The sequence below is a fragment of the Massilia sp. BKSP1R2A-1 genome, assembly GCF_050586525.1.
In the GTDB taxonomy this organism is placed as follows: Bacteria; Pseudomonadota; Gammaproteobacteria; order Burkholderiales; family Burkholderiaceae_D; genus Telluria.
In genome coordinates, this window is record NZ_JBOBRE010000017.1 from 1 (window position 1) to 110,281 (window position 110,281).

108 protein-coding genes and 1 pseudogene (1 of these 109 cut by a window edge) are annotated in these 110,281 nt (G+C 65.3%); 60 read left to right on the forward strand and 49 right to left on the reverse strand.

The window, feature by feature from the left end:
• Window positions 1–805: 805 nt before the first annotated feature.
• The 11 genes from ACQ7JA_RS21675 to ACQ7JA_RS21725 are packed head-to-tail and all read left to right on the forward strand — an operon-like array spanning window position 806 to window position 9,931.
• Window positions 806–1,219: a hypothetical protein gene (locus ACQ7JA_RS21675; protein ID WP_430901611.1), complete on the forward strand. Its 414-nt coding sequence runs from the start codon at window positions 806–808 to the stop codon at window positions 1,217–1,219.
• Complete coding sequence (locus tag ACQ7JA_RS21680) at window positions 1,212–1,727, forward strand: hypothetical protein (protein WP_430901613.1); 516 nt, start codon at window positions 1,212–1,214, stop codon at window positions 1,725–1,727. Before ACQ7JA_RS21675 ends, ACQ7JA_RS21680 begins: the two co-directional genes overlap by 8 nt.
• 38 nt (window positions 1,728–1,765) lie before the next feature.
• Window positions 1,766–4,036 (forward strand): secretin N-terminal domain-containing protein, encoded by a 2,271-nt coding sequence (locus tag ACQ7JA_RS21685; RefSeq protein WP_430901615.1) that lies wholly within the window; start codon window positions 1,766–1,768, stop codon window positions 4,034–4,036.
• Window positions 4,033–4,521 carry a type II secretion system protein gene (locus ACQ7JA_RS21690; RefSeq protein ID WP_430901617.1) on the forward strand — a complete coding sequence of 163 codons (489 nt, stop codon included), beginning with the start codon at window positions 4,033–4,035 and terminating at the stop codon, window positions 4,519–4,521. The genes ACQ7JA_RS21685 and ACQ7JA_RS21690 overlap by 4 nt, the downstream gene beginning before the upstream one ends.
• Window positions 4,522–4,523: 2 nt before the next feature.
• On the forward strand, window positions 4,524–4,895 hold the full coding sequence (locus ACQ7JA_RS21695) for a type II secretion system protein (RefSeq protein WP_430901832.1): 372 nt from the start codon (window positions 4,524–4,526) through the stop codon (window positions 4,893–4,895).
• A gap of 2 nt (window positions 4,896–4,897) precedes the next feature.
• Complete coding sequence (locus tag ACQ7JA_RS21700; protein WP_430901619.1) at window positions 4,898–5,356, forward strand: type II secretion system protein; 459 nt, start codon at window positions 4,898–4,900, stop codon at window positions 5,354–5,356.
• Window positions 5,357–5,363: 7 nt separating this feature from the next.
• The gene (gene gspG, locus ACQ7JA_RS21705; protein WP_430901621.1) at window positions 5,364–5,804 is read left to right on the forward strand and encodes a type II secretion system major pseudopilin GspG; all 441 of its coding nucleotides are present in this window, start codon (window positions 5,364–5,366) and stop codon (window positions 5,802–5,804) included.
• Between the two features lie 3 nt (window positions 5,805–5,807).
• The gene (locus ACQ7JA_RS21710; protein ID WP_430901623.1) at window positions 5,808–6,989 is read left to right on the forward strand and encodes a type II secretion system F family protein; all 1,182 of its coding nucleotides are present in this window, start codon (window positions 5,808–5,810) and stop codon (window positions 6,987–6,989) included.
• Window positions 6,990–7,000: 11 nt separating this feature from the next.
• Window positions 7,001–8,647, forward strand: a complete 1,647-nt coding sequence (locus tag ACQ7JA_RS21715) for a GspE/PulE family protein (RefSeq protein WP_430901625.1) — start codon at window positions 7,001–7,003, stop codon at window positions 8,645–8,647.
• Complete coding sequence (locus ACQ7JA_RS21720; protein WP_430901626.1) at window positions 8,628–9,386, forward strand: hypothetical protein; 759 nt, start codon at window positions 8,628–8,630, stop codon at window positions 9,384–9,386. The genes ACQ7JA_RS21715 and ACQ7JA_RS21720 overlap by 20 nt, the downstream gene beginning before the upstream one ends.
• Entirely contained in the window at window positions 9,377–9,931 is a 555-nt protein-coding gene (locus ACQ7JA_RS21725) for a PilN domain-containing protein (RefSeq protein ID WP_430901628.1), read from the forward strand. Before ACQ7JA_RS21720 ends, ACQ7JA_RS21725 begins: the two co-directional genes overlap by 10 nt.
• Before the next feature lie 27 nt (window positions 9,932–9,958).
• Here the strand turns inward: ACQ7JA_RS21725 and ACQ7JA_RS21730 are convergent, their stop codons facing one another.
• Complete coding sequence (locus ACQ7JA_RS21730) at window positions 9,959–10,234, reverse strand: YkgJ family cysteine cluster protein (protein ID WP_430901630.1); 276 nt, start codon at window positions 10,232–10,234, stop codon at window positions 9,959–9,961.
• Window positions 10,235–10,334: 100 nt separating this feature from the next.
• On the opposite strand from ACQ7JA_RS21730, the gene ACQ7JA_RS21735 reads away from it, so the two are divergent.
• The 6 genes from ACQ7JA_RS21735 to glf all read left to right on the forward strand — a co-directional run bounded on the left by ACQ7JA_RS21735 (window position 10,335) and on the right by glf (window position 15,938).
• Window positions 10,335–11,225 (forward strand): SDR family oxidoreductase, encoded by an 891-nt coding sequence (locus tag ACQ7JA_RS21735; RefSeq protein ID WP_430901632.1) that lies wholly within the window; start codon window positions 10,335–10,337, stop codon window positions 11,223–11,225.
• A gap of 102 nt (window positions 11,226–11,327) precedes the next feature.
• Window positions 11,328–11,975 carry a TetR/AcrR family transcriptional regulator gene (locus ACQ7JA_RS21740; protein WP_430901634.1) on the forward strand — a complete coding sequence of 216 codons (648 nt, stop codon included), beginning with the start codon at window positions 11,328–11,330 and terminating at the stop codon, window positions 11,973–11,975.
• A gap of 163 nt (window positions 11,976–12,138) precedes the next feature.
• Window positions 12,139–12,792 carry a protein-L-isoaspartate O-methyltransferase family protein gene (locus ACQ7JA_RS21745; RefSeq protein WP_430901636.1) on the forward strand — a complete coding sequence of 218 codons (654 nt, stop codon included), beginning with the start codon at window positions 12,139–12,141 and terminating at the stop codon, window positions 12,790–12,792.
• Between the two features lie 7 nt (window positions 12,793–12,799).
• Complete coding sequence (locus ACQ7JA_RS21750) at window positions 12,800–13,123, forward strand: rhodanese-like domain-containing protein (RefSeq protein WP_258827053.1); 324 nt, start codon at window positions 12,800–12,802, stop codon at window positions 13,121–13,123.
• Between the two features lie 39 nt (window positions 13,124–13,162).
• Window positions 13,163–14,527 carry a TolC family outer membrane protein gene (locus ACQ7JA_RS21755; RefSeq protein ID WP_430901639.1) on the forward strand — a complete coding sequence of 455 codons (1,365 nt, stop codon included), beginning with the start codon at window positions 13,163–13,165 and terminating at the stop codon, window positions 14,525–14,527.
• A 256-nt stretch (window positions 14,528–14,783) separates the two neighbouring features.
• Complete coding sequence (glf, locus tag ACQ7JA_RS21760; protein ID WP_430901641.1) at window positions 14,784–15,938, forward strand: UDP-galactopyranose mutase; 1,155 nt, start codon at window positions 14,784–14,786, stop codon at window positions 15,936–15,938.
• 114 nt (window positions 15,939–16,052) lie between these two features.
• Here the strand turns inward: glf and ACQ7JA_RS21765 are convergent.
• The 4 genes and pseudogenes from ACQ7JA_RS21765 to ACQ7JA_RS21780 all read right to left on the reverse strand — a co-directional run.
• Window positions 16,053–16,288, reverse strand: a pseudogene (locus tag ACQ7JA_RS21765) (3,4-dihydroxy-2-butanone-4-phosphate synthase); the annotation flags it as partial.
• A 29-nt stretch (window positions 16,289–16,317) separates the two neighbouring features.
• The gene (gene gloA, locus ACQ7JA_RS21770) at window positions 16,318–16,731 is read right to left on the reverse strand and encodes a lactoylglutathione lyase (protein ID WP_430901643.1); all 414 of its coding nucleotides are present in this window, start codon (window positions 16,729–16,731) and stop codon (window positions 16,318–16,320) included.
• Window positions 16,732–16,876: 145 nt separating this feature from the next.
• Entirely contained in the window at window positions 16,877–17,308 is a 432-nt protein-coding gene (locus ACQ7JA_RS21775) for an OsmC family protein (protein WP_430901645.1), read from the reverse strand.
• 11 nt (window positions 17,309–17,319) lie between these two features.
• The gene (locus ACQ7JA_RS21780) at window positions 17,320–17,640 is read right to left on the reverse strand and encodes a hypothetical protein (RefSeq protein WP_430901647.1); all 321 of its coding nucleotides are present in this window, start codon (window positions 17,638–17,640) and stop codon (window positions 17,320–17,322) included.
• A 147-nt stretch (window positions 17,641–17,787) separates the two neighbouring features.
• Here ACQ7JA_RS21780 and ACQ7JA_RS21785 point away from each other — a divergent pair, with 147 nt between their 5' ends.
• The 10 genes from ACQ7JA_RS21785 to ACQ7JA_RS21830 all read left to right on the forward strand — a co-directional run bounded on the left by ACQ7JA_RS21785 (window position 17,788) and on the right by ACQ7JA_RS21830 (window position 28,875).
• On the forward strand, window positions 17,788–18,681 hold the full coding sequence (locus ACQ7JA_RS21785; RefSeq protein WP_430901648.1) for a DUF3667 domain-containing protein: 894 nt from the start codon (window positions 17,788–17,790) through the stop codon (window positions 18,679–18,681).
• 140 nt (window positions 18,682–18,821) lie between these two features.
• A complete protein-coding gene (locus ACQ7JA_RS21790; protein WP_430901649.1) occupies window positions 18,822–19,727 on the forward strand; it encodes an NAD kinase in 906 nt (301 codons plus the stop codon).
• Window positions 19,728–19,757: 30 nt separating this feature from the next.
• The gene (recN, locus tag ACQ7JA_RS21795; RefSeq protein WP_430901651.1) at window positions 19,758–21,422 is read left to right on the forward strand and encodes a DNA repair protein RecN; all 1,665 of its coding nucleotides are present in this window, start codon (window positions 19,758–19,760) and stop codon (window positions 21,420–21,422) included.
• A gap of 210 nt (window positions 21,423–21,632) precedes the next feature.
• Window positions 21,633–22,061 (forward strand): organic hydroperoxide resistance protein, encoded by a 429-nt coding sequence (locus ACQ7JA_RS21800; protein WP_258827043.1) that lies wholly within the window; start codon window positions 21,633–21,635, stop codon window positions 22,059–22,061.
• An 82-nt stretch (window positions 22,062–22,143) separates the two neighbouring features.
• Window positions 22,144–23,274 carry a ferrochelatase gene (gene hemH / locus ACQ7JA_RS21805; RefSeq protein WP_430901653.1) on the forward strand — a complete coding sequence of 377 codons (1,131 nt, stop codon included), beginning with the start codon at window positions 22,144–22,146 and terminating at the stop codon, window positions 23,272–23,274.
• A 460-nt stretch (window positions 23,275–23,734) separates the two neighbouring features.
• A complete protein-coding gene (grpE, locus tag ACQ7JA_RS21810; protein WP_430901655.1) occupies window positions 23,735–24,325 on the forward strand; it encodes a nucleotide exchange factor GrpE in 591 nt (196 codons plus the stop codon).
• A 131-nt stretch (window positions 24,326–24,456) separates the two neighbouring features.
• A complete protein-coding gene (gene dnaK, locus ACQ7JA_RS21815; RefSeq protein WP_430901657.1) occupies window positions 24,457–26,397 on the forward strand; it encodes a molecular chaperone DnaK in 1,941 nt (646 codons plus the stop codon).
• 133 nt (window positions 26,398–26,530) lie between these two features.
• Window positions 26,531–27,658 carry a molecular chaperone DnaJ gene (dnaJ, locus tag ACQ7JA_RS21820; RefSeq protein ID WP_430901659.1) on the forward strand — a complete coding sequence of 376 codons (1,128 nt, stop codon included), beginning with the start codon at window positions 26,531–26,533 and terminating at the stop codon, window positions 27,656–27,658.
• A gap of 103 nt (window positions 27,659–27,761) precedes the next feature.
• Window positions 27,762–28,457 (forward strand): carbonate dehydratase, encoded by a 696-nt coding sequence (can, locus tag ACQ7JA_RS21825; RefSeq protein WP_430901661.1) that lies wholly within the window; start codon window positions 27,762–27,764, stop codon window positions 28,455–28,457.
• Entirely contained in the window at window positions 28,435–28,875 is a 441-nt protein-coding gene (locus ACQ7JA_RS21830; protein WP_430901663.1) for a nucleotide pyrophosphohydrolase, read from the forward strand. Before can ends, ACQ7JA_RS21830 begins: the two co-directional genes overlap by 23 nt.
• A gap of 3 nt (window positions 28,876–28,878) precedes the next feature.
• Here the strand turns inward: ACQ7JA_RS21830 and ACQ7JA_RS21835 are convergent, their stop codons facing one another.
• Both ACQ7JA_RS21835 and ACQ7JA_RS21840 read right to left on the reverse strand, forming a co-directional pair.
• On the reverse strand, window positions 28,879–29,544 hold the full coding sequence (locus ACQ7JA_RS21835; RefSeq protein ID WP_430901665.1) for a hypothetical protein: 666 nt from the start codon (window positions 29,542–29,544) through the stop codon (window positions 28,879–28,881).
• Between the two features lie 133 nt (window positions 29,545–29,677).
• Window positions 29,678–31,132: an NAD-dependent succinate-semialdehyde dehydrogenase gene (locus ACQ7JA_RS21840; protein ID WP_430901667.1), complete on the reverse strand. Its 1,455-nt coding sequence runs from the start codon at window positions 31,130–31,132 to the stop codon at window positions 29,678–29,680.
• A gap of 108 nt (window positions 31,133–31,240) precedes the next feature.
• Between ACQ7JA_RS21840 and ACQ7JA_RS21845 the strand changes: the two genes are divergently transcribed.
• Window positions 31,241–31,450, forward strand: coding sequence for a hypothetical protein (locus ACQ7JA_RS21845; RefSeq protein WP_430901669.1), 210 nt, complete (start codon window positions 31,241–31,243; stop codon window positions 31,448–31,450).
• Window positions 31,451–31,468: 18 nt separating this feature from the next.
• On the opposite strand, the gene ACQ7JA_RS21850 is transcribed toward ACQ7JA_RS21845, so the two are convergent.
• Together ACQ7JA_RS21850 and ACQ7JA_RS21855 are read right to left on the reverse strand one after the other, a co-directional pair.
• Window positions 31,469–32,110, reverse strand: a complete 642-nt coding sequence (locus ACQ7JA_RS21850) for a beta/gamma crystallin-related protein (protein ID WP_430901671.1) — start codon at window positions 32,108–32,110, stop codon at window positions 31,469–31,471.
• A 115-nt stretch (window positions 32,111–32,225) separates the two neighbouring features.
• Window positions 32,226–32,780, reverse strand: coding sequence for a PEP-CTERM sorting domain-containing protein (locus ACQ7JA_RS21855; protein WP_430901673.1), 555 nt, complete (start codon window positions 32,778–32,780; stop codon window positions 32,226–32,228).
• A gap of 438 nt (window positions 32,781–33,218) precedes the next feature.
• Here ACQ7JA_RS21855 and ACQ7JA_RS21860 point away from each other — a divergent pair, with 438 nt between their 5' ends.
• From ACQ7JA_RS21860 to ACQ7JA_RS21870, 3 genes are all read left to right on the forward strand, one after another.
• The gene (locus ACQ7JA_RS21860) at window positions 33,219–34,013 is read left to right on the forward strand and encodes a gamma-glutamyl-gamma-aminobutyrate hydrolase family protein (RefSeq protein WP_430901675.1); all 795 of its coding nucleotides are present in this window, start codon (window positions 33,219–33,221) and stop codon (window positions 34,011–34,013) included.
• Window positions 34,014–34,152: 139 nt separating this feature from the next.
• Window positions 34,153–35,523, forward strand: a complete 1,371-nt coding sequence (locus tag ACQ7JA_RS21865; RefSeq protein ID WP_430901677.1) for a glutamine synthetase family protein — start codon at window positions 34,153–34,155, stop codon at window positions 35,521–35,523.
• Between the two features lie 30 nt (window positions 35,524–35,553).
• Entirely contained in the window at window positions 35,554–36,993 is a 1,440-nt protein-coding gene (locus ACQ7JA_RS21870) for an aspartate aminotransferase family protein (RefSeq protein WP_430901679.1), read from the forward strand.
• A 34-nt stretch (window positions 36,994–37,027) separates the two neighbouring features.
• On the opposite strand, the gene ACQ7JA_RS21875 is transcribed toward ACQ7JA_RS21870, so the two are convergent.
• The 10 genes from ACQ7JA_RS21875 to soxR all read right to left on the reverse strand — a co-directional run bounded on the left by ACQ7JA_RS21875 (window position 37,028) and on the right by soxR (window position 46,158).
• Window positions 37,028–38,488 (reverse strand): sodium:solute symporter family protein, encoded by a 1,461-nt coding sequence (locus ACQ7JA_RS21875; RefSeq protein WP_430901681.1) that lies wholly within the window; start codon window positions 38,486–38,488, stop codon window positions 37,028–37,030.
• Between the two features lie 160 nt (window positions 38,489–38,648).
• Entirely contained in the window at window positions 38,649–40,034 is a 1,386-nt protein-coding gene (locus tag ACQ7JA_RS21880; RefSeq protein WP_430901683.1) for a sensor histidine kinase, read from the reverse strand.
• Window positions 40,031–40,696 (reverse strand): response regulator, encoded by a 666-nt coding sequence (locus ACQ7JA_RS21885; protein ID WP_430901685.1) that lies wholly within the window; start codon window positions 40,694–40,696, stop codon window positions 40,031–40,033. The genes ACQ7JA_RS21880 and ACQ7JA_RS21885 overlap by 4 nt, the downstream gene beginning before the upstream one ends.
• Window positions 40,697–40,717: 21 nt before the next feature.
• On the reverse strand, window positions 40,718–41,362 hold the full coding sequence (locus ACQ7JA_RS21890; protein ID WP_430901687.1) for a hypothetical protein: 645 nt from the start codon (window positions 41,360–41,362) through the stop codon (window positions 40,718–40,720).
• A gap of 23 nt (window positions 41,363–41,385) precedes the next feature.
• Window positions 41,386–42,177, reverse strand: a complete 792-nt coding sequence (locus ACQ7JA_RS21895; protein ID WP_430901689.1) for an SDR family oxidoreductase — start codon at window positions 42,175–42,177, stop codon at window positions 41,386–41,388.
• Window positions 42,177–42,851, reverse strand: coding sequence for a TenA family transcriptional regulator (locus ACQ7JA_RS21900; protein ID WP_430901691.1), 675 nt, complete (start codon window positions 42,849–42,851; stop codon window positions 42,177–42,179). The genes ACQ7JA_RS21895 and ACQ7JA_RS21900 overlap by 1 nt, the downstream gene beginning before the upstream one ends.
• Complete coding sequence (locus ACQ7JA_RS21905; RefSeq protein ID WP_430901693.1) at window positions 42,848–44,335, reverse strand: AMP-binding protein; 1,488 nt, start codon at window positions 44,333–44,335, stop codon at window positions 42,848–42,850. Before ACQ7JA_RS21905 ends, ACQ7JA_RS21900 begins: the two co-directional genes overlap by 4 nt.
• On the reverse strand, window positions 44,319–44,936 hold the full coding sequence (locus ACQ7JA_RS21910; RefSeq protein WP_430901695.1) for a thermostable hemolysin: 618 nt from the start codon (window positions 44,934–44,936) through the stop codon (window positions 44,319–44,321). The genes ACQ7JA_RS21905 and ACQ7JA_RS21910 overlap by 17 nt, the downstream gene beginning before the upstream one ends.
• A 79-nt stretch (window positions 44,937–45,015) precedes the next feature.
• Window positions 45,016–45,675 carry a glutathione S-transferase family protein gene (locus ACQ7JA_RS21915; protein ID WP_430901697.1) on the reverse strand — a complete coding sequence of 220 codons (660 nt, stop codon included), beginning with the start codon at window positions 45,673–45,675 and terminating at the stop codon, window positions 45,016–45,018.
• Between the two features lie 30 nt (window positions 45,676–45,705).
• The gene (soxR, locus tag ACQ7JA_RS21920; protein ID WP_430901699.1) at window positions 45,706–46,158 is read right to left on the reverse strand and encodes a redox-sensitive transcriptional activator SoxR; all 453 of its coding nucleotides are present in this window, start codon (window positions 46,156–46,158) and stop codon (window positions 45,706–45,708) included.
• A 76-nt stretch (window positions 46,159–46,234) separates the two neighbouring features.
• Here soxR and ACQ7JA_RS21925 point away from each other — a divergent pair, with 76 nt between their 5' ends.
• A complete protein-coding gene (locus ACQ7JA_RS21925) occupies window positions 46,235–46,687 on the forward strand; it encodes an ester cyclase (protein ID WP_430901701.1) in 453 nt (150 codons plus the stop codon).
• Here ACQ7JA_RS21925 and ACQ7JA_RS21930 read toward each other — a convergent pair.
• The 3 genes from ACQ7JA_RS21930 to ACQ7JA_RS21940 all read right to left on the reverse strand — a co-directional run bounded on the left by ACQ7JA_RS21930 (window position 46,684) and on the right by ACQ7JA_RS21940 (window position 50,198).
• A complete protein-coding gene (locus tag ACQ7JA_RS21930) occupies window positions 46,684–47,424 on the reverse strand; it encodes a LytR/AlgR family response regulator transcription factor (RefSeq protein ID WP_430901703.1) in 741 nt (246 codons plus the stop codon). The genes ACQ7JA_RS21925 and ACQ7JA_RS21930 overlap by 4 nt on opposite strands.
• On the reverse strand, window positions 47,421–48,497 hold the full coding sequence (locus tag ACQ7JA_RS21935; protein ID WP_430901705.1) for a sensor histidine kinase: 1,077 nt from the start codon (window positions 48,495–48,497) through the stop codon (window positions 47,421–47,423). The genes ACQ7JA_RS21930 and ACQ7JA_RS21935 overlap by 4 nt, the downstream gene beginning before the upstream one ends.
• Before the next feature lie 93 nt (window positions 48,498–48,590).
• The gene (locus tag ACQ7JA_RS21940) at window positions 48,591–50,198 is read right to left on the reverse strand and encodes a response regulator (RefSeq protein ID WP_430901707.1); all 1,608 of its coding nucleotides are present in this window, start codon (window positions 50,196–50,198) and stop codon (window positions 48,591–48,593) included.
• Window positions 50,199–50,376: 178 nt separating this feature from the next.
• On the opposite strand from ACQ7JA_RS21940, the gene ACQ7JA_RS21945 reads away from it, so the two are divergent.
• The 3 genes from ACQ7JA_RS21945 to ACQ7JA_RS21955 all read left to right on the forward strand — a co-directional run bounded on the left by ACQ7JA_RS21945 (window position 50,377) and on the right by ACQ7JA_RS21955 (window position 52,757).
• Window positions 50,377–51,153, forward strand: coding sequence for a DeoR/GlpR family DNA-binding transcription regulator (locus tag ACQ7JA_RS21945; RefSeq protein WP_430901709.1), 777 nt, complete (start codon window positions 50,377–50,379; stop codon window positions 51,151–51,153).
• On the forward strand, window positions 51,150–52,295 hold the full coding sequence (locus ACQ7JA_RS21950) for an MFS transporter (protein ID WP_430901711.1): 1,146 nt from the start codon (window positions 51,150–51,152) through the stop codon (window positions 52,293–52,295). Before ACQ7JA_RS21945 ends, ACQ7JA_RS21950 begins: the two co-directional genes overlap by 4 nt.
• A 63-nt stretch (window positions 52,296–52,358) precedes the next feature.
• Entirely contained in the window at window positions 52,359–52,757 is a 399-nt protein-coding gene (locus tag ACQ7JA_RS21955; RefSeq protein ID WP_430901713.1) for a VOC family protein, read from the forward strand.
• A 55-nt stretch (window positions 52,758–52,812) separates the two neighbouring features.
• Here the strand turns inward: ACQ7JA_RS21955 and ACQ7JA_RS21960 are convergent, their stop codons facing one another.
• The 10 genes from ACQ7JA_RS21960 to hda form a co-directional block, all read right to left on the reverse strand.
• A complete protein-coding gene (locus tag ACQ7JA_RS21960) occupies window positions 52,813–55,278 on the reverse strand; it encodes a hypothetical protein (protein ID WP_430901715.1) in 2,466 nt (821 codons plus the stop codon).
• Window positions 55,279–55,332: 54 nt separating this feature from the next.
• On the reverse strand, window positions 55,333–55,566 hold the full coding sequence (locus ACQ7JA_RS21965) for a DUF4214 domain-containing protein (RefSeq protein WP_430901717.1): 234 nt from the start codon (window positions 55,564–55,566) through the stop codon (window positions 55,333–55,335).
• Window positions 55,567–55,664: 98 nt separating this feature from the next.
• Complete coding sequence (gene senA, locus ACQ7JA_RS21970) at window positions 55,665–56,858, reverse strand: selenoneine synthase SenA (protein WP_430901719.1); 1,194 nt, start codon at window positions 56,856–56,858, stop codon at window positions 55,665–55,667.
• A gap of 7 nt (window positions 56,859–56,865) precedes the next feature.
• Window positions 56,866–57,375 (reverse strand): RNA 2',3'-cyclic phosphodiesterase, encoded by a 510-nt coding sequence (gene thpR / locus ACQ7JA_RS21975; protein WP_430901721.1) that lies wholly within the window; start codon window positions 57,373–57,375, stop codon window positions 56,866–56,868.
• 10 nt (window positions 57,376–57,385) lie between these two features.
• Window positions 57,386–58,234 (reverse strand): 3-methyl-2-oxobutanoate hydroxymethyltransferase, encoded by an 849-nt coding sequence (panB, locus tag ACQ7JA_RS21980; RefSeq protein WP_430901723.1) that lies wholly within the window; start codon window positions 58,232–58,234, stop codon window positions 57,386–57,388.
• A gap of 72 nt (window positions 58,235–58,306) precedes the next feature.
• Window positions 58,307–58,654 carry a DMT family protein gene (locus ACQ7JA_RS21985; protein WP_430901725.1) on the reverse strand — a complete coding sequence of 116 codons (348 nt, stop codon included), beginning with the start codon at window positions 58,652–58,654 and terminating at the stop codon, window positions 58,307–58,309.
• A 1-nt stretch (window position 58,655) separates the two neighbouring features.
• On the reverse strand, window positions 58,656–59,129 hold the full coding sequence (gene folK, locus ACQ7JA_RS21990) for a 2-amino-4-hydroxy-6-hydroxymethyldihydropteridine diphosphokinase (RefSeq protein WP_430901727.1): 474 nt from the start codon (window positions 59,127–59,129) through the stop codon (window positions 58,656–58,658).
• Window positions 59,126–60,532: a polynucleotide adenylyltransferase PcnB gene (gene pcnB / locus ACQ7JA_RS21995; RefSeq protein WP_430901729.1), complete on the reverse strand. Its 1,407-nt coding sequence runs from the start codon at window positions 60,530–60,532 to the stop codon at window positions 59,126–59,128. Before pcnB ends, folK begins: the two co-directional genes overlap by 4 nt.
• On the reverse strand, window positions 60,525–61,199 hold the full coding sequence (locus tag ACQ7JA_RS22000; protein ID WP_430901731.1) for an HAD family hydrolase: 675 nt from the start codon (window positions 61,197–61,199) through the stop codon (window positions 60,525–60,527). Before ACQ7JA_RS22000 ends, pcnB begins: the two co-directional genes overlap by 8 nt.
• On the reverse strand, window positions 61,196–61,879 hold the full coding sequence (gene hda, locus ACQ7JA_RS22005) for a DnaA regulatory inactivator Hda (RefSeq protein ID WP_430901733.1): 684 nt from the start codon (window positions 61,877–61,879) through the stop codon (window positions 61,196–61,198). The genes ACQ7JA_RS22000 and hda overlap by 4 nt, the downstream gene beginning before the upstream one ends.
• Window positions 61,880–62,105: 226 nt before the next feature.
• Between hda and purM the strand changes: the two genes are divergently transcribed.
• Window positions 62,106–63,149: a phosphoribosylformylglycinamidine cyclo-ligase gene (purM, locus tag ACQ7JA_RS22010; RefSeq protein ID WP_430901735.1), complete on the forward strand. Its 1,044-nt coding sequence runs from the start codon at window positions 62,106–62,108 to the stop codon at window positions 63,147–63,149.
• 173 nt (window positions 63,150–63,322) lie between these two features.
• Here purM and ACQ7JA_RS22015 read toward each other — a convergent pair whose 3' ends face one another.
• The 5 genes from ACQ7JA_RS22015 to ACQ7JA_RS22035 form a co-directional block, all read right to left on the reverse strand.
• Window positions 63,323–65,335, reverse strand: coding sequence for a prolyl oligopeptidase family serine peptidase (locus ACQ7JA_RS22015; protein WP_430901737.1), 2,013 nt, complete (start codon window positions 65,333–65,335; stop codon window positions 63,323–63,325).
• A gap of 109 nt (window positions 65,336–65,444) precedes the next feature.
• The gene (locus ACQ7JA_RS22020; protein ID WP_430901739.1) at window positions 65,445–67,505 is read right to left on the reverse strand and encodes a sodium:solute symporter family protein; all 2,061 of its coding nucleotides are present in this window, start codon (window positions 67,503–67,505) and stop codon (window positions 65,445–65,447) included.
• On the reverse strand, window positions 67,502–67,798 hold the full coding sequence (locus ACQ7JA_RS22025) for a DUF4212 domain-containing protein (RefSeq protein ID WP_430901741.1): 297 nt from the start codon (window positions 67,796–67,798) through the stop codon (window positions 67,502–67,504). The genes ACQ7JA_RS22020 and ACQ7JA_RS22025 overlap by 4 nt, the downstream gene beginning before the upstream one ends.
• The gene (locus tag ACQ7JA_RS22030) at window positions 67,788–69,347 is read right to left on the reverse strand and encodes a sensor histidine kinase (protein ID WP_430901743.1); all 1,560 of its coding nucleotides are present in this window, start codon (window positions 69,345–69,347) and stop codon (window positions 67,788–67,790) included. Before ACQ7JA_RS22030 ends, ACQ7JA_RS22025 begins: the two co-directional genes overlap by 11 nt.
• Window positions 69,344–70,045, reverse strand: a complete 702-nt coding sequence (locus tag ACQ7JA_RS22035) for a response regulator (RefSeq protein ID WP_430901745.1) — start codon at window positions 70,043–70,045, stop codon at window positions 69,344–69,346. The genes ACQ7JA_RS22030 and ACQ7JA_RS22035 overlap by 4 nt, the downstream gene beginning before the upstream one ends.
• Before the next feature lie 182 nt (window positions 70,046–70,227).
• Here ACQ7JA_RS22035 and recA point away from each other — a divergent pair, with 182 nt between their 5' ends.
• From recA to ACQ7JA_RS22070, 7 genes are all read left to right on the forward strand, one after another.
• The gene (gene recA, locus ACQ7JA_RS22040; protein WP_430901747.1) at window positions 70,228–71,316 is read left to right on the forward strand and encodes a recombinase RecA; all 1,089 of its coding nucleotides are present in this window, start codon (window positions 70,228–70,230) and stop codon (window positions 71,314–71,316) included.
• A 46-nt stretch (window positions 71,317–71,362) separates the two neighbouring features.
• Complete coding sequence (recX, locus tag ACQ7JA_RS22045; RefSeq protein ID WP_430901749.1) at window positions 71,363–71,821, forward strand: recombination regulator RecX; 459 nt, start codon at window positions 71,363–71,365, stop codon at window positions 71,819–71,821.
• 763 nt (window positions 71,822–72,584) lie between these two features.
• Window positions 72,585–73,148, forward strand: a complete 564-nt coding sequence (locus ACQ7JA_RS22050) for a DUF2889 domain-containing protein (protein WP_430901751.1) — start codon at window positions 72,585–72,587, stop codon at window positions 73,146–73,148.
• 70 nt (window positions 73,149–73,218) lie between these two features.
• Window positions 73,219–74,388 carry an ADP-forming succinate--CoA ligase subunit beta gene (gene sucC, locus ACQ7JA_RS22055; protein WP_430901753.1) on the forward strand — a complete coding sequence of 390 codons (1,170 nt, stop codon included), beginning with the start codon at window positions 73,219–73,221 and terminating at the stop codon, window positions 74,386–74,388.
• Between the two features lie 18 nt (window positions 74,389–74,406).
• Window positions 74,407–75,288 (forward strand): succinate--CoA ligase subunit alpha, encoded by an 882-nt coding sequence (sucD, locus tag ACQ7JA_RS22060; RefSeq protein WP_159700715.1) that lies wholly within the window; start codon window positions 74,407–74,409, stop codon window positions 75,286–75,288.
• A 331-nt stretch (window positions 75,289–75,619) separates the two neighbouring features.
• Window positions 75,620–76,099, forward strand: coding sequence for a pilin (locus ACQ7JA_RS22065; protein WP_430901834.1), 480 nt, complete (start codon window positions 75,620–75,622; stop codon window positions 76,097–76,099).
• 144 nt (window positions 76,100–76,243) lie between these two features.
• The gene (locus ACQ7JA_RS22070; protein WP_430901755.1) at window positions 76,244–76,795 is read left to right on the forward strand and encodes a calcium-binding protein; all 552 of its coding nucleotides are present in this window, start codon (window positions 76,244–76,246) and stop codon (window positions 76,793–76,795) included.
• A gap of 121 nt (window positions 76,796–76,916) precedes the next feature.
• Here ACQ7JA_RS22070 and ACQ7JA_RS22075 read toward each other — a convergent pair whose 3' ends face one another.
• On the reverse strand, window positions 76,917–78,971 hold the full coding sequence (locus tag ACQ7JA_RS22075; RefSeq protein WP_430901757.1) for a prolyl oligopeptidase family serine peptidase: 2,055 nt from the start codon (window positions 78,969–78,971) through the stop codon (window positions 76,917–76,919).
• A gap of 98 nt (window positions 78,972–79,069) precedes the next feature.
• Complete coding sequence (locus ACQ7JA_RS22080) at window positions 79,070–79,525, reverse strand: fasciclin domain-containing protein (protein ID WP_430901759.1); 456 nt, start codon at window positions 79,523–79,525, stop codon at window positions 79,070–79,072.
• A 127-nt stretch (window positions 79,526–79,652) separates the two neighbouring features.
• Here ACQ7JA_RS22080 and ACQ7JA_RS22085 point away from each other — a divergent pair, with 127 nt between their 5' ends.
• On the forward strand, window positions 79,653–80,618 hold the full coding sequence (locus ACQ7JA_RS22085; RefSeq protein ID WP_430901761.1) for a MerR family transcriptional regulator: 966 nt from the start codon (window positions 79,653–79,655) through the stop codon (window positions 80,616–80,618).
• Here the strand turns inward: ACQ7JA_RS22085 and ACQ7JA_RS22090 are convergent.
• Together ACQ7JA_RS22090 and moaC are read right to left on the reverse strand one after the other, a co-directional pair.
• Complete coding sequence (locus ACQ7JA_RS22090) at window positions 80,605–81,330, reverse strand: flagellar brake protein (RefSeq protein ID WP_430901763.1); 726 nt, start codon at window positions 81,328–81,330, stop codon at window positions 80,605–80,607. The genes ACQ7JA_RS22085 and ACQ7JA_RS22090 overlap by 14 nt on opposite strands.
• 88 nt (window positions 81,331–81,418) lie before the next feature.
• Window positions 81,419–81,952, reverse strand: coding sequence for a cyclic pyranopterin monophosphate synthase MoaC (moaC, locus tag ACQ7JA_RS22095; RefSeq protein ID WP_430901765.1), 534 nt, complete (start codon window positions 81,950–81,952; stop codon window positions 81,419–81,421).
• Window positions 81,953–82,042: 90 nt separating this feature from the next.
• On the opposite strand from moaC, the gene ACQ7JA_RS22100 reads away from it, so the two are divergent.
• Complete coding sequence (locus tag ACQ7JA_RS22100) at window positions 82,043–83,635, forward strand: M48 family metalloprotease (RefSeq protein ID WP_430901767.1); 1,593 nt, start codon at window positions 82,043–82,045, stop codon at window positions 83,633–83,635.
• 126 nt (window positions 83,636–83,761) lie between these two features.
• Here the strand turns inward: ACQ7JA_RS22100 and ACQ7JA_RS22105 are convergent, their stop codons facing one another.
• The 3 genes from ACQ7JA_RS22105 to ACQ7JA_RS22115 are packed head-to-tail and all read right to left on the reverse strand — an operon-like array spanning window position 83,762 to window position 85,587.
• Entirely contained in the window at window positions 83,762–84,349 is a 588-nt protein-coding gene (locus ACQ7JA_RS22105) for a DUF2946 family protein (RefSeq protein ID WP_430901769.1), read from the reverse strand.
• Between the two features lie 4 nt (window positions 84,350–84,353).
• Window positions 84,354–85,340 (reverse strand): YheT family hydrolase, encoded by a 987-nt coding sequence (locus tag ACQ7JA_RS22110; RefSeq protein WP_430901771.1) that lies wholly within the window; start codon window positions 85,338–85,340, stop codon window positions 84,354–84,356.
• A gap of 52 nt (window positions 85,341–85,392) precedes the next feature.
• Window positions 85,393–85,587 (reverse strand): zinc-finger domain-containing protein, encoded by a 195-nt coding sequence (locus tag ACQ7JA_RS22115; protein ID WP_159700734.1) that lies wholly within the window; start codon window positions 85,585–85,587, stop codon window positions 85,393–85,395.
• A 231-nt stretch (window positions 85,588–85,818) separates the two neighbouring features.
• On the opposite strand from ACQ7JA_RS22115, the gene ACQ7JA_RS22120 reads away from it, so the two are divergent.
• The 12 genes from ACQ7JA_RS22120 (at window position 85,819) to ACQ7JA_RS22175 (ending at window position 98,445) form a co-directional block, all read left to right on the forward strand.
• Entirely contained in the window at window positions 85,819–86,571 is a 753-nt protein-coding gene (locus tag ACQ7JA_RS22120; protein ID WP_430901773.1) for an AzlC family ABC transporter permease, read from the forward strand.
• Window positions 86,564–86,899: an AzlD domain-containing protein gene (locus ACQ7JA_RS22125; protein ID WP_430901775.1), complete on the forward strand. Its 336-nt coding sequence runs from the start codon at window positions 86,564–86,566 to the stop codon at window positions 86,897–86,899. Before ACQ7JA_RS22120 ends, ACQ7JA_RS22125 begins: the two co-directional genes overlap by 8 nt.
• Before the next feature lie 51 nt (window positions 86,900–86,950).
• Entirely contained in the window at window positions 86,951–88,156 is a 1,206-nt protein-coding gene (locus ACQ7JA_RS22130; protein WP_430901777.1) for a phosphoglycerate kinase, read from the forward strand.
• Window positions 88,157–88,238: 82 nt separating this feature from the next.
• A complete protein-coding gene (gene pyk, locus ACQ7JA_RS22135) occupies window positions 88,239–89,699 on the forward strand; it encodes a pyruvate kinase (RefSeq protein ID WP_430901836.1) in 1,461 nt (486 codons plus the stop codon).
• A 19-nt stretch (window positions 89,700–89,718) separates the two neighbouring features.
• On the forward strand, window positions 89,719–90,783 hold the full coding sequence (gene fba / locus ACQ7JA_RS22140; protein ID WP_430901779.1) for a class II fructose-bisphosphate aldolase: 1,065 nt from the start codon (window positions 89,719–89,721) through the stop codon (window positions 90,781–90,783).
• A 145-nt stretch (window positions 90,784–90,928) separates the two neighbouring features.
• Window positions 90,929–91,825, forward strand: a complete 897-nt coding sequence (locus ACQ7JA_RS22145) for a phosphoribosylaminoimidazolesuccinocarboxamide synthase (protein WP_430901781.1) — start codon at window positions 90,929–90,931, stop codon at window positions 91,823–91,825.
• 5 nt (window positions 91,826–91,830) lie between these two features.
• Window positions 91,831–92,328: a 5-(carboxyamino)imidazole ribonucleotide mutase gene (purE, locus tag ACQ7JA_RS22150; RefSeq protein ID WP_430901783.1), complete on the forward strand. Its 498-nt coding sequence runs from the start codon at window positions 91,831–91,833 to the stop codon at window positions 92,326–92,328.
• Between the two features lie 3 nt (window positions 92,329–92,331).
• Window positions 92,332–93,528, forward strand: a complete 1,197-nt coding sequence (locus ACQ7JA_RS22155) for a 5-(carboxyamino)imidazole ribonucleotide synthase (RefSeq protein WP_430901785.1) — start codon at window positions 92,332–92,334, stop codon at window positions 93,526–93,528.
• Window positions 93,528–94,559 (forward strand): L-threonylcarbamoyladenylate synthase, encoded by a 1,032-nt coding sequence (locus tag ACQ7JA_RS22160; protein ID WP_430901838.1) that lies wholly within the window; start codon window positions 93,528–93,530, stop codon window positions 94,557–94,559. Before ACQ7JA_RS22155 ends, ACQ7JA_RS22160 begins: the two co-directional genes overlap by 1 nt.
• A gap of 427 nt (window positions 94,560–94,986) precedes the next feature.
• The gene (locus ACQ7JA_RS22165; protein WP_430901787.1) at window positions 94,987–96,357 is read left to right on the forward strand and encodes an SGNH/GDSL hydrolase family protein; all 1,371 of its coding nucleotides are present in this window, start codon (window positions 94,987–94,989) and stop codon (window positions 96,355–96,357) included.
• A gap of 52 nt (window positions 96,358–96,409) precedes the next feature.
• The gene (locus ACQ7JA_RS22170) at window positions 96,410–97,093 is read left to right on the forward strand and encodes an OmpW/AlkL family protein (protein WP_430901789.1); all 684 of its coding nucleotides are present in this window, start codon (window positions 96,410–96,412) and stop codon (window positions 97,091–97,093) included.
• Window positions 97,094–97,236: 143 nt separating this feature from the next.
• Complete coding sequence (locus tag ACQ7JA_RS22175; RefSeq protein WP_430901791.1) at window positions 97,237–98,445, forward strand: MFS transporter; 1,209 nt, start codon at window positions 97,237–97,239, stop codon at window positions 98,443–98,445.
• Window positions 98,446–98,454: 9 nt separating this feature from the next.
• On the opposite strand, the gene ACQ7JA_RS22180 is transcribed toward ACQ7JA_RS22175, so the two are convergent.
• Window positions 98,455–99,378: a LysR substrate-binding domain-containing protein gene (locus tag ACQ7JA_RS22180; RefSeq protein WP_430901792.1), complete on the reverse strand. Its 924-nt coding sequence runs from the start codon at window positions 99,376–99,378 to the stop codon at window positions 98,455–98,457.
• A 90-nt stretch (window positions 99,379–99,468) separates the two neighbouring features.
• On the opposite strand from ACQ7JA_RS22180, the gene ACQ7JA_RS22185 reads away from it, so the two are divergent.
• Entirely contained in the window at window positions 99,469–100,311 is an 843-nt protein-coding gene (locus ACQ7JA_RS22185; RefSeq protein WP_430901793.1) for an alpha/beta hydrolase, read from the forward strand.
• Between the two features lie 103 nt (window positions 100,312–100,414).
• Here the strand turns inward: ACQ7JA_RS22185 and ACQ7JA_RS22190 are convergent, their stop codons facing one another.
• From ACQ7JA_RS22190 to ACQ7JA_RS22205, 4 genes are all read right to left on the reverse strand, one after another.
• Complete coding sequence (locus ACQ7JA_RS22190) at window positions 100,415–103,336, reverse strand: TonB-dependent receptor (RefSeq protein WP_430901794.1); 2,922 nt, start codon at window positions 103,334–103,336, stop codon at window positions 100,415–100,417.
• 170 nt (window positions 103,337–103,506) lie between these two features.
• Complete coding sequence (locus ACQ7JA_RS22195) at window positions 103,507–105,309, reverse strand: glycoside hydrolase family 28 protein (RefSeq protein WP_430901795.1); 1,803 nt, start codon at window positions 105,307–105,309, stop codon at window positions 103,507–103,509.
• Between the two features lie 10 nt (window positions 105,310–105,319).
• Window positions 105,320–106,522, reverse strand: coding sequence for a DUF4861 family protein (locus ACQ7JA_RS22200; protein ID WP_430901796.1), 1,203 nt, complete (start codon window positions 106,520–106,522; stop codon window positions 105,320–105,322).
• A 15-nt stretch (window positions 106,523–106,537) separates the two neighbouring features.
• A complete protein-coding gene (locus ACQ7JA_RS22205; protein ID WP_430901798.1) occupies window positions 106,538–107,950 on the reverse strand; it encodes a glycoside hydrolase family 88/105 protein in 1,413 nt (470 codons plus the stop codon).
• A gap of 155 nt (window positions 107,951–108,105) precedes the next feature.
• Between ACQ7JA_RS22205 and garD the strand changes: the two genes are divergently transcribed.
• Together garD and ACQ7JA_RS22215 are read left to right on the forward strand one after the other, a co-directional pair.
• Window positions 108,106–109,647, forward strand: coding sequence for a galactarate dehydratase (gene garD / locus ACQ7JA_RS22210; protein WP_430901800.1), 1,542 nt, complete (start codon window positions 108,106–108,108; stop codon window positions 109,645–109,647).
• Between the two features lie 69 nt (window positions 109,648–109,716).
• Window positions 109,717–110,281: the 5' portion of an NAD-dependent epimerase/dehydratase family protein gene (locus ACQ7JA_RS22215; RefSeq protein ID WP_430901802.1), read on the forward strand. The gene runs 254 nt beyond the window's last position; 565 of the gene's 819 nt are visible here — the first part of the coding sequence; its start codon is at window positions 109,717–109,719; its stop codon lies beyond the right edge, outside the window.

Below are 110,281 nucleotides of genomic sequence, written 5' to 3' on the forward strand. Positions count from 1 at the left end.
AAATAGAAAAGCCCCTCAACCCCAGCGGCGTGACCGGTGAGGTGAGGGAGCTTGCTGGTTTTGTCATTAGCGCCGTTCATCTTTGGTTACCTGCCGGCGTGCTGGTCGCTACGACCGGATGAGGCGTTTCGCCTGGTGCTTCAGAAAAATACCTTCCACGATCTTCTTGATGACATGCTTCTCGTCGGCGTCTAAGCCGCTGACGCCTTAGAGCAGGAGTAGCAAGATGTCGTCCGGCTGCGCTCGCCCGCCTCGAAAATCAGTTCGTTGGTGGTGACGCTGATCGTGACGACCAGCTTCTTGATGACGTCGAAGGTCGATCGCGAGGTACCGCTTTCGTAGCGGTACACCTGAGTCTAAGTAAATGCTGATCAACTCTGCCAGCGCTTCCCGGGTAAGCCCACGTTGCTTGCGCATGACGGCAAAGCGTTCGGACAAGGGCATGTCGTAAAACTTGGCAGAACCCGAAGTAAATTAATTCGGTTGCTTGAGTAGCCAAGCCGTCGGGAGGTGAGCGATCCAAACTGGCCTCGCACAAAGCCGGACGAAGTATCAGGACGTGTGCCAAATGCGCGACAGATCGTTTAAGCACCCAGCCATATTTACGTTCATGTGACATTTCGAGAGATTTTATTCTCAGCACATACCTATAATTTTCTAGTCAGAATAATCTCCTAAGCCGTCTGTGGACGTCCTCCCCCGCCTCCGTTTTTCCTTCGCCCGTTGGTTTGACAACGCTCCGGCTTCCCTCGTCGTGGCGAGCGTCGGCGCGGTCGCGATTGTGACAGCACTCGGATGGGCCGCCATGAAACACGAGGAGGTTGCCCAGGCCTCAGACCAGCTTCTTCAAGCCGAACAGCTGCCCCTGCCTAAGCGAAACGTATCTCAGCCTTCAAGCAGCGCAGACACATTGCCGCTTTTTTCCGGCGCTGCGCTCGTGCAGGGAATGAATAGCGTTGCCAAGGACGTGGCCATCCCTTTCGACGAAGCAGTCTATATGCTCGATAGCTCGGCTGCCATGCCCTACAAAACTTACCGCGTCACGATAAAGACAGTCGCAGGCTACGCCGAGATACGACGCTTTCTTCCCGCATTGGCCGCAGAGCTCCCCAATGTGCACCTGGACACGATCCACTGTGTACGGCCGGACCTGGCCGCTACAACGTTGAGCTGCGAACTTGCATTCTCCGCTTTCTTCAGCAAGGCAGCCCGTGAATAGTCCCGCACGCCGCCGTTGGGCGGTGATATTGACGGCCTTGGCCGCGACAGTGGCTGCCATTTTCTATCCAGTCGACGAAGCGTTTCCTGAGCAAGCAAGGGCAAACGCACCGGCACCGAAAACGGTCGCGCCGAGTGCACTGGTGAACGTGAACGAAACGCCTGCTAACACGCCCTGGATTGCTTCGGACGAAAACCCGTTCGCGCCGCGCGCGTGGGAACCACCATCGCCGCCTCCGTCTGCGCAAACACGCGAAGTTCAAACGGTGGAAATTGCGCAAGCGCCGGCCGAGCAACCCCCACCGCCACTTCCCTACACGTTCCTGGGCCAAATGCAAAACGATGGCGAGCAGATTCTTTACCTCGGACGGAGCGACCAGGTGCTCTTGGCCCGCAAGGGGGATGTGCTGGAGAGCAGCTACAAGGTCGTCGAGGTCAGTAGCACCCAGGTCGAATTCGAATCAGTCCAGTCAGGGATCAGGCAAGCCTTGCCGATTCCTGCGCAGTGAAAGTCGTCATGCGAAGAACAATGTATCGATGGGGCAGCATGGCACTGGCAACCGCCTTCCTCACCGGTTGCGCCGCACAGGTGCACCACGAAAATGGCACGGATGCCCTGGAAGCAGGCGATTACCCCCGCGCGGTGCAGGAGCTGGCGCAGGCATCGAAGCTGGCGCCAGGCGACCTTGCTTATCGTCGCGATGCATTGCGTGTGCGCGAAACGGCGAACGAAGCCTTGTCGAACACTGCCGCTGATGCACTTGCGGCCGGCGAAAGGCAGAAGGCCGAGCAGGCGTATGCCACCATACTCAAATACGATCCCGCCAATGCCCGTGCGTTAGCCGGTTTGGAAGCACTGCGCGAGCTGGCCCTGGCCGATGAAGACGTCAAGCAGGCAAGGGTAGAGTTGGGGCGGGGTGACCAGGTTCATGCGAATGAGTTGATTGTCCGTGCACTCAAGCGCGCACCGGGCCATGTCGGCGCGAAAGGCGTGCGCCGCGAACTCGATGCGCTGCAGGCCCAGCAATCGATGATTGCGCCCAGCCTCGACCAGGTGTATCGCAAGCCGATCAACCTGGAGTTTCGCGATACGAGTATCAAACTGGTATTCGACGCTTTGTCACGCACGACTGGCATCAATTTCATTTTCGACCGCGACGTGCGGCCTGACCAGCGCACTACCGTGTTCCTGAAGCAGACTTCCCTGGATGACGCGATCGATGTCATCCTATCAACCGGCCAGCTCGAAAAAAAGGTGCTCAATCCAAGCAGCGTCCTGATCTATCCGAGTACCCCAGCCAAACTGCGCGAGTATCAGGACCTGATGGTGCGCGCGTTTTACCTTGCCAACGTGGAGGCCAAGCAGGCTGCCACCATGCTCAAGACCGTCCTCAAGCTTAAGGACGTGTACGTCGACGATAAATACAATCTGCTGGTGCTGCGCGAAAGCCCAGAAACAATCGGCCTGGCGGAAAAGCTGATCCGTCTGCAAGACCTGGAAGAGCCCGAGGTCATGCTCGAGGTCGAGGTGTTGGAAATTAACCGTTCACGTCTGCTGAACGCCGGTATTCAATGGAGCAGCCAGTTGACCGTGGCGCCCCTGTCCGGTTCAGGCGCCGTCCCGGGCAGCGGGACCTCGACGGCGACGATGAAGTTGAGCGACCTGAAGTCGTTGACGTCGAATGGACTCGGCATTACCGTCCCCAGCGCCACCATCAACTTGCAAAAGACGGACGGCGACGCCAATCTGCTTGCCAATCCGCGTATTCGGGTTCGCGATCGCGAGAAGGCGAAAATTCTCATCGGCGACAAGGTCCCTGTGGTAACGACAACCAGCACCAACAACTTCGTGACCGAGAATATCCAGTATCTGGACGTCGGTCTCAAGCTGGAAGTCGAGCCGGACATCCACTTGCGCGACGAGGTAGGCCTCAAGCTCTCGCTGGAAGTGAGTTCGCTGGTGTCCTCGGTGAAGACCAACAACGGTTCCCAGGCATACCAGATCGGCACTCGCAATTTTTCCAGCGCCCTGCGCCTGCGCGACGGTGAAACGCAGATCCTGGCGGGTCTGATCAGCGACGAGGATCGCAGCTCGGCCAATCGTATTCCGCTCATCGGCCAGTTGCCGGTACTCGGCCGCTTGTTCGGCAGCCAAAGCGACACCCGCCAGAAAACGGAAATCGTTCTGTCCATCACCCCACGCCTCATTCGCAACATCCACCGCCAGACGCCGGCGGCGGAATCGTTCTGGTCGGGTACGGAAGCGGTCTTGCGCGACCGTCCGCTGCAGTTGCGCGCCGTGACTCCCGATGGCGCTGCAGGTACTACGCCGGCGGCGGCAGCTGGCGCGCCTGTTCCAGCTCCCGTTGCCCCCGCAGCTGCGCTCGTGACGCCTGCCAGCGGCCCGGATGCCCCCAGGATGACGTGGGAAGGGCCTGCCGCAGCCAAGGTGGGTGAGCCGATCCAGCTGTTCTTGTCGATGGATAGTCCCGAGATGCTGCGTGCGGCTTCGCTACAGGTGGCGTTCAACCCTGCTGAGTTCGAACTGGTGTCGCTGACGGAAGCGGGTTATTTCGGTAAGGAGAAGGCCACGTTCAGTAAATCGGTGGACGTGAGCGGCCGCGCTTCGGTCGGCATCAAGGCGCCCGACGATCAACCGGTCAAAGGAACGGGACGGGTGCTCGCGCTGACCCTCAAGCCGCTTGCCGCCAACCCTGGCGCGTCCGTCTCCCTGATCGCCATGACACCGATTGGCGCGAACAAGTCGGTCGGCCGTCCGGCTTTGCCCGCGGCCCACAAGATCGCGGTGGCGCAATGATTCGGCGTGCTACATGGCGAAACGGTGGATTCAGCCTGATCGAGCTGCTCGCGGCCGCCGCGATCATCGGCATTCTGGCATCGGTTGCCGTGCCGGTCATCGAAACGACCGTCAGGCGTAACAAGGAACGTGAGCTGCGCCAGGCCTTGCGCGATATTCGCGGCGCGATCGATGCCTACAAACAGGCCGCTGCGAGTGGCCGGATCGAGGTCGACACGGATGCGTCGGGTTATCCGCCGTCCCTGATCGATTTGAGCGCCGGCGTCGAAGACAAGACCAACAAGGGGGGACCGAAACTGTATTTCCTTCGCCGTATTCCGCGCGATCCTTTTTTCAGCGACTTGTCCGTCCCGGCGGCGGAGACCTGGGGCAAACGCAGTTTCGATTCTCCGCCAGACGCGCCCAGCGAAGGAGACGACGTCTTCGACGTCTATTCACGCTCGCCGCTGACTGGATTGAACGGTCTGGAATACAAGCAATGGTAAGGATGCGCTCACGCGGGTTCACGATGATCGAGCTGCTGGTCACGCTGGCGATCCTTGGCTTTCTGGTCGCGGTGGCGGCCCCGCGCTACTTTGGCAACATGGACCGAGCCAAGGAGGACGTGCTGCGTGAAGATTTGTATGTGATGCGTGATGCGATCGACAAGTTCTATGCCGATCGCGGCCACTATCCGGACGCGCTGGACGACCTGGTGAAGGAACATTATCTCCGCAAGATCCCGATCGATCCGTTTACCCAAAGTGCGCGCAGTTGGGTGCCGGTGCCGCCTGCCGATCCATCCCTGGGCGCCGTGGCGGATGTGCGCAGCGGGGCGCCGAATACGGGGCGCGATGGTACGTGGTTGAAGGATTGGTAAGGATGCGGCCACAGCGCGGATTCAGCTACGTGATCGTCATGTTTCTGGTAGCGATGCTGTCGATCGCCAGCATAAGAGCGCTGCAGAATACATTGACTGCCGAGCGCCGTGACAAGGAGGCCGAGGTGCTGTGGCGCGGCATCGCGTATCGCGAGGCAATCCGGCTCTACTACGATAACTCTCAGGGTACGCACAAGCGGTACCCGGAGCAATTGGAAGATTTGTTGCATGACACGCGATTGACACGGCCGACGCGACCGCTGCGTAAGTTATATGCGGACCCGTTCACGGGGGGCAAGTGGGGCGTCGTGCGCAACGACGCCGGAGCCGTGATCGGCGTATATCCCCAGTCGGCGCGCCAGCCAATCAAGCAGACGGGCTTTCCTCCCGAGCTGGCGGCGTTCGCGAATGCAAAGCAGTACAGCGATTGGAAATTTGTTTATCAACCCACTAGCAAATAGGACGAGCATGCGTACCCGTTTCACCCATCCTTTATTGCCGCGCACGCGCGGGTTCACTTTGCTGGAGCTCCTGGTGGTGATCGTCATCATCGGCCTGCTCGCCGCTTTCGTCGCTCCCAAGTACTTTGGCCAGATCGGACGATCCAAGGCCCAGGTCGCCCGTGCGCAGATTGAATCGTTCGATAAAGCACTGGATCAGTTCCGCCTCGACACGGGGCACTATCCGACCACGGAGGCAGGCCTCGTCGCCTTGTTCGTCCAGCCGGCCAATGAACCGAACTGGCACGGCGCCTATCTCAAAAAAGGCTTGCCAGCCGACCCGTGGGGCAAGGCTTACATCTACAAGGCGCCAGGCAGCGAAGGGCGTGAATATGAGATCGTATCCCATGGCGGCGACGGCCAACAAGGCGGTACGGGTGAAAACGCCGATATCGTGAGCTGGAACTGACTAATGCAATACCGCGTCAAGCAACTTACGCCGGAGATGGCCATCGTCGACAAGGTCGTCGACGCGGCAAGCGAAGCCGAAGCGCGCGAACTGATCGCAAGCACTGGTGGCAATGTCGTTGCTATCCGGGCGGTTCGTCGCGGCAGCTTTGGGGGCGGTAACAAGGCGCTCGACCTGAGTGTGTTCAACCAGCAGATGCATTCCTTGCTTGAAGCAGGGCAAACGGTAGTCGACGCCATCGAAATCCTGAGCCGGAACGACCGCAAGGGTGGAAGCAAGGCGGTGTATGACGTCCTGCTGCGCAGCCTGCATGGCGGTAAACAGCTATCGGTGGCAATGGAAGGATTGCCCTCGGTGTTCCCCCCACTGTATGTAGCGATGGTGCGCTCCAGTGAAACCACCGGCACGGTGCGTGCCTCGATCCGCCGCTTCCAGCTGTATCAGCAGCAGGTGGATACCTTGCGCGGCAAATTGCGGGCTGCAGCAACCTATCCGGCGATCCTGCTTGCGGTGGGCTTTCTCGTCATCTCCTTCCTGATGCTGTATGTGTTGCCCCGATTTAGCGCCGTGTACGAAGATGCGGGCACCATGAATGCGGGGAGCGCAGGCTTCGTGCAATGGTGGGGCGGTTTTGTGCGCGACAACGAAGCATTGGCTTGGGGCGGATTCCTCGTGCTGATCGTGGCATTGACGGGCCTGGTCATCCATCCCGCGGTCCGGCGCGCGGCTTTTCGCAAGCTTCTCGCCACGCCATGGGTGGGCGAGCGGATCTGGGTCTTGCAGTTAGGACGCTTTTACCGCACGCTCGGCATGCTGCTGCACAGCGGAATCAGTGTGCTGGCCGCCATGCGCATGACCCGCGCTTCACTGCCAGCAGCCATGCACGGCCAGCTGGACAAGGCCACGCGCCTGATCAGCGAGGGTATCCCGATGTCTACCGCCCTGCGTGACTGCAGCCTGGGCACCGAAGTCGCGATCCGTCTGCTGGTGGCCAGCGAATCGTCGGGCAACATCGACCACATGATGAACCACATCGCCGACTTCTATGATCAGGAAACGTCGATGTGGGTCGACACCGCCGGACGGGTGATCGAACCGGCTCTCATGCTGGTGATCGGCCTGGTGGTAGGTGCCGTCGTCTTGATGCTCTATAGCCCGATCTTCGATCTGGCCAACATTGTTTAAGAAAGTCCGCCTTGCCTTTTACCCTTCAGGAAATTGCGCGAATCAGCGCGGAGCAGCCACTTCGCTGGCTTGATTCGCTCACCGTGCATGCCGGTATGCCGCGCAGTGATGTCCTCGGCCAGTGCGCGCGCTTGCTCGGTTACACCTTGATGTCCGAGGAGCAGGTCAACGCCTTGTTGCCGGAGTTCAGCGTTGTCGAGTACGCACAGATGGCCGAGCGCCTGGCACTGATTGCCAGGGCGCCGGGCGGAGAACGGCAGGCCGTCATTGGCCAGCCTTTTCTGCCTTCGCTGGGCAGCTGGCTTGCCGCCCATGGCGTGTCCGATGTGTACATGGCCGATCCGCAGCTCGTTCTTGCAAAGCTGGAAACCCATGAGGCGTCATACAGTGCTGTTGCCGATGCTGTTGGCGAGGAGGACGCCAGCAGCATCATCCAGCGCGAGGCGGGTGCGGAACTGACGCTGACGTCCATCCAGGGCGAAGCAAGCCCTGCGGTAAAGCTGATCAATTCAACGGTGTTCGACGCACTGCGTCTTGAAGCCAGCGATATCCACCTGGAGTCGCTTCCCCAAGGCTTGCTGATCAAGTTTCGTATTGATGGGGTGCTGAATCGCATCGCCATGGTGTCCAATCCTGTGCTCGCCGAGCATTGCATCGCCCGCATCAAGGTGCTGGCGGAACTGGACATCGGTGAAAAGCGCGTGCCGCAGGATGGGCGCTTTCGGGTCGCGTCGAAAGGCCGCGATATCGACATCCGCGTCTCGATCATGCCGAGTATTCATGGCGAGGATGCGGTGCTGCGGGTGCTGGACAAGAAGGCGCTGATGGACAGCGTGCAGCGACTGACCCTCGATTCCCTGGGGTACGACGCCAGGACCATCCAGTTGTTGCGGCGACTGGCCGCCGAGCCCTACGGCATGATGCTGGTTACCGGCCCGACCGGCAGCGGAAAGACCACGACCTTGTATGCCGCTCTTACCGAAATCAATCATGGAGAAGACAAGGTCATCACGATCGAAGACCCGGTCGAATACCAGTTGCCGGGCGTTCTGCAGATTCCTGTCAACGAGCGCAAGGGATTGACGTTCGCAGTCGGGCTGCGCTCGATCCTGCGTCACGATCCGGACAAAATCCTGGTCGGGGAGATCCGTGATCCTGAAACCGCACAGATTGCGGTGCAATCGGCGCTCACCGGACACATGGTATTCACCTCTGTGCATGCCAACAATACATTCGATGTGATCGGCCGTTTCATGCACATGGGCGTCGATCCCTACAATTTCGTCTCGTCGCTCACGGGTGTGGTGGCGCAACGGCTGGTGCGCCAGAACTGTCCACAGTGTGCAGAGCCGGTCGAGATCGATGCGGCGCTGCTCGAAGAATCCGGCATCGAGGACGCGCAACATTACCGGTTTCGCGCTGGACGTGGGTGCGAGCTGTGCCGCAATACCGGTTACAAGGGCCGTCGCGCCATTGCGGAAGTACTTCGCCTGACCGATGAAATCAGGGAGATGATCATTGCACGTGCTTCCATTCGCGCGCTGAAGGAGCAGGCGCGCAAGGAGGGAACACGGTTCCTGCGCGACGTCGCGCTCGATCTCGTGCGCGAGGGGCACACCACACTGCAGGAGGTCAACCGTGTTACGTTTGTGGCCTGAACCGCGCTTGCTCGCCGGCGTGTTTCCCGACAGTGCCTGGCTGCGCCGTCCGAACGGCCAGGAAGTCAGCCGTTTCGGCTGCACGGATGCCAGCGGTCTTGGTCTGGCTGACGCATTGGAGAAACTTCTCGCTGAGCAAGCACTGCCCCGCCGCGCGCGCGTCGAACTGGTCGTATCCGACCAGTTCGCACGGGTTGTGCATTTGCCCTGGCAGCGGGGGCTTACGGACGAATCGCAGCGTACTGCATACGCGCAGGCATGCTTCGAACGTACAGGGCTGGGTGTGGACGGCGACTGGTTGATTCAGCCTTCTTATCGGCATTTTGCAGCCGATGGCATTGCGTACGCATTGCCACGCGCGGTGGTCTTGCAAGTCCGTGACTTGCTGCTGTCCCGCGGAATGACACTGTCGACGATCTTGCCGGTGTCGGGAGCGGCCTACTGGCGCTATGGGAGCGGCCTGCATCGACAGCGCAGCATCGTGCTGCTTGAAGAAAGTCGCCGGGTCAGCGCCATGCTGTTCGAGCGGCGCAAATATGCCGGGATGCATGTCCAACCGTCCGGAACAATGTCGGGCGACGCGCTACGTCGCCTGCTCAACACCGTGAATGCAAGCTTCTCAGGGGCCCAGCACATCCAGTACTGGACGGCAGCAGCAACCGGTGGGCGCCAGGAGCTCATCAAGGAAAGCATGCCTGATGCAACATTTAAAGCGCTCGACCTTGGGCGATGGCATTGAACATGGATGAATTATCGCGCTATCTGAAACCAGTTCCGCGCTACACGTGGGTATGGTGGTTGCTATCGACTCTGCTCATTGCCGGGAGCATCTGGGGCGCCAAGGAAGCTCACCGGCTGCATGAACTGTCGCTTGAACAACAAGAGCAACTTGCGGCACTACAGCGGTCACGTCGGGTTCCACCGCCACCGAAGCCGACCCGGGCTGCGCTTGAAGCGGAACGCCGCTGGGCTGCACTGAGGCAGGAGCGCAGCTTCTCTTGGTACCCGCTGTTCGCCGCCCTTGAGAAAACCAGTCATCCCGATATTGCCTTGCTTGAATTTGTGCCCGACAAAAGCGCCGGCACACTCACGCTACGTGGAAATGCCCGGACGATAGAAGCGCTGACGGAGTATCTGAGTGAACTGGCTAAGGAACCCTCCTTTCGGGACGTTCATTTAGCTCAACAGAAAAAGCTCCAGCAGGGTGCGCTGTTTGTGATCGCATTTGAGATACGAATGCAATTGCGTGGAAACGGTCCAAACGGGCATCCAACCCAGCGCTGATACAAAGTCATCTTCTCAAAAGCAAGTCTATGGCAAGGTCGCCTTTTCTAGCGCGTCCAGCCACCGGATCGCCTGCTCGCGGCTGCTGCCGCACATTTCCATCGAGGGCTGCAGGCCGCCGCAGAAGGCGGGACGTTCCGGCTTGCCGAAGATGCGGCAGCGGTTGTCCTCGGCCAGCTGCACGCAGCGCACGCCGGCCGGCTTCCCCTTGGGCATGCCGGGGATCGGGCTGGTGATCGAGGGAGCGGTGCAGCAGGCGCCGCAGTCGCTGCGGCATTGCATGGAGAGGGAAGGGGAGTTCATAAGCGCTGGAAGTATACCCGCCTTGCCGCCCGAAGCGGGCGCGTCGCCGCTGCATTTCCTGCTACGTTGTGCCTATCGCACAGTGCTCGTGGAGGCCCGCATGTCCAGTCCCCTGAAACCCCTGAACCGCCAGGTCATGGTGATCACCGGCGCCACCAGCGGCATCGGCCTGGCCACCGCGCACGAGGCGGCGAAGCAGGGCGCGAAGCTGGTGCTGGCGGCGCGCGGCGCCGACGTGCTGGACGCCGTGGTGCAGGGGCTGGTGGACCAGGGCTTCGATGCCTTTGCGGTGGTGGCCGACGTGGCCGAACGCAGCGACGTCGAGCGCATCGCCCGGATTGCGATCGAGCGCTTCGGGCGCATCGATACCTGGGTCAACAACGCCGGCGGCACCATCTACGGGCGCCTCGACGAGGTGAGCGAGGAAGACAGCCGGCGCCTGTTCGACATCAATTTCTGGGGCATGGTGCATGGCTCGCTGGTGGCCTTGCCTTACCTGAAACGCCAGGGCGGGGCCCTGATCAATCTCGGCAGCGAAGCGTCCGAAGTGGCGATTCCCATGCAGGGCATGTACTCGGCCAGCAAGCACGCGGTGAAGGGCTTTACCGATGCGCTGCGCATCGAGATCGAGCAGGTCGACCAGGCCCCGGTCTCGATCACCCTGATCGAACCAACCGCGGTCGACACGCCGCTGCCGCAGCATGCGCGCAATTACATGGACCGGGAGCCCCGGCTGCCTTCGCCCCAGGTCGACCCGCACCAGGTCGCCGGCGCCATCCTGCATGCGGCCGTGGTCCCGATGCGCACCGTGCGGGTCGGATTGGCGGCCGGGCTCGACATCATGCTGGTACGGCTCGCGCCCGGCGTGGCGGACAGCCTGTCGGTGCTGCAGGTGCCGCGCCAGCAGCGCGACTGCCCGCCGCGCGAACCGGGTGGATCCCTGTACGCCTCGCGCGCGAATGGCCGTATTTATGGACTGGGCGGGAACTAGCCGTATTGGTATTGACAGTTTCGTCCAAACAACGTTTCGATTGACTGCTCTACAGGCCCCATCTATATTCTGTGGCCCATCAGTTAGTTTCTAGGAAGAAACATGCAATGCAGCAAGCCGCGCTGGGAACGCCGCAAGGATGCCCGTCCACAGGAGCTCCTTGGCGCCGCAATCGACCTGTTCGTGGAACGGGGCTTCGCAGCCACGCGCCTGGAGGACGTCGCGCGCCAGGCCGGCGTGTCCAAGGGCACCCTCTACCTGTATTACACGAACAAGGAAGAGCTGTTCAAGGCCGTCGTGCGCGAAAGCATCGTGCCCGTGATCGGCGAAGCCGAGGTCTCGATCACCGCCTTCGAAGGCCATAGCGGCGACCTGCTGCGCATGGTGATGCTGAACTGGTGGCAGCGCGTGGGCCAGAGCAAGGTGTCCGGCATCAGCAAGCTGATCATGGCCGAAGCGGGCAATTTCCCCGAGCTGGCCAAGTTCTACCAGGAAGAAGTCATCACCCGCGGCACCCGCATGATCTCCTCCATGCTCGAGCGCGGCGTGGCGCGCGGCGAGTTCCGCAGCATCGACGTGACCCAGATGACGCAGGTCCTGATCGCGCCCATGATGATGCTGATCACCTGGAAGCACTCGGCGGTGGCGCCCTGCGACTGCGCCGAGCTGCAGCCCCAGGCCTTCCTCGACGCCTTCCTCGACATGGCCCTGCACGGCCTGCTGCCGCCGGCCGGCCAGCAGCCTGCCTGAGTTGCCGTTTGCATCATTGCGCCGTTTTTCAGGCGTTCAACCCCTCCAAACTGCAGACTGTCGCAATTTACCCTGGTCCCGGGGAGCCCATCGCTAAGATGTGCGTCCTGAGGCCGTTCAACGATAAAATATCGGATTATTTATTTTTCCACCGAGAACTCAGATGAATATCGAACAAGCCCGCTTCAACATGATCGAACAGCAGATCCGCCCGTGGAACGTCCTCGACCAGGACGTGCTGGACATGCTGCACGTCGTCAAGCGCGAACAGTTCGTGCCGGCGGCCTACCAGAACCTGGCGTTCGCGGACGTCGAGATCCCGCTGCCGGGCGGTGAAGCGATGTTCAACCCGAAGGTCGAAGCACGCATCATGCAGGAACTGGCGGTCAAGAAGCACGAGAACGTCCTCGAAATCGGCACCGGTTCGGGCTATATGGCGGCACTGCTGGCGCACAAGGCGCGCCACGTGACTACCGTGGAGATCCAGCCGGAAGCGGCCAAGCTGGCGCGCGAGAACCTGGCCAAGGCCGGCGTCGACAACGTGACCGTCGAAGAAGGCAATGGCGCGGCGGGTTGGGAAAAGGGTGCGCCGTACGACGTGATCGTCGTGTCGGGCGCGCTGCCGGTGCTGCCGGAAGCCCTGGTGAAGCAGGTGAAGGTGGGCGGCCGCCTGGCGGTGATCCTGGGCGAAGCCCCGGCGATGAGCTTCAACATCGTCACCCGTACTTCGGAAACGGCGGTCGACACCGTGAAGATTTTCGAAACCATCGCCAAGCCGCTGACGGGTGCGCAAGCGCCGTCGCGCTTCCAGTTCTGAGGCCGCGATGCAGCACGTGACCGCCCCCGAGTTGGCCGCCAGGCTGGCCGACCCGGCGCAGGAACAGCCTTTGTTGCTGGACGTGCGCGAAAACTGGGAATTCGAGACCTGCCATATCGCAGGCTCGACCCAGATACCGATGCACCTGATCCCGCTGCGCGCCGGCGAACTGCCGGACGAGCGCGAGATCGTGTGCATCTGCCACCACGGAGCCCGCAGCATGCAGGTCGCGAGCTTCCTGGAACGTAACGGATTTGAAAACGTAACGAACCTGACGGGCGGAATACACGCCTGGGCCGTACAGGTCGATCCTTCGATGCCGAAGTATTGACCTGATTCCAAACTTTTGATGACTCCTGTGGAGAACGCAATGCAGAAACCCCTACTTGCCGTGCTGCTTGCCAGCGCATTTTGCTCGCTGAATGCAAGCGCGGCCGACCTGATCCAGGTGTACCAGCAGGCACTGGCCAACGACGCGACCTTCGCAAGCGCGCGTGCGTCGGCAGCCGCCGGCCGCGAGCGGATCAACCAGGGGCGTGCAGGGCTTCTCCCGACGGTGGGCATCACCGGCAGCATGATCAAGAACGACCGCGAGGACTCTCCGTGGAACGAAGGCGCGGTAGTCGGCAGGGACCCGGTTACCGGCGTCGAAACCCGCGTGCTCGGCGGCGGCTCGAACCTGCGTACCTCGCAGTGGTCGCTCGCGCTGACCCAGCCGCTGTTCCGCTGGGCCAACTGGGAAACCTACCAGCAGAGCAAGCTGCAGCAGGCCGTCGCCGAAGCGCAGTTCGCCCAGGCCCAGCAAGACCTGATCACCCGCGTCGCCCAGGCCTACTTCGACGTGCTGGCGGCCCAGGACAAGCTGGAATCGACCCGTGCCCAGAAGACCGCGGTGACCGAGCAGCTGGCATCGGCCAAGCGCAACTTCGAAGTCGGCACCCAGACCATCACCGACACCCATGAAGCGCAGGCGGCCTATGACCTCGTGATCGCCCAGGAATTCGCGGCCGTGAACGACCTCGACAACAAGCGCAATGCTCTGCAGGCCATTATCGGCACGGAGCCGGCCACCCTGGCGCCGCTCAAGAGCGGCATCACCCTGAACGCGCCGTCGCCTGCGAACGTCGACCCGTGGGTGTCCTCGGCCGAGAACCAGAACTACGGCGTGACCGTGTCGCAGTTGCAGGTGGAGCTGGCCAAGCGCGAAATCTCCAGGACCCGCGCCGGCCACTATCCAACCCTCGACCTGGTGGCAGGCCGTACCCGCACCCAGGTACATGGCCAGGCCGCCGCCTCGGGTATCGGCACCAACAACAGCATCGGCGTGCAGTACAGCGTGCCGATCTTCAGCGGCTTTTCCGTCACCAGCCGCGTGCGTGAAACCATCGCCCTGGAAGACAAGGCGCGCAACGACCTCGAAGCCAACCGCCGTCAGGCCGCCCTGCTGGCGCGCCAGTCCTACCTTGGCGTGAACAGCGGCATGGCCCAGGTCAAGGCGCTGGAAGCGGCGGAAGTGTCGAGCCAGTCGGCGCTGGAATCGAACAAGCTGGGTTACCAGGTGGGCGTGCGCATCAACATCGACGTGCTGAACGCGCAGCGCCAGCTGTACCAGACCCGCACCGACCTGTCGCGTGCACGTTACGACACCATCCTGAACGGCCTGCGCCTGAAGGCGGCCGCCGGTTCGCTGCGCGAGTCCGACCTGGCTGCGGTGAACAACCTGCTCGAAAAATAAGCGTCCGCGGCAGGGCGACCTGCCTGTCAATTGTTAAAAAGCCCGCACCTTCCCGGTCCGGGCTTTTTCTTTATGGAATGCGCTAAGCGCTTGATTTCACCCTGAAATAGTTGACGCACGACAAGTCGTGCGTAGGCGGATTTTTTTGCAAAACTGATAAACTGGCAAGGTTAATGCTTAATTAAACGGCAGGCTGCAAGGGCCTGCTGGCACTGGTGCTCCAGAATCAGATTTCTATTCCCTAAGGATAAATAACATGCAAAAGAATATCGCGATCGTCGGCGCCGGTTTCTCCGGGGCCGTCATTGCTCGCCAGCTCGCGGAAGCCGGCTACAACGTCGAGATCTTCGAATCGCGCCCCCACATCGCGGGCAACTGCCATTCCGAACGCGATGCCGAGACCGGCGTCATGGTGCACATCTACGGTCCGCACATTTTCCACACCGATATCGAGCGCGTCTGGGAATACGTGAACCGCTACAGCCGTTTCATGCCTTACGTGAACCGGGTCAAGGCGATCACCAACAACAGCGTCTACACGCTGCCGATCAACCTGCTGACCATCAACCAGTTCTTCGGCAAGACCTTCCGCCCGGCCGAAGCCCAGGAATTCCTGGCCTCGCTCGGCGACAAGTCGATCGAGAACCCGGTCACCTTCGAAGACCAGGCGCTGCGCTTCGTCGGCCGCGAGCTGTACGAAGCCTTCTTCAAGACCTATACCGTCAAGCAGTGGGGCATGCAGCCGACCGAGCTGCCGGCCAGCATCCTCAAGCGCCTGCCGGTGCGCTTCAACTACGACGACAACTACTTCGCCCACAAATACCAGGGCATGCCGGAAGACGGCTACACCGCGCTGGTCGAGAAGATCCTCGACGTGCCGGGCGTGACCGTGCACCTGAACACCACCTTCGATCCGGCCAACAAGGGCGACTACGCCCACGTGTTCTACAGCGGCCCGATCGACGCCTGGTTCAAGCACACCGAAGGCCGCCTGCCTTACCGCACGCTGGACTTCGAGGTCTTCCGCGACACCGGCGACTACCAGGGCAATGCCGTCATCAACTACTGCGACGACAGCCAGCCCTATACCCGCATCACCGAGCACAAGCACTTCTCGCCGTGGGAAAAGCACGAGAAGACGCTGATGTACAAGGAATACAGCCGCCAGTGCGAAGAGAAGGACATTCCCTACTACCCGATCCGCCAGGCGCGCGACAAGCAGCAGCTCGAACGCTACGTCAACGTGGCGCGCGAGGAGCCGAACGTGACCTTCGTGGGCCGCCTGGGCACCTACCGCTACCTGGACATGGACGTGACCATCAACGAAGCGCTGTCGACGGCAGACAAGTTCCTGGAGTGCGCGCAGAACAACGAGCGCATGCCGGCCTTCGTGATCGACCCACTCGCTTGATGTTCGTAGGGTGGACGGCTTCGCCGTCCGCGCGTTCACATCACGTGGCTCGGCCCGCTCCCTTGCTCGCATACGTGCGCTGAACGCGTGGGCGGGGGACCGCCCACCCTACGGTTATTGGCGCTTACGCCACGCGATCATCTCCGCGATCGTCAGGATCGGGAAGCCGTGCAAGGCGGCGAATTCCTCGATCTGCTCGCCGCGCATCATCGTTCCATCCGGATTCATCAACTCGCACAGCGCCGACGCAGGCTGCAGGCCCGCCATGATGGCGAGCTCGGCCGAGCCTTCGGTATGGCCAGCACGCCGCCCGGCGTGGCGCGCAGCGGGAACACGTGGCCCGGATGCACGGGGCCGCCCAGGCCCTGCAGGGTGGAACTTAACTGCTCAGTCCGGCGCCGGCCGCATTGTCCTTGCGCTCGATGAGCTCGACCTTGTAGCCGTCCGGATCGGTAATGAAGGCGATCACGGTGGTGCCGCCCTTGACCGGGCCCGGCTCGCGGGTGATGTTGCCGCCGGCCGCGCGCACGGTGTCGCAGGTGGCGTAGATGTCTTCGGCCGAGATGGCGATGTGGCCGTAGGCGGTGCCCATGTCGTAGCTGTCGACCCCGTAGTTGTAGGTCAGCTCGAGCTCGGCGTGGTCGGGGTTGCTGCCGTAGCCGAGGAAGGCCAGCTTGTACTTGTACTCGGGGTTGTCGCTGGTGCGCAGCAGTTTCATGCCGAGCACATTGGTGTAGAAGTCGATGGAGCGTTGCAGGTCGCCGACGCGGAGCATGGTGTGCAGGATGCGCATGGGGGTGTCTTTCTGAGGATGAATCGGAAAGGGGGCATTTTATGCGCTGGGCGCGGTTCTTGCAGAGCGGCAGCCGGATGCCGCGCGAACGGGCATCCGGGAGTTGAACGCGCGGTCGGCGGAGCCGACCACCCGACAAAAGCTATCAGTTTTCGAGTTTCGAGCTCAGCGTGATCTCGGCGTTCAGGAGCTTCGACACCGGGCAGTTTTCCTTGGCGGTGGTCGCCGCCTTGTCGAAGGCTTCCTGGCTGGCGCCGGGGATCTTCGCGACCAGGTCGAGGTGCACGGCGGTGATCGAGAAGCCGCCTTCGACCTTTTCCATCGAGACGGTTGCCGTGGTGCGCAGTTCCTGGGCCGTGAGGCCGGCCTGGCCGAGCTGGCCGGACAGGGCCATCGTGAAGCAGCCCGCGTGGGCGGCGCCGATCAGTTCTTCGGGGTTGGTGCCGGGACCGTCCTCGAAGCGGGTGTTGAAGCCGTATTGCGAATCCTTGAGCACGCCGCTGCCGGTGGATACCGCGCCCTTGCCGTCCTTCAGGCCGCCGCTCCAGACGGCGCTGCCATTGCGTTTGATCGTCATTGCTGTTTCCTTTATCGGTTCTTGCCCGGTTCCGAGTCGACGGAATCGTGGCGGTTCATCGAGCGGTGGCGGTCGGGCTGCGGCTTGGCCTGGCCGGTGGCGCCGGGCGCCGGGTCGACGGCGCGGTCCAGGCCTTCGTCGTTGGTGCCGTAGCAGTCGGTGTTCTGCAGGCCCTGGGCGATGTCTTCCGCGGCCTGCTTCATGACGCCGCGCGGCTGCTGGTCCTGGGCGTCCGGGCTCTCGTCGCGCTCGTGCGGCTGGCGCTTGACGTCGTCGCCCTGTTGGATCGGTGCCTTCGTGTTGACGAAGCGGTCTTTGGTTTCGGTCACCATGTTGCTCTCCTTGCATGTGCTTTGACTGAATCCTAAGCTTTCGCCGCCAAAGGAGTCGCGCAATTGGACCGGGCCGTGGGATTAAGAGATGCTTTTTTGCAATTGAACCGTTAACATGGCGTTTGGATTAGCCGCCTGGACCGCACCGTGACCACCGACGCCCTCATCGAACACCAGCACGCCGCCACTTGCAAGAACTGCGGCGCCACGACCGCCGGCAATTTCTGCCACCAGTGCGGCCAGGCCACCCACCTGCACGTGCCGAGCGCGCGCGAATTCCTGCATGAATTCATGGCGCACTACGTCGCCATCGAGGGCAAGCTGTGGAATTCTCTCAAACTGCTGCTGTTCAAGCCGGGCCTGCTGAGCCGCGAATACATCGAAGGCCGGCGCGTGCGCTACGTCGAGCCGCTGCGCCTCTACCTGAGTTTCAGCATCATCTTCTTCGCCATGATGAAACTGAGCGGCGTCGACATCATCAATGTCGGTGGACGGACCGACGCACCGGCCGCGATCAGCGCCCCGGCCGGTACGCAGCCGCCGCAAACGGGAGAATCCGCGGAGTTCCTGAAAGTGAGGGCGGACACCGTTGCCTGGCTCGGAAAGCGCAACCCGGCGGTGGCCGAGCGGGCGGCGCGCTTTCTCGACCTGCCGGAAGCGCAGCGCAAGGAAACGGCAAAGCGGGTTTTCTACAGCTATACCCCATATGCGATCTTCCTGATGATGCCGGTCTTCGCCCTCTACCTGAAGCTGCTCTACCTGGGTAAGGGAAGGCGCTACGGCGAGCACTTCCTGTTCGCCCTGCACAGCAATGCCTTCGCCTTCCTGATGCTGAGCCTGTTCATCGCGGCGGACGGCTGGAACTTCGTGCGCTTCGTCCTGCTGACCTGGCTGCTGTTCTACCTGCCGACCGCGATGCGGCGGGTCTATGGCGGCGGGCGAGCCATGACGGCGCTGCGCTGGATCGTGCTGATGTTCCTGCACCTGGTAACGCTGGTGTCCTTCGTCGTCACCGCGGTATTGAGCGGTTTGCTGCTCTGAACGGCAAATCTTGCCCGCGGCGCGGCGCTCCCTTATACTGTTTATTTGTACAGTCATTTTGCGAGCGCCCGCCGGGGGCGATATAGCAGGCGCAGGGATAATCGGTTAATCTCGCTGCTCCTGACCAACCATCCGATACCATGCCTGTGACGCCTGACCCGCAACAAATCATCGCGCTCGTGGTGCGGCAGAACACCCCCGGCATCGACGAGCCCGTGAAGCGGCTGGTCGACTACCTGGGCGAATCGGGCTACCGCGTGGTGTTCGAGGCCGACACCGCCGCCCACCTGGGGCTGCCGGGCAGCGAAGCCATGAGCGTGGCCGAGATCGGCGAGCGCGCCGACTACGCGGTGGTCATGGGCGGCGACGGCACCATGCTGGGCATCGCGCGCCAGCTCGCCAGGTACGACATCCCGCTGATCGGCATCAACTCCGGGCGCCTGGGCTTCATCACCGACATTCCCATCGACCGCATGGTCCCGGCCCTGGACGAGATCCTCAAGGATGGCCAGGCCAGAGCCGAGGAACGCACCCTGCTGGAAGCCCGCGTGGTGCGCGACGGCGCCGAGATCTATTGCAGCGTCGCCTTCAATGATGTGGTGGTGGCGCGCGGCACCGGCGCCGGCATGGTCGAGCTGAGCGTCACGGTGGACGGCGAATTCATGTACAACCAGCGTTCGGACGGCCTGATCGTCTCGACGCCGACCGGCTCCACGGCCTATGCGCTGTCGGCCGGCGGCCCGCTGCTGCATCCGCGCCTGCAGGGCGTGACCCTGGTGCCGATCGCGCCGCACGCGCTGTCGAACCGTCCGATCGTGGTGCCGGAATCGAGCGAGATCGTGGTCGAGCTGGTCGCGGGGCGCGACATCAGCGTCAACTTCGACATGCAGACCTTCACGAGCCTGCAGTTGGGCGACCGCATCGTCATCTCGCGCTCGCCGCACACGATCACCTTCCTGCATCCGCGCGGCTGGAGCTATTACCATACGCTGCGTGAAAAGCTGCACTGGAACGAATACCCGACCAACGAAGGCAAGCTCACCTGAACCGAGCGCCCACAGGAGACCCGATTTTTCATGCTGCGCACACTTACCATCCGTGACTTCGTCATCGTCGACACGATCGAACTCGAGTTCTCGAACGGCTTCACGGTGTTCACCGGCGAGACCGGCGCCGGCAAGTCGATCCTGATCGACGCGCTGCAACTGGCGCTCGGCGGGCGCGGCGACGCGAGCATGGTGCGCGAAGGCGCGGCCAAGGCCGACATCACCGCCGAGTTCACGCTCGGGACCACGGCGCGCGCCTGGCTCGCGGCCAACGAAATCGGTACGGAAGAGGGCACCGCCCTGGTGCGCCGCGTGATCGACAACGCCGGCCGCTCGAAGGCCTGGATCAACGGCGTCAGCGCCACCGCCACCCAGCTGCGCGACCTGGGCGAGATGCTGGTCGACATCCACGGCCAGCATGCGCACCAGTCGCTGCTCAAGCTCGAATCCCAGCGCGAGCTGCTCGACAACCAGATCGCGGTGCGCGACCCCGAGGCCACCACCGACGTGCTGGAGACCCAGGCCACCTACAAGGCCTGGCGCGCCCTGGTGCGCCAGCGCGAGGAATTCGAGACCGACGCGCGCAATGTGCTGCTCGAGCGCGAGCGCCTCGAATGGCAGGTCGGCGAACTGGACAAGCTCGCGCCGAAGGCCGGCGAGTGGGCCGAGATCAGCAACGAGCACAGCCGCCTGTCGCATGCGGCCAGCCTGCTCGACGGCGCGCAGGAAGCGCTGCAGGCGATCTCGGAATCCGACAGCCCGATCCTGTCGCAACTGTCTTCACTCAACTCCAAGCTCGGCAAGCTGGTGGACGTCGATGCCCAGCTGCAGGCCGTGCTCGACTGCATGGAGCCGGCCCGCATCCAGCTGCAGGAAGCGGTCTACGCGCTGAACAACTACATCGACAAGGTCGAGCTCGACCCGGACCGCCTGCGCGAAGTCGACGCCCGCATGGAGGCGCTGCACAGCGCCGCCCGCAAGTTCCGCACCACGCCGGAAGAGCTGCACGAGGAACACGCGTCCCTGAAGGCCAGGTTGCAGCAGCTGGCCGACGCCAGCGACCTCGATGGCCTGCGCAAGCAGGAAGAGAAGGCCAAGGCCGCCTACATGGCGGCGGCGCGCCGCATGTCGAAGCGTCGCGCCGCGGCAGCCGTCGAGCTGGGCCGCCAGGTCACGGCCGCGATGCAGGAGCTGAGCATGAGCGGCGGCAGCTTCGCCGTCGCGCTGAACGAAGCCGAACCGGGCGCGCATGGCCTGGAGCAGGTCGAATTCCTGGTGGCCGGCCACACTGGCGTGGCGCCGCGTCCGCTGGCCAAGGTCGCCTCGGGCGGCGAACTGGCGCGCATCTCCCTGGCGATCGCCGTGATCACCGCCCACGCCACCACCACGCCGACCCTGATCTTCGACGAGGTCGATACCGGCATCGGCGGCGGCGTGGCCGAGGTGGTGGGGCGCCTTCTGAAACGCCTGGGCCAGCAGCGCCAGGTGCTGTGCGTGACCCACCTGCCGCAGGTGGCCAGCCAGGCCAACCAGCACTTCCAGGTGGCCAAGGGCGCCACGAGCGAAGGCCGCACCGTCTCGCGCATCGACGTGCTCGACAGCCGCGCGCGGGTGGAAGAGGTGGCGCGCATGCTGGGCGGGATCGAGATCACCGAGACCACGCGCAAGCATGCGCGGGAGCTGTTGGCTTCGTAAATCTTTTTTGGTCTTCGTAGGGTGGTCGGCTCCGCCGACCGCGCGTTCAACTCCCCGTAGAGCAGACGCAGCGTCTATTCATGCGCTGGCTGAACGCGTGGGCGAGGGACTCGCCCACCCTAGCGTCATCCTCCTTTCACCGTTCTGTGGCAAAGTAGCCAACGTTCCGCATCCGCGGTTCCATCCACGACAACACAGGAGGAAGTCCAAATGAGCATCGACAAAGTGCTGTACCGCGCCCAGGCCACTTCGCAAGGCGGCCGTGAAGGCAGCTCGAAAAGTTCCGATGGCGTCCTGAACCTGCAACTGAGCACCCCGAAGGAACTCGGCGGCGGCGGCGGTCCCGGCACCAATCCCGAGCAGCTGTTCGCAGCCGGTTATTCGGCCTGCTTCCTGGGCGCGCTGAAATTCGTCGCCGGCCAGGCCAAGGTGGCGCTGCCGCAGGATCTCACCGTGACCGGCGACGTCGGCATCGGCCAGATCCCGACCGGCTTCGGCATCGAGGTCGACCTCACCGTCAACGGCCCGGGCATGGACCAGCAGCAGCTGCAGCAACTGGTCGACAAGGCCCACATCGTCTGCCCGTATTCGAATGCCACGCGCAACAACATTGACGTCCGCCTGCGCGTCACGACTTGACCCGCTGTTGTAAGCCTTCCACATGCGCGGTGGGAGGGGAGGCCAATTTATAATAGCGGCTTCCTCTCCACCTTCCTTGCTCATGCCATTCAGAAAAGAACCGCCTTTCACCCACGGTACCGTGCCTGGAAACGCCATCGTGCTGGTCAATCTGGGCACTCCGGACGAGCCCAGCCGCAAGGCCGTGCGCCGTTACCTGAAGCAGTTCCTTTCCGATCCGCGCGTGGTGGAAATTCCCTCGAAGGTGTGGTGGTTCATCCTGAACTTCTTCATCCTGCCCTTCCGCTCGGGCAAGTCGGCGGCCAAGTACCGCACCATCTGGACCCGCGAAGGCTCGCCGCTCAAGGTCCACACGGCGAAGCAGGCTGCGCTATTGGGCAAGCAGCTGGCGGAACGCGAACATGAGAACGTGAAGGTGGTGATGGCGATGCGCTACGGCTCGCCTTCGCTGCCCGAGGTGCTGGACCAGCTCAAGGCCGAGCACGTCGAGCGCATCGTGGTGCTGCCGGCCTATCCCCAGTATTCCGGCACCACCACGGCCTCGGTCTGGGACGCCGTCTACGCCTACTTCGGCAAGAGCCGCAACGTGCCCGAGCTGCGCCTGGTGAAGCACTACCACGACCACGAGGGCTATATCGAGGCGCTGCGCGAGCGCGTCGAATCGTATTGGGAAACCCACGGCCGCGGCCAGAAGCTGGTGATGAGCTTCCACGGCATCCCGAAGCGCACCCTGCTGCTGGGCGACCCCTATTTCTGCGAATGCCACAAGACCGCGCGCCTGCTGGCCGTGGCCCTGGGCATGGGCGCGGACGAGTACATCGTCACCTTCCAGTCGCGCTTCGGCAAGGCCGAATGGCTGCAGCCCTACACGGCCCCCACGGTGCAGGAACTGGCGCGCCAGGGCCTCGAGCGCATCGACGTGATCTGTCCCGGTTTCACCAGCGACTGCCTGGAAACCCTGGAAGAGATCAATATGGAAGTGCGGCACGACTTCGAGTCCGCCGGTGGCAAGGAATTCCACTACATCCCCTGCCTGAACGACTCGCCGGCCTGGATCTCGGGCCTGGCCGAGATCGCCGAACAGCACCTGATCGGCTGGCCCACCATCCTCACCCCGGCCCAGCGCGCGGCCCAGAAGCGCGACGCACAGGTGGGCGCACAGTACGCGGCCCAGTTGGGCGCGCCGGCCAGTGTTGCCGACCTGTTAAAATAAACGGTTACGCGACGACCGAGTCACGCTGTTGCGTAGGGTGGGCGGTCCTCCGCCCACGCGTTCAGCCAGCGTATGAAAGGATGAAGCGTCTGCTCATCCGGAATGTGGACGCGTGGGCGGGGACCGCCCACCCTACGAATGCCAGGGCGACGCACTGATCCCGACGTAGCACAGCCACGCGAGCACCGCGAAGGTGTATAGCACGACAGCGCCACTGATCAGTTGAAGTCTCATGATGGTTCCCCGATGCTTGTTGCAAGCTTCACAGGAAGGTTAAGACTTTTCTTGGGGAAATGATTGCGGTAAACCGTAAATCTTGTAACAAATGATTTCCACTTTTTCAGCTTGTATCTCTGCAATACCCCTTGAAAATGTAGGAGATCGCCCCATCTGGTGCGCTGTACATCAGGCAGGATCCTTGTCAATTTAGTCAAGTCCTTGATTCTAGGAGTTTTTTTCGATGCAAGACCAAGATAAGCAAGAGGTGTCCCAGCAGCAGGCCCAGGCCGATGCCGCCACCTCTGCCGCGAACGAAGCCGCACAGGCAGGCGCCGGCCAGGCGGGCGTGCCGCCGGCCGCCGAGCCGGCACAGTCGGACCTGGAAGCCCAGCTGAGCGCCACCGAAGCCAAGCTGGCCGAAACCCACGATGCTTTCATGCGCGCCAAGGCCGACGCGGAAAACATCCGCCGTCGCGCCCAGGAAGACGTGAGCAAGGCGCATAAATTCGCCATCGAAAGCTTTGCCGAGGCCATGGTGCCGGTGCGCGACAGCCTGGAAATGGCGCTCAAGGTCGAGACCCAGACCGTGGAAGCGATCAAGGAAGGCGTCGAAATGACGCTCAAGCAGCTCACCGCCGCCTTCGAGAAGAACCGCCTCGTGGAGGTGATGCCGCAACCGGGCGAGAAACTCGACCCGAACAAGCACCAGGCCGTGGCCGTGGTGCCGTCCGAGCAGGAGGCCAATACCGTGGTCGCCGTGCTGCAGAAGGGCTACATGATCGCCGACCGCCTGCTACGTCCGGCCATCGTGACGGCAGCTGCGCCGAAGTAAGTGCTAACGGCGCGCTGACGGGACGGATCTTGCGGCGGCTGAGTATCGCCGCCGCTCCCCCTTGAAAGCACGCAGTTTTTCCCAATATTCGAATCCATCCGAAACTACAGTATTTAAAAGGAAAACAAATCATGGGCAAGATCATCGGTATCGACCTGGGGACCACCAACTCCTGCGTCGCCATCATGGAAAACGGCCAGCCGAAAGTCATCGAGAACGCTGAAGGCGCGCGCACCACGCCGTCGATCATCGCGTACCAGGAAGACGGCGAGATCCTGGTCGGCGCGCCGGCCAAGCGCCAGGCGGTCACCAACCCGAAAAACACCCTGTTCGCCGTCAAGCGCCTGATCGGCCGCAAGTACGACGAGAAGGAAGTCCAGAAAGACATCGCCCTGATGCCTTACCAGATCGTCAAGGCCGACAACGGCGACGCCTGGGTCGGCGTGCGCGACAAGAAGCTGGCTGCCCAGCAGATTTCGGCTGAAGTCCTGCGCAAGATGAAGAAGACCGCCGAAGACTACCTCGGCGAAGAAGTGACCGAAGCCGTCATCACCGTGCCGGCCTACTTCAACGACTCGCAGCGCCAGGCGACCAAGGACGCCGGCCGCATCGCGGGCCTGGACGTCAAGCGCATCATCAACGAGCCGACCGCGGCCGCGCTGGCATTCGGCCTGGACAAGACCGACAAGGGCGACCGCAAGATCGCCGTGTATGACCTCGGCGGCGGCACCTTCGACGTCTCGATCATCGAAATCGCGGACGTGGACGGCGAGAAGCAGTTCGAAGTGCTGTCGACCAACGGCGACACCTTCCTGGGCGGCGAAGACTTCGACCAGCGCGTGATCGACTACATCATCGACGAGTTCAAGAAGATCAACGGCCTCGACCTGTCGAAGGACCCGATCGCCCTGCAGCGCATCAAGGCTTCGGCCGAGCGCGCGAAGATCGAGCTGTCGTCCTCGCAGCAGACCGAGATCAACGAGCCCTACATCGCGATGGCGAACGGCGCGCCGGTCCACCTGAACCTGAAGATGACCCGCGCCAAGCTGGAAGCCCTGGTCGAGGAACTGATCGTCAAGACCATCGAGCCATGCCGCATCGCGATCAAGGACGCCGGCGTGAAGGTCTCGGACATCGACGACATCATCCTGGTCGGCGGCATGACCCGCATGCCGAAGGTGCAGGAAAAAGTGAAGGAGTTCTTCGGCAAGGATGCACGCAAGGACGTGAACCCGGACGAAGCCGTCGCCGTCGGCGCAGCCATCCAGGGCTCGGTCCTGTCGGGCGAGCGCAAGGACCTGCTGCTGCTGGACGTGACCCCGCTGTCGCTGGGTATCGAAACCCTGGGCGGCGTGATGACCAAGATGATCCACAAGAACACCACGATCCCGACCAAGTTCTCGCAGGTGTTCTCGACCGCCGACGACAACCAGCCGGCCGTGACCATCAAGGTCTACCAGGGCGAGCGTGAAATCGCAGCGGGCAACAAGAGCCTGGGCGAATTCAACCTCGAAGGCATCCCGCCGGCGCCGCGCGGCACCCCGCAGGTCGAAGTGACCTTCGACATCGACGCCAACGGCATCCTGCACGTGGGCGCGAAGGACAAGGCCACCGGCAAGGAAAACAAGATCACCATCAAGGCCAACTCGGGCCTGTCGGAAGAAGAAATCCAGAAGATGGTGAAGGACGCCGAGCTGAACGCGGAAGAGGACAAGAAGGTCAAGGAACTGGCCGAAGCCCGCAACCAGGGCGATGCGCTGGTGCACTCGACCAAGAAGTCCCTGACCGAATACGGCGACAAGCTGGAAGCCGGCGAGAAGGAAGCCATCGAAGCGGCGATCACCGACCTGGAAGGCGCGATCAAGAGCGGCGACAAGGCCGACATCGACGCCAAGACCTCGGCGCTGTCGAGCGCGGCGCAGAAGCTGGGCGAGAAGATGTATGCCGACATGCAGGCCCAGCAGGCAGGCGCGGCCGGCGGCCAGCAGCCGGGCGCCGAAGCGTCGGGCCAGCAGCCGCAGCAGGACGACGTGGTCGACGCCGACTTCAAGGAAGTGAAAGACGCGAAGTAACCTCCGGCGTGGCGGGGCGGGGCGCGAGCTCTGCTCCGCAACACGGAACCACCGAGCCGCTGCGACCGAATGGTTCCCGGCTCGGTTTTTTTGCATACCGTATTACCGTTTTTAGACAGGCAAGGTGCCGCCAATGGCAAAGCGTGATTTTTACGAGATCCTCGGGGTCGCCAAGAACGCGTCGGAAGACGACATCAAGAAGGCCTATCGCAAGCTTGCGATGAAGTACCACCCCGACCGCAATCCCGACAACAAGGAAGCGGAGGAGAAGTTCAAGGAGGTCAAGGAAGCCTACGAGATGCTGACCAATCCGGAGAAACGCGAGGCCTATGACCGCTACGGTCATGCCGGCGTGGACCCGAACATGGGCGGCGGCGGAGGCGGTTTCGGCGCCGGCGGTTTCGGCGACGCCTTCGGCGACATCTTCGGCGACATCTTCGGCGGCGGCCGCGGCCGCGGCGGCGGCGGACCCCAGGTCTACCGCGGCGCCGACCTGCGCTACAACCTCGAGATCACCCTGGAACAGGCGGCCCACGGCTACGAGACCACCATCCGCGTGCCGAGCTGGGACAAGTGCGACACCTGCCACGGCAGCGGCGCCAAGCCCGGCACCCAGCCGGTCACCTGCACCACCTGCGCTGGCCACGGCCAGGTGCGCATGCAGCAGGGCTTCTTCAGCATCCAGCAGACCTGCCCGAAGTGCCACGGCAGCGGCAAGATCATCCCGGAACCGTGCGCGGCCTGCGGCGGCGCCGGACGCATCAAGCGCAACAAGACGCTGGAAGTGAAGATCCCGGCCGGCATCGACAACGGCATGCGCATCCGCTCGACCGGCAACGGCGAGCCGGGCACGAATGGCGGGCCGTCGGGCGACCTCTACGTCGAGATCCACATCAAGCCGCACGCCGTCTTCCAGCGCGAAGGCGACGACTTGCACTGCGAGATGCCGATCTCCTTCGCGAAAGCCGCACTCGGCGGCGAGATCGAAGTGCCCACGCTGACCGGCAAGGTCTCGTTCACGGTGCCCGAAGGCACCCAGACCGGCAAGACCTTCCGCCTCAAGGGCAAGGGCATCAAGGGCGTGCGCTCGGGCTACACCGGCGACCTGTTCTGCCACGTGATCGTCGAGACCCCGGTCAAGCTGACCGACAAGCAGAAGGACCTGCTGCGCGAGTTCGACCGTTCTACCAATGAAGGCGGCGGCAAGCACAGCCCGCAGAGCAAGGGCTGGATGGACAAGGTCAAGGACTTCTTCGAATAAGAAGCCGCTCGAGAAACCGCTGACGGCCAACGCCCTCGGCGGTTTTTTTTCGTCCGGCTGGTATACTCTTGCCTATTCAGTACGCATCACACAGGGAGAAAAATTGGACAACAAGACAACGGGCGTGACCGCCGAAGACCTCTTCGCACGCAACCGCAAATGGGCCGCCTCGATGGTGGCCGAGGACCCGAACTTCTTCAAGGCGCTGTCGGAACAGCAGGCGCCGGAATACCTGTGGATCGGCTGCTCGGACAGCCGCGTGCCGGCCAACGAGCTGCTGGGCATGGCGCCGGGCGAGCTGTTCGTGCACCGGAACATCGCCAACGTGATCGCGCACTCCGACCTGAACGCGCTCTCCGTGCTGCAGTTCGCGATCGACGTCCTGAAGGTCAAGCACATCATCCTGTGCGGCCACTACGGCTGCTCGGGCGTGGGCGCGGCGCTGACCGGCGCGCGCGTGGGCCTGGCCGACAACTGGCTCGGGCACGTGCGCGACGTGCGCGACAAGCACGGCAAATACCTCGGCAACGTCGCCGGCCGCGCCGCCGTCAACCGCCTGGTCGAACTGAACGTGGCCGAGCAGGTCATCAACGTGGCCCAGACCACCATCGTGCGCGACGCCTGGGAACGCGGCCAGCCGCTGACCATCCACAGCTGGGTCTACGGCGTGCACGATGGCCTGCTGCGCGACCTCGGCATCACGGTCAGCTCGTTCGAAGAGATCGGGCCCAAGCTGGACCGCGTCCTGAGCGGCTACCTCGACGGGGACCAGGTGCGTGAAGAGCGACGCGGACAGTGATCTCGCGCGCCTGCGGGCCATCGTCCGCACCTTTGTGGACGAGCGCGACTGGGACCAGTTCCACACGCCGAAGAACCTGGCCTCGGCCCTGAGCGTGGAGGCGGCCGAGCTGCTGGAGCACTTCCAGTGGCTGAAGGACGGCCGTCTTGAGGAACTGGGCGAGGCCAAGCTGGTCGAGGTGCGCCACGAGATGGCCGACGTGCTGGTCTATCTCGTGCGCCTGGCCGACAAGCTGGACGTCGACCTGTTCGCGGCGGTGGAAGCGAAGATGGTGCTCAACCGGGCCAAGTACCCGGCCGAGCAGGTGCGCGGCGACGCGCGCAAGTACTACGAGTATAAAAGCGACGAGTATAAAAGCGACGAGTATAAAAGCGACGAGTACAAAAGCGACGAGTACAAGGACCGCGGCGAAGCCTGAGGATCAGGAGCCCAGCTTGGCGATGGCCGGTTCCGGCCCCAGTTCCGGCATGCCTTCGACGTAGCTGGACCTGGCCTGCGCCGCCGTCTCGATGCTGCGCACCATGTCGCGGATCGTCTTGTTGACCCATTCCTCGGGCGTGCCGACCAGGCGGTTGGCGAGGTCGCGCGAGACCTGCTCGAGCCCCCCTTCGGTTTTCTGGAACACCGCATAGGTGTCCAGCTGGTAGCCGGCCTTGTACTTGTACAGGCAGGCGTACAGGGTCAGGTTGTTCGAGCCCGCGATGTGGCGCACCGCGCGCGCGGTCCAGGCCGCGCCTTCGCAATTGGCCATCTTGATCCCGGCCCCGCCGTTCTGCATCGCCGCCATCTGCATCAGCTGGCCCATGCCGGTATTGCCGAGCTTCGCGCCGAGGTCGGTGATGGTGAAGCGGCCAGGGGTCTCCGGCACCACGGCGCCCAGCTGCAGCGGGGTGTTCGCGTTGACGCTGTTGGTGTTGCGGCCCAGGCCTTCGGTCGCGGCGCGGGCAAGTGTGGCCGTGGACGCGCCGGTCTTGAAATCGAAGATGTGGTACATCTCGACGGTGGTGTTCTTCTGCGCCAGGTAGCTGTTGGTGCTGCCGCAGGCGGTGAGGAGGACCAGGGGGAGGAGGAGGCCGAGCTTTTTCATGGTGTCCCTTTCGTGGATGGCGGTTGCGGTTCGAATGGGACGGATTGTAGGAAGCAGGCGAAGCGGCGCACAGGCCTGTTGCGACCAGTGCGCCGAATCGCGGAATGGATGCGGCGTTTCGGGGAATTGGACCCTACATGCCGCCCAGGCAGATGTACTTGAGGACGAGGTAATCGTCCATGCCGTACTTCGAGCCTTCGCGCCCCATGCCCGACTGCTTCACGCCGCCGAAGGGCGCGACCTCGTTCGAGATCAGGCCGGTGTTCACGCCGACGATCCCGCTCTCGATTTGCTCCGCCACGCGCCACACGCGCCCGATGTCGCGCGCGTAGAAGTAGGAGGCGAGGCCGTATTCGCTGGCGTTGGCCAGCTCGATGACTTGCTCTTCCGTTTTGAAGCGAAAGAGCGGCGCCACCGGGCCGAAGGTCTCCTCGTTCGACAGGCGCATCGCGGGCGTGACGTCCAGCAGGATGGTCGGCTCGAAGAAGGTGTGGCCGAGCGCATGGCGCTTGCCGCCGACCAGCACGCGGGCGCCCTTGGACACGGCGTCCTCGATGTGCTGCTCGACCTTCTCCACTGCCTTCTCTTCGATCAGCGGGCCCTGGTTCACGCCCGGCTCGACGCCGTTGCCGACCTTGAGCTTGCCCACGGCGGCGGCGAGCTTTTCCGCGAAGGCGTCGTAGACCCCGTCCTGCACGTAGATGCGGTTCGCGCACACGCAGGTCTGGCCCATATTGCGGTATTTCGAGGCGATCGCACCTTCGACCGCGGCGTCGATGTCGGCGTCGTCGAAGACGATGAAGGGCGCATTGCCGCCCAGTTCCAGCGACAGTTTTTTCAGCGTGGGCGCGCACTGCTCCATCAGCAGGCGGCCGACCTGGGTGGAACCCGTGAAGCTCAGCTTGCGCACGATGGGGTTGGCGCACAGCTCACCGCCGATGGCTTTGGAGTCGCCCGTCACTACCGAGAACACGCCTTTCGGCACGCCGGCGCGTTCTCCCAGTTCCGCCATCGCCAGGGCCGAGAAGGGTGTCAGCTCGGCGGGTTTCAGCACGATGGGGCAGCCGGCCGCCAGCGCGGGCGCGACCTTGCGGGTGATCATCGCGGCCGGGAAGTTCCAGGGCGTGATCGCGGCGCACACGCCGATCGGCTCCTTGGTGACGAGGATGCGCAGGCCGGGGGAGGGCGGCTCCAGGATGTCGCCCTCGACGCGCTTGCCCTGTTCGGCGAACCATTCGAAGAAGGACGCGGCGTAGCCGACTTCACCCCTGGACTCGGCCAGCGGCTTGCCCTGTTCGAGCGTCATCAGGAGCGCCAGGTCGTCGGCGTGTTCCATCATCAGCTCGTACCAGCGGCGCAGGACGGCGGCGCGTTCCTTGGCGGTCTTGCGGCGCCATTCCGGCCAGGCCTGGTTTGCCGCTTCGATCGCGCGGCGCGTTTCGAGAGCGCCCATGTGCGGCACGGTGCCCAGCGTTTCGCCGGTGGCGGGGTTGGTGACGGTGATGGTCGAGGCGTCGATGGCGTCGGCCCATTCGCCGCCGAGATAGGCCTGCTGGCGCAGCAGGCCCGGGTCGTTCAGCTTCGGCATGACAATGCCCTCCATGGCTGCGTTCGGGAGTAGGCATGGTAGAACTTTTTGCAATATACCGGCGGACGGTCTGGACAAGCAAACGGTCTGTTACGCGTCTTGTGCCGAATGTCGCATAACGCTGCCAAGCGCAGGCGACGCTTCGTAGAATCGCTCCCATCCAGGAACGCCGATACCTTCTCCGACGGCCGCGCCTGGGTCGGCCACGGCATCCAGCCGGACATCAAGGCGGCGCCGGCGGTGGCCGACCTGCGCGGTGGGGGCGACACCGTCCTGGCGGCGGCGCTGGCCGCGCTGAAGCCGCAGCTGAAGAAGTAAGGCGCCGCAGGGCCGCTATCAGCGCACCCTTCGCACCGACGACACCATGCCGTCCAGGCCGCGCGGGAGCGAGTGGCGGCCCGGTCCGTAGACGACACAGCGTCCGCGGTAGTCGTCATGCTCGCAGACCTGCCATTCGCCTTCGCGGACGATCAGCGAGCCGGCGCGGTCGTTGAAATTGCGGGAACGCAGGGAGTTCACATCGCTTCCCAGCATGATGCCCTCGCCGCTGAAACGGCGATCGGCGAACAGCTCGACCGGCGGACCGCGCCGGTCATCGTCCCTGGGCCCGCGCCGGCCCCAGCCGCCATCGTCATCGCGCCGGTCGCGGTCGCGGTATCCGTCGTGGCCGCGTCCGCGCTCCAGTTCGCGCACCGATGAGGCCTGGTCGTTGAAGCCGTCGAACATCCGGTATTCGCCCGGTCCCAGCACGATGCAGCGGCCGCCGAAATCCTTGTGCTCGCAGATCTCCCACGTGCCCGAACGGACGACGGCCGAGGACGCGCGGTCGTTGAACCCGATCCTGTCCAGGTTCAGGACCGGTTCGCGCAGCGTCAGCGGACGGCCGCGGTAGTCCGCATCCGTGAACAGCGTGATCTCGCCGGCGGCGGCGTGGTTGAACGATGCCAGCAAGGCGAGGGCGGCAAGCAGGGGTTTCATGGTTTCTCCAAGAGGTACGGCGCGCGGGCGCGATGCGCGCCCGGCTTTACTCCCATAACGCAATGCCCCTGGAGACGGTGTACTGCACAGCTGTAACAGATTGCTACGGGCCCGTTCAGCCTGCTGTGGGGCGGCGGCGTGCGGCTGCCAGGCAGAGCAGGCCGGCGCCGAGGCTGAACAGGGTGGCCGGCTCCGGCACGTCGCCTGCGCGCGTGATGTCGGCGGTGAGAACCGAGCGGGCGAACATCACGTCCTGGGGCGAGGTGCAGAACCCGAAACGGAAGCGGTCGCAGCCGACGTTCAGCGAGACCCACAGCATGCCGTCATCCAGCATCGAGGTGTCGAGCGCGAAGGTATAGTCCTGGCCCCACAGCGTCACGTTCGAGGTGGTGCCGGCCACGGCGCCGTCGAAGCGGAAGGTTACCGTCTCGCCATGGGCGCGCGCCAGGTCGGTGATGTCGTACAGGTAGATCGACAGCGAGGCCGAGTTGATGACCGGGCCCGGCAGGCCGTCGGGACGCAGGTCATGCAGGTAGCCGATCGAGAAGTAGGAGTTGATGTTGAAGTCGATCAGCGGGTCGACCGTGTTGGTAATGATTTCGGCGGATGCGCTGCCGCAGATGCCGAAGGCCAGGGCGGCCGCGCCCAGCATGTGTTTGAGTGCTTTCATGGATGCTCCCTCGTTATCGGTCTTCCTCAATGGCGGGAAGTTGCTGACCCTTCAAGCAAGCTGTATGCCCGCCCCGGCTTGGCCCATGAATTCAAGGAGTTGCCGCGTTGGGAAGGCGAAGCCGCCGGCACGCTGTCAATTTTCACGACATGGACCAAAGGAAGAGCCACACCGCTCTACTTGCCGCGAAATAATATTTCACTGGATGCTGATTTCTGAAAGGAAATTTCATCGAGCACTCATGCCAGCCGTGTTGGCATGCTTGTCGAGATACCGTTAAGCTTTTGTTATGGAACCTTTGTTCCCTGGCAGATCAGCAGGCAAGCGCCCCTGCCGCGCCACGTCCACACGGCACTGTTGATCTTAATCAATGGCCACTCGCGTCCGAACCAGAATGCTCGTATCATGGTTTCGTGCGCTTCACGACAAGGTAGAGACATGCGTCCCATCGTCATCGTCCCCGCGTGCACGCGTGATTTCGGCGAACATCCTTATCACGCTGCCCAGCACAAGTATGTCGACGCCGTCGTCCTCGGCGCCGATTGTGCGCCCATGATCCTGCCCTCCCTGGGTGCTTCGCTCGACCTGGAAACCATGCTGCAGCTGTGCGACGGCATCATGCTGACCGGCTCGGCGTCGAATGTGCACCCCAGCTACTACTCCGAGGAAGTTCTCGACCCCAGCCTGCCCCAGGACCCGGCGCGCGACCAGACCACGCTGCCCCTGATCCGCGAGGCTGTGAAACGCGGCATCCCGATCATCGCGATCTGCCGCGGCTTCCAGGAAATGAACGTGGCCCTGGGCGGCAGCCTGCACCAGGCGGTGCAAACCGTGGCCGGCAAGTTCGACCACCGCGAGAATCCCGAACTCGGCATGGACGAGCAGTACGGCGACGCCCACAACGTCACCCTCACGCCCGGCGGCTGCCTGGAGCGCATGCTGGGCCAGCCCGAGATCCCCGTGAACTCGCTGCACGGCCAGGGCGTGAACGAACTCGCACCCGGCTTGAGCGTCGAAGCAGTAGCGGAGGATGGCCTGGTCGAGGCTTTTTCGGTGTCCACCGCGCCCGGCTTCACGCTGGCGGTGCAGTGGCACCCCGAGTGGCGCATCCAGCACAACCCCTACTCGATGAAGATGTTCGGCGCCTTCGGCGATGCCTGCCGCGAACGCCAGGCGCAGAAACGGGCGCAGCAGCTCGACCAGCTGCGCGAGCAGTTACGGAGTTCCGCATGACTGTGTTTGCCAACCGGATGGCCGGCCTGTTATGGGCTACCAGCGCCGTTCCCTAGCTTCCCTGCCTGATGTGAGCAGCGCACCCGGCCGATGCCGGCGCATGCGCGAGGTATCCGCAACAGCTAGAAGAGAGGCAATCATGGCAATCCGCGACAATTTTTCTTACACCGACATGGAGGAGTGGCTCAACGCAAAACGGGTCACCGAAATCGAATGCCTGGTCCCCGACCTGACCGGCGTGGCACGTGGCAAGATCCTCCCCCGCATCAAGTTCACCGAAGACCGCGGCATGCGCATCCCCGAAGTGGTGCTGGGCATGACCGTGACCGGCAACACCCCGGAGCGCGACGATTCCTATAACCGCGCCATCGCGGCCACCGACCGCGACATGATCCTGAAGGCCGACCCCACCACCATCACCATGGTGCCCTGGGCCGTCGACCCCACGGCGCAAGTCATCCACGACTGCTATTTCGCCAACGGCGAGCTGGTCGACTTCGCCCCGCGCAGCGTGCTGCGCCGCGTGCTGGGGCTGTATGCCAAAAAAGGCTGGAAGCCGGTGGTGGCGCCCGAGCTCGAGTTCTACCTGACGGCCAAGAACATCGACCCCAACCTGCCGCTGTCCTCGCCCGTGGGCCGCAGCGGCCGTGCGGAGACCAGCCGCCAGGTCTACAGCATCGACGCCGTCAACGAGTTCGACCCGCTGTTCGAGGACATCTACGACTACTGCGAGATGATGAATCTCGACGTCGACACCCTCATCCACGAGATCGGCGCCGGCCAGATGGAGATCAACTTCCTGCACGGCGATCCGCTGGGCCTGGCCGACAAGGTCTTCTACTTCAAGCGCACCCTGCGCGAAGCGGCGCTGAAGCACGAGATGTACGCCACCTTCATGGCCAAGCCCATGGCCGACGAACCCGGTTCGGCGATGCACGTGCACCAGAGCGTGGTCTCGCTTGAAACCGGCAAGAACATCTTCAGCAACCCGGACGGCACGGCCTCGCCCACCTTCCGCCACTACATCGGCGGCCTGCAGCGCTACATGCCCTCGGCGATGGCCATCATCGCGCCCTATGTGAATTCCTACCGCCGCATCGTGCGCCACTCGGCCGCGCCGATCAACCTGCAGTGGGGCCAGGACAACCGCACCGTGGGCTTCCGCGTGCCGGTGTCGGGCGCCCAGGACCGCCGCGTCGAGAACCGCGTGATCGGCGCCGACGCCAATCCCTACCTGGCGCTGGCGGTCACGCTGGCCTGCGGCTACCTCGGCATGACGGAAGCCGTCGAGCCGAGCGCCATGGTCGAAACCAGCGCCTACGACATGCCGGTCGAACTGCCCCAGGGCCTGTCCGAGGCCATCACCCTGCTGCGGCGCGAAGACCGCTTGCGCGATGTCCTGGGCGAGCGTTTCATCGACGTCTACTCTGCGGTGAAGGACCTCGAGCACCAGGAGTTCATGCGCGTCATCAGTCCGTGGGAGCGGGAACACCTGCTTCTCCACGTGTGATTGGGTCCAGAGAAAAAATGGGAGCCAATCATGACCACCAATACCCCTGTGGCCTCGCTGCGCGTGACTGCGCCCGAGGTGCAAGATGCCTATGACACGCAGGCCCTGCAGCAGCTCGATAGCGCGCACTACCTGCACCCCTTCACCGACCACGCCGCGCTGAGGGAACGCGGCGCGCGCGTGATCGTGCGCGCCGAAGACGTCTACCTCTGGGACTCGGACGGCAAGAAAATCATCGACGGCATGGCCGGCCTGTGGTGCGTGAACGCCGGCTACGGCCGCGCCAGCATTGCCGACGCCGTCCATGCGCAGCTGCTGCAGCTGCCCTTCTACAACAGCTTCTTCAACACCACCAATGTGCCGGCCGTGAAGCTGGCGGCGCTGCTGGCGCAACTGTCGCCACCGCAGTTCCAGCATGTCTTCTTCACCGGCAGCGGCTCGGAAGCCAACGACACCATCGTCCGCATGGTGCGGCGCTACTGGCAGCTGGCCGGCAAGCCCGGACGCGACGTCATCATCAGCCGCCGCAACGCCTACCACGGCAGTACCATGGCCGGGGCCTCGCTGGGCGGCATGGCCGGCATGCACGCGCAGGGCGGGCTGCCGATTCCCGGCATCGTCCACATCGGCCAGCCGAATTATGCCGAGGAGGGCCGCGGCATGAGCGAGGCCGAATTCGGCCTGCATGCGGCCGGCTGGCTGGAACAGAAGATCCTCGAGGCCGGTCCGGACCGGGTCGCGGCCTTCATCGGCGAGCCGGTGCAGGGCGCGGGCGGCGTCATCATCCCGCCCGCCACCTACTGGCCCGAGATCCAGCGCATCTGCGACAAGTACGACATCCTGCTGGTGTCGGACGAGGTGATCTGCGGCTTCGGCCGCCTGGGCACCTGGTTCGGCTGCCAGCTGATGGGCTTCGAGCCGGACCTGATCGCGTTCGCCAAGGGCGTCACCTCGGGCTACGTGCCGCTGGGCGGCGTGCTGGTCGGCTCTCGGGTGGCGCACACCCTCATCGAGAAGGGCGGCGACTTCAACCACGGCTTCACCTATTCCGGCCACCCGGCCGCCTGCGCGGCGGCGCTGGAAAACATTCGCATCCTGCAGGCAGAGCGCCTGGTGGAACGGGTGGCGCTGGAGACCGGGCCGCACCTGAAGGCGCGCTTCGCTTCGCTCACCGCGCATCCGCTGGTGGGGCATGCCGAAACCTGCGGCCTCGCCGCGGGGCTGAACCTGGTGCGGCGCAAGGGGCAGACGGCGCACGACTGCGAAGCCTTCCCCGCGACCCACGCGGTGGGGATGCTGTGCCGGAAGCACATGTTCGACAACGGGGTGATCATGCGCGCGGTCGGCGACCGCATGATCGTGGCGCCGCCCCTGTCGATCAGCGTGGCGCAGATCGACGAGATGGTGGAGCGGATCGGCTACTGCCTGGACCTGACGCTGGAGGAGCTGGTCGCGCGCGGGTGGATGTGAGGGCGGTGGCCGGGGCGCCGGCCACAGCGCCGTTTCAGGCGCTGGCGACGATGTGCTTCGCCGGTTCGCTGCGGTTCTTCAGCACCTGCGGCGCCAGCGAACCCACGAACATGCCGGCGAAGGCCGCCAGCAGGCCGGCCAGCTGGCCCGGGAAGGCCTCGCCCCAGCTGGTGATCTGCGGGAAGAACAGCAGCCACACCAGGATGCCCGCGCCGATCGACAGGATCGCGCCCTGCGTGGTCGCGCGCTTCCAGTACAGGCCCATCACCAGCGGCACGAAGGCGCCCACGAGCGTGACCTGGTAGGCGCTCGACACCAGCTCGTAGATCGAAGTGCCTTCCATCGCGATCGCGTACATCAGCACCAGGGCGGCGAAGATCACGATGGTGATGCGCATCGCGAACAGCTGCTGCTTGTCGCTCATGCCAGGCCTCAGGTTCTTCAGGATGTTCTCCACGAAGCTGGTCGACGGCGCCAGCAGGGTGGCCGAGGAGGTGCTCTTGATGGCCGAGAGCAGGGCGCCGAAGAACAGGATCTGCATGACCAAGGGCATCTTGGTCATGATGAAGGTCGGCAGCAGGCGCTGGTAGTCGTTCTTGGCGATGTCCATCGCCGAATCGCCCATCACCACCACGGCCGCGGCGACGATGAACATCGGCACGAAGGCGAACAGGATGTAGCCGGCGCCGCCGATCACGGCGCCGGTGCGCGCGGTCGGGGCGTCCTTGGCCGACATCACGCGCTGGAATACGTCCTGCTGCGGGATCGATCCGAACATCATGGTGATGGCCGCGCCGACGAAGAAGGCGATGTCGGTGAAGCTCGGCTCCGGCAGCACGCGCCACAGGTCGGCCTGCTGGGCCATGGCCAGCACCTTGTCCGGGCCGCCGGCGAGGTCCGCGGCGAAGAAGGCGATGATGGTCATGCCGACCACCAGCACGATCATCTGGATGAAGTCGGTGATCGCCACGGCCAGGAAGCCGCCCACGACCACGTAGATCAGCACCGCCAGGGTGCCGATGACCATGCCGGTGGCCGGCGCCATCGCGCCACCCGTCAGCACCGTGAACACCAGGCCCAGGGCCGTGATCTGCGCCGCCACCCAGCCCAGGTAGCTGAGGATGATGGCCACCGAGCAGAACACCTCGATGCCCTTGCCGTAGCGCTGGCGGTAGTAGTCGCCGATGGTCAGCAGATTGAGTTTGTACAGTTTGGACGCGAAGAACAGGCCCACCAGGATCAGGCACATGCCGGCGCCGAAGGGGTCTTCGATGATCGCATTCAGGCCGCCCTGCACGAACTTGGCCGGCACGCCCATCACGGTCTCGGCGCCGAACCAGGTGGCAAAGGTCGTGGTGATCACCATGATCAGCGGCAGGCTGCGGCCGGCCACGGCGAAGTCGCTGGTGTTCTTGATCCGCGTGCCCGCCCACATCCCGAGTCCCAGCGTGCCGAGCAGGTAAAGCGCGACGAAAACGATCAGAGTGGTGTTCATGCGGTGGCGGCTCCGGGGGAGGAAAATTATCGGGCGGAAAATCCGCGATTATAAAGGCAGATTCCTGCCGCCGGATCACCTGTGCGCGGTTTTAGCACAAGTTGTTGCTTGAAGGGAAAGGGACGTGGGGGCGCCTGCCTGCGGACGCGCCGCGAGCCCCTCAGACCAGCCCCAGCCCGACCTCCACCACCGTGCCCTGGCCATCCGCCTTCGGCCGGATCACGATGGTTCCGCCATGCTGGTCCACGATTTCCTTGACGATGGCCAGGCCCAGGCCGAAGCCTTCCCGGTTCGTTCCCTGCAAGCGGTAATACGGCGTGAACAGGCGCGCCACGTGCTCTGCCGGGATCGGGACGCCGTCGTTCGACACGGTCAGCACGGCGCGCCCGCCCTGGCTCGCCAGCGTCACCTGGATGTCGCCGTGCGCGGCGCCGTGGAGCGAGGCGTTGTCGATCAGGTTCTGCAGCATGCGCCGCAACTGGAGCGCATCGCCGCGCACCCGGCAGTCCTCGAGCGCCTCGAGGCCGATGCTTTGCCCGCGCCTGTCCAGCAGGGGCTCGCTGGTCCCGATCACGTCGTAGCAGACTTCCAGTAGCGACAAGACTTCCGGCGGCGCGGTGTCGCCGCCGGAGCTGAGGCGGCTGAAGGTCAATAGCTGCTCGGCCAGCCGGCTGGTGCGGCGCGCGCCGGCCAGCGCCGACTCGATCGACTTGCAGCGTTGGGCATCGTCGCCAGCGCGCTGGGCATTCTCGAGATGCAGCTGGACGGCCGCGATCGGGGTGCGGATCTCGTGCGCGGCGGCGTCGAGGAAGCGCTGCTCGCGCTCCATGGCGGCGCGGGTGCGGTCCATCAGTTCATTCAGTTCGGTCACGATGGGCATCAGTTCGACCGGCGCGACCGGCAGCACGATGGGATCGAGCGATTCGGGCTTGCGCGCGGCAATCAGGTCGGCCAGTTTCGACAGGGGCCTGAGGCTGCGCAGGATCAGGAAGTTGATGAGCGCCAGCAGGCACAGGCCGCCCAGCGCCAGCGGCGCCAGGATCGACATGCCGATGCCTTCCGAGAGCTCGTCGCGCACCTCCTCCTTCTCGGCGGTCATGATCCACACGTCCCCCGAGCGCAGCACGAACACCTCCCAGGTGACGCCGCCGATATCGTGCTCGGAAAAGCCGGGCTGAAGGGCCGCCAGCGCGTTCATCGGCGCCGAGGCCGATTTCACCAGCAGGCGTCCGTCGCGCCAGACCTGGAAGGCGATCTTGGTCTCGTAGCGGTGGCCGAAGACTTCGGGCGCATCGCTGGTGCTGGCTTCCAGCTCGCGCGGCAGGGTAATCACGATCGGGCTGCTGACCGTGGCCGAGTCCAGCTGGTGCGCCACCAGGCCTTCGAGCACGCGCGCCGAGGTGGCCAGGCGCGCGCTGAACAGTTCGATCGATTCGTGGCGCGCCACGCTGTGCGCGCCGAAGCCGATGCCGGCGAAAATCAGCAGGATGCCGCCCAGGCTGGCCAGCACCAGGCGGCGGCGCCCCGAGTACAGGCGCGGGCTCATGCGGCCAGATCGCCGATGCGGTAGCCGACGCCGCGCACGGTCTTCACCACGCCGGGAGCGAGCTTGCGCCGCAGGTGATGCACATACACGTCGATGGTGTTGCTTTCGCTGCCCTCGCCCCAGCCATACAGCGACTCCTCGAGCTGGGCGCGGTTGAACACGCGCTGCGGATTTTCCGCCATCTGCTTGAGCAGCATGAATTCCAGCCGGTGCAGTTCGACCGGTTCGCCGTGCCAGCTGACGCTCAGGCTGTCCAGGTTCAGGACCAGGGGGCCGAGCTGCAGTTCGTTGACCTGGCGTCCGTTGCGTCGCCGCGCCAGCACCCGCAGGCGGGCCAGCAGTTCATCCAGCTCGAAGGGCTTGATCAGGTAGTCGTCGGCGCCCAGGTCGAGGCCGGCGATGCGGTCGCGGGTGGCGTCGCGCGCCGACAGGATCAGCACCGGCACCGGATTGCCGGCCGCGCGCAGCGCCTTCAATACCGCGATGCCATCCATGCCCGGCAGGCCGAGGTCGAGCACCATCAGCTCGAAATCGTTGTGCGCCAGCGCCGACAGGGCGTCTTCCCCAGTCGCCACGTGCTCGACCGTGTACTGGGCGCGGCGCAGCGCCAGCTGCAGGCCGCTGCTCAGCAGTTCATCGTCTTCGACCAGCAGGATCCTCAACGCGTTTCCTCTCTTTCCCGCTTATTTGCCGCGCTTGGCCGCGATCTGTTCCAGCAGCTTGCCGATCTCGCCGCGGCGGCCTTCGTCGGCCAGCTTGCGGCCCGGGCGCGCCGGCGCCTGCAGGGCCTTGCGCAGGGCGCGCTCGGCGCCGTCGAGGTCATTCTTGCGCAGCAGGTAGTCGCCATAGAAGAAATTCGGGTCGATGCCGTCCGGGTTGATCGCCAGGCCGCGTTTCAGGTTCTCGAGCGCCTTCTTGTCGTCGCCGAAGCCGATCGGCCAGCCAGGCACCTGATAATACAACGAGCCGAGGCTGGTGTAGGCGGAACCCTGCAGGGCGTTCGGGTCGATCGCCAGCGCCTGCTCCAGGTTCTTCTTCGCGTTCTTCACGTGCGAAAGCGCGCCCAGGCCTCCCTTGGCGCCGGCATAGGTCGATTCGATGATGGCGTACCAGGTCAGCACGTCGGCGCTGTTCGGATGTTGCGCGGCCAGCTGCCGCGCCTGCTCGGTGAGGCGTTCGAACTGTGCTTCCTGCTGGGCGGGCGGGGTCTGGTACTTGATCTGTTCCCAGGCGCCCTGCAGGCGCGCGACGTCGTCGGGGACGGCGGCGGCGGCCGACAGCGCGGCCGCGGCGAGGACGGCGGCGAGGAAGCGGGTGAAGATGGTCATGATGGTCTCCTGTGACACTGGATTCATTTGGGTAGATGCTTGCGGATCACCGCCAGCTGCTTGCGGATGGCGCCGTCCGGCAGGCCGGGCAGCAGTTTGTTAACGAGCACGAAGAAGCGCTCCTGGCCGCCGAGGGTGCGTTGCCAGGCGCTCCCGCCCAGGAAGTCCAGGAATGCGGCGGCGACCGCTTCCGGCGTGTCCTCGGCGGTGCGCAGCTCGCGGTTCATGGCGTCCACCGCGGCGCTGTTGATCGGCGTGCGGGTGGCGCGCGGCGCGAAGTGGCGCACCGAGACCCGCGTGTCGGACAGCTCGCGCCGCAGCGCCTGAGAGAATCCGGCCAGGCCGGCCTTGCTGGCGCCGTAGGCGGCGAAGCCGGGAAAGCCGAGCATGCCGAACACCGAGCCGACGTTGACGATCTGCGCCGTCGGCGCTTCCTTCAGCAGCGGGATCAGGCGGCGTGTCAGCAGCATCGGCGCCAGCAGGTTGGTGTCGAGCATGGTGCGGATCTGCTGCGGCGACTGGGTCTCGAAGGCGTGGAAGTCGCTGACGCCGGCATTGTTGACAAGCAGGTCGATGCCGCCGATTTCGCGCGCCGCCGCTTCGATCGCCACCATGGTGCCTTCGTCGAGCATGTCGCCGCACACGATCCGCACCGGGATGCCGAGGCCGGCGGCAAGCGTTTCGAGCGGCCCGGCGCGGCGCCCGACCAGCACCAGCGCATCCGCACGGGGCGCGAGCGCACGCGCGATGGCCGCCCCGATGCCGCCGGAGGCCCCGGTGATGACGGCGCGGTAGCGTTGTCGTGGCGCGGCCATCAGGCGGCATCCCCGAACAGGGCCGCGCCGCGGGGCAGGCTGCGGAACACGTCGCCGTACAGGCCGTACATCATGCGCGCCATGTGCACCACGGCGTCGCGGTCGCGCGTGTCGTCCAGCCGGTTGACCAGGTTCTCGAAGAAGACCACGTGTTCGAGGTCCAGGCTGCCGTGCGAGCTGAGGTAGCTGAAGGCTTCCGGCGGCAGGCCGAGGGCGCCGCGCATGGTGTCGGCAGCGTGGGTGGCCAGCGCGGTGCTGGTCCCCTCGAGCACGTGCACCATGCCGAAGAAGGACACCGGGTTGTGGCGGTCGACCTGGTGGTAGGCATAGGCCACCATCAGCTCCGTGCTGGGATGCGGGCGCGAGCGGCGTACCGCCTCGGCGTCGCCGCCGCAGGCCGCGATATCGTTGAGGATCCATTCCTGGTGGCCGATCTCTTCCTCGATGTACTCGGCGATCGACTGCCGCAGCCATTCGTGGCGCTCCTCCAGGCGGCTGCCGCAGGCCATCATCAGGGGCACCGTATGCTTGACGTGGTGGTAGGCCTGGCTGAGGAAGGCAATGTACTGGGGCGTGGTGACATTCCCCTGCAGGGCGTCCTGGATGATGGGAATGGAAAACAGCTGCTGCCGTTCCTGCTCGGTGTCTGCCTTGAGCTGGTCGAAAAAGTTCACGATGCGTGCTCCGTCTGGTCGAAAAGGGTGGCGATGCGGTCCGCGTACTGCTGCTGTATCAGCGGGCGGCGCGGGCGGCCGTTGGCGGTGGCCAGGCCGTTGGCGGGAGTGAAGGGTGCGGCCGGGGCCCAGCGCCGCACCTGCGCGTAATCCGGCAGCTCGCGGTTGGCCAGGTCGACGGCTTCCTGCAGCTGCGCCGGAGTGATGTCTGCCCGGGCCGGCACCAGCAGGGCGCCGAGCCAGGGCTGGCCCTCGCCCACCACCAGCGCCTGGGCCACCAGGCCGGTGCCGAGCAGCGCCGACTCCGGCCACTCGGGCGAGACGTTGCGGCCATAGCCGGTGATCAGGATGTCCTTCTTGCGGCCGTCGATATGCAGGTAACCGTCCGCGTCGAGGCGGCCGAGGTCGCCCGTGGCCAGCCATTCGCCCTCGCTGCGCGGCTGGCCCAGGTAATGAGCGGCGCCGCAGCGCACCTCGATCTCGCCGTCGCCGGCGATGCGCACGGCGCGGTGCGCCAGCGGACGGCCGACGCTGCCTTCGCGCAGGGCGCCCGGCAGGTTGAGCGCCACCACCGAGCAGCACTCGGACAGGCCGTAGCCCTCGAACACGGGAATCCCGCGTGCGCGCGCGGCCGCCAGGATGCGCGCCGGGGTGCGTGCGCCGCCGACGGCAACGAAACGCAGGCTGGCCAGGCGCGGGTCGCCCGGCGCCGCCGCGGCCACCAGCGCCGCCAGCATCTGGGGCAGCAGGATCACGCTGTTGGCCTGGTAGCGCGCGATCGCGTCCAGGCAGCGCTGCGGATCGAAACCGCTGGCCCCGCTCAGGCCGACCTCGGCCAGCGGCGGGCAGATCGTGGTGGCGCCGCTCAGCAGGGCGGTATAGGGGCCGGCGATATTCTCGAGCAGCACGGCGAAAGGCAGCAGGCACAGGTGGCGCTCGATGCCCAGCGCGCCCAGGCCCTGGTGGAGGGCGTGCGCGACTTCCCATTGCTGCGCGCTGTCGAGGCAGACGCCCTTGGGCGCCGCGGTGGTGCCGGAGGTAAAGGTGACCTTCTGCACGCCTTCCAGCTCGGCCGGATACGACGTGGACCGGGCAGCGGGGCGCTGGCACAGCAGCAGCGGGCCGCCGCAGTCGATCGGCTCGGTGAAGCCGAGGGCGGCGCCCTGGGCGGCGTCGGCGCAGAACAGGGCCTGCACACCGCTGGACTGGATCACGTGCTGCCACTGCGCCGGGGTGAAGAACAGCGGCAGGGGAACCACGGTCAGGCCGGCGCGCTGGGTCGCCAGGTCGATCGCCAGCCACTCGGGGCTGTTGTCGGCCAGGATGGCGACCGGCGCCCCCGGCAGTACGCGCAGCGCGAGCGCGGTGCGCAGCCGCGCGATGCGCTCCTCGACGGCGTCGCGGCCGAGCGCATGGACACCGTCGGACAGCAGGGGGCGGCCGGCAGGAAAGCGGTCGAAGGTTTGTTCAGGAAAGCTGCTCATGGCCATAGGAGATGTCGCCAAACATGACGTGTGGGTGGGTGTTGTAGTAACTGCCCCAGTGGCGCCCGCCGTCGGGCAGGCGCGCCGGGTCCGCGGGCGCCAGCAGCTGGGGCTGGAGGCGCAGGCGGCTGAAGGAATTCAGCAGGCTGGGCGTGGCGGTGAAGGCCACCCAGCGCAGGCCGAGGCTGTGCAGCAGGTGCGTGGTGCGCACGATCAGGGCGCGCGCCGCGCCGGCATGGGCGGCGGCCAGGTTGCCGACTTCGACGATGCTGGCGCGCTCCACCGCCTTGCCGGTGCGTGCGGCGATTTCCTGTTCCAGCGGGGCGTCGAGGTACTGCTCGAGAAAGGTCGGTCCGCCGGCCGCCAGGGTATAGCCGAGCGCGGCGATCCACTCGCCGCTCGCGCCGCGCACCCCGATCAGGGTGTCGCTGAAGTGGTGCAGCTCGGCGCCGTAGGTCGCGAGGAAGGTGGCGGCGATGAAAGCTTCGAGACCGGCGCGCCGCTTGTCGCCGCGCGGGACGGTGTCGATCCGATACTCGGTGCGCACCGTGCGCGCTGCCGAAGCGGGCGGGAAATACGGGTCGGCCAGGAGGGGTAACATACGCTTCTTCCAGATTTGTTGCGTTGGAAGAAGCCTATGCAAGCAAGATTAATCGCAGATTAAACGCGGATGTGTACGTTTAGTCCCGCTCGGGCGCTCCCAGCGGGAACAGATGGCGGTAGGGCCGCGCTTCTTCCACCGCCCGGGCGAAGGACGGCCGGGCCAGCAGGCGCGCGCGGTAGGCGGCCAGGCGCGAATACTGGCTCGAGATCCGGTGCACCCAGTCCGCGTAGAACAGCGAGGGCGCCGCCGCGCAGTCGGCGAGCGTGAAGTCCTCGCCCGCCGCCCAGGTCTTGCCCGCCAGGTGGCCTTCGAGCCAACCGTAGGCGCGTTCGAGCAGCTGCGCGGACTGCGCCAGCCCTTCCTCGCGCTTGGCCGCATCGCCCGTCAGGGCGCCCGCCACCGCCGCCTGCATCGGCGCCATCACGTGCAGGTCGAAGAAGCGGTCGAGGAAGCGCACCTCGAGCGCGGCCATCGAGTCGCTTGGGAGCAGGTCTACCTTGCCGGGATGGGCCATTGCCAGGTACTCGATGATGATGCTGGTTTCGACCAGGCGGCGCTCGCCATCCGCCAGCATCGGGAACTTCGCGAGCGGCCAGTGCTTCAGCCATTCGGCCACGTAGTCCGGCGTGTCCGGACCGAGGCAGCGGAACTCGAAGAGCGTGGCGTTCTCGTACAGCGCGACGAGCAGCTTCTGGGTATAGGAAGAGAAGGGGTGACCGTAGACGACAAGGGACATGGCGGCTCCTGGCTTGCGGATCCGCCAAGTCTACAACAGCTGCGGCCCGCTCCCCTGGTCGGACAATTCATCGAGGGGATTGCGCAGCCGGCAGGCCTTGATCGACAGGCAGCCGCAGCCGATGCAGCCATCGAGCTCATTGCGCAGGCGGGTAAGCTGGACGATGCGCTCGTCGAGTTCCGCACGCCACAGGCGCGACATGCGGGCCCAGTCCTCGGCGGTGGGCGTGCGTTCGTCCGGGAGCGAAGCCAGGGCGGCGCTGATCGCGGCCAGCGAGATGCCGATGCGCTGGGCCACCTTGATCACCGCCACGCGGCGCAGCACGTCGCGGCCGTAGCGGCGCTGCCCGCCGCTGCTTCTCACGCTGCGGATCAGGCCCTTGGACTCGTAGAAGTGCAGGGCCGAGACGGCCACGCCGCTGCGCTGCGCCACCTCGCCCACCGTGAGCGGGCGCTTGATATCGGCTGGATCGATCTTCGCCATGATTTTCCCCTTGACCTCAAGTTAAGTTGAGGTTCTACACTCGTCTCCACCTTAATGCAAGCACCTGGAGGAAGTCGTGAATAGTGGCCTGAGCACCGTTGAATTCAACAAGCAGCTGGTTCGCACCCTGTACGAGGAATGCATCAACATCCGCGACCTGGACCGCATCGAGACCCTGGTGGCGCCGGATTTCATCGGCCCGCGCGGCGAGCACGGTCCGCGCGAATTCCGCGCCACCATCGAGGCGGTGCTGACCGGTTTTCCCGGTGTGCGTTTCCAGATCCATGACCTGTTCGGGGAGGGCGACCGGGTGGCGCTGCGCTGGACCTTCCGCGCCAACCACGCCGGCTGGTTCGTCGGCCTGCCGCCCAGCAGCAGCGACGTGCGCCAGGAAGGCAATGTCATCTACCAGATCCGCGACGGCCGGATCGTGCGCGCCTGGCTGCAGGCGGACCGCCTGGGCGTGCTGCAGCAGATCGGGGCGGTGCCGCGCTCCTTTGCGGACAGCCGGGCCGACCGGCCGATCTAGATCGCCATGTCGCGCAGGATCTTCGACGCGTCCCGGTTCGCGCCCAGCACCGTGCCGTCGCGCATGTGGATCTGCAGCTGCGACTGCTCGTCCGCGCGCATCGATTCGACGAAGTCGAGGTTCACCAGGGTCGAGCGATGGATGCGCACGAAGCGCGCCGGATCGAGCTGGGCCTCGAGTTCCGAGATGCCGATGCGGACCAGGAAGGTCTGGCCGCGCGCCACGATCACCGTGTACTTCGAATCCGCCTTCATGTACTCGATCTCGCTGGTGGCCAGCGGGAAGATGCGGCCGCGGTCGCGCACCAGGATGCGCTCCAGGCGTGCCGGCGCAGCCGAGGCATGCGTCAGGGCGCTATCGAGGGTGTCGCGCGCATGGACAGGACCTTCGAGCAGCCGCGCCACCGCCGCCGCGAAACGCGCCCGGGTGAAGGGTTTCAGCAGGTAGTCCACCGCGTGCAGTTCGAAGGCCGTGACCGCGTACTGGTCGTATGCCGTGGTGAAGACGATTTGCGGCAGGTAGTCGAGCCGGCGCAGTACCTCCAGGCCCGTCATCTCGGGCATCTGGATGTCCATGAACACGACGTCGGGACGCAGGCGCGTGATGTGGGCCAGGGCGCTGGCGCCGTCCGCCGCTTCGCCCACCAGGCGCAGGCCGGGATGGGCATAGATGGCGTCGCGCAGCACGTCGCGCGCCAGCGGTTCGTCCTCGGCGAAGAAAACGGTCTTCATGTTCATGCGGCGAGCTCCTCGCGGATGGCAGGGATGGTGACGGACACGCAGAAACCAGTCCCTGCGGCGCTCTCCACGCGCAGGGCGGCGCGGCTGCCGTAGTCCAGCTGCAGGCGCCGCTCGATGGTGCGCAGGCCGAGGCCGGGCGAGGCCGCGATCGCCGCCGGGTCGGCGCCGGGACCGCTGTCGCGCACCGTCATGGTGAGCACGCCGTCGGCGTCGCGGCGGGTACCGATGCGCAGGACGCCCGGCCGGCTGTGCGGATTGAAGGCGTGCTTGATGCTGTTCTCCACCAGCGGCTGCAGCGACAGCGCCGGCAGCGGATGGTCGCCCGCATCCTCGTCGAGGTCCCATTCGACGCACAGGCGCGCGCCCAGGCGCAGCTGTTCCAGCTCCAGGTAGTCGCGCACGAAATCGAGCTCGGCATCGAGGGTCACGCGGTCGCTGCCGTTGCGCTCGGTATCGAGCACGTAGCGCAGCATGTCGGAAAAGTGGAAGAGCGCCGTCTCGGCGGCGGCCGGGTTGCGCTGGGTGAGGGCGATGATCGAGTGCAGGGTATTGAACAGGAAGTGGGGATTGAGCTTGTTGCGCAGGGCGCTCAGTTCGGCGGCGATCACGAGGTTCTGCGCCTCCTTCATCGCCAGGGCCTGCCGGTGCGCGCGGTCGCCGGCGCGGATCAGGTGGAAGATGCCGGCGGCGAGCAGGTAGGTCATGGCATGGTAGAGCAGCGGCCAGATGTACCAGCTGAGCGGCTTGCCGGCCTTGAAGATGGTCCAGAACGGCCCCTGCGCAACGATGGCGAAGGCAAGCGCCGCGGCGGTGTGGATGGCGAGGATCCTGGGCAGGCGCCAGGCCCGCCCTTCGAGCCAGCCGGTCAGGGGCCAGGCCAGCGCCAGCAGCAGGGCGGAAGGCAGCAGGCTGACGATCGTCAGCGCGAAGCGGCCGGCATCGAAGCGGCCGTCGGCGACGTTGTCGAGCTGGTCGGCAACGGCCAGGAAGACGGCGTAGGCCAGCCAGACGGCGATGTAGATCCGCCACATCAGGCTGTGGCGGGGTTTGTCCAGGGGCGATGTATTCATGCGCGGATTGTCGCCCGTGGGCGCGCGGGAAGGGGACGCCATGACGCGAACTGCGGGATCCGGTATCCGGATTGCGGGAAACCGGCGTCCCGGTCAGGGGCAGGGCAGGGTGATTGTCAGGCGGGTACGGCCGTGGCCCGTGTCCATGCTCACGCTGCCGCCCTGGACCTCGGCCATCAGGCGGATCGAGTAGGTGCCCAGGCCGTTGCCGCCGATCTTGCTTGACGCGGCATACTTCTCGAAGAAGCTGGCGCGCGCCGCTGGCGGCACCTCGCCCGCATTGTCGATCATGACGTGCAGGTTGCCGTAGCCCGGCGCGATGTAGACACTGACCTTGCCACCCGGCGGCGAAGCCTCGATGGCGTTCTTCAGTACGTTGTTGAACATCGAGTAGCACAGCAGCGGCTCGCCCAGGCACATCACGTCGTCCGGCGCCTCGTACTGCACCGTCACGTCCGAACCGCCGCAGGCGATCCCGACATGCTGGCACACGCGCCCCAGCATCTCGCCCAGGTCGAACATCTGCAGGGCCGCCTGGTAGCTTCCCTGCTCCATCTTGTAGACGTCGAGGGTGCGGTTGATCATCTCGAGCGCGTTCTCGGCCGCGGTCTCGATCATGTGGGCCTGCTCGCGCTGGGCCTCGGTGAGCGGGCTGACGAGCAGGGCCTGGCTGCCGTGCAGGGCCACCGCGATCGGGCTTTTCAGGTCGTGGCGGGTGATGCGCTCGACGTCCTCGCGCAGGCGCGCGTTCTCGATCAGGAGTTCGTTCTGGCGCTTGATGTCCTGCATGGCGGTAGCCAGCAGCAGGTGGGCCGACAGGCGCGCCTTCAGGATGGTGGGATCGGCCGGCTTGGACACGTAGTCCACCGCGCCCAGGCGCAGGCCGGCCACCACGTCCTCGGTGCCGTCGCGCGCCGACAGGAAGATGATCGGGATGTGGGCCGTCTTCGGATTGGCCTTCAGCTGGCGGCAGGTCTCGAAGCCGTCCATGATCGGCATCATGATGTCGAGCAGGATCAGGTCGATGTGGAAGGCGTCCGCGATCTCCAGCGCCTTCTTGCCGCTGATCGCGACCTTGATCGCGTATTCATCCTTCAGCACCCCGGCCAGCACCTCGATATTGGTCGGGATGTCGTCCACGATCAGCACCGTTGACTTCTTCACGCGCTCGCCGATCGGCGCATCCAGGCCGATGACGTTCGATTCGGGCAGCAGGGCCGGGGCCGGCGCCGGCGCCGGTGCCGGCGCTGGCGCTGGCGCGGCCGGGGCAGGCCGCGGCGCCGGCTGTGCGGGCCGGGCGAAGGGGTTCGGCGCCGTCTCCAGGGTCACCCCCAGCATATTCATGAACTTGCTGGCGAAGCTGTGCACCGTGAAGGGCTTGATCATGTAGGCGTTCACGCCGGCCTGCAGCGCGGTGCGCACCGATTGCGGGTTCGCCTCGGCGGTGAGCATCATGAAGGGCGTGTTGCCGTAGCGGTGGTCCGAGCGCATCCACTTGAGCAGGTCGATCCCGCTCATCACCGGCATGCCCCAGTCGCCGACGACGATATCGATCTGCTGCTTGCGCATGAGGTCCTGCGCGGTCTTGCCGTTATCGGCCTGGAACACGTTGAGGAAACCGAGTTCGGCCAGCACTTGGCGCACGTGGGTGCGGATCAGCAGGTAATCGTCGACGATGAGGATGGCAGCGGACTTGTCCATGATGTTTCTCTTACTTAAGTTTATGAAGTTTAGCAACTAATGATGGCCTCGCCTATGTGAAAAGTTGTCGCCGTTGTATGCATGCCAGCACTATTCCTGCACGATTCTTCGTGTTTCTGCGTAAATTTGCATGTTTTTGCGGGTTTCAGTAGAGTGGCGTGCATTCATAGGAGAGTCCATGCAGTTAGCCGAAGAAAGGCGCCAGGCGATCGTCGAGGCGGTCGAGCAGGAGGGGCGGGTCCTGGCCACCGAGCTGGCCCAGCGCCTGCACACATCCGAAGACACGATACGGCGCGACCTGCGCGATCTCGACGCCGCCGGCCTGCTGCGCCGCGTGCACGGCGGCGCGGTACGGCGCGGCGCGGCGCCCAGCTTCGGCGAGCGCATGGAAGCCGAACTGCCGCGCAAGAACGCGCTGGCCCGGATGCTGCGCGACTGCGTACGGCCAGGGGACACGGTGCTGATCGACGCCGGTTCCACCAACCTGGCGCTGGCGCGCCTGCTGGAAGACGGCCAGGCTGCGACCGTCGTGACCAACAGCCCCCAGGTGGCGCTGGCGCTGGGCGACTTCCGCCGCACCCGCGTGGTGCTGCTGGGCGGGACTTATCACGCGGCGCAAGGCGCCGTGATGGGGGCCTGGACCCTGGCCGAACTCCAGCAGCTGCGCGCCGACCTGTGCATCGTCGGCATCTGCGCGCTCGACCCCGAGCGGGGCCTGGCCACCGAAGACGCCGAAGAGGCGACCATCAAGAGCGCCATGCTGGCCGGCAGCACGCGGCGCGCGGCGGCGGTGCTCAACGAACGCCTGTTCGACAAGGCCTCCTTCCTGTTCGGCCGGCTGGCTGAACTCGACCACCTGGTGCTGGAAGCCGACGCGCCGCCCGACACCATCGCCCGCCTGCGCGAGTCGCACCCGGACCTCGACATCCAACTCGCAGCAAAGGCCCGCCCATGACCTCCACCACGACCTCCCTTTCCCGGGCGCGCTGGGCCATCTCCACCGTCTTCCTCCTCAACGGCGCCGGCATCGGCCTGTGGGCCGCGCACGTGCCGGTGGTGCAGGCGCGGCTCGGCATCGATACCGCGACCCTGTCCATGGTGCTGCTCACCATCGCGGCCGGCGCCCTGCTGGCCATGCCGATGATGGGGGGCTTCACGGCGCGCTGGGGCACGCGCCGCATGACGCTGGTCTCGGGCTTCCTCTTCGCCGCCATGCTGGGCATCCTGATGGGACTGAATGACCTGATCATCCTGTTCGTGGTGGCCTTCCTCTTCGGCGTCGGCAACGGCGCGCTGGACGTGGCCATGAACGCCAATGCCAGCGAAGTCGAGACGGCGCGCGGCATCCCGACCATGTCTTCCTTCCACGGTTTCTTCAGCCTCGGCGGCCTGCTGGGCGCGGCGCTGGGCGGCTTCGTGATCGGCCAGGGATGGGGCGACGGGCAGGGCGCGCTGGCGGCGGCGATTGCCACCGCGATCGCACTGGTATTCGCCGCGCCGCGCGTGATGTTCTTCGCGCCGGCCCATGGCGCCGGCAGCCACTTCGCCCTGCCGCGCGGGGCGGCGCTGGGCCTGGGCCTGCTGGCCCTGCTCTGCTTCGCGGTGGAGGGGGCGCTGGTCGACTGGAGCGCCCTGCTCATGCGCGAGCGCACCGGCGCCGAGCCGGCCAGCGCGGCGCTTGCCTACTCCGCCTTCTCGATCGCGATGGCGGCCTGCCGCTTCGCGGGCGACCGTATGATCCTGCGCTTCGGCGCCATGCGCGTCATGGTGCTGGGCGGCCTGGCGATGTTCGTGGGCCTGGCCACCGCGGTGCTGAGCACCCACTTCCTGCTGTCGGCCTGCGGCTTCGCCCTGATCGGCATCGGCGCAGCCAACGTGGTGCCGCTGCTGTTCGGCGCGGCCTCGCGCATTCCCGGCATGGGCGCCGGCGCCGGCGTGGCGGCGGTGGCGACCCTGGGCTACGGAGGGCTCCTGATGGCGCCCCCGGTGCTGGGCTATATCGCGTCGCACTCCAGCGTCATGGTGGCGCTGGGCATGCTGTCGCTGTCGGGTCTCGTCATCGCGATGAGCGCGGGAATCATCAAGCGCCAGGCCTGAGCATGTAGACTGGCGGCGGCATGTCGCCAGCAATCACACTATTCATCCAGGAGGAAGACAGGAATGTTCAATCACGTCATGGTCGGGACCAACGATATCGCACGCGCGAAACGCTTCTACGACGCCGTGCTCGGCGTGCTGGGCGCGGGTGCGCCTTTCGAGAACACCGCCCCGACCGGCCAGGCCCGCCTGTTCTACCGCCACGACGGCGCGGCTTTCTGCGTGTCCGAGCCGATCAACGGCGAAGCGGCCTGCCACGCCAACGGCGGCACCATCGGTTTCAAGTGCGGCTCGCCCGAGCAGGTGCAGCAGTTCCACGATGTCGCGATTGCGCATGGCGGGACCACCTGCGAGGAGCCGCCCGGCCTGCGCGAAGGCAGCCTGGGCGCCATGGTCCTGGCTTATGTGCGCGACCCGGACGGCAACAAGCTGTGCGCCGTGCACCGTCCGAAGAAGGCTTGAGAATGCACATGGCCCTGCCGCGCATGCGACAGGGCCATGTGGAAGGAGCGCTCGATCAGAAGATGAAGTCGCTCATCACCGGCATCGCCGTGTTGCCGTACATGGCGAAGGCCATGTCGGTGCCGCTGTTGAAGTTGCCGTCGCCGTTGACGTCGACCAGCATCCAGCCGTCGTCTTCGCCGTACATGGCGAAGGCCACCGAGCGGTTCACGCCGTTGTCGTTGAAGACGCCGGCGCCGTCCTTGATCGTCGACTGCAGGATGTGGTCGGTGTTCGACGCCACCTTGAACTTGGCGAACCCGTCACGGTTGGCGCCGGCCGCCAGGTGCAGGGCGGACAAGTCGATCTTGTCCGTGCCGACCTGGAAGTTGTTGATCACATCGTAGTCGTTGACCTGCTTGCTGCCCTGCGTGGCCCAGACCAGCTGCGAATCGCTGGCCTTGCTGAACACGATGGTGTCCTTCACCACCTTGTCGCGGTTCAGGATCACGTAGTCCTTCTCCCCGCCGTTACCCTGGAAGACGCCGCCGGCCGCGGTCGCCGTGTAGTAGTCGGTGCCCTGGCTGCCGAGGTAGTTCAGGCCCTTGCCGGCGGCGGCGGTGCTGCGCACCACGCCGTCGAAGTTGATGTCGCCGCTCGACGCCGAGGCGTTGAAGGTCTCGAGGGTGTCGGAGTAGATGCTGACCATGTCCAGGCTCGCATCGCCCGTCACGAGCACCGTCTTGCTGACCTGGGCATCCAGGAAGCCGAAGCTGTTCAGGTAGTCGGACGCGGCCCTGGCTTCATTCGTGCCGGTGGCCGGATTGTCGGGCTCCGTCTTGTTGACGGTGGAGTGCAGGATGATCGTCTCGATGTCCCTGGTCTCGAAGTTGTTGGCCTTGACCAGGCCGTTGGCGCGGTTGTCGGCATTCGCATCGTTCGCGCTCATGCTGATCGTCAGCCTGTCGTTGCTGCCGGACGCATCCTCCAGCGTGAACGTGATGTTGGCGCCGATGACGAAGTCGTCCGCCGGCGCGCCGGCGAGGTCGGGGTTGACATCCTGGCTGACCATCTCGATGCGCGAGTCGGCCCGGCCGTTGGTGAACTCGACGGGTCCGCGCAGACGTGCATGGGTGTGCAGGGTGGTGACGCTGCCGACCTTGTCGAGGTCATACACGCCTTTACCGCTCGAGAAATCCAGGATCTCGAAGTTGCTGTAGACCGGGCTGCCGGCGCCGATGAGGGCGGCGTCGTTCATCACCACGGTGTCGATGCCGGCGCCGCCGTCGACTTTCGCGCCGCCAAGGGCCGCGTGGGTGAAGTCGTAGCGGTCGTTGCCGGCGCCGAGGTCGACGGCCGCGTTGGCCGCCAGCGCGCCGCTCATCGAGACCAGGTCCGCACCAAGGCCACCCTTGACCGTCAGGCCCGCCGCGCTGGCCAGCTTGAGCGTGTTGGTGCCGCTGGACTGGGCGCCGTCGAAGGTCGTCAGCGAGGCGATGCCCGACAGGTCGCTGCTGAAATTGCCGGCGCCTTTCAGGCTCAGGGTCGCCAGCCTGTCGTCCGCCGCCAGCGCGGTGGTGGCGAGCTGGAAGTTGGTGGCGTTGTCGATATGCAGGGCCGTGGCCTTGGCTGCCGCGAGATTGATGTGCGAACCGACGCCGCCCTGCACGGCAAGCACCTGGAGGTAGACGGTCTTGGCGTTGGCATCGGTAACCGCCGCGCCGTTGCCGACTTCGCGCAGGCGCAGGTTCAGTTCGTGGTCCGCGGTGGCGTTGTCGATGATGGCGGCCTGGCTGGTGTCGCCGAGGCTGACGGCGGTCAGCGCATTGCCGTTCAGCGTGGCCACGCCCGTGTTGCCGGTCACGGAGACCGCGCGTCCGCCTTCGGTGGTGACGGCGCCGGCGCTCGTCCTGATGTCCATTTCGACCGCATCGGCAACCTTCACCCTGACCGCGCCGCCGGCGACGATCTTCACCTGCTCGAGGCCGCCGAAGCCGGACATGTCCCAGGCGCCGGCACTGCCGACGCCGCCCTTGGTGGCGATGTTGACCTGCTGGACGTTGGTCACCGAGACCTGGGCCGGACTGGCGCCTGCCAGCGCGCTGCCCTCATCGTTGATCGACAGGGTGTTGCGCCCGCCGCCGCCGTGGATGCTGTCCCCGGCCGAGAAGGTCGCGGCGGTCGCACTGAAGGTGTCGTTGCCGCCACCGCCCTTGAAGGCCACGCCGGTGTCCGCGTTGGCGCTCAGGGTGAACACGATCGGCGCCTTGCTTGCCGCGACGAAGCCGGCGGTCGCGGACTCCAGGCCGGCGGTGGCCGTGGCGAGGGATTCGTCCGTGGTGACGGCGGAAGTCAGCATCTTGGCATAGGCACTGGCCTCGTCGCCGTTGTAGGCGGCGCGCTCCGGATGCACGTCCAGCGCCTTCGTGAAGCTGGTCGCGAACTTGACCTTGTTGTTATATGCGACCAGGTCGTCGTTGCGTGCGCCCGCGGCGATGAAGGTCACGACGTCGTTGATGGTGATCTTCCGTTCGTCCAGCATCTTCGACCAGAAACTGACGCCTTCCAGCTCGCCGTCGCGGGCGAACAGGTTGCGTTAGACGGTGTTGACGATCTGGGGGGTGTTCATGCCGGCGAAGGTCTTCTTGTACTCGTCCGACGAAGCAAAGGCGGCGGTGACGATGGCCAGGCTGCCGCCCTGCGCTTCGATGACGGTTTGCCAGTGTGCCAGGCCGCCCGGATCCGCAGGGCGGTTGAAGTAGGCGACGTACAGTTGTTGGATCGTTTGTTCGTAGTTGGCCATGTCGGGCTCCAGATTGTGCTGGTTCATCTGATCGCCGACTGTCTCGTGCAGTCGACGGGATGACACATTCTGGCATCGCCCTTCGGACGATACTGCCCCTTCCAAGGGGTAAAGCATTCACCGTCTCAGGCGGCGCAGCTGCGAAAGCCGGAAAAGATGTCGTCGCGCTCCGGTGTGAAGAAATTCCGGTAACGTGGCGATCGCAGGCGCGGTGCGGTGGCGAAGGAAGCGCCGCGCAGGGCCTGGCGGCTGCCGAACCAGGGTGCCGAATACTCGCGGTAGCGGTCCGCCGCGAAGCCAGGGTAGGGGAGGAAGGGCGACGCCGTCCATTCCCACAGGCCGCCCCAGGCGAAGCCGGGATGCCCGGAGGCGGCCGCATACTCCCATTCCTCTTCACGCGGCAGGCGCCGTCCGGCCCAGTTGCACCAGGCCTCGGCCTCGTGCAGGGTCACGTGGCGCACCGGCGCTTCCGGGGCCAGCGCCTGCAGGCGCCCGAAGCGCATCTCCTGCCAATCCGCCCCTGCGCGCCGCCAGTAGCGCGGCGCCTCGCGGCCCTGCGCCGCCAGCCATGCGCGCCCGGCATCGCTCCAGTATGCCGGATCGCGGTAGCCGCCCGACTGCATGAAGGCGAGGTAGGCCGCGTTCGACACCAGGCCGGCATCGATCGCGAAGGGCGCGACGCAGAATGGCGCCGCCTGTCTTTCGTTGTCGAACACGAAGCCGCGCGACTGCTCGCCGCCACGGTCGAACCGGCCTCCGGTAAAGGCGATGTCGCCCCTTGCCGTCGCTTCCGGCGCATCGGATACGCCGGGAGGCGGCGCGGCGCCCAGGGTCTGCAAGGTGTAGAGCAGGGCTTCGCCATGCATATCTTCGTGCGTCAGCACCAGCCGGTAGGGATAGAGCGCGGCATCGTCGTCCGGCGTGCGCGCCAGGCGTGCGAGGATCGCGTCCAGCACGGCGCGGCAGTAGGCCTCGAGCGCATCGGGCGGGGGCAGGTCGAGCGTCCAGCGCGCCGCGTGCGCCACCGCGCCCGAGTCGAACAGGGTGTCGCCCCGGGTCAGCAGTGAGGCGCCCGCGGCATCGCCCGGTTGGGTGCCCATGGCTTCGCGCAGGACGAACCATTCGGCGAACCAGGCGATATGTCCCAGCTCCCACAGCGGCGGGTTGAGGATTGGCAGGCGTGGCACGCGCGCGGCCCGGTCGTAGCCGGCGGCGGCCAGCGCATCGAACAGCGATAGCGTGCGCCGCCGCGCATCGACCAGCGCGGCGGCAAGGGCCGCCGGTCCCATGTCGCGAAACGATGCGGCGCCTTCGCTCATGGCATGCTCAGGCATAGTGGCGCAGCACCGTGTAGACCCCATTCTTCGATTCGACCAGTGCGTAGCCGCCGGCCTGCCACAGCACCGGCGCACCGGCCTGCGGCGCCACCGCGCCGCCTGCGCGGCGCGCCAGCGTCACGTGCGGGCGATAGGCGCGCGCTTCCGGCGCCAGGCCGAGGGCGGCGAGGGCGCCGGACAGGCGCTGGTGCAGCGCCGGCAGTTCGGGCGGCGGCGCCGAAGGCTCCAGCACGGCAATCCCGTTGTGCCACAGGGCCGCGCGGTCGAGGACGAGCTGGAACGGCGTGAAAGGCACGGCGAAGCCCTCGAGGAGTTCGGGCAGCCGTTCGCTCGGCAGGACGCCGAGGAAGTGCAGGGTGACGTGCAGCTTGTCCGGATGGACCGGGGAAGCGGCCCCGGGCCAGGTCCATGCGTCGCGCCGCTCCGTGAGCTGGTGGCGCAGCGCCGGGTCGGGCCACAGGGCCAGGAACAGACGGGTGGTCTCGGGTTTCCCGTCCATGTCCGCTACCTCAGAAGCAGTGTTCCGGCGCCGGGAAGCTGCCGTCTTTCACCGCCGCCACATAGGCCGTCACGGCGCCGTCGATGCTGGCCTGGCCTTCCATGAAGTTGCGCACGAAGCGCGCCTTGCGGCCCGGGAAGACACCCAGCAGGTCGTGCATCACCAGCACCTGGCCGGAGCAGTCGGGACCCGCGCCGATGCCGATGGTCGGGATTTGCAGCAGGTTCGTGACTTCCTTGCCCAGTGCCGCCGGAATGGCTTCCAGCACCACCAGCGAAGCGCCCGCGGCCTGCAGCGCCAGCGCGTCGGCTTTCAGTTGCTCGGCCGCCGCGTCGGTCTTGCCCTGCACCTTGAAGCCGCCGAAGGCGTGCACGAATTGCGGGGTCAGGCCGATGTGGGCGCAGACGGGAATGCCGCGCTCGACCAGGAAGCGCACGGTCTCGGCCAGCCAGGCGCCGCCTTCGATCTTGACCATCTGGGCGCCGGCGCGCATCAGGGTGACTGCGTTGTTATACGCTTCCACCGGGGTGGTGTAGCTGCCGAAGGGCATGTCGGCCAGCACCAGGGCGAGCTTGTTGCCGCGGGCGACCGAGGCGGTGTGGTAGGCCACGTCGGCCACGGTCACCGGCAGGGTCGAATCGTAGCCGGCGCAGACCATGCCCAGCGAATCGCCGATCAGCAGCACTTCCACCCCGCAGCGGTCCATCAGCGAGGCGAAGCTGGCGTCGTAGGCGGTCAGCATGGTGATCTTGTCGCCTGCCGCGCGCATGGCGAGCAGCGAGGGCGCGGTCACGGCCTTGCGCACCGGCTTGGGTGCGTCGTTGGCGGCTGGGTCCTGGCCCTGCAGATAAGCGCTCATGGGAATCCTTTAAAACGATCGTTCGGAAAACGCGTAGTGTAATCCGAGCGCGCCGAATGTGCAGGAAAGCGTCTAGGACCGGAAAATAAAGTACACCGCCCCGACCAGGCACAGCGCCGCCCAGACATAATCGAGCTTGAAAGGCTCGTTCATGTAGAGCATGGCGAAGGGCACGAAGACGGACAGCGTGATCGCTTCCTGCATGATCTTCAGCTGCGCCAGGCTGAATTGCGTGTGGCCGATGCGGTTGGCCGGCACCTGCAGCAGGTATTCGAACAGGGCAATGCCCCAGCTGATGAGCGCGGCGATGTACCAGGCGCGGTTGTTGAGGCTCTTCAGGTGGCCGTACCACGCGAAGGTCATGAAGATGTTCGACAGCACCAGCAGGCCGGCGGTCTGGAACCAGATGGGAAGACCCATGTCAGAAGACTTTCTTCACCGCCTGGCTGGCCACCAGCGGCAGGTAATCGTGGATGGGGCCGACGCCAGGGATGACGATGTCGGGTGCGATCTCGGCCAGCGGCGCCAGCACGAAGCCGCGCTCGTGCATGCGCGGGTGCGGCACGGTGAGGGTATCGCTGTCGATGCGCTGCTCGCCGTAGAGCAGCAGGTCGAGGTCGAGGGTGCGCGGGGCGTTGCGGTAGGGGCGCTCGCGGCCGTGCACCTGTTCGATGTCCTGCAGGGCCGCCAGCAGTTCGCGGGGATCGAAGGCGGTGTCGATGCAGGCCACCGCGTTGATGTAGTCGGGACCGCTCGAGTCGACCGGCGCGGTGCGGTAGAGACCCGAGGTCTCGATGACCGTGGTGCCCTCCAACAGGGCAAGCCTGCGCAGCGCGTCCAGCACATTGGCCTGCGCGTCGCCCAGGTTGGCGCCGATCCCGACGTAGGCGATCATTCCTCGCCGCCGCCCTGTGCCGGCGCCGCGCCTTCGCCGCCGTTGGAACGGCGCGGACCACGGCGCGGCGGGCGCTTGCGCTTTTGTGGTTCGCCACCGCGACCCGCGCCGGCTTCGCCATTGCGCGGACGCGCATTCGCGGCCGCCAGCAGGGCTTCGCGCTCGCCGCCCTCGGCCGCATAAAAGGCCGTCCACCATTCGCCGACTTCGCCCGGCAGCTCGCCCGATTCGCAGCGCAGCAGCAGGAAGTCGTAGCCGGCGCGGAAGCGCGGGTGCTCGAGCAGTTTATAAGGCGCCTTGCCGGTGCGGCGCTCGAAGCGCGGCTGCATGGCCCAGATGTCGCGCATGTCGGTGGCGATGCGGCGCTGCAGGGCCAGGTTCTCGGTCTGGGTTTCCAGCACGTCGTCGGCCGCCAGGTGCAGGGCCGGAATCGGCGCTTCGCCGGCGGCGCGGTAGGCGTTCCACTTCTCCAGCACCTGGTGCCACAGGAGGGACGCGAACAGGAAGCCCGGCGAGACGCCCTTGCCGGCCTTGACGCGGCCGTCGGTCGATTCCAGGGCCAGGGTGACGAACTTCATGCCGATCGGCTGCTCCAGCACCACGTCGAGCAGCGGCAGCAGGCCATGGTGCAGGCCGGCGGAACGCAGCTCCTTCAGGCAGGCCAGAGCGTGGCCGGACAAGAGGAGCTTGAGCATCTCGTCGAACACGCGCGCCGCCGGCACGTTGTCGATCAAGGGGGCCATGACGGGGATGGGCGCGCGCGTGGTCGGCTCGATGGTGAAGCCGAGCTTCGCCGCGAAGCGCACCACGCGCAGCATGCGCACCGGGTCTTCGCGGTAGCGCGCTTCCGGCATGCCGATGATGCGCAGGGTTTTCGCGCGGATGTCCTCGATGCCGCCGTGGTAGTCCAGCACCGTTTGCGTGGCAGGGTCGTAGTACATCGCGTTGATGGTGAAGTCGCGCCGCGCCGCGTCCTCGTGCTGGGGACCGAAGTTATTGTCGCGCAGGACGCGGCCGTGTTCATCCTTGGGCGCGTTGTCGCTGCCGTTGCCGCGGAAGGTCGTCACTTCCAGCAGGTCCTGGCCGAACATCACGTGCACGATCTGGAAGCGGCGGCCGATGATGAAGGCGCGCCGGAACAGGCGCTTGACCTGCTCGGGCGTGGCGTCGGTGGCGATGTCGAAGTCCTTGGGCTTCACGCCCAGCAGCAGGTCGCGCACGGCGCCGCCGACGACGAAGGCCTTGAAGCCGGCTTCCTGCAGGGTCTGGGTGACCGTGATCGCATTGCGCGACACCAGGCGCGGGTCGATCTTGTGTTCGTCCGGGCCGAGGATCACGGCCTGGGTCGGGTCGCGTCCGTCGTCTTTCACGCCAAGGATTTTGCGGATGAATTTCTTAATCATTGAATAGATGGATGGTTGGCCAACCCTGCGCCTGCGCATGGGCGGCGAGCTTCGCGCTCGGGTTGGTGGCGACCGGGTGGCTGACGATCGAGAGCAGCGGCAGGTCGTTGTGCGAGTCGCTGTAGAAGTGGCAGCGCGCGAAGTCCTCGTAGCGCGCTCCTAACCGTTCCAGCCACGCGTGCATGTGGGTGATCTTGCCGGGGCCCGAGGTCGGCGTGCCGACCAGTTTTCCGGTGAGGTTGCCATCCGCGTCGTACTCCGGCATCGCGCCGATGTGGTGCTCCACGCCGAAGCGCGCCGCGATCGGCGCCGTGATGTGGTAGTTGGTCGCGGTGATGATGGCCACCAGGTCGCCGGCCGCCTGGTGTTCGCGCACCAGCGCCAGCGCCTTCGGCCGGATCGCCGGTTCGATGACTTCCGCCATGTAGCGCGCGTAGATGGCGTCCAGCTCGGCGCGCGGGAAGCGCGCCAGCGTGCCGAGGGCGAACTCGAGGTATTCGACCGGGTCGAGCCTGCCTTCCTGGTACTGGGCGAAGAACGCGTCGTTGCGGCGGCGGAAGGAGGTTTCGTCCACGGCGCCAATGCGGACCAGGAACTCGCCCCATTCATAGTCCGAATCGATCGGCAGCAGGGTATGGTCGAGGTCGAACAGCGCAAGGTTTTTCATTCTTTGGTTTCCGACTGCTGGTTTTCTTGCAGCAACAAATCACGCAGCAGCGGCAGGGTGACCGGGCGCTGGGTCTCGAGCGAATACTGGTCGAGGGCGTCCAGCATCGTCGCCAGCGACCGCATGTCGCGCTTGAAGTGAGACAACAAATAGGGTAACACGCTGGCCGACAGCGTCAAACCGCGCGCTTCGGCAGCCTGGGTCAGCGCCGCGATCTTCTCGTCGTCCGACAGGCCCTTGATCTGGTAGACCAGGCCCCAGCCCATGCGCGTGCGCAGGTCTTCGCGCACCTGCAATACGCCGGGCGGCACCGGGCCGGTGCAGACCATGTAGGCGCCGTGCTCGCGCACCTGGTTGAACAGGGCGAAGGCGTCGATCTGGCGCTGCGGCGTCAGGCGGTCGGTGTCGTCGAGCAGGTAGAGCGTGACGTCCGGGCTGTGCACGAACTGGTCTTCCGGCGCGTCGCAGGCGATGTAGCGCGAAGCCGGGCTGGCCGCGAGGGCCTGCAGCAGGTGGGTCTTGCCGGCGCCGGTGTCGCCCCACAGGTAGGCGAAATGCTCGCGCGAAGCACGCTGCGCGAACTGGTGCATCAGGTGCGCCAGTTCGGCATTCTCGCCCACCTGGAAGGTGTCGAGGCTGTGCGCCGGCTCGGCGCCTAAATCGAGCACCAGCTGCTTCATGGGACGATCGAGCCTGTGCTGGAGTTCATTACGCCACCGCCAGCCAGAGCGCCAGGCGGAACGTGGATGGTGCGGGCTCCGGGGTCAGGAAAAAGGGCATGCCGATATTGTTATTCTGTTAATCCGAGTAGAAACGGAAGTTCGATAGAGGCTGTTTTGCTAAAATAGCGGATTGACCAGGTTTGGGTCGCCGCCTTCTATTTTACCGCCTCCGCTGCCAAATACCATGAGCCAACCATCTAATGTTTCCCTCTCCTACCGCGACGCCGGCGTCGATATCGATGCGGGCGACGCCCTGGTCGAAGCGATCAAGCCCTTCGCCAAGCGCACCATGCGCGAAGGCGTCCTCGGCGGCATCGGCGGCTTCGGCGGTCTGTTCGAGATCAGCAAGAAGTACAAGGAACCGGTGCTGGTCTCCGGTACCGACGGCGTCGGCACCAAGCTCAGGCTCGCTTTCGAACTGAATCGCCACGACACCGTCGGCATCGACCTGGTCGCCATGAGCGTGAACGACATCCTGGTGCAGGGCGCCGAGCCGCTGTTCTTCCTCGACTACTTTGCATGCGGCAAGCTGGACGTGCCGACCGCCACCGCCGTGGTCAAGGGCATCGCCCAGGGCTGCGAAGAGTCGGGCTGCGCCCTGCTGGGCGGCGAGACCGCCGAGATGCCGGGCATGTACCCGGACGGCGAATACGACCTGGCCGGCTTCGCCGTCGGCGCGGTGGAAAAATCGCAGATCATCGACGGCAGCAAGATCGTCCCGGGCGACGTGGTGCTGGGCCTGGCCTCGTCGGGCATCCACTCGAACGGCTACTCGCTGGTGCGCAAGATCATCCAGGTGGCCAATCCCGACCTGGAAGCCGATTTCCACGGCCGTAAACTGAGCGACGTGCTGATGGCGCCGACCCGCCTCTACGTCAAGCCGATCCTGGCCCTGATCCAGGCCATGGAAGTGAAGGGCCTGGTGCACATCACCGGCGGCGGCCTGGTCGAGAACATCCCGCGCGTGCTGGCCGATAACCTGAGCGCCGTCCTCGATGCCAAATCGTGGACCATGCCGCCGCTGTTCCAGTGGCTGCAGCAGCATGGCGGCGTGGCGGATGCCGAGATGCACCGCGTGTTCAACTGCGGCATCGGCATGACCGTGATCGTGGCGAAGGAGAATGCAGATGCGGCGATGGCCCAGCTGCAGGCTGCGGGCGAGACGGTGTATCGCATCGGCGAGATCCGTGCGCGCGAAGAAGGCCAGGCGCAGACCGTCGTGCAGTAATTTTTTCTGCTGTCGATGAAACGGGCGCCTCGGCGCCCGTTTTTGTTTTGCAGTACGTAGGGTGGGCGGGTCTTCCCGCCCACGCGGTGATAGTCGGACTATGAATAGTCGCGCGGGCAGCACTACCGTGATTTGGACGCGTGGGCGGAGGACCGCCCACCCTACGAAACGGGCTAGCGTGCGGCGCCAATGTGCTTGTCCAGGAACTTCTCCACCCGTCCCCAGAAGTCCACCCGGGTCGACAGCTGCGACCAGCCATGTCCTTCCTCGGGATAGACCACCCATTCCACCCCCTTGTTGTGGCTCGCCACCGCGTCGCGGAACTTGTTGCCGTGGTAGAGCGGCACGCGGCGGTCCGAGGCGCCGTAGGCCATCAGCACCGGCTGGGTGATGCGCGCCGCCTGCTCGATCGGCGACGTCGCCTTGAGCTGGGCCGCGTCCTTGACCTGGTCGCCCACCAGCAGCGGCATGCCGTGGATGCGCCAGTCGTCCTGCAGGTCGGACTTGAAGCTCCAGTGGCCGTCGTAGAGCAGGTTGATGTCGGTGACGCCGAGGTAGTTGACCGCGCACTTGTACAGGTCCGGATCCTTGACGAGGCCCATCAGCGCCGCATAGCCGCCATAGCTGCCGCCCGCGATGCAGATGCGCTTCGGGTCGGCGTAGCCCTGGGCGATCGCCCAGCGCGCGCCGTCGGCGATATCGTCCTGCATCGCCAGGCCCCACTGTTTCCAGCCGGCGCGGTAATGGGCCTGGCCGTAGCCGATGCTGCCGCGGTAGTCCGGCTCCAGCACCGCGTAGCCGCGCGAGGCCAGGAACTGGGTTTCGCCATTCCAGCCCCAATGGTTGCCGCGGACATAAGGACCGCCGTGCACAAGCATCACCAGCGGCAGGTTCTTCCTCGCGCCGCCGGCCGGGATGGTCAGCAGGGCCGGGATCTCGCGGCCGTCGCGCGCCTTGTAGCGCACCGGCTCCTGCCGCGCCGCGCGGGCCGGGTCGATGCCCGCGCGGCTCGCCCCGATCGGGATCAAGGCGCCGGTCTTCGGGTTGTAGACCCGGTAGTAGTCCGGACGCGTGTCCGAATACGAGCGCACCAGCACCCACTGCGCATCCGCCCGCGAGGGCGCCGTGATGGTGTTGACGGTGCCCGGCAGCTGCTTGTCGACGGCTCCCTGGACGGCCTGCATCTCCTTGTCGAACCAGATGTTGGCGTAGGCGTCGGTTTCGAACAGGACGCCCAGCACCTTGCCGCGCCTGCTCACCAGGCCGCCGGTGAAGTCGTAGCCGCGGGTGGCCACGAGCGGCTGTGGATCGAGCTTGCCCGCAGCCAGGTCGAAGGTGTGCAGTGAGGCGGTGTCCCTGCCCGCCTGCGCCAGCACGAACAGGGTGCCGTCAGGGCCGAAGCCGACCGGTGTGAAAGCGCCACGGCTGCCGCCGTAGGTATTGAACTGGGCGACCGTGCGCCATTCCTCGCTGGCCGGGTCGCGGTAATGGATGGTGGTCTTGCCGCCTTCGTTTCGGGTAGCCATGCGCGGCTCGCCGGCATTGTCGAGCAGCCAGGTGTCGACGTCGCCAGGGCGCTTGACCGGTCTGGTCTGGCCGGTCACCGTATCGAGGTGCAGCAGGCCGACGGTGCGCAGCTCGCCGAGCTGGTTCCATTCGGGGGCGGTGACATAGACCCAGTTCGAGTCCTGGGCGCCGTGCTGGCTCAACATCTCGGTGTTCCAGGGCAGGATGCGCCGGTTGATGCGGCTGCCCGATTCGTTGGTCTCAACGGGCGAACGGCGGTCCGCCAGCTGGCGCATCGCCGAACCATCGCGGTTAACCGCGTACAGGCCGCTGGCCAGGAAGCGCCCGCCTTCGCCGACCTGCTTGTCGCTGACGTTGAACAGCAGGCGATCGTCGTTCACCCATTGGAATTCGAGGATGTCGACGTCCTTGTAGCTGGCGACGACGCGCGGTTTCTGGTCCTGCAGGTCGACCACGACCAGCGCGTCGCGCCGGCCCGGCGCGCCAGAGATCGCGGCCAGGTAGCGCCCGCTCGGCGACAGCGTCGCATTTTGCAGCAAGGGGTTGGAAAAGAAGGCTTCGACCGGCACCGGCGCCTGGGCCTGGGCATGGACCGCGGGCGCGGCGAGCAGGGTGAGGATGGCTGCGGCATGCAGCGAACGGGCAAGAATGGACGTCATATCGGCTTGTGTTAATCGTGGTGAGCCAGGTAGGCGGCATCACGATATCAGCAATGCGGCGCCGATAGAATGGCGCGGCATGCTTTCATGCCGCACGCATGCCTGCCGCTCAGGATTCCTGTTCCGGCGCGCGGATGTAGTCGACCATGCCCAGGTTCGCCTGGCTCGGCGGAGCGCTGAGCAGGCTGCCTGCGACGGTCGCCAGCAGGCCGGCCGGCACCCCGAACACGCCCGCCGCCAGCGGCTGGATGCCCAGCCAGGACGCGTCCAGGCTGCCGCCCAGGGTGGGGCTGGCGCGCAGCATGTACCACAGGCAGACCATCAGGCCAGTCACCATGCCGGCGATCGCCCCGGTGTGGTTGGCGCGCTTCCAGAACACGCCCAGCACCAGCACGGGGAACAGCGTGGAACCGGCCAGCGAGAACGCCGCGCCGACCAGCGACAAGATGTCGGCCGGCCTTTGAGACGCCGCATAGGCCGCGATGAAGGCCACCGCCAGCAGCAGGAGCTTGGAGATCGTCACCCGCTTCTGGGTCGAGGCGCCCGGGTCGACCATCTTGTAGTAGACGTCGTGCGAGAGCGCGTTGGAGATCGCCAGCAGCAGGCCGTCCGCCGTGGACAGCGCCGCCGCCAGGCCGCCGGCCGCGACCAGCCCCGAGATCACATAGGGCAGGCCGCCGATCTCCGGCGTGGCCAGCACCAGCACGTCGGCGTCGATCGCGAGTTCCGCCAGCTGCACGATGCCGTCGCCGTTGATGTCGGTCACCTGGATCAGGGGACTGACCTTGTCCACGCTGGCCCAGTAGGAAATCCAGGTCGGCAGGGAAGAATAATCACTGCCCACCAGCGAGGTATAGATGTCGTACTTGGCCAGCACGGCCAGCGCCGGAATGGTCAGGTAGATCAAGAGGATGAAGAACAGGGTCCAGAACACCGATACCCGGGTCTCGTTGACCGAAGGCGTGGTGTAGGCGCGCATCAGGATGTGGGGCAGGGCGGCGGTGCCAAACATCAGGCAGAACACCACGGCCAGGAAGTTGTTGCGGCGCTTGTCCGATTCCGCTTCGGTGGCGCCGGGGAAGGGCGTGGCGTGCGGTTCGGGTGGACGCGCCCGCGCCAGGTTGGCGTCGCGCTGTTCCTGCCACACCGTGCGCGCCTCGTCCAGCGAACCCGGGTAGGTGTTCAGGTCGCGCTCGGCCTGGCGCACCTCGCCCAGCGAGGCGTTGCGGGCCCGGACCTCGGCCAGGGCGCGCTGGGCTTCCAGCTTGCCCGCTTCCCAGGAGGCCGGCAGCGCCGCGATGCGCTGGGTGTACTCGTCGGCGCGGCGCCGGAATTCGGCGCGCACCTGTTCTTCGCGCGGGTCCCTGGCCAGCTGCGCTTCGCGCTGCGCCAGCTTGGGCAGGAGCGAGCCGTAGGCCACCTGCGGCACTGGGTTGTCGGCGTGCTTGGCCGACAGCCAGATCGTCGGAATCAGGAAGGCGACCAGCAGGATGATGTACTGCGCCACCTGGGTCCAGGTGATGCCGCGCATGCCGCCCAGGAAGGAGCACACCAGGATGCTGGCCAGGCCCAGGAAGATGCCGACCGAGAAGTCGACCCCGGTGAAGCGCGAGGCGATCAGGCCGACCGCGTAGATCTGCGCCACCACATAGGTGAAGGAGACCACGATGGTGGCGCCGACCGCGAGCGCGCGCACCGGTCCGCCGCGTCCGCCTGCCCCGCCGCCGTAGCGCGCCGCCAGGAAGTCGGGGATGGTGTACTGCGCGAATTTACGCAGGTAGGGCGCGATGAGCAGGGCCACCAGCACGTAGCCTCCGGTCCAGCCCATGATGTAGGCGAGGCTGTCGAAGCCGTACAGGTACAGGCCGCCGGCCAGGCTGATGAAGCTGGCCGCCGAGATCCAGTCGGCGGCCGTGGCCATGCCGTTGAACAGGGCCGGCACCCGGCGTCCGGCCACGTAGTATTCGGTGACGTTGGAGGTGCGCGCGATCACGCCGATGGTGGCGTACAGGGCGATGGTGGCGAACATGAAGACGTAGCCGATCCACAGGCGCGGCATGCCTTCCTGCTCGAGCAGGGCCAGCGCCACCAGGAACAGCGCGAAGCAGCCGGTGTACCAGAGGTAGTAGCGCGACAGCTTGCGGAAGTAGGGCGGCTTCTTCGCGCTCACGCATCCTCCCTGTTCGAGCCCGGCAGGTCCAGGTGGCGGCGGTCCAGCACCCGCATGCGCCAGGCATAGAAGGCGATCACGGCCAGCGACACCAGCGAGGCGCCCTGGGCCGCCATGTAGAAGGACAGCGGCCAGCCGAACACGGACAAATGCGACAGTTCGCGCGCGAAGAAGATGGTGCCGAAGCAGGTGAGCAGCCACAGGACCAGCAGGACCAGGGTCATGCGCCGCGTGCGCTCCCAGTGGGCGGCGCGGGCGGCCAGCAGGCGCGCGTGGTTGGAATCAGTCGGCATCGAGGGGTTCCTGGACGGGGGGCGGGAAGGTCAGGCGGAACAGGCTCCCGGGGTACTTCTTGGAATGGCTGCGCGGGTTGTTGAAGATGTCGATCTCGGCCCCGTGCTGCTGGGCGATCTCGCGCACGATGGCCAGCCCCAGGCCGCTGCCCTGCACATTCGTGCCGAGAATGCGGTAGAAGCGCTCGAACACGTGGGCGCGCTCGGTGGGGGCGATGCCGGGACCGGTGTCCTCGACCTCGAGCAGGGCCTGCTCGCCGTCGCGCCGCACCCGCACCGTCACGCTGCCACCGGAGGGCGTGTAGCGCAGCGCGTTGTCGATCAGGTTCGACAGCAGTTCGCGCAGCATCAGGGCGTTGCCGGCGATCGGCAGCGGCTTGTCCTGCGGTTCTTCGGGCAGTTCGAGGCCAAGGTCGATCTGGGCGGCAAACGAGGCCTGCACCCAGTCCTGCACGGTGGCGCGCGCCAGCTGGGCCAGGTCGATCTCCTCGAAGGCCAGGCCGGCGTGCGGCTGGTTCTCGGCGCGCGCGAGCGCCAGCAGCTGGTTGACCAGGCGGGTGGCCGATTCCGAACTCGTGGCCAGCTGCTCGAGCGAGCGGTGGATCTCGCCGGGGTCGACCTGGCGCAGGGCCAGCTCGGACTGCATGCGCATGCCGGCCAGCGGCGTCTTCATCTGGTGGGCGGCGTCGGCGATGAAGCGCTTCTGCATCTCCACGGTCTGGGCCAGGCGTTCGAGCATGTCGTTGAAGGAGCCGACCAGCGGCGAGATCTCTTCCGGCACCTGGCGCGGATCGATCGGCGACAGGTCGTCCTGGGGCCGGGCGCGGATGCGTTGCTGCAGCTCGGCCAGCGGAGACAGGCCGCGCGAGAGGGCGAACCAGACCAGGGCCAGGATCACCGGCAGGATGATGAACTGGGGCAGGATCACGCCCTTGATGATCTCGTTGGCCAGGTGGGCACGCTTGTCCAGGGTCTCGGCCACCTGCACCAGGGCCAGCTCGGGCTCCGCGCCCTTGCCGGGCTCGCGCAGCGGGTCCAGGTTCACATAGGAATAGGCGACCCGCACCGGCGTGCCGTGGATGCTGTCGTTGCGGAAGGAGACGGCGCCGCCGCGCGCCTGGTCGTCGCTGCTGCCGGCGCGCGGGCGCGGCAGGTCGCGGTCGCCGTCCAGGTGCAGTCCGGCCGGGCCGCTGATCTGGAAGTAGACGCTGTCGACGTCGTCGGCGCGAAGCACGTCGCGCGCGCTGCCGGGCAGCTGCACCACGGGCTTGCCGGACACGGTGCGGATCTGCTGCGACAGCACGGTCACGCGGTCTTCGAGGGCGTCGTCGAAGGGCTGGTTGGCGATCGACTTCGCCACCAGGTAGGTGATGGCGATGCTCATCGGCCACAGCAGCAGCAGCGGCGCCAGCATCCAGTCGAGGATCTCGCCGAACAGCGAGTGGCGGATGTTCTCGTCCGGCTCGGGATTGGGCGGGACGTAGAGGGGAGCGGCCTGCTGCGGCGGCTCCGGAGGACCGGCTTCCAGCCCGGCGTCGCGATCGTTCACTTGCTCTCTGGCGTAGGAGTGCGCGGGGTATCCGAGTATTTTTCGAGGCAGTAGCCAAGGCCGCGCACGGTGGCGATGCGCACGCCGCCGACCTCGATCTTCTTGCGCAGGCGGTGCACGTAGACCTCGATGGCGTTGTTCGAGACTTCCTCGCCCCATTCGCACAGGTGGTCGACCAGCTGCTCCTTCGAGACCAGGCGTCCGGTGCGCGCCAGCAGCACTTCCAGCAGGCCGAGCTCGCGCGCCGACAGGTCGAGCATCTGGTCGTTGATATAGGCGCTGCGGCCGACCTGGTCGTAGACCAGCGGTCCGTGTTTCACGACAGTGGGGCCGCCGCCGGCGCCGCGGCGGGTGAGGGCGCGCACCCGCGCCTCCAGCTCGGACAGGGCGAAGGGCTTGGCCATGTAGTCGTCGGCGCCCAGGTCCAGGCCTTCGACGCGCTGCTCGACCGAATCGGCGGCGGTGAGGATCAGCACCGGCAGGAGCGAGGAGCGGGCGCGCAGGCGGCGCAGCACTTCCAGGCCGGACAGCTTGGGCAGGCCGAGATCGAGGATGAGGAGGTCGAACTCCTGGGTGGACAGGGCCGTGTCGGCATCCTGGCCGTTCTTGACGCAATCGATGGCGTAGCCGGACTGGCGCAGCGACCGCGTTAATCCATCGGCAAGTACGCTATCATCTTCGGCGAGCAAAATTCGCATGGGGACCTCGGTAGAACATTTAGACCAGAACGGCCCCTATTGTGTTTGATTTATCGCAACAATGCGAGCCTACCACACCGCCATTTTTCGCTTGCCTAAACTACTGGATTTATATACAGTAGTAACTCTTGATTTGCGTGGTAGCGCCCCTACCTTGCCTACTCCACAGCTGAAAGTACACCATGGACGACAAAAAAACCGCATTAAACGTCGCTGAAAAGGGCAAGGCACTCGCAGCCGCCCTGGCGCAGATTGAAAAGCAGTTCGGCAAGGGCTCGGTCATGCGCATGGACACCAGCGCACCGGTCGAGGAAGTGCAGACTGTTTCCACCGGCTCGCTGGGCCTGGACATCGCGCTCGGCGTCGGTGGCCTGCCGCGCGGCCGTATCGTCGAAATCTACGGTCCGGAATCGTCGGGTAAAACCACCCTGACCCTGCAGACCATCGCCCAGATGCAAAAGCTCGGCGGCACCTGCGCCTTCATCGACGCCGAGCACGCGCTCGACGTGACCTACGCGCAAAAGCTGGGCATCAACCTGGGCGACCTGCTGATCTCGCAGCCGGACACCGGCGAGCAAGCCCTCGAAATCACCGACGCCCTGGTGCGTTCGGGTTCGGTCGACCTCGTGGTCATCGACTCGGTGGCGGCGCTGACCCCGCGCGCCGAGATCGAAGGCGACATGGGCGACTCGCTGCCGGGCCTGCAGGCACGCCTGATGTCCCAGGCGCTGCGCAAGCTGACCGGCTCGATCAACCGTACCAACACCCTGGTCATCTTCATCAACCAGATCCGTATGAAGATCGGTGTGATGTTCGGCAGCCCGGAAACCACGACCGGCGGTAACGCGCTGAAGTTCTACGCCTCCGTGCGCATGGACATCCGCCGTACCGGTTCGATCAAGTCGGGTGACGAGGTGATCGGTAACGAAACCAAGGTCAAGGTCGTCAAGAACAAGATCGCGCCGCCGTTCAAGGAAGCCCACTTCGACATCCTGTACGGAGAAGGCACCTCGCGCGAAGGCGAAATCCTGGATCTGGGCGCCGACAACAAGATCGTCGAGAAGTCGGGCTCCTGGTACTCCTACAACGGCGAACGTATCGGCCAGGGCAAGGACAACGCCCGCCTGTTCCTGAAAGAGCGTCCGGCACTGGCACGCGAAATCGAGAACAAGGTCCGTGTCGCCCTGGGCGTGCGCGAACTGCCGCCGGTCGCTGCTGAAGACGGCGGCAAGGACGGCGGCAAGCCGAACCTGAAGGCAGTCGGCGAGTAATCGCCGGGTCGCTAAAACGCCGGACCGCCTGGAGTATCAGTAGCACATGCCAGCACCCCAGCTCAGCCTGAAAGGACGCGCGCTTCGTTTCCTCTCGATGCGCGAACACAGCCGGCTCGAGCTGGGCCGTAAGCTGGCCCGTTATGCCGAGGAGGGCGATGATGTGGAAGCCCTCCTCGATTTCCTTGAAAAGAACAACTGGCTGTCGCAGGAAAGGTTCGCCGAATCCCTGATCAACAGGAAGGCGGGCCGTTTCGGTAACAGCCGCGTCATGGCCGAGCTCCAAAGCCATGGCGTTACCGGCGAAGCACTGGCCGAGATCAAGGCCGAGCTCGCCGACAGCGAAACGACGCGCGCCATCGAAGTGTGGCGGCGCAAGTTCGGCACCGTCGCCGCCGATGCGGCCGAGCGTGCCAAGCAGATGCGTTTCCTGCTGCAGCGTGGCTTCTCCCAACGCGCTGCCCGGATCGCAATGCAGGGCGCTCCCGACGACGACGAGCTGTAGGCAGGTTTGTAGTTCGAGCCTGCTGTCCCTGACGAGCCGGCCTGGCCCCAGGCTTGCTCCGACGATATGCCAGGCGCGGCCGCAGGCCTGTCCATATCACCCTCATTCTCGCGCTCCCGCTCGGGCAGCGCAGCTCCGGCGCCAGCGTGGAGCGTCATTCCCGATATGCCCAGGCATATTCCTCAACGGGCGATGGCGCTGCACGCTGGCGCTTGTCTGTTGACCTTTCGTAGCCCCCCGCCCGATACCGACCCATCGCGCCCCCGGGCCGCGACTCCGCTTCTCGTAGGGTGGGCAATCCTTTGCCCACGCGTTCAAATGGCAGGGCCTTGCCCGTCGCATCCGTGAGTTGAACGCGTGGGCGGAGGACCGCCCACCCTACCGACATTGGTCGGACGACGTGGTGGCCGCGGAATGACGGCTTTCCAGAAGCATAGGTAACACCCGTCTAGCGACATGGGTAACACCCGTCTCGGGACATAGGTAACACTTGTCCGGCACCCTTCAAACTCATCAATTGGTCCGGCCACCCAAGCAACCCGTCTAGCCAGACGCAATATTGCCCACTCAGCAAGAAACCCATCGTGAATACGCTGCAACGCGGCAAAAACGCTTCTGTTGCAGTGCAACCGGTAAGACCCTGTGCTAAACTTTCACGGTTTAAGCAGCGCCGCATGAGCGGTTGTTGTCGTAGAAGCTACGGCAACGTGCATGAAGCACACTGGCTGCACCACTAACCGCCGCGCAAGCGGCATTGGTTTTTATGCCCCTGTCTCCTCCCGTATCGCGCTCGCTCCGGCATACGCGCGCCATCACTGTCGAAGCCTTTGCGCGCGACGATGGCCTGTGGGATCTGGACGCCAGTATCCGCGACGTCAAAACCCGTGACATCGAGCTCGGCTCGGGCATTCGCCCGGGCGGCCTGCCCGTGCACGACCTCAAGCTGCGCGTCACCATCGACCGCAATCTGACCATCGTGGATGCGGAAGCTGCGTCCGACGCGGTTCCCTATCCCGGTTTCTGCGAGGCGATCGGCCCTGCTTACAAAAAGCTGATCGGCCTGTCGTTGATGAACCATTTCCGGCTGCACCTGAAAGACCGCCTGTCCGGCGTGCTCGGCTGCACCCATCTGACCGAATTGGCCCAGGTGCTGCCCACCGCAGCGCTGCAGGCCTTTGCCGACGAGGAGTTCGAAACCCGCGACGGCGCCGACGACAACTCGGCCAAACGGCCCTTCGAGCTCGACCGTTGCCATGCGCTGCGCAGCGACGGACCGGCCGTGGCCACCTACTATCCCCGCTGGTCGATCAAAGCCGTGTCGGGTTAGGATTCGCTGTTTGTCATTTTTTGTAATTCAACCGTATTTCTAATTCAGTAATAGAAGAAGGGAAGCCAGCATGAAAATCCATGAGTATCAGGGCAAAGAGATCCTCCGAAAATTCGGAGTGACCGTTCCGCGCGGCATTCCGTGCATGAATGTGGAAGAGGCCGTCAAGGCCGCTGAAGAGCTGGGCGGCCCGGTCTGGGTCGTCAAGGCGCAGATCCATGCCGGTGGCCGTGGTAAAGGCGGCGGCGTCAAGGTCGCCAAGTCGCTGGAACAGGTCAAGGAATACGCCGACCAGATCATGGGCATGCAGCTCATCACGCACCAGACCAGCCCGGAAGGCCAGAAAGTCCGCCGCCTGCTGATCGAAGAAGGCGCCGACATCAAGAAAGAACTGTACGTCTCGCTGGTCACCGACCGCGTCACCCAGAAGGTCGTGCTGATGGCCTCGTCGGAAGGCGGCATGGACATCGAAGAAGTCGCGCACAGCAACCCGGAAAAAATCCACAACGTCGTGATCGAACCGTCGATCGGCCTGACCGATGAGCAAGCCGACGACGTCGCTCGCAAGATCGGCGTGCCGGAAGCGTCGATCGTCGACGCCCGCACCAACCTGCAAGGCCTGTACAAAGCCTACTGGGAAACCGATGCATCGCTGGCCGAAATCAACCCGCTGATCCTGACCGGTTCGGGCAAGGTCATCGCCCTGGACGCCAAGTTCAACTTCGACTCGAACGCCCTGTTCCGTCACCCGGAAATCGTCGCCTACCGCGACCTGGACGAAGAAGATCCGGCTGAAGTCGAAGCCTCGAAGTTCGACCTGGCTTACATCTCGCTCGACGGCAACATCGGCTGCCTGGTGAACGGCGCCGGCCTGGCCATGGCCACCATGGACACCATCAAGCTGTTCGGCGGCGAGCCGGCCAACTTCCTCGACGTCGGCGGTGGCGCGACTGCAGAGAAAGTGACCGAAGCATTCAAGATCATGCTGAAGAACCCGGGCCTGAAGGCCATCCTGGTCAACATCTTCGGCGGCATCATGCGCTGCGACGTGATCGCCGAAGGCGTCATCACCGCATCGAAGGCTGTGTCGCTGCAGGTGCCGCTGGTCGTCCGCATGAAGGGCACCAACGAAGACCTGGGCAAGAAGATGCTGGCTGATTCGGGCCTGCCGATCATTTCCGCAGACACCATGGAAGACGCAGCGAAGCAGGTCGTTGCCGCTGCCGCTGGCCAAGCCTAATTCGCGAAGGAATACAACATGTCCATTCTGATTAATAAAGACACCAAAGTCATCACCCAAGGTATCACCGGCAAGACCGGCCAGTTCCACACCCGCATGTGCCGCGACTACGCGAACGGCCGTGAAGCCTTCGTGGCAGGCGTGAACCCGAAGAAAGCCGGCGAAGACTTCGAAGGCATCCCGATCTACGCATCGGTCAAGGAAGCCAAGTCGGAAACCGGCGCAACCGTGTCGGTGATTTACGTCCCGCCGGCAGGCGCTGCCGCCGCGATCTGGGAAGCCGTCGAAGCCGAGCTCGACCTGGCAATCTGCATTACCGAAGGCATCCCTGTCCGTGACATGATGGAAGTCAAGGACCGCATGGCCAAGGCCGGCTCGAAGACCCTGCTGCTGGGCCCGAACTGCCCAGGCCTGATCACCCCGGACGAGATCAAGATCGGCATCATGCCTGGTCACATCCACCGCAAGGGCCGTATCGGCGTCGTGTCGCGCTCGGGCACCCTGACCTATGAAGCAGTCGGCCAGCTGACCGCCCTGGGCCTGGGCCAGTCGTCGGCAGTCGGTATCGGCGGCGACCCGATCAACGGCCTGAAGCACATCGACGTAATGCGCATGTTCAACGACGATCCTGACACCGACGCGGTCATCATGATCGGCGAGATCGGCGGTCCGGACGAGGCGAACGCCGCTCAGTGGATCAAGGACAACATGAAGAAGCCGGTCGTCGGCTTCATCGCTGGCGTTACCGCGCCTCCGGGCAAGCGCATGGGCCACGCCGGCGCGCTGATCTCGGGCGGCGCCGACACCGCGCAAGCCAAGCTGGAAATCATGGAAGCCTGCGGCATTAAGGTCACCAAGAACCCGTCGGAAATGGCTCGCCTGCTGAAAGCGATGCTGTAATCCGGGCTGTTCAAGTTTGACGAAGACGGGGAGCGCAAGCTCCCCGTTTTTTTTTTCGCCCGGCAGACGTGCTGGCATGACTTGGTATGCCAATATTTCTTCAATACATGACAAATTGCGTTACAAGAACCATCGAGCTGACAAATATTGCTGAGCTCCGGTGACAAAATTTGTCACTGCTCAAGCCAAAACTTGCGCTGGCACGCCGATTTCTTATCTCCGCATTAATAAAATCAGCATTTTGGGGGCTGGCACGCTGATTGCATATAAGAAAGCGTGGCAACAAGCAGTAACCCCAACAACCTGTAACACCAAACCTGGAGAGATGAAAATGAACTTCAAACAACAACTGCAAGCTAAGAAAGCCCAAGGCGGCTTCACCCTGATCGAACTGATGATCGTCGTCGCGATCATCGGTATCCTGGCAGCTGTCGCCATCCCGGCATACCAGGACTACATCGCCAAGTCGAAGGGCGCCGCTGCTTACGCTGACATCGCTGCCGGCAAGACTGGCTTCGAAATGGCTGTTGTCGAAGGTACTGCTTCGACTGCAACCGAATACCTGGCCAAGGCCGGTCTGCCGAACAAGACGGGTAACTGCACCACCATCGCCGCCGCAGTTCCTGGTGCCAACACCGCCGTCCTGACTTGCACCATTGCCAGCCCGGGCCGTATCGGTTCCGCGCCGACCATTGCCCTTCACCGCTCGACCAAAGGCATCTACACCTGCGTGACCAGCGGCTTCCCGGCTAGCGACACGAAATACACCCCGGCAGGTTGCGTCGCGACCCAGCCAGCTGACGACGCATAATCGATTTGCAAAATTCAGCTAACCTGTAAAAATGCAGGGAATAAAAAGAGACCGCATTAGCGGTCTCTTTTTTTGCCATTGACAGATGAGTGATCATACTCATCAAAATACGATCCCTATTCGATCAGCGACAACGGTAGCGGCGTGAACGTGCTGCGCGGTGGTGACGGCAACGACACCATAACGTTCGCCTTCGGTGCACGCAATACGGTCGAAGGCGGAAGCGGGAACGATACGATCAAGGCCGACAGCACCAATAGCTCCGGATTGGCGAACACGATCATTGGCGGTACTGGCAACGATACGATTACTGCTGGCCAGGCTGCTGATACCTTCATGTTCAACCGTGGCGACGGCATCGACACGCTCCTCGATCATGGCGGATCCTCCGACAAGCTGGTCTTTGGCGCTGGCATCAGCCAGAGCGACCTGGTGTACAGCCGGGTTGGCGATTCGCTGGTGATCGATGTCACCGACCCATCGAACGCATTGGCAAGCGATCAGATCACGATCCAGAAATGGTTCACTCAGGGCTTCAGCGCTGGGTTGTATCCGTATCAGATCGAACAGATCGTGTTTGAGAATGGAAGTACCGTATTGGCCTCAGAAGCTAGTACGCTTTCAAACCGAGCCGCGCTGTCCAGCGTTAGCTTCATTGAAATTATTGGAATATCGGAGTATGAGTCCGTTTTATAACGTTAGATATCGGGCTTGTGATTTGGACGGCTAGCCTAATTATTATCGCCGATTAAAAAAAGAGACCGCTTGTGCGGTCTCTTTTTCATAGTTCAATGCACATTTACTGATGAGCCAATAATTACTGTTTCAGGTGGCGATCCAGCCACTTCATCACGGTGTAGTGCCACTGCACCGAATTGGCCGGCTTGAGCACCCAGTGGTTCTCGTCCGGGAACACCAGCAGCTGGCTCTCGATGCCCTTGCGCTGCAGCGCCGTGAAGGTCCCCAAGGCCTGCGCCGTCGGGATGCGGAAATCGAGGTCGCCCTGGATTACCAGCATCGGGGTCTTCCACTTGTTCACGTGGTGGACCGGATTGAACTTCTCGTGGTTCTGCGGCACGGCGAAATAGGCGCCGCCGTTTTCCCAGTCGGTGAACCACTGTTCCTCGGTCGAATAGGCCATGCCGCGGCTGTCGAACACGCCGTCATGGTTGACCAGGCAGCGGAAACCGTCGTTCCAGTTCCCCGCGATCCAGTTCATCATGTAGCCGCCGTAGGAGGCGCCCAGCGCGCAGCTGCGGCCGCGGTCCAGCCAGGGGAATTTCTGCACCGCCGCATCCAGGCCTTTTTGCAGATCCTCCAGAGGCTTGCCGCCCCAGTCGCCGCTGATCGAATCCGTGAACTTCTGGCCATAGCCGGTCGATCCGTGGAAGTCGATGAACACGGTGGCATAGCCGGCGCCCGCATACACCTGCGGATTCCAGCGGTAGCTCCAGCCATTTCCGAAACTGCCCTGCGGTCCGCCGTGCACCAGGAAGGCGACCGGGTACTTCTTGCCCGGTTCCGCATTCCAGGGCTTCATCACGTGGCCGTAGACGGTATCGCCGTTCGCGCCCTTGAAGCTGAACTGCTCGTATTCGCCCCAGCGGACGTCCGCCAGGCGTTCCGCGTTCAGCGTGGTCAACTGCACGGGCTTGGCGCCCAGCTTCATCGAGAACAGCTGCGCGCCGGAGGCCAGGTTGGCCTGGGTGTAGGCGAGCGTATCGCCGCGCAGGTCGAAGGCGCCGATCGCGCCCTTGTCGGTCAGCGGCGTCACCTTGCCGTTTGCGACCTCAATGGAGAACAGGCGATGCTGGCCGATATCCTCGGCATCGACGACCAGCGCCTTGCCGTCGGCGCGCCACTGCAGGCTGCCCGCCGAGCGGTCCCAGTCCGCCGCCAGCTTGCGCTTTTGGCCGGTCGCGACATCCATCAGCATGATCTGGAAGCGGTCGGCCTCGAAGCCCGGGCGTGACATTGCCAGGTAGGCGAGGGTGCGCCCGTCAGGCGAGAACACGCCCTTGGTGTCCCAGGCCGGATTCTCGGGCGTGAGGTTGCGCGGCGCGGCGCCGCCAGCGGCCGGCACGGTGTACAGGTCGAAGTTGGTCGACCAGGCTTCGGTCTTGCCCGCAATGCGCGCCGCGAACACGATGCGCTTGCCGTCCGGGCTGAAGCGGAATTCCTCGCGGTCGCCGAAGGGTTTCGACGGCACGTCGCCATCCAGGGAGCCGGACAGGGAAACCGGCGCACCGCTCACACGGCCGTTCGCGTCGAGCGCGGCCGAGAACAGCACATTGTTGCGACCGTCGTTCCAGGTGTCCCAGTGGCGCACGAAGAGGCGGTCGTACAGCTTGCCGGTGGCCTTGTCCTTTTCCTTCGCATCGAGGCGGGACTTGGTGCAGGCCAGGTCGGCGCAGTCGCGGAATACGGACAGGCTCAGCGCCAGGCGGTCGCCCTGGGGCGACACGCGGAAGCTCTCGACGTCGAGCGGCAGGTTCGTCACCTGCACCGGCTCGCCGCCGGCGGCGCTCAAGCGCCACACCTGCGAGGAGCCCGACCGGGTCGACAGGAAGTAGACGGCATCGCCGCGCGGCGACCATTCCGGTTCAGTGCTGCTCGAGCCATGCTTGGTCAGCTGCTGCGGCGCTGACTTGGCAGCCTTGAGGTCGACCATCCACAGTTCGGTATGGCCGCGGTTCTTGGCCATGTCCGTGCTGCGCACGGTATAGACGACGCGGCTTGCATCGGGCGACACGGCCGGGCTGCCCGCCCGTTCCATGTTGACCAGGTCTTCCACGGTGAAGCCGCGCGGCGCGGCCATCGCGGTGGTGGCGGCCAGGGTTGCGGCCGCGATTGTCAGCAGGCGAAATCTCATTGCATCCTCTTGTTCATGCCGTCCAGGGCCGGATGCCCTGTCCGTAGCCCGGCAATTTACCATGCCGGGCAACCGGAGGATGCGCCTGCTGCGGCGCTTTACTTCGGCATGATGACGGTGTCGATCACGTGGATGACACCGTTGTCCGCTGCGATATCGGTCTTGGTGACGGTTGCCTTGTCGACCATGACCTTGCCGCCAGCGGCCTTGACCGTGACGGAACTACCCTCGACCGTCTTGACCATGCCCGGCTTGACGTCCGCCGCCATCACCTTGCCCGGCACCACGTGGTACGTCAGCACCTTGGTCAGGGCTGCCTTGTCCTTCAGCAGCGCATCGAGCTTGGCCTTCGGGATTTTCGCGAAGGCCGCGTCGGTCGGCGCGAACACGGTGAAGGGGCCCGGACCTTTCAGGGTATCAACGAGACCCGCTGCCTGGACAGCGGTGACCAGGGTGTTGAAGGAACCGGCCGACTTGGCGGTGTCGACGATGTCCGCTGCCTGGACGGCGCTGACGGCGAATGCGAAGGGAAGTGCAGCGAGAAACTTTTTCATGGTGTGCTCCTGAGATAGGTGGATGAAAAGCCGGGTTGCGAGAAGCACTATAGAAAATGAATAGACTTTTGTCTAATGTTTGACTCTATAATTGCGAACAAATAAGGTTCAACACAGGGTCAACATCATGGAAAGTTTCAAAAAAGAGGTTCATGGCCGAGTCATGTATCGGGCAGGCACCGCAGCGAGGCTCGCCGGCCTGCCTGTCGAAACATTGCGGGTCTGGGAGCGCCGTTACCGCCTGTCGGACGTGCAGCGTTCCGAACATGGGCAGCGCCTTTACTCGGTCGAGCACGTGGAGAGACTGGCCTTGCTCAAGCAGTTGGTCGACCAGGGGCATGCGATCGGCCTGCTGGCCGAATTGCGCCCGGAAGAACTGAAAACGATGCTGGGCGGCCGTGAACAGGCCCTGGCGCAGGAGCCGGTGCGGGCCCTGGTGGCAGGCACGAGCCTGCCGCGCCGGCTCGCCGCCATGGGAAGCGAGGCCAGCGGCATTCGTTTGCTCGGGCACTGTCCCGACGTCGACGAACTGCAGGACCTCGCGTCCGATACCGCTGCCGATGTGCTGATCGTCGAAGAGTCCGAACTGGACGAAAGCATCGTGGCAAGGATCGCCTCTGCGCGTGCGCGGCTTGGCATCGACGCCGTGCTGGTGCTGTACCGCTTCTGTGCCAGCGCAACGATCCGGGCACTGCGTGGGCAGGGCTGCCTGGTTGCGCGCGTACCGGCCGACATCGGCGAGCTGACCTTCCTGTGCCGTTCGGCTGTGCGCGGCATGCGGCTGCCCGAGCAAGGCAAGCCGGCAGCCCCGCCGCCGAGGCGCTACGACGACGGTGCGCTGGCGGCGCTGGCGCAGCTCAACCAGGGTCCGGCATGCGAATGCCCGCGCCACCTGGCTGAAGTACTCATGACGGTAGGAAGTTTTGAGCGCTACAGCGCGCAGTGCGCTTCACGCAATCCGGAAGATGCGGAGCTGCACGCGCGCCTGGGCCATGCCGCAGCCCAGGCGCGCGCCCTGCTCGAAGACGCGATGGCGCAGCTGATCCTGGCCGAGAACCTGGCCGTGCTGCAATCCGGCGTCACACGATCTTGAGCCGGTCGGCCAGCAGCGCCTCGTAGGTCAGGTTCTGCAGCAGCGTGTAGTGCATGGGATCGAGGTCCACGAACTGGACGCCATAGCTGAACACTTCCTGGCTGTCGCTTGACGCCTGGCTAGCGGTCCGGTTGCGGACGATGGCGCGCGTCTCGATGCGCACCGCGTGGGTGCCGGACGGCGGCAGCACCATGAAGTCGAGCGTGACTTCCTCGCCGTCGGGCGGTAGCGATTGCGCCGAATGGATGCGCACACCCGTGACCGACACGTCGACGATGCTGCCCTCGACCGCGGCCGCAGCCATGCCGCGCGCCTTGATGCGGGCCGGAATGTCGGCCTTGACGCGCGCCGCGCCGCGCAGGCTGGTGCCCTGGATCGCGGTCGGGAAGGAGAGGTGCGCATAAAACAGCGGCCGCGGGAAGACCCGCTCCACCGTGCAGGCGAAGGAGCAGACGTTCACGCCCGAGAACACCCGCATCGTGACGCGCTCGCCGTCGCCGAGCGTGATCGGCGCGCCGTGCTCCGTCGGGATCTTGACGATGATGTACTCGTCCTTGACGTAGCCGATGAGGGTGGAGAAGTGCTGGACCGGCTTGACCTGCCGGTGCGTGATGAACTGCAGGCGCATGCCGACTTGCAGGTTCATGGCCTCGAACTCGAATTCCTGGGTTTTGAGCTCGTGAACCTGGCTGTTCATCGGACGGGCGTTCATATTATTCGGAATGCAAAGTTGCCATGGTAGCAGTTATGCATGACCGAAATATTGCGGATTGTAACTTCCGACACCCGATATGACTGAGCTACGCGCCCCGGCTGGTCAATGGAGGCTCAGCTTCCAGGGTGGCTGTCCATTCGCCCGACTTGCCCCCATGCTTTTCCAGCACGCGCACATTGGTCATCACCATCCCGCGATCGACCGCCTTGCACATGTCATAGATCGTCAGCAGGCCGACCTGCACCGAAGTAAGCGCCTCCATCTCGACCCCGGTCTTGCCGATGGTTTCGACCTGGGCGCGGCAGTGCACGCTGCTGGCCGCCTCGTCGATCTCGAAGTCGACCGCAACCCGGGTGATCGGCAGCGGATGGCACAGCGGCACCAGGTCGCTGGTGCGTTTCGAGGCCATGATGGCCGCGATCCGGGCGATGCCGATCACGTCGCCCTTCTTCGCCGTCCCCGACTGGATCAGGGCCAGGGTCTCAGGCTTCATGCGGATGGTGCCGGCGGCGACGGCGATGCGGTGGGTGTCCTGCTTGGCGCCGACGTCGACCATGTGGGCCTGGCCGGTGGAATCGAAATGGGTCAGGCCGTCGGCGGGTGCAGTAGGAGAAGTCATTGCCAGGGAATCATTAAAAGGAGATTAAGGGCGGCTTACAAAGTGTTCGGCAGGCAGCAACGCGGCTGCGGATGGGGTTATCATAGCATTGTGAAATCCGCTCCCAGCCCAGCATCGGCGCGCCGCTGGCGCCCAGCGCTCACTGCCGTGACCTTGTGCACGGCGGCTGCGTTCGCCTTCGCCGCCCCCGCCGATCCCCTGCAAAAGCTCGACTCCACCCGCCTGCCGACGCTCGGCGATACCGCGCGCCAGGACCTGTCGCCCGTGCTCGAACGCAAGCTCGGCGAGATGATCATGCGCGACGTGCGGCGCGACGCCGCCTATCTGGACGACGCGCCCATCATCGAATACCTGAACAATTTCGGCAGCGCCCTGGTCGCCGCCGTACCCGGCGCGCGCGGCGAGACCAATGCCGATTTCTCCTTCTTCGCCATGCGCGATGCGAACCTGAACGCCTTTGCGCTGCCCGGCGGCTTCATCGCCGCGCACACGGGCCTGCTGGTCGCGGCCCAGAACGAATCCGAGCTGGCCGGCGTGATGTCCCACGAGATCGGCCACGTGACCCAGCGCCACATCGCGCGCAGCCTGGGGCAGCAGAAGCAGGATATGTTGCTGCCGCTGGCGGCGATGATCCTGGCCGCGCTGGCCGCCAAGTCCAGCCCCGATGCCGCCATGGGCGTGCTGATGGGCGGCCAGGGCCTGGCCATCCAGCGCCAGCTGAACTTCGGCCGCGATGCGGAACGCGAGGCGGACCGGGTCGGCATCCAGATCATGGCCGCCGGCGGCTACGACACCACCGGCATGGTCGGCTTCTTCAAGCGCCTGCAGAGCGCGACCCGCCTGAGCGGCGAGATTCCTGCCCACCTGGCCCACCTGAGCAGCCACCCGCTGACGGCGGAGCGCATCACCGACATGCAGGCGCGCATCCGCGAGATTCCGAAGAAGCCGCGGGTCGACAACGTCGACTTCCAGCTGATCCGCGCCCGCGCCCGCGTGCTGCAGGACGAAACCGTCTCCGGCCGGCGCGACACCAGGATCGCTTTCGAGACCCAGCTCAAGGAACAGCACCGGCAGCTGCAGGCCGGGGCGCAGTATGGCCTGGCGCTGCTGGCGCTGCGCCAGGGGAACGTGAGCGACGCCCAGGGCTGGCTCGACAAGGCGCGCGCCACCATGAAGCCGAAGGAAGGCGTGTTCTCGGGCGCGTCGAACGCGGGCGATGGGGCGGTGCTGTTCACGGGACTCGAGATCGACATCAAGCTGGCGCCGGGCCAGCCTGCCGCCCAGGTGGAGCAGGCGGTGCAACTGGCGGATGCGGCGCGCCAGCGCTATCCGCTCTCGCGCGCCCTCGCGCACCAGTACGGCGACGCCCTGATCGCCGCCGGCAAGTACGAGGATGCGACCCGCTACCTGCGGGAGCAGACCCAGCTCTATCGCGAGGAGCCGAAACTGCACGACATGCTGGCCAAGGCCTATGCGAAGCAGGGCAAGATCGGGCTGCAGCACATGGCGCTGGCGGAATCGTACGTCATGGCCGGCGCCCTGCCGGCCGCGGTGGCGCAGCTCGAGCTGGCGCGCAAGGCGGGGGACGTGTCCTTCTACGACCAGGCGGTCATCGACGCGCGCGAGCGCGCGCTGAAGGCGCAGCAGAAGGCGGAGAAGGAAGACATGAAGGAATTTGAATAGACAGTAGGGTGGTCGGCTCTGCCGACCGCGCGTCCAACTCCGGCTCGATCAGAGCTACCTCAGTTCATATTCGGTTTGAACGCGCGTGCGGCGAATCGTGACCCAGTCCACTGGACTGGATCACCCCTACATCCCAGGGAGCTGCACGTAGCCGAAGCGGCGCTGCAGGGCTTCCGTCACCAGGCGTTCCACGCGCAGGCGCCGCTCGCCCAGTACCAGAGACAGTTCTTCCGCATCGTCTTCGAGACAGGCCAGGATCGCCTCGATCGACGCCGGCCGCCCCTCGAGCTCCATGCGCGCCAGCACCTGCGCCGCGTCGCGGTCGTCCAGCTGGGCGACCACCTCTCCCGATTGCAGCACCACGGCGCCGGCTTCGGTCATGAACACGGCTTCGATCTCGGGCATCGGCTGCCCGGTATGCAGCACGAAGCCCTGGGCCGGATCGGTGCGGGCGATGAAGGGCGTCGCCTCGAGGTTGACGTAGACCCGCTGCGGCCCGTTCTGGAAATACCAGTTGCCCTTGCCGTCGTGGCCGTAGTTACGGTTGATGAAGCCGACCAGGGTCGGGTTCGTCAGCTTGTCCCCCGGCCCGTTGGCGCGCTGGGCCGCTTCGTCGCGCATGCGCCAGTTGCCGCGCGCATCCAGCGCCAGCCAGCCGTAGCAGTGGGGTACGTTCGGCCACTTGGCCATTGCCTGTTTTACGATGTCGTCCATGGTCTCAAGCTTCGCAGGGTTCGGTGGCGGCCGCGCTTGCCGCACGCGGACCGGCATGGGTGTCGAAAAAATGCAGGATGCGCCGCGGCAGCCAGTCGATCCGCCCGGGGAAGGGACCGGCGGGGAAGCCGACATGGCCGCCTTCCTCAGGATACTCCAGCGTCACGGCTTTGGATGCGTTCTCCGGTAAATGGCGGCCCGGCAGGAAGGGATCGTTGCGGGCGTTCAGCACCAGGGTCGGCACGGTGATGGCGTCCAGCACGTGGCGGGCGCTCGCGCGGTGCCAGTAGTCGTCGGTGTCCTTGTAGCCGTGCAGCGGCGCGGTCACCACGTTATCAAACGCGTAGAGGTCGCGCGCCTGCAGCAGGGCGGCGCGGTCGAACAGACCCGGATAGCGCTCCAGCTTCGCCAGGCACTTGGGCTTGAGCGTCTGCAGGAACATGCGGGTGTACAGCATGTTCAGGCCCGAAGACAGCGCTTCGCCGCCGCGCGCCAGGTCGAGCGGGGCGGAGATGGCGCAGGCCGCTTCGACGAAATCGGCGCCGTGGCCGGATTCGCCGAGCCAGCGCAGCAGCGCGTTGCCGCCCAGGGAGACGCCGGCCACGTACAGGGGACCGGGAGCGCGGGCATGCAGCTTGCGCACGATCCAGTCGACTTCCACCGCATCGCCGGAGTGATAGAAGCGGGGCGTCAGGTTGGCTTCGCCGGAGCAGCCGCGAAAATGCGGCACCGCGCCGGACCAGCCGCGCGCCTGCAGCGCCGCCATCAGGCTGCGTGCGTAATGGCTGTTCGAGGATCCTTCGAGGCCGTGGAACAGCACCACCAGCGGCTGGCCAGGCTGGCCGTCGACGAAGTCGACGTCGATGAAATCGCCGTCGCCCGTCGGCCAGCGCTCGCGCCGATAGGCGACCGGGGGCTTGGCGACGCAAGTCGCCGGATAGATGGTCTGGAGGTGGCCGCCGGGTAGCCAGGCGGGCGCGCGGTAAAGCATGGTGGGACGCCGGGTACCGGGAGGGCGCGGCAGGGAGCCGCGCCGGATGCGATCAGTGGTGCTTGAGCTCGACGCCCGGGGCCAGGCGGTACTGGGTGCCGCAGTAGGGGCACTTGGCGTCGCCGTGGTGATCGAAATCGAGGAAGACGCGCGGGTGCGAGGACCACAGCGGCATTGCCGGATTCGGGCAGTGTGCCGGCAGGTCTTTGGCCTCGAGTTCCACCACGGGCATCGTGTTTTGGGTCATCTGGTTCTCCGTCAAGCGTAGTTTAGGCAAAGACAGGATTCTACCGGATTCACCATGCATGCTGAAATGATCGGTAGAATAGCGAACTGATCACAATCCAGCCCGGGTGCGCACTATGTCTTCCTGCAGAGCCCCGGGGGCGCTCTACGAACACCTTCACATGCGTTTCATGCCCGACCGTTTCAAGCCCGTCGCCGCATCCGCCCCTTCGGGCCGTTGCAGGAAAGCCACATGAACGGGGCCGTGCCGCCAGGTCGGCACCTTCCCGATACGGTCGACGTCCATGACCCCGAGGCCTGGCGTGAAGGCTTCAAGACCGGCCTGCCGAGCCTGTTCGGCATCGGCGCATGGGGCCTGGTGGTCGGCATCGCCATGGTCAAGACGGGATTGACGGTCTGGCAGGCGGTCGGCATGACCCTGCTGGTCTTCGCGGGATCCGCCCAGCTCGCATCACTCCCCCTGATCGCGGCCGCCGCGCCGGTCTGGGTGATCTTCGCCACCGCCCTGGTCGTCAACCTGCGTTTCGTCATCTTCTCCGCCCTGCTCGGGCCCCACTTCGCCCACCTGCCGTGGAAGCAGCGCTTCCTGCTTGGCTATATTTCGGGCGACCTGACCGTGGCCCTGTTCCTGCAGCGCTATCCGACCGTGGAGCGTGTCGCCGGCAAGCTCTCCTACCTGAAGGGCCTGATGTATCCGAACTGGTTCGCCTGGCAGGCGGGATCGCTGGTCGGCATCTTCCTGGGCAGCGCCATTCCGACCGAATGGGGGCTGGGCTTCGCCGGCACCCTGGCGATCCTGTGCATCATGGTCCCCCTGATCGTCAACAACGCCGCCCTGTGCGGGGTGGTGGTGGCTCTCGTGATCTCGGTGCTGGCCTATGGCCTGCCGTACAAGCTCGGCCTGCTGCTTGCCGTCGTGGTCGGCATGGTCACCTCCATGTTCGTCGAAGAGACCCTGGCCAAGCGAAAGGCGGGCAATGTCTGACTGGGAGATCTGGCTCACCATCGGCGTCCTGTGCGTGGCGACCGCCGCCACCCGCAGTTCCTTCTGGCTGATCGGCCACCGCGTCACCATCCCGCCGCGGGTGCAGGAGATGCTGCGCTATGCGCCGGCCTGTGCGCTGGCGGCCATCATCGGGCCGGACCTGCTGATCGATCCACAGGGGCAGGTGCAGCTGACCATCGCGAATCCGAAGCTCATCGCGGCCATCGCCGCCTTCGCCTTTTACCTCTGGCGGCGCAGCATGCTGATGACCATTATCTTCGGCATGGTTGTCTTTACACTGTTGCGTGTACTTCACGTTTTTGCGTAGCCTCGCTAATGTACAATGACGTTTTTTCACTATTACACTGTTGACTAGCCAATGGACGACGTTCTCAGTTTCACCCGCCTGCAAGATTTGATCGACCGTGACGCGCTGAAGGATAAGCGCGTGTTCATCCGTGCCGACCTGAACGTGCCGCAGGATGACGCTGGCAATATCACCGAAGACACCCGTGTCCGCGCCTCCGTGCCGGCCATCCAGGCCGCCCTGAAAGCCGGCGCCGCCGTGATGGTCACCTCGCACCTTGGCCGTCCGACCGAGGGCGAATTCAAGCCGGAAGACAGCCTGGCGCCGGTCGCCAAGCGCCTGTCCGAACTGCTCGGCCAGCCGGTCGAACTGAAGCAGAACTGGGTCGATGGCGTCGACGTCGCGCCGGGCCAGGTCGTGCTGCTGGAGAATTGCCGCGTCAACAAGGGTGAAAAGAAGAATTCGGACGAGCTGGCCGAGAAGATGGCCAAGCTGTGCGACGTCTACGTCAACGACGCCTTCGGCACCGCCCACCGCGCCGAAGCCACCACCCACGGCATCGCGAAATTCGCACCGGTGGCCGTGGCAGGCCCGCTGCTCGCGGCCGAACTGGACGCCCTGGGCAAGGCCCTGGGCCAGCCGAACCGTCCGCTGCTGGCCATCGTGGCCGGCTCGAAAGTGTCGAGCAAGCTGACCATCCTGCAGAGCCTGGCCGGCAAGGTGGACAACCTGGTGGTCGGCGGCGGCATCGCCAACACCTTCATGAAGGCCGTCGGCCTGAACATCGGCAAGTCGCTGGTCGAAAACGACCTGGTCGGCGAAGCCAAGCAGATCATCGACATGATGGTCGCCCGCGGCGCCCAGGTGCCGATTCCGGTGGACGTGGTCTGCGCCAAGGAGTTCAGCCCGACCGCCGCTGCGACCGTCAAGGATGTGAAAGACGTGGCGGACGACGACATGATCCTCGACATCGGTCCGAAGACCGCCGCCATGCTGGCCGAGCAGGTCGCCAAGGCCGGCACCATCGTCTGGAACGGCCCGGTCGGCGTGTTCGAGTTCGACCAGTTCGCCGAGGGCACCAGGACCCTGGCCATGGCCATCGCCGATTCCAAGGGCTTCTCGATCGCCGGCGGCGGCGACACCCTGGCGGCGATCGCCAAGTACGATATCGGCGAGCGCATCGGCTACATCTCGACCGGCGGCGGCGCCTTCCTCGAGTTCCTGGAAGGGAAGACCCTGCCGGCAGTCGAGATTCTGCTCCAGCGTAACGACAAATAAGAAGTGAACACAGCGCAGCTTTGAAAGCTGCGCTTCTCTTTTCAAGATCAAGGATTCCCGACACATGCAAGCTGCGCGCCCCCTGTACAACGCCACCAAGATCGTCGCCACCATCGGCCCGGCATCGACCGACTTCGACATTCTCGTGAAAATGATCCGTGCCGGCGTCGACGTCGTGCGCCTGAACTTCTCGCACGGCAAGGCACAGGACCACATCGACCGCGCCGCCCTGGTGCGCCGCGCGGCCGCCGAATGCGGCGTCGAAGTGGCGATCATGGCCGACATGCAGGGTCCGAAGATCCGCGTCGGCAAGTTCGAAGAGGGCAAGATCTTCCTGAACAATGGGGACAAGTTCATCCTGGATGCGCGCTGGGGCGACAATGGCGAGCTGGGCAACCAGGAACGCGTCGGCCTCGACTACAAGGCCCTGCCGCGCGACGTCAAGCCGGGCGACAAGCTGCTGCTCAACGACGGCCTGATCGTGCTGATCGTCGACAAGGTCGTGGGCCAGGAAATCTGTACCACCGTCAAGGTCGGCGGCGAGCTGTCGAACAACAAGGGCATCAACCGCCAGGGCGGCGGCCTGACCGCGCCGGCCCTGACCTCGAAGGACATGGAAGACATCAAGACTGCGATGAGCTTCCAGGCCGACTACCTGGCGATTTCCTTCCCGAAGAACGCCACCGACATGGAAATGGCGCGCCAGCTGGCCAATATCGCCGGCGAGCCCTACGGCCACAAGCCGATGATGATCGCCAAGATCGAGCGCGCCGAAGCGATCCCCGTGCTGCAGGAGATCCTGGACGCGTCGGACGGCATCATGGTGGCCCGCGGCGACCTGGCGGTCGAAGTGGGCAATGCGGCCGTGCCGGCGCTGCAGAAGCGCATGATCCAGATGGCGCGCGCTTCCAACAAGCTGGCCATCACCGCGACCCAGATGATGGAGTCGATGATCGTCAACGCCGTGCCGACCCGCGCCGAAGTGTCGGACGTGGCGAACGCCGTGCTGGACGGCACCGACGCCGTGATGACCTCGGCGGAAACCGCATCGGGCAAGTACCCGGTCGAAACCGTCGAAATGATGGCCGCCATCTGCCTCGAGGCGGAACAATCCGAATACAACAAGCGTGACGCAGATTTCCTGAACGTCCAGTTCACCCGCATCGACCAGTCGATCGCCAACGCCACCCTGTTTACGGCCCACCACCTGAAGGTGAAGGCGATCGTGGCGCTGACCGAATCGGGCTCGACCGCACTGTGGATGAGCCGCCACTCGATCGACACCCCGATCTTCGCCCTGACCCCGCTCCAGACGACGCAGCGCAAGGCGTCGCTGTACCGGAACGTGCGAGCATTCCACCTCCTGCAGGAAGGTGGCAGCCACGCGGTACTGCGCAAGGCCGAGGAAGTGCTGATCAACGAAGGCATGGTGCGCAAGGGCGACCTGATCGTGGTCACCTGGGGTTCACCGATGGGCCAGGCCGGCGGCACCAATGCGCTCAAGATCGTGCGCGTGGGCGAGCTGGACGAAATAGTTTCTTAATTGTTTGGAGTAATCAACCATGGCACTCGTATCGATGCGTCAATTGCTGGACCACGCCGCTGAACACGGCTACGGCCTGCCGGCATTTAACGTCAACAACCTGGAGCAGGTGCAGGCCATCATGGCCGCCGCCGACGCGGTCAATGCGCCGGTGATCATGCAAGCCTCGGCCGGCGCCCGCAAGTACGCAGGCGAAGCCTTCCTGCGCCACCTGATCGACGCCGCCGTCGAAGCCTACCCGCACATCCCGGTCGTCATGCACCAGGACCACGGCCAGTCGCCGGCGGTCTGCATGGCCGCGATCCGTTCGGGCTTCACCTCGGTGATGATGGACGGTTCGCTGGAAGCCGACGGCAAGAGCGTGGCTTCGTATGAATACAACGTCGAAGTGTCGAAAGAGGTCGTGAAGTTCGCGCACTCGATCGGCGTGACGGTCGAAGCCGAACTCGGCGTGCTCGGTTCGCTGGAAACCATGAAGGGCGACAAGGAAGACGGCCACGGCGCCGATCGCACCATGACCCGCGAAGAGCTGCTGACCGACGTGGCCCAGGCCGCCGACTTCGTCGCGAAAACCCAGTGCGACGCCTTGGCTATCGCTATCGGGACCTCGCACGGCGCCTACAAGTTCACCCGCAAGCCGACCGGCGACATCCTCGCCATCGACCGCATCAAGGAAATCCACCAGCGCATCCCGAACACCCACCTGGTGATGCACGGCTCGTCCTCGGTGCCGCAGGAACTGCTGGCCATCATCCGCGAATTCGGCGGCGACATGAAAGAGACCTACGGCGTGCCGGTCGAAGAGATCCAGGAAGGCATCAAGCACGGCGTCCGCAAGATCAATATCGACACCGACATCCGCCTGGCCATGACCGCTGCGATCCGCAAGTACATGTTCCAGAACCCGTCGAAGTTCGACCCGCGCGACTACCTGAAGCCGGCCCGCGAAGCCGCGATGGAAGTCTGCAAGGCGCGCTACCTGTCCTTCGGCTGCGAGGGCATGGCGGCGAAGATCAAGCCGATCCCGCTCGACAAGATGGCCGAGCGCTACAAGGCGGGCGAACTGGCCCAGATCGTGCAGTAAGCACCGCCGCCGCATCGCGCCGCCGCTGCTCCTGCGGCGGCGCGATGCGAGTTGACGTAAAATGTCGCATTTGGTCCAGGCCATCCCCGGCCTGGACTGCTCCACCGGAGGCCTTCTCCGGCTCTGTTTCCCTGATACCCCTTCTATGAACAGCCTCTACAAATCCACCATCAAGTCCCTGCCACTGCTCGGTCACGGCAAGGTGCGCGACAACTACGCTGTCGGCGACGACAAGATCCTGATCGTCACCACCGACCGCCTGTCGGCCTTCGACGTGGTCATGAACGAGCCGATTCCCGGCAAGGGCATGGTGCTGAACCAGATGAGCGACTTCTGGTTCGAGAAGCTCGGCCACATCGTGCCGAACCACCTGACCGGCGTGGCGCCGGAATCGGTCGTCGCGCCGGATGAAGTGGAGCAGGTGCGCGGCCGCGCCGTCGTGGCCAAGCGCCTCAAGCCCATCCTGGTGGAAGCCGTCGTGCGCGGCTACATCATCGGTTCGGGCTGGAAGGATTACCAGGAAAGCGGCGCCATCTGCGGCATCAAGCTGCCGGAAGGGCTGCGCCAGGCAGACAAGCTGCCGCAGCCGCTGTTCACCCCGGCCGCCAAGGCCGACATCGGCGAGCACGACGAGAACATCTCCTTCGACGAGATGGAGCAGCGCATCGGCAAGGAACTGGCCGCCAAGATGCGCGACATCAGCATCCAGCTCTATACAACCGCCGCCGAATACGCTGCGACGAAGGGCATCATCATCGCCGACACCAAGTTCGAATTCGGCCTGGACGACAATGGCGTGCTGCACCTGATGGACGAAGTCCTGACCGCCGACTCCTCGCGCTTCTGGCCGGCCGATTCCTACGCGCCGGGCATGTCGCCGCCGTCGTTCGACAAGCAGTTCGTGCGCGACTACCTGGAAACCCTGACCGACTGGGGCAAGACCGCCCCGGCCCCGGCCCTGCCGCAAGACGTCATCGAAAAGACCCAGGCCAAGTATTTCGAAGCCATCGAACGCCTGACCGGCGAGAAGCTGAAGGCCTGAATCCGATGACCGATCAAGCAAAACCAGTCGTTGGCGTCATCATGGGTTCCTCGTCCGACTGGGACGTGATGAAGAATGCCGTCGATGTGCTGAAACAGTTCGGCGTGCCTTTCGAGGCGCAGGTGATCTCGGCCCACCGCATGCCGGACGAGATGTTTACCTACGCCGAGACCGCCCGTAGCCGCGGCCTGCGCGCCATCATCGCCGGGGCAGGGGGCGCCGCCCACCTGCCGGGCATGGTCGCCGCGAAAACCATCGTGCCGGTGCTCGGCGTGCCGGTGCCGTCGAAGTACCTGCGCGGCGAGGATTCGCTGCTGTCGATCGTGCAGATGCCCAAGGGCGTGCCGGTGTCGACCTTCGCCATCGGCGAAGCCGGCGCCGCCAATGCGGCCCTGACCGCAGTCGCAATCCTGGCTGCGACGGACGAGCTGCTTGCCGAGAAGCTGCTGGCCTTCCGCCTCGAGCAGACCGCGGCCGCCCAGGCCATGACCCTTCCCGTTTGAAGCATGACTAAAGCATTTCTCCCGACCGCCACGCCGTCTGCCGTCCTCGGCGTGATGGGCGGCGGCCAGCTGGGCCGCATGTTCGCCCACGCCGCCCAGGCCATGGGCTACCAGGTGGCCGTGCTCGAGCCGAGCCAGGTCAGCCCGGCAGGCCAGGTCGCCGAGCGCCTGATCTCCAGGGCCTATACCGACCCGGAAGGCCTGGCCGAACTGGCGCAGCAATGCGTGGCCATCACCACCGAATTCGAAAACGTCCCGGCCGACAGCATGGCCTGGCTGGGCGAGCGCACCTTTGTCGCGCCCGCGGCGTCCTGCGTGTCGATCGCCCAGGACCGCATCGCGGAAAAACGCTTCTTCGTGGAGTGCGCGCCGACCTCCGGCGTGATGCCGGCCCCGCACAAGACCATCGCCTCGCACGCCGACATCGACGCCATCGCCGATGACCTGCTGCCGGGTATCCTCAAGACGGTCCGCATGGGTTACGACGGCAAGGGCCAGGTGCGCGTGCGCAGCCGCGAGGACGTGCGCGCGGCTTTTGACGCAATGAACGGCGTGACCTGCCTGCTGGAGAAGATGCTGCCGCTGGCCTACGAAGTGTCGGTGTTGACCGCGCGTGGCGCCGACGGCGTGTCGGTGGTCTATCCGATCGCCGAGAACGTGCACCGCGACGGCATCCTGTTCACGACCACGGTTCCGGGCCCAAACGTGTCCGCCGCCTGCGCGAAGCAGGCCCAGGATGCGGCGCGCGCCATCGTCGCCCAGCTGGGCTATGTGGGCGTGCTGTGCATCGAGTTCTTCGTGCTGCAGGATGGCACGCTCGTCGTCAACGAGATGGCCCCGCGTCCGCACAACAGCGGCCACTACACCATCGACGCCTGCGTGACGAGCCAGTTCGCGCAGCAGGTGCGTGCGATGGCGCGCCTGCCGCTGGGCGACGTGCGCCAGCATTCGCCGGCCGTCATGCTGAACATCCTCGGCGACGTGTGGTTCGAGGGAGATAGCGAAGGTGGGGAAACTGCGGCACGCGAACCCGCCTGGGACCGCGTGCTGGCGCTGCCGGGCGCCAACCTGCACCTGTACGGCAAGGACGACCCGCGCCGCGCGCGCAAGATGGGCCACATCACCTTCGTCGCGCCGACGCTGGCCGAAGCGGAAGCCAGCCTGCGCGAAGCCTGCGCCATCCTGGGGATCGCAGCGTGATGGAGCAGCTGGACCAGGTGGCGATCGACGCCGCCGCACGCGCGCTGGAATCCGGCGCGCTGGTCGCCTTCCCGACCGAGACCGTCTACGGCCTGGGCGCCGATGCCGAGAACCCGCAGGCGGTGGCGGCCATCTATGCCGCCAAGGGCCGCCCGCAGGACCACCCGGTGATCGTGCACCTGGCTCCCGATGCGCCGCTCGACTACTGGGCCACGGATATTCCGCGTGAAGCCCAGGCGCTGGCCGAAGCCTTCTGGCCCGGCCCGCTGACCATGATCCTCAAGCGCGCCCCGAACATCCCGGACGCCGTCAGCGGCGGCCAGGACACGGTCGGCCTGCGCTGCCCCTCGCACCCGGTGGCGATCGCCCTGCTGCGCGCCTTCAAGGGCGGCAAGGGCGGCGTCGCGGCGCCGTCGGCCAACAAGTTCGGCGCCGTCAGTCCGACCCTGGCCCAGCACGTGCGCGACGAATTCGATGCCGATGGCAGCGTGGCCATGGTCCTCGACGGCGGCGCCTCCCAGGTCGGCATCGAATCGACCATCGTCGACCTGTCGCGCCTGGCCACGCATGGCCCGGTGCTGCTGCGCCCGGGCCACATCAGCGCCGAGGCGATCGCCGCCGTCATCGACCAGCTGCCCAGCGCCCCCGATGCGGCGGCCCCGCGCGCCTCCGGCACGCTCGAATCGCATTACGCGCCGCACACACCGGTGGCGATGCAGGACAGTGCCCAGCTGCGCCAGACCTTATCCGAGCTCGCCGCGGCGGGCCGCAAGGTCGCGCTGATCCACTACTCCCACATGCCGCCGACCCACGCCGCGCAGCTGCTGCCGGCCACTCCTGACGGCTTCGCCCACGCCCTCTACGCGGCGCTGCGCGCCATGGACGGCCAGGGCGCCGACGTGATCCTGGTCGAGGCACCCCCGCAGGGCGGCGACTGGCTGGGCGTCAACGACCGCCTGCGCCGCGCCGCACATGGCTCGACCGGCATCGTGCACGGCCTGCTCAACGGCCACATCGACCCAACGACCTGAACGTCAGCACCTTGGTGTCAGGTCTGACATTCAGACACGAGCTCAACCGTTGCAGCACCTTGGTGTCAGGTCTGACATTCGGACACGAACTCAACCGTTGCAAGTGATTACTGTCGAGGCCGTGTCCGTTTGTCAGACCTGACACCCCGGTGTCGCAGTGTCGTGCCGAGCCTGGCGCCTGAGTCGTTGCATTTCGCAGAACGCCCGTCTTTACGGGCTGTCTGCGAAATTCCCATTACAAATTTCCGCTACTGCCGGGCTCGTGCGCGGCGCTATAATCGCTTCCCCCGAAGCATTGATCGCTTGTCAGCGAAAACTGACGTCACGGCAACTGTTTCGCTATACAAGCAAGTTGAACACTGGCATATTATTGAGATACGAATAGCACGGCCGTTCGTTTCAGAACAAACCTACTTTAGGAGACACAATGCGTCATACCAAACTCGCGCTCGCCATGTTGACGGCGGCCGTGCTGGCTGCTTGCGGCGGTACCAGCCCAAGCGGCGGCGACCAAACGCAGAAACTGACTTTCACCCAGCAAGTTTCCTTCGGCGATAGCCTGTCCGACGTCGGCACCTACGCGGTCGGCGCGGTCAAGCAGGCCGGCGGCGGCAAGTTCACCATCAACGGCGACGGCACCGCGAAGAATCCTGAACTGAACGGCAAGATCTGGGTCGAGTTCCTGGCCGCCGAACTGAAACTGCCGGCGCCGTGCGCCGCTCAGACCGGCCTGATCGGCAATGCCGCGCAAGGCTTCTCGGTCCCGATCGTCCAGAACCTCACCTGCTTCAACTACGCCCAGGGCGGTTCGCGCGTGACCAACCCGGTCGGCCCGGGCAACCCGGCCACCGGCTCGCCGATCGGCGAAACCACCGTGCCGCTGGTGACCCAGGTCGCCAACCACCTGGCCCGCAGCGGCAACAAGTTCAGCGGCACCGAACTGGTCACCGTGCTGTCCGGCGGTAACGACGTCCTGATGCAGCTGAGCACCCTGTCGGCCCAGGCGACCGCCGCCGGCAACACCGCCGGCGCGCAGACCTTCGCCACCTCGCTGACCATGCAGCTGGCCGCCGGCGCGACCAACCCGCAGACCGCCGCCCAGGCGATCGGCGCGGCCATCGCCACCGAGAGCGCGCGTCCGGGCAACACCAGCCAGACCATCGTCGCCGCAGCCGTGGGCGCCGCCGCCCGCCAGCCGGGCAACGCCGCCGTGGCGCAAGCATCCGTGTACGGCCCGATGGTGACCAAGGCCCAGGCCGACGCAACCGCCGCCGGCGCCAAGGCCGGCGCCGACTACGCGGCCGCCAACGGTCCGAAGCTGGTCCAGGAACTGGGCGCCGCCGGCGCGCAGATGGCTGCACTGGTCAAGAACGAGATCCTGGCCAAGGGCGCCAAGTACGTGATCGTCGCCAACCTGCCGGACGTCGCCAGCACCCCGGCCGGCAAATCGAAGACGGCCGATATCCAGGCCCTCATCACCGCGATGATCAACGCCTTCAACACCCAGCTGAAGGGCGGCCTGGGCGGCGAAGACCCGCGCGTCCTGTACGTCGACCTGTACGCCGTCAGCAACGACCAGGTGAAGAATCCCGGCCCGTACGGCCTGACCAACGTGACTACCCCGGCATGCGGCCCGAACGCGCTGGGCACCACGTCCCTGATCTGCACCAACGCCAACACGGTGGCCGGTGACGTCAGCCACTACATGTTCGCCGACGACATCCACCCGACGCCGTTCGAGAACAACCTGATCGCACGCCTCGTCCTCAAGGAGATGGCGGTCAAGGGCTGGCTGTAAGAGTGCCACGGCCCGCCCCCGGGGCGGGCCCACATAACAATCAGGAGAAAACATGAAAGTACGTTTCAACAGTGTCGTCAAAGTGCTGGGCGTGGCCGCCGCGCTGGCCTGCGCCTCGACGGCATCGGCCCAGTCGGCCGGCCAGATCACGGCGAAATTCGGCCTCAACCAGCTGACCCCGAAGGTCGAGAGCGGCGACATCAGCGCGCCGGCCCTGCCGGGCTCGAAAGGTGATGTCGACAGCGACATCCAGCCGGTGATCGTCCTCGCCTACGGCCTGACCGACAACATCTCGCTCGAGACCGCCCTCGGCACGCCGTACAAGCACAAGATCTATGGCGCGGGCGCGATTGCAGGCACCGGCCAGCTCGGCACCGTGGAAGCGCTGCCGGCGACCCTGTTCGCCCAGTACCGCTTCGGCGCACCGACGTCGACCTTCCGTCCCTTCGTGGGCCTGGGCGCGACCTATGCCTACTTCATGAAGGAACGCGGCTCGGCCAAGATGACCGCCGTGACCAACCCGGGCCGCGGCGTGCCGACCACCTTCAGCATCGACAACAAGTTTACCTACACCCTGCAGACCGGCGTGGCGGTGAACTTCAACGAGAAGTGGTTCGCCGACGTGACCCTCAACAAGGCCCGCCTGCGCACCGACGTGCACTTCTCGACCGGCCAGACCCAGCACATGAAGCTGGATCCGGTCTCGGTGATCCTGGCCGTCGGCTACAAGTTCTGAACAGCGTTTCGCTTCTTTCGAAGGCCCGCCTTGTGCGGGCCTTTTTCTTTATATGTCGAAAACAGTCTTGCGCGGCGCGCTGTGAATCGCCGGGCAGCGGAGCCCTACAATCCTTGCAAGCCCTACCCAACAAGGATCACGACATGCATCACTCCACCGCCCCCGACATTTCGCCCGGCATGGTGCGCCTGCTGGCCATCTCCGCCGGCCTGATCGTCGCCAGTCTCTATTATTCCCAGACCCTGGTCGGCCCGATCAGCGCCGCCACCGGCCTCTCGCTCGAGACGGCGGGCCTGATCGTCACGCTGACCCAGATCGGCTACGCTCTCGGCCTGGTCTTCATCGTGCCGCTCGGCGACCTGCTGGAAAACCGCCGCCTGGTCTTCGTCGCCCTGCTGGCCACCAGCGCCGCCCTGGCCCTCGCGGCATTGAGCAGCAGCGCCTGGATGTTCCTCGCCGCTTCGCTCGGCATTGGCCTTGGTTCCGTCGCGGCGCAGGTGCTGGTGCCGTTTGCCGCCCACCTGTCGCGCGAGGAAACGCGCGGCTACAACGTGGGCAAGGTGGTCAGCGGCCTGCTGCTCGGGATCATGGTGGCGCGTCCCGCCGCCAGCCTGATCGCCGACCATGGCGGCTGGCACCTGGTCTTCGGCCTCGCGTCCTGTGCAATCCTGGTGCTGGCCTTTGTCTTGCGCAGCAGGCTGCCGCAGCGCGTGCCCGCGCACCAGCTGGGCTACGGCCGCCTGATCGGCTCCCTGTGGACCCTGTTCGCAACCACGCCCGTGCTGCGCCGCCGCGCCGCCTACCAGGCGGGCCTGTTCGGATCGTTCAGCCTGTTCTGGACCGTCACGCCGCTGGTGCTCGCAAGCCCGCACTTTCACCTGTCGCAGACCGGAATCGCGATCTTCGCCCTGGTCGGCATGGCCGGCGCCATCGCCTCGCCGGTGGCGGGACGGCTGGCGGACCAGGGCCATACCTTGACCGCAACCGCCGTCGCGCTGGCGCTGGGTGTGATCGGCTTTGCGTTGCCGCTGTACGAGCCGGCTTCGCGGATGCTTTCCATCGGCATCCTGGTGGTGGCTTCGATCGTGCTGGACATGGCGGTGGCCGCCAACCTGGTGCTCGGCCAGCGCGCCATCTTCACGCTCGGCGCGGAGGTACGCAGCCGCCTGAACGGCATCTATTTCGCGCTGATCTTCAGCGGCGGCGCGCTGGGCTCCGCAATGGGCGGCTGGGTCTATGCCCACCACGGCTGGCATGGCGCGCTGCTGGCCGGCATGGCCTTCCCGCTGGCTGGCCTGGTCTACTGGTTCAGCGAGATCGCCGGCCGCCCGGCTGCTTTCGGCAAGGCCTGAGGGCGGACTTCAGCGCATGCCGGCGCGCGCCAGGTGCTCCGCCAGCAGTTCGACGAAGGCGCGGATCTTCTGCGATCCGCGCCGGTTTTCCTGGTACACGGCATACATGGCCACGTCCATCGGTCCCGGATTGACGTCGTAGTCGTCCAGCACCTGCACCAGCCGGCCTTCGCGCAGGTCGGCGTGCACCACCCACTGCGCCAGCATGGCCACGCCCAGGCCGGCGATGGCGGCCTGGCGCAGCACATCGGCATTGTCCGCCTGGACCACGCCCCGGATCGGGATCTCTTCGATCGCCGCGTTGGCGTCATCCTTGGGGCGCAGGCGCCAGCTGCGGCGGTTGTCGGTGAAGCTGAACTGCAGGCAGTCGTGGCGCGCCAGCTCGGACGGCTCGCGCGGCGCGCCATGGCGCTTGAGGTAGGCGGGACTGGCGCACAGCACCCGCTCGTGCGCGGCAAGGCGGCGCGCCACCAGGCGGCTGTCCGGATCGATGCTGCCGATGCGGACCGCCACGTCGATCGACTCGTCGGCCAGGCTCACCGTCGCATTGCTCAGGCACAGGTCCAGGGTCAGGCGCGGATGGCGCACCCGCAGGTCAGGCAGGATCGGCGCGATGTACTGCGCGGCGAAGGCCGGCGGGGCCGCGACCCGCAGCATTCCCTTGACCTCGTCGCCGCGCTCGCTCACCGCATCGTCGGCGGCCTCGAGCTGTTCGAGGATGCGCTGCGCGTCCGCATGGTAGCCGCGTCCCGCTTCGGTCAGCGTGACGCTGCGGGTCGAGCGGTTCAGCAGGGCCACGCCAAGACGCTCTTCCAGGGCGTCGATCACGCGCGTGACCGAGGAGGTGGCGACGCCGAGCTGGCGCGCGGCGCTGGAGAAGCCGCCGGTGGTGGCGACGGTGCAGAAGGTCTTGAGTTCGGCGAAGCGGTCCATGGGATCCTGGCTAGGTACAGGCAGCCCATCTTTTCACACAGCGCGCGATGTGACAAGATGGCGCGTCCCTATCATAGGAACGGATTCTTCATGAGAAGACTGGCATGGGCATTGGCCGCCGCCATCGCAGGTGGGGTGCTTTTCACTTGGATAGCCGGCTCGACCCTCATCGCTGTCAACCAATATCCGCTGGCGGCGCCGGATGCGACGCTGCGCACCGTGACGCTGGCGACCAGCAATGGTCAGCCGGTCGAGGGCTGGCTGCTGCCCGGTGCGGGCAAGGGCGCGCTGCTGCTCCTGCACGGCATCCGGGCCGACCGCACGCAGATGCTGGCGCGCTCCCGCTTCCTGCAAGCCGCGGGCTATACCGTGCTGCTGATCGACCTGCCCGGGCACGGCGCCAGCCCAGCGCCCGCCATCACCTTCGGCCTGCGCGAAGGTGTGGCCGTGAAAGCGGCGCTGGACTACCTGCGCCGGGACGACCCGCGCCGACGCGTGGGCATCATCGGCGTATCGCTGGGCGCGGCATCCTATGTACTGTGCGCGGACTGTCCGCCTGCGGACGCGGTTATCCTGGAGTCGATGTATCCGACCATCGAAGATGCGGTGCTTGACCGCCTGCACATGCGGGTCGGCGTGCTGGCGCCTGCGCTGTCGCCGCTATTGCTTGCACAACTACCGCTGCGGCTCGATATCGATCCAGCGCAGCTGCGGCCAATCGCGCGCATGCCGGCCCTGGGGGCACCGGTCCTCATCGTATCGGGAGACGCCGACCTCCACACGACGATCGCCGAGACCCGGCGCATTTTTGATGCCGCGAAAAGCGAGAAGGCGCTATGGGAAGTGCCCGGGGCGGCGCATGTGGATTTACATCGCTTCGCGCCTGCCGAGTACGAGCGGCGCGTTCTCGACTTCCTGGGACGGCATTTGTAGGGTGTCTCGTGGGCCGGATCATCGTGCAAACGCGCCATCACGGCGTCACCACAATGAAAAAAGCCCGCGCAAGCGCGGGCTGAAGGTCACACCAGAGAAAAGATCAGAACTTGTAGCGCAGGCCGGCCAGGTACTCACGGCCGGTGACGTTGTTCACCACCACGCTGTTGCGGGCGCGGCTGATGAACTGGTCGCTCGGTTCGTTGGTCAGGTTGATGCCTTCCAGCGTGAACTCGAGGCGCTCGTTCCACTTGTACGAGAGCGACAGGTCCACGTTGAAGGTCTCGTTCTTGCCCTCGACGTCGTTGTTGTTCTGGCCCGGCACCCGGGTCAGGAAGGACGAACGCTTGGCGCCGGAGACGCGCGCGCTGAACTTGCCGTCGTCATAGTAGAAGGTGGCGTTCCAGGATTTCGGCGACAGGTTCAGCAGGTCGTCGACGATGCGCTCGCTGCTGGTGGCCGATACCGCGTACTCGATCTTCGAGCTGACCTTGGTGTAGTTCAGCACCGTGCCGAAGTTCCTGCCCCAGCCCGGGAGGAAGGTGAAGGGCTGCTGGTAGTTGATCTCGAAGCCTTTCAGTTTACCGCCGTCGGTATTGATCGGGGCGGTCACCTGGAACACCTCTTCGCCGGTGAAGTTCGCCGGCAGCAGCGACAGCGGCAGGCCGGTCTCGCGGAACGGCATGTTGTTGCGCAGCGACTGGATGTAGGTGTCGATGTTCTTCTGGAACAGGCCCAGGCCCACGAAGGCGTTCTTGCCGAAGTAGTACTCGAAGCTCGAATCGAAGGTCTTCGCGCGGAAGGGTTTCAGCAGCGGGTTGCCGGTGTTGATGGTCAGGGTGCCGGTGGTCGAGATGGTGCCGCCCGGCGACAGGAAGCCCAGCTGCGGACGGGTCATCACCTTGGCCGCGCCGAAACGCACGATGAAGTCCCGGGTCAGGTTGGCCGCGATGTTAAACGAGGGCAGGGTGTCCTTGTAGTCGTGGTTGACCTGCACCGCGGTGCCGCCGCCCGCCGCCTGGTAGCCGATCGCTTCCAGTTCGGTCTTCACGTGGCGCACGCCGAAGTTGCCGCGTACCGGGATGTCCCACAGGTCGACCTTGAACTCGCCCATCAGGTAGAAGCCGTCGTCGCGTTCGGTGACGGTGCGGTTGTTGCCGCGCGCATTGCCGTTGGTGATCGAGGACAGGGTGAAGTCGCCCGGACCGCCGGCGGGGCCGGCCTTGATGCAGTTGCAGTAGATGTCGTAGGCGGCCGCGATGGCGGACAGGTTCGGGATCACCCAGCCGCTCACGTTGCCCTGGCCGAAGCCGGTCACGGTCGTGCTCAGGCCCGCGCTGCCGGCGGGCGGGGCGAAGATCGTGTCGTTCTGGTTCACGCGGCGGAATTCATACGTGTCCGACTCGTACTTCTTGCGGTTGATGCCGCCCTTGAAGGTCAGCTTGTCGCTGGCTTCCCAGGCCAGGTCGAACTGGCCGACGTCGTTGACGTTGGTCGCGCCCTGCGGACGGATGCGGATCTCGCTGGTGGTGGTGTTCGGCACCGTGGTCGGCTGTGCGCCGCTCGCTACCCGCGGCACGCCGACGATGCCGAGCGCGCCGTTGGCGGCCATCGGGTCGAAGGGGTAGCCGATGATGGCGGCGCGGGCGTCCTGGCGGAAATCCAGGGTGTAGCCGTTGACGTTGAGCGCATCCAGGGTGACGGTGGTCTGCACCGGGTTGCGGAACTTCGAATTGGCGCGGCCGACCTTGGCGCTCATGCTCCAGCTGTCGTTGAACTTGTGCTCGAGGGTCAGGGTCGGCTGGGTGAAGGTGGTATTCAGCTCGTCGTAGCGCGACTCGGCGCGCACGTCCACGCCGTTGTACTTGCCGTAGAGGAGGGCGCCGTTGGGCGCGTACTGGGCCTCGACCACGCTGGTCTGCGGCTTGCCGCCCTGGCTGGCGCTGCGGCTGAAGGAGATCGCTTCCAGGAAGTCTTCCTGGCGGGTCGCGTCCAGCTTCGAGTACAGCATGTCGAAGGTGAGCAGGGTGCCGCGTTGCGGACGCCATTGCACCGAGGCCGTCAGGCCCAGGCGGTCCTGGTCGTGGGTCAGGCGGCCGTAGCGCGGCAGGCGCGGGTGGAAGTTGTTCGGGTTGCTGGCCGCGTTGTAGGCGTCCGTGGCAGCTTGCGATGCGGGCAGGCGCGGCACGCCTTGCGCGGCCGGGCCGCAGGTGGTGGCGGTGGAGTTCGCCGGGTTCGCCGCCACGCCCTGCGGTGCGCACCAGCCGCCCGAGGACGGGCCGTTGTCCCAGCGGACGGTACTGAAGCCGTCTTCCAGCACGCGGCGCTTCGAGAAGGCGCCCGAGACCAGCACGCCCAGGGTGCGGTCCATGAAGGTGTTCGACAGCATGAAGGCCACGCGCGGGTCGACCTTCTCGGAGCCGTCGTTGTACTTGCCCTTGGCCGCGATGGTGGCGTTGAAGCCTTTCAGGTCGAAGGGACGCAGGGTCTGCAGGTCGACGGTGGCGCCGAGCGAGCCTTCGTCGACGTCGGCCGAGGAGCTCTTGCGCACGGTGAGGGAGCTGAACAGCTCGGAAGCGAAGACGTTGAAGTCGAAGCCGCGGCCGCGGTTGGTGCCGCCAGAGCTGTCGGTGCCGCCGGTGGTGGCGAGGCCCTCGATGCCGTTGATGCGCACGCGGGTGAAGTCCTGGCCCAGGCCGCGCACCGTGATGTTGCGGCCTTCGCCGGCGTCGCGGTCGATTACCACGCCCGGCACGCGCTGCAGCGACTCGGCCAGGTTCGTGTCGGGGAACTTGCCCATGTCCTCGGCCTTGATGACGTCGACGATGCCGTTGTCCTGGCGCTTGGCGTTCAGGGCGCTCTCGAGCGAGGCGCGCAGGCCGCTCACCTGCACGGTCTGGATCTGCTGGGGAGCGTCCGCATTCTGGGCGAATGCGGGGCCGACGGAAAGGATCGAAACCGAGGCGGTGCCGAGCAGGCACGCGGTGAGTTTGCGCAAGACTACACGCTGCGAACGTTGTTTCATGCTGTCTCCATGCGTTTTTATCAGGGCTTGCCTGCCACTGTGGCGTTGTATTTATCTGGTCAGGCCGGTTTGTGGATTCTAGACCAAATTTTGCCATTTTGGTCAGACCACTCCAAAATAAATACGAGGATTGGTCTGACCTGCTCTGAAGACTGCTTGCTGCCTATTACTTAAGAGAGAGTCGTGTTGTATTTCTTACCCGCAATGGTTACGTTCTCGAGCGTGACTGCGGTGGCGTTGTGCAGGAACCAGGGCTGGGCGCCGTTTTTCGGGGTGCCGAAATCGGAGTCGCTGATGCGCACCCGGGTGATCGGCGGGATCGCAACGCCGGCAGGGCCGTTGTAGCTCGAGGCCACGGGACCCAGCAGCACGAAGGCCTGGTAGCAGGAGAAGCGGCCGTCCTTCGTCTGCACGTCCTTCGTGCGCACGCCGCGGATGTCGATGTCCGAGACCTGCGGCGGACGGGTGCGCACCGCGTCGTCGCCCGGCACGTAGTCGCAGTCGATGGTGACGATGGCGCCGGCGGTCGAGGCGACCTGCTGGGTGATTTCCTTCGCGCCTTCGAGCGGCTTGTACCAGGACGGCTCGATCTGCACGCCGTTCGGAATCGTCACGTCGCGTACGTAGAGGTGGCGCAGGAAGCCGCCGCGGTTCATGTTCGTCTTCAGGCGGATCGCCGTGTTCAGCGGATCCTTCGCCCAGTGGACGTTGCGGAACTCCAGCTGGCGCGCGTAGACGTGCTCGATGCCGCCCGCCATCTCGCTGCCCAGGGTCACGCCGCCGTGGCCGCTGTTCATGATGCAGCGCTGGATCACGATGTTGCGGGTCGGGCCGAACTGGGTGTCGAGGTTCTTGCCGGCCTTGATCGCGATGCAGTCGTCGCCGTTGTTGAAGGTGCATTCCTCGACCAGTACGCCGTCGCAGGCTTCCGGGTCGAAGCCGTCGCTGTTTGGCCCCAGGCTTTCCATGTTCACGCCGCGGATCGCCAGGTCGCGGCAGTTCACCGGATGGTGCAGCCAGAACGGCGCCGCGTTCACCTGGTAGCCCTGCATCAGGACTTTCGTGCAGCCGATGAATTCGATCATGCAGGGACGCAGGAAGTGGCCGCGGCCGAATACGCGCCTGGCGACCGGCACTTTGGCTTCCGACAGGGCCGGCAGGTAGCGCGAGTCGGTCTGCCAGCCTTCGCCCTCGATCAGCGCACGCTGTGCCTGGGGCAGGTTCGGGGCGACCTGCGCCAGCGGCGCGTTCACCGGGTTCGGCGCGATCTCGGTGCGGATGCGCGCCGGCTTGCCGCGGCCTTTCCAGTCCCACCAGCACTCGTCCTTCTTGTGCTCGAAGGGCACGCCGCCCTGGCCGTTCAGGATGCTGGTCCAGTCGGCGCCGGTGAGCGCGATATTGGTCTGGTTGTAGGCATACACCATGGGCGAGTAGTTGAGGACATCGTTGCCCTGCCAGCGCGACAGGGTCAGCTTGCCGTTGGCGCCGCAATCGAACTCGCCATGGCGTGCATAGTGTTCCGGGTTGGCGGAGAAATGCACGCGCGCGCCGGCGGCCAGGTGCACGTGCACGTTCGACAGCAGCACGATCGGGCCGGCGCAGTACCAGTCGCCGGCCGGGATCACGACACGGCCGCCGCCCTTGGCGTTGCAGGCCTTGATCGCCTGCGTGATGGCGGGGTGGGCGTCGGGCGAATCGGGGGCGGGCGTTTGCAGGGTGCCGTTGACGAGCGAGGCGGTCTGCCCGCGGGTTGCGACCATGGAGCAGGGCTGGGCGCCGTAGGCCGTGATCGGGAAGTCTTCTTCGCGGAAGCGCTGCGGCGTGGCGAAGCGCGCGACGATGTCGTCGGCGCGCTTCCACGGATCGTCGCCTGCGGTGCTGCCGGACTGGGTGGCGCAGCCCGCGCCGCCCAGCAGCAGGCCGGCGGCGGGAACGGTGCGCAGGATGGCGCGGCGTCTGGGTTGGAAGTGCATCGTGGCCCCTTTACTGCTGTCGCGCGAGGGTCACGCGCACCGGATTGCCGGCGCGGGCGGCGGCGTCCTGCAGGTACTTCTGCCACTGCGCCAGCGAGGTGATCTCGCCGGCGCGGCTCCAGGCTCCGCCGGCGTAGTAGCGCAGCGGCTTGCCGGACGTCGCCTTGGCGAGGATCAGTTCGTTCAGGTTGTCCTGGGCGAAGCCTTCCGCGCCCGGGATCACGACCGCGGTGCCGAAGGCGTCGTTGCTCTTCTGCTCGACCCACTGCAGCAGCACCGCGCCTTCGCGCTTGACGGTGACGTTCGGATCCTGGTTCTTGTCGCTCGGGTTCTTGTTGAGGCCCACCGCCACGGTGATCGGCTCGTTGCCCTCGTACTGGAAGGTAGAGTCGATGCGGTCCAGCTGATGGCCGGCGTCCACGGTGAAGCGCTTGATCTCGCTGACCTGCTTGCCGGCCGCATCCCAGGCTGCGTAGTGCAGCTCGAAGATCGCGCGCACCGGGCCGTTGGCCAGGACTTTCCACGAGGCGTAGTTCACGCCCGTGTAGAGCTGCTTGCCGTCCCACACGCCGGTGCCGCCGGCGCCGCGCGACTTGCCGACGTTGTACATGTCCATGCCCTCGCCCTCGTCCTTGTGGTAGTGGTCATGGCCCTTGTTGTACCAGCGGTCGACGATCGGGTAGGGCACGCGCTTGAACCACAGGTCCAGGCCACTGGTCACCAGCACTTCCTTGGTCACGCCCGCGGGTGCAGGCGCGGCCAGGGCGGGACCGTAGGTGCGGTGGGCGATCTTGTCGTTCTCCCAGCCGAAGTCGTCGAGGCGTTCCGGCACGTAGCGTGCAAACGCCTTGACCGGGAACACCGGCGCCACGGTGTCGATCTTCTCGACCGTGAAGCTGGCGCTCTTCTCGCCGGCGGCGAAGTTGTGCTGGAAAATCAGCTCGCCGTAGGCGGCGCCCACGCCCTTTGGATCCTTGGCCAGCGGCGCGACGTTGGTCACCTGGTAGGGCAGCACATTGCCCCTGGCGTCCTTCACCGCGATCTTCTGGATCAGGGCGCCCGGCAGGGCGGCGTTGACGTCGCTCCAGGGGATGGCGACGGTTTCAGACGGACGGGCGATGGACAGGTCGTGCTGGACGGTGACGGCCAGCTTCTCGGCGGCATACGCGTTCAGGGATGCGGTCAGTACAGCTGCAAGGATCAAACGTTTCATGTGTTCAGTCGCCTTTCAGTGGTGTTCGCGGTAGTCGGTCTTGCCGCCCTTGGGCATGTAATGATACGTGCGAACCTTGTGCTGGACTTCGAAGGCCGGATTCTTGACCAGCCTGATGATCTCGGCGCCGGCCAGCAGCATCGGGCCATAGCCGTGCAGCGCGTGCACGCTGGTCGGACGGTTGTAGTAATAGACCATGTCGCCGGCCAGCGTGGTGCCGACGCAGGTGCCTTCCACCTCGCCCTTGGCGGTGATGCGGGTGCTCAAGCCTGCCCAGCCGGCCTGCGCGATCGAGCCGTAGGTGGTCGGGCTGACCCAGCCCTGGTTGACGGCGTGCGCGATCACGTAGGTGAAGATGGCGCTGGCCGAGGTCTCGAGGTAGGAGTCGTTGCGGTCGATCATCTGGTGCCACAGGCCCGTACCCGACTGCAGTTCGGCGATGCCCTTGATGGACGCGCGCAGCTGGTTCAGCACCTTGTCGTAGCCCGGGTGGTCTTTCGGCAGCACGTCGAGCAGGTCGGACATGGCCAGCACCGCCCAGCCGTTGGCGCGCGCCCAGTAGAAGCGCGGCGCGTCCTGGTGGTTGGCGTGCCAGCCGTGGGTGTACAGGCCCAGCTGCGGATTGAACATGCGGCTCGTCATGCCCATCACGTTGTTGACGGCGTCGTCGAAGTGCTTGCGGTTGCCGGTCATGCGGCCCATCTCGGCCAGGGCCGGGATGCTCATGTACATGTCGTCGGCCCACAGCGAGACTTCCTGTGGACGCTTGCGCGCCATGGTGCCGTCCTCCAGGCGGAACTGCTTGTTGATGACCCAGTCGCTGCAGGCGTCGATCATGGGTTTCAGGTCCGGGCCGACGTTCTTCAGGCGCGCGCGGATCAGGGCGGCGCACATCGAGCCGGAATCGTCCAGCGAGCGCGGATCGAGGAAGCGGGAGAAGCTGTTGGCCCGCTCGAGGTGGAACTTCTGTTCCTGGGCGCGGAAGTAGGGGAGGGTCTGGGAGAAGAACTGGAAGTGGCGCTGGGTCATCGCGGTGAAGCCCTGGTCGCCGGTCGCTTCCGCCGCCTTCAGCAGGCCCGAGTGGACCACGCCCATCTCATAGACCTGGATGCCGTAGTCGCCCGCGCTGGGCTCGAAGATCGCATCGGCATTCGGCGTCTTCAGGTCGAAGATCTGGTCGCCGGTCTTCCGGTTGATGATCCGGGTCGGCGTCGCGCCGTTCATGTAGTCGCGGATCAGCTTCAGCTGGCTTGTCACCTCGGCCACCTGCGGCATTTTATAAGGCACCGGATAGCTGCCCTCGGCCGGGTCCTTCAGGTTCTTGTTGTCCGGGTTGCGGTACTGGCCGCCCTGGGCCAGGGCGGGGCCGCAAGCGAGTGCGCAGCCTAAAAGGGTGGCGAGCGAAGCTGCCAGCATGGTCGTCTTCATATGTCTCCGTCCGGTGTTGTTGTCTGATTACTGCACCACCTGCTTATTGGTCAGGCCATTCTAATTTGGTCGGGCCAAAATCGCAAGGTGGACTAGCCACTGCGAGATGTTGTATGGCATACTGAAAAAGAACCTACCGACCAGGGCAACACATCATGAACCAAGACCTTCCGCGCACCATCCGCATGCAGGCCAGCGACAATGTCGCGATCGTCGCCAACGACGGCGGACTGCCCGCGGGCACCGTCTTCCCCGACGGCCTGACCCTCGTCGAGGGCGTCCCGCAGGGGCACAAGGTGGCGCTGGTCGACTTGCTTGAAGGCGACCCCGTGATCCGCTACGGCGTGACGATCGGCTTTGCCGCCGGCCCGATCCCGCGCGGCAGCTGGGTGTCGGAGCGCGTGCTGCGCATGCCGGCCGCCCGTTCGCTCGACGACCTGCCGATCGGCACCCACGCGGTGACGGCGGCCCGGGACCTGGAAGGCTATACCTTCGAAGGCTACCGCAACAAGGACGGCTCGGTCGGCACCCGCAACATCATGGCGATCACCAGCACCGTGCAGTGCGTCTCGGGCGTGATCGACTACGCGGTCAAGCGCATCAAGGAAGAGCTGCTGCCGCGCTACCCGAACGTCGAGGACATCGTCGCGCTCGAGCACGTGTACGGCTGCGGCGTCGCGATCGACGCGCCGGGCGCCAGCATCCCGATCAACACGATCCGCAACCTGGCCCGCAACCCGAACTTCGGCGACAGCGTGATGGTGGTCAGCCTGGGCTGCGAGAAGCTGCCGCCGGCCCGCCTGTTCCCGGCCGGCGCGATCCCGATCGGGAATGCCGAACCGTCGGTGGTGACCCTGCAGGACCAGAAGCACGTCGGTTTCATGTCGATGATCGACTCGCTCATGGCGACCGCCGAGCAGCACCTGCAGGAACTCAATGCGCGCCGGCGTGTCACCTGCCCGGCGTCGGATCTCGTGGTCGGCGTGCAGTGCGGCGGCAGCGACGCCTTCTCCGGCGTGACCGCCAACCCCGCCGTGGGCTACGCCACCGACCTGATCGTGCGTGCCGGCGGCGCCGTGATGTTCTCCGAGGTCACCGAGGTGCGCGACGGCATCGACCAGCTGACCGCGCGCGCTGCCACCCCGGAAATCGCCCAGGCGATGGTGCGCGAGATGCAATGGTACGACGATTACCTGGTGCGCGGCGGCGTCGACCGCAGCGCCAACACCACGCCCGGCAACAAGAAGGGCGGCCTGTCGAACATCGTGGAAAAAGCCATGGGCTCGATCGTCAAGTCGGGCACCACGGCGATTACCGGCGTGCTCTCGCCGGGCGAGAAGCTGCAGCAGAAGGGCCTGATCTACGCCGCCACCCCGGCCAGCGATTTCATCTGCGGCACCCTGCAGATGGCCGCCGGCATGAACGTGCACATCTTCACCACCGGCCGCGGCACGCCCTACGGCCTGGCTGCCGTCCCGGTCATCAAGGTCGCGACCCGCACCGAACTGGCGAACCGCTGGCACGACCTGATGGACGTGAACGCCGGCCGCATCGCCAGCGGAGAGGCTACTATCGAGGATGTGGGCTGGGAGCTGTTCCGCCTCATCCTCGACGTGGCAAGCGGGCGCAAGACCTGGGCCGAACACTGGAAACTGCATAATGCGCTGGCGCTGTTCAATCCGGCGCCGGTGACCTGACCAAACATATTGTTGTCCGTAGGGTGGTCGGCAGAGCCGACCACCCTACGAGATCAAGGAGCTCTAGCAATGACTGAAGCCGCAAAAGGCAAACCCTTCAAATGCATCCTGCTGACCGGCGCCGCCGGCGGCCTGGGCAAGGTCCTGCGCGACCGCATCAAGCCCTGGGCCGAGGTGGTGCGCCTGTCCGACGTGGCCGACATGGGCGAAGCGCGCGAGGGCGAGGAAATCGTCCAGTGCGACCTGGCCGACAAGGAAGCCGTGATCAAACTGCTGGAAGGCGTCGACGCCGTCCTGCACTTCGGCGGCATCTCGACCGAGAAGCCTTTCGAGCCGATCATGCAGGCCAACATCCTGGGCGTGGCCAACCTCTACGAGGCGCTGCACAAGGCCGGCACCCGGCGCGTGGTGTTCGCCAGCTCGAACCACGCGATCGGCTACCACCATGTCAACACGGTGCTCGACGCGAACTCGCCGACCCGCCCGGACAGCTACTACGGCCTGTCGAAGGTCTTCGGCGAGCAGATCGCGCGCTACTACTTCGACCGCTTCGGCATCGAGACCGTCTGCATCCGCATCGGCTCGAGCTTCCCGGAGCCGGCCAACAAGCGCATGATGAGCACCTGGTTCTCCT

Excerpts from the sequence above, each read along its gene's own strand:
- ACQ7JA_RS21880 (WP_430901683.1), bottom strand. The coding sequence starts at position 40,034 with ATGAGCCCGCGCCTGTACTCGGGGCGCCGCCGCCTGGTGCTGGCCAGC.
- recX (WP_430901749.1), top strand. The coding sequence starts at position 71,363 with ATGCCAGCACCCCAGCTCAGCCTGAAAGGACGCGCGCTTCGTTTCCTC.
- thpR (WP_430901721.1), bottom strand. The coding sequence starts at position 57,375 with ATGGACGGGAAACCCGAGACCACCCGTCTGTTCCTGGCCCTGTGGCCC.
- ACQ7JA_RS21950 (WP_430901711.1), top strand. The coding sequence starts at position 51,150 with ATGACCTCCACCACGACCTCCCTTTCCCGGGCGCGCTGGGCCATCTCC.
- ACQ7JA_RS22115 (WP_159700734.1), bottom strand. The coding sequence starts at position 85,587 with ATGACCCAAAACACGATGCCCGTGGTGGAACTCGAGGCCAAAGACCTG.
- ACQ7JA_RS22015 (WP_430901737.1), bottom strand. The coding sequence starts at position 65,335 with ATGACGTCCATTCTTGCCCGTTCGCTGCATGCCGCAGCCATCCTCACC.
- ACQ7JA_RS22080 (WP_430901759.1), bottom strand. The coding sequence starts at position 79,525 with ATGAAAAAGTTTCTCGCTGCACTTCCCTTCGCATTCGCCGTCAGCGCC.
- sucD (WP_159700715.1), top strand. The coding sequence starts at position 74,407 with ATGTCCATTCTGATTAATAAAGACACCAAAGTCATCACCCAAGGTATC.
- ACQ7JA_RS21930 (WP_430901703.1), bottom strand. The coding sequence starts at position 47,424 with ATGAACATGAAGACCGTTTTCTTCGCCGAGGACGAACCGCTGGCGCGC.
- folK (WP_430901727.1), bottom strand. The coding sequence starts at position 59,129 with ATGATCGCCTACGTCGGGATCGGCGCCAACCTGGGCGACGCGCAGGCC.
- purE (WP_430901783.1), top strand. The coding sequence starts at position 91,831 with ATGACCGATCAAGCAAAACCAGTCGTTGGCGTCATCATGGGTTCCTCG.
- ACQ7JA_RS21855 (WP_430901673.1), bottom strand. The coding sequence starts at position 32,780 with ATGAAAGCACTCAAACACATGCTGGGCGCGGCCGCCCTGGCCTTCGGC.
- ACQ7JA_RS21985 (WP_430901725.1), bottom strand. The coding sequence starts at position 58,654 with ATGGGTCTTCCCATCTGGTTCCAGACCGCCGGCCTGCTGGTGCTGTCG.
- ACQ7JA_RS21835 (WP_430901665.1), bottom strand. The coding sequence starts at position 29,544 with ATGAAAAAGCTCGGCCTCCTCCTCCCCCTGGTCCTCCTCACCGCCTGC.
- ACQ7JA_RS21895 (WP_430901689.1), bottom strand. The coding sequence starts at position 42,177 with ATGGCCGCGCCACGACAACGCTACCGCGCCGTCATCACCGGGGCCTCC.
- ACQ7JA_RS22190 (WP_430901794.1), bottom strand. The coding sequence starts at position 103,336 with ATGAAACAACGTTCGCAGCGTGTAGTCTTGCGCAAACTCACCGCGTGC.
- ACQ7JA_RS22205 (WP_430901798.1), bottom strand. The coding sequence starts at position 107,950 with ATGAAGACGACCATGCTGGCAGCTTCGCTCGCCACCCTTTTAGGCTGC.
- recA (WP_430901747.1), top strand. The coding sequence starts at position 70,228 with ATGGACGACAAAAAAACCGCATTAAACGTCGCTGAAAAGGGCAAGGCA.
- ACQ7JA_RS22200 (WP_430901796.1), bottom strand. The coding sequence starts at position 106,522 with ATGAAACGTTTGATCCTTGCAGCTGTACTGACCGCATCCCTGAACGCG.
- ACQ7JA_RS22050 (WP_430901751.1), top strand. The coding sequence starts at position 72,585 with ATGCCCCTGTCTCCTCCCGTATCGCGCTCGCTCCGGCATACGCGCGCC.
- ACQ7JA_RS22130 (WP_430901777.1), top strand. The coding sequence starts at position 86,951 with ATGGACGACGTTCTCAGTTTCACCCGCCTGCAAGATTTGATCGACCGT.
- ACQ7JA_RS21960 (WP_430901715.1), bottom strand. The coding sequence starts at position 55,278 with ATGCTGGACGAACGGAAGATCACCATCAACGACGTCGTGACCTTCATC.
- glf (WP_430901641.1), top strand. The coding sequence starts at position 14,784 with ATGCAAAAGAATATCGCGATCGTCGGCGCCGGTTTCTCCGGGGCCGTC.
- ACQ7JA_RS21955 (WP_430901713.1), top strand. The coding sequence starts at position 52,359 with ATGTTCAATCACGTCATGGTCGGGACCAACGATATCGCACGCGCGAAA.
- ACQ7JA_RS22000 (WP_430901731.1), bottom strand. The coding sequence starts at position 61,199 with ATGAAAAACCTTGCGCTGTTCGACCTCGACCATACCCTGCTGCCGATC.
- ACQ7JA_RS21905 (WP_430901693.1), bottom strand. The coding sequence starts at position 44,335 with ATGAGCAGCTTTCCTGAACAAACCTTCGACCGCTTTCCTGCCGGCCGC.
- ACQ7JA_RS21685 (WP_430901615.1), top strand. The coding sequence starts at position 1,766 with ATGGCACTGGCAACCGCCTTCCTCACCGGTTGCGCCGCACAGGTGCAC.
- ACQ7JA_RS21790 (WP_430901649.1), top strand. The coding sequence starts at position 18,822 with ATGCCTGTGACGCCTGACCCGCAACAAATCATCGCGCTCGTGGTGCGG.
- ACQ7JA_RS22105 (WP_430901769.1), bottom strand. The coding sequence starts at position 84,349 with ATGGACGACATCGTAAAACAGGCAATGGCCAAGTGGCCGAACGTACCC.
- ACQ7JA_RS21890 (WP_430901687.1), bottom strand. The coding sequence starts at position 41,362 with ATGACCATCTTCACCCGCTTCCTCGCCGCCGTCCTCGCCGCGGCCGCG.
- ACQ7JA_RS22090 (WP_430901763.1), bottom strand. The coding sequence starts at position 81,330 with ATGAACGCCCGTCCGATGAACAGCCAGGTTCACGAGCTCAAAACCCAG.
- fba (WP_430901779.1), top strand. The coding sequence starts at position 89,719 with ATGGCACTCGTATCGATGCGTCAATTGCTGGACCACGCCGCTGAACAC.
- ACQ7JA_RS21915 (WP_430901697.1), bottom strand. The coding sequence starts at position 45,675 with ATGTCCCTTGTCGTCTACGGTCACCCCTTCTCTTCCTATACCCAGAAG.
- ACQ7JA_RS21775 (WP_430901645.1), bottom strand. The coding sequence starts at position 17,308 with ATGACGATCAAACGCAATGGCAGCGCCGTCTGGAGCGGCGGCCTGAAG.
- soxR (WP_430901699.1), bottom strand. The coding sequence starts at position 46,158 with ATGGCGAAGATCGATCCAGCCGATATCAAGCGCCCGCTCACGGTGGGC.
- hemH (WP_430901653.1), top strand. The coding sequence starts at position 22,144 with ATGCCATTCAGAAAAGAACCGCCTTTCACCCACGGTACCGTGCCTGGA.
- gloA (WP_430901643.1), bottom strand. The coding sequence starts at position 16,731 with ATGCGCATCCTGCACACCATGCTCCGCGTCGGCGACCTGCAACGCTCC.
- ACQ7JA_RS21865 (WP_430901677.1), top strand. The coding sequence starts at position 34,153 with ATGGCAATCCGCGACAATTTTTCTTACACCGACATGGAGGAGTGGCTC.
- ACQ7JA_RS21745 (WP_430901636.1), top strand. The coding sequence starts at position 12,139 with ATGAATATCGAACAAGCCCGCTTCAACATGATCGAACAGCAGATCCGC.
- ACQ7JA_RS21695 (WP_430901832.1), top strand. The coding sequence starts at position 4,524 with ATGCGCTCACGCGGGTTCACGATGATCGAGCTGCTGGTCACGCTGGCG.
- ACQ7JA_RS22025 (WP_430901741.1), bottom strand. The coding sequence starts at position 67,798 with ATGCCGACTGATTCCAACCACGCGCGCCTGCTGGCCGCCCGCGCCGCC.
- ACQ7JA_RS21940 (WP_430901707.1), bottom strand. The coding sequence starts at position 50,198 with ATGGACAAGTCCGCTGCCATCCTCATCGTCGACGATTACCTGCTGATC.
- ACQ7JA_RS21740 (WP_430901634.1), top strand. The coding sequence starts at position 11,328 with ATGCAATGCAGCAAGCCGCGCTGGGAACGCCGCAAGGATGCCCGTCCA.
- senA (WP_430901719.1), bottom strand. The coding sequence starts at position 56,858 with ATGAGCGAAGGCGCCGCATCGTTTCGCGACATGGGACCGGCGGCCCTT.
- ACQ7JA_RS22110 (WP_430901771.1), bottom strand. The coding sequence starts at position 85,340 with ATGCTTTACCGCGCGCCCGCCTGGCTACCCGGCGGCCACCTCCAGACC.
- ACQ7JA_RS21750 (WP_258827053.1), top strand. The coding sequence starts at position 12,800 with ATGCAGCACGTGACCGCCCCCGAGTTGGCCGCCAGGCTGGCCGACCCG.
- ACQ7JA_RS22145 (WP_430901781.1), top strand. The coding sequence starts at position 90,929 with ATGAACAGCCTCTACAAATCCACCATCAAGTCCCTGCCACTGCTCGGT.
- gspG (WP_430901621.1), top strand. The coding sequence starts at position 5,364 with ATGCGTACCCGTTTCACCCATCCTTTATTGCCGCGCACGCGCGGGTTC.
- recN (WP_430901651.1), top strand. The coding sequence starts at position 19,758 with ATGCTGCGCACACTTACCATCCGTGACTTCGTCATCGTCGACACGATC.
- ACQ7JA_RS21860 (WP_430901675.1), top strand. The coding sequence starts at position 33,219 with ATGCGTCCCATCGTCATCGTCCCCGCGTGCACGCGTGATTTCGGCGAA.
- ACQ7JA_RS22125 (WP_430901775.1), top strand. The coding sequence starts at position 86,564 with ATGTCTGACTGGGAGATCTGGCTCACCATCGGCGTCCTGTGCGTGGCG.
- ACQ7JA_RS22195 (WP_430901795.1), bottom strand. The coding sequence starts at position 105,309 with ATGCACTTCCAACCCAGACGCCGCGCCATCCTGCGCACCGTTCCCGCC.
- ACQ7JA_RS21965 (WP_430901717.1), bottom strand. The coding sequence starts at position 55,566 with ATGAACCAGCACAATCTGGAGCCCGACATGGCCAACTACGAACAAACG.
- ACQ7JA_RS21935 (WP_430901705.1), bottom strand. The coding sequence starts at position 48,497 with ATGAATACATCGCCCCTGGACAAACCCCGCCACAGCCTGATGTGGCGG.
- ACQ7JA_RS22120 (WP_430901773.1), top strand. The coding sequence starts at position 85,819 with ATGAACGGGGCCGTGCCGCCAGGTCGGCACCTTCCCGATACGGTCGAC.
- moaC (WP_430901765.1), bottom strand. The coding sequence starts at position 81,952 with ATGACTTCTCCTACTGCACCCGCCGACGGCCTGACCCATTTCGATTCC.
- garD (WP_430901800.1), top strand. The coding sequence starts at position 108,106 with ATGAACCAAGACCTTCCGCGCACCATCCGCATGCAGGCCAGCGACAAT.
- ACQ7JA_RS22075 (WP_430901757.1), bottom strand. The coding sequence starts at position 78,971 with ATGAGATTTCGCCTGCTGACAATCGCGGCCGCAACCCTGGCCGCCACC.
- pcnB (WP_430901729.1), bottom strand. The coding sequence starts at position 60,532 with ATGATTAAGAAATTCATCCGCAAAATCCTTGGCGTGAAAGACGACGGA.
- ACQ7JA_RS22035 (WP_430901745.1), bottom strand. The coding sequence starts at position 70,045 with ATGCGAATTTTGCTCGCCGAAGATGATAGCGTACTTGCCGATGGATTA.
- ACQ7JA_RS21675 (WP_430901611.1), top strand. The coding sequence starts at position 806 with ATGAAACACGAGGAGGTTGCCCAGGCCTCAGACCAGCTTCTTCAAGCC.
- ACQ7JA_RS21875 (WP_430901681.1), bottom strand. The coding sequence starts at position 38,488 with ATGAACACCACTCTGATCGTTTTCGTCGCGCTTTACCTGCTCGGCACG.
- ACQ7JA_RS22065 (WP_430901834.1), top strand. The coding sequence starts at position 75,620 with ATGAACTTCAAACAACAACTGCAAGCTAAGAAAGCCCAAGGCGGCTTC.
- ACQ7JA_RS21845 (WP_430901669.1), top strand. The coding sequence starts at position 31,241 with ATGTCGCATAACGCTGCCAAGCGCAGGCGACGCTTCGTAGAATCGCTC.
- ACQ7JA_RS22185 (WP_430901793.1), top strand. The coding sequence starts at position 99,469 with ATGAGAAGACTGGCATGGGCATTGGCCGCCGCCATCGCAGGTGGGGTG.
- ACQ7JA_RS22170 (WP_430901789.1), top strand. The coding sequence starts at position 96,410 with ATGAAAGTACGTTTCAACAGTGTCGTCAAAGTGCTGGGCGTGGCCGCC.
- ACQ7JA_RS21735 (WP_430901632.1), top strand. The coding sequence starts at position 10,335 with ATGTCCAGTCCCCTGAAACCCCTGAACCGCCAGGTCATGGTGATCACC.
- ACQ7JA_RS21730 (WP_430901630.1), bottom strand. The coding sequence starts at position 10,234 with ATGAACTCCCCTTCCCTCTCCATGCAATGCCGCAGCGACTGCGGCGCC.
- hda (WP_430901733.1), bottom strand. The coding sequence starts at position 61,879 with ATGAAGCAGCTGGTGCTCGATTTAGGCGCCGAGCCGGCGCACAGCCTC.
- ACQ7JA_RS21690 (WP_430901617.1), top strand. The coding sequence starts at position 4,033 with ATGATTCGGCGTGCTACATGGCGAAACGGTGGATTCAGCCTGATCGAG.
- ACQ7JA_RS21800 (WP_258827043.1), top strand. The coding sequence starts at position 21,633 with ATGAGCATCGACAAAGTGCTGTACCGCGCCCAGGCCACTTCGCAAGGC.
- ACQ7JA_RS21840 (WP_430901667.1), bottom strand. The coding sequence starts at position 31,132 with ATGCCGAAGCTGAACGACCCGGGCCTGCTGCGCCAGCAGGCCTATCTC.
- sucC (WP_430901753.1), top strand. The coding sequence starts at position 73,219 with ATGAAAATCCATGAGTATCAGGGCAAAGAGATCCTCCGAAAATTCGGA.
- grpE (WP_430901655.1), top strand. The coding sequence starts at position 23,735 with ATGCAAGACCAAGATAAGCAAGAGGTGTCCCAGCAGCAGGCCCAGGCC.
- ACQ7JA_RS22085 (WP_430901761.1), top strand. The coding sequence starts at position 79,653 with ATGGAAAGTTTCAAAAAAGAGGTTCATGGCCGAGTCATGTATCGGGCA.
- ACQ7JA_RS21870 (WP_430901679.1), top strand. The coding sequence starts at position 35,554 with ATGACCACCAATACCCCTGTGGCCTCGCTGCGCGTGACTGCGCCCGAG.
- ACQ7JA_RS22160 (WP_430901838.1), top strand. The coding sequence starts at position 93,528 with ATGGAGCAGCTGGACCAGGTGGCGATCGACGCCGCCGCACGCGCGCTG.
- dnaJ (WP_430901659.1), top strand. The coding sequence starts at position 26,531 with ATGGCAAAGCGTGATTTTTACGAGATCCTCGGGGTCGCCAAGAACGCG.
- ACQ7JA_RS22180 (WP_430901792.1), bottom strand. The coding sequence starts at position 99,378 with ATGGACCGCTTCGCCGAACTCAAGACCTTCTGCACCGTCGCCACCACC.
- ACQ7JA_RS21755 (WP_430901639.1), top strand. The coding sequence starts at position 13,163 with ATGCAGAAACCCCTACTTGCCGTGCTGCTTGCCAGCGCATTTTGCTCG.
- panB (WP_430901723.1), bottom strand. The coding sequence starts at position 58,234 with ATGAGCGCTTATCTGCAGGGCCAGGACCCAGCCGCCAACGACGCACCC.
- ACQ7JA_RS22155 (WP_430901785.1), top strand. The coding sequence starts at position 92,332 with ATGACTAAAGCATTTCTCCCGACCGCCACGCCGTCTGCCGTCCTCGGC.
- ACQ7JA_RS21910 (WP_430901695.1), bottom strand. The coding sequence starts at position 44,936 with ATGTTACCCCTCCTGGCCGACCCGTATTTCCCGCCCGCTTCGGCAGCG.
- ACQ7JA_RS21700 (WP_430901619.1), top strand. The coding sequence starts at position 4,898 with ATGCGGCCACAGCGCGGATTCAGCTACGTGATCGTCATGTTTCTGGTA.
- ACQ7JA_RS21710 (WP_430901623.1), top strand. The coding sequence starts at position 5,808 with ATGCAATACCGCGTCAAGCAACTTACGCCGGAGATGGCCATCGTCGAC.
- ACQ7JA_RS21725 (WP_430901628.1), top strand. The coding sequence starts at position 9,377 with ATGGCATTGAACATGGATGAATTATCGCGCTATCTGAAACCAGTTCCG.
- purM (WP_430901735.1), top strand. The coding sequence starts at position 62,106 with ATGAGCCAACCATCTAATGTTTCCCTCTCCTACCGCGACGCCGGCGTC.
- ACQ7JA_RS21850 (WP_430901671.1), bottom strand. The coding sequence starts at position 32,110 with ATGAAACCCCTGCTTGCCGCCCTCGCCTTGCTGGCATCGTTCAACCAC.
- dnaK (WP_430901657.1), top strand. The coding sequence starts at position 24,457 with ATGGGCAAGATCATCGGTATCGACCTGGGGACCACCAACTCCTGCGTC.
- ACQ7JA_RS21945 (WP_430901709.1), top strand. The coding sequence starts at position 50,377 with ATGCAGTTAGCCGAAGAAAGGCGCCAGGCGATCGTCGAGGCGGTCGAG.
- ACQ7JA_RS21780 (WP_430901647.1), bottom strand. The coding sequence starts at position 17,640 with ATGGTGACCGAAACCAAAGACCGCTTCGTCAACACGAAGGCACCGATC.
- ACQ7JA_RS22165 (WP_430901787.1), top strand. The coding sequence starts at position 94,987 with ATGCGTCATACCAAACTCGCGCTCGCCATGTTGACGGCGGCCGTGCTG.
- ACQ7JA_RS22175 (WP_430901791.1), top strand. The coding sequence starts at position 97,237 with ATGCATCACTCCACCGCCCCCGACATTTCGCCCGGCATGGTGCGCCTG.